This is a genomic window from Pseudomonas fluorescens, from assembly GCF_902498065.1.
Classification (GTDB): Bacteria; Pseudomonadota; Gammaproteobacteria; order Pseudomonadales; family Pseudomonadaceae; genus Aquipseudomonas; species Aquipseudomonas fluorescens_BJ.
This window is the reverse complement of the sequence record NZ_CABVIR010000006.1, coordinates 115,344-230,068: the sequence shown is the minus strand read 5'-3', so window position 1 is coordinate 230,068 and position 114,725 is coordinate 115,344. Positions and strand designations below refer to the sequence as shown.

At 57.9% G+C, this 114,725-nt stretch carries 102 protein-coding genes, 2 tRNA genes and 5 pseudogenes; 62 read left to right on the top strand and 47 right to left on the bottom strand.

From position 1 onward, the window contains the following. The first annotated feature begins 105 nt into the window (after positions 1–105). The 12 genes from aguB (at position 106) to F8N43_RS21270 (ending at position 12,140) form a co-directional block, all read left to right on the top strand. A complete protein-coding gene (gene aguB, locus F8N43_RS21325) occupies positions 106–984 on the top strand; it encodes an N-carbamoylputrescine amidase (RefSeq protein WP_150631846.1) in 879 nt (292 codons plus the stop codon). Positions 985–988: 4 nt separating this feature from the next. Continuing rightward, positions 989–2,095 (top strand): agmatine deiminase, encoded by a 1,107-nt coding sequence (aguA, locus tag F8N43_RS21320; RefSeq protein ID WP_150631845.1) that lies wholly within the window; start codon positions 989–991, stop codon positions 2,093–2,095. A gap of 245 nt (positions 2,096–2,340) precedes the next feature. Beyond that, positions 2,341–2,556: a hypothetical protein gene (locus tag F8N43_RS21315; protein ID WP_150631844.1), complete on the top strand. Its 216-nt coding sequence runs from the start codon at positions 2,341–2,343 to the stop codon at positions 2,554–2,556. A 209-nt stretch (positions 2,557–2,765) separates the two neighbouring features. Then, a complete protein-coding gene (locus F8N43_RS21310) occupies positions 2,766–3,434 on the top strand; it encodes a DsbA family protein (RefSeq protein ID WP_150631843.1) in 669 nt (222 codons plus the stop codon). 243 nt (positions 3,435–3,677) lie between these two features. Then, positions 3,678–4,964, top strand: coding sequence for an OprD family porin (locus F8N43_RS21305; RefSeq protein ID WP_150631842.1), 1,287 nt, complete (start codon positions 3,678–3,680; stop codon positions 4,962–4,964). Positions 4,965–5,294: 330 nt separating this feature from the next. Then, a complete protein-coding gene (locus F8N43_RS21300; protein ID WP_150631841.1) occupies positions 5,295–5,585 on the top strand; it encodes a type II toxin-antitoxin system RelB/DinJ family antitoxin in 291 nt (96 codons plus the stop codon). Beyond that, positions 5,551–5,865 (top strand): type II toxin-antitoxin system YafQ family toxin, encoded by a 315-nt coding sequence (locus F8N43_RS21295; protein ID WP_150631840.1) that lies wholly within the window; start codon positions 5,551–5,553, stop codon positions 5,863–5,865. The genes F8N43_RS21300 and F8N43_RS21295 overlap by 35 nt, the downstream gene beginning before the upstream one ends. Before the next feature lie 263 nt (positions 5,866–6,128). After that, positions 6,129–7,142: a 2-keto-3-deoxygluconate permease gene (locus tag F8N43_RS21290; protein ID WP_150631839.1), complete on the top strand. Its 1,014-nt coding sequence runs from the start codon at positions 6,129–6,131 to the stop codon at positions 7,140–7,142. Next, positions 7,139–8,419, top strand: coding sequence for a four-carbon acid sugar kinase family protein (locus F8N43_RS21285; RefSeq protein ID WP_150654320.1), 1,281 nt, complete (start codon positions 7,139–7,141; stop codon positions 8,417–8,419). The genes F8N43_RS21290 and F8N43_RS21285 overlap by 4 nt, the downstream gene beginning before the upstream one ends. Positions 8,420–8,424: 5 nt before the next feature. Continuing rightward, on the top strand, positions 8,425–9,426 hold the full coding sequence (gene pdxA / locus F8N43_RS21280) for a 4-hydroxythreonine-4-phosphate dehydrogenase PdxA (RefSeq protein WP_150654319.1): 1,002 nt from the start codon (positions 8,425–8,427) through the stop codon (positions 9,424–9,426). 55 nt (positions 9,427–9,481) lie between these two features. Continuing rightward, the gene (locus tag F8N43_RS21275) at positions 9,482–10,255 is read left to right on the top strand and encodes a DeoR/GlpR family DNA-binding transcription regulator (protein WP_150631836.1); all 774 of its coding nucleotides are present in this window, start codon (positions 9,482–9,484) and stop codon (positions 10,253–10,255) included. 271 nt (positions 10,256–10,526) lie between these two features. Continuing rightward, positions 10,527–12,140: a Fic family protein gene (locus F8N43_RS21270; protein WP_150654318.1), complete on the top strand. Its 1,614-nt coding sequence runs from the start codon at positions 10,527–10,529 to the stop codon at positions 12,138–12,140. Positions 12,141–12,210: 70 nt separating this feature from the next. On the opposite strand, the pseudogene F8N43_RS21265 reads toward F8N43_RS21270, so the two are convergent. Beyond that, positions 12,211–12,303 (bottom strand): annotated as a pseudogene (locus tag F8N43_RS21265) (DUF3077 domain-containing protein); the annotation flags it as partial. On the opposite strand from F8N43_RS21265, the pseudogene F8N43_RS29600 reads away from it, so the two are divergent. The 7 genes and pseudogenes from F8N43_RS29600 to F8N43_RS29360 form a co-directional block, all read left to right on the top strand. Beyond that, a pseudogene (locus F8N43_RS29600) lies at positions 12,302–12,382 on the top strand (transcriptional regulator); the annotation flags it as partial. The pseudogenes F8N43_RS21265 and F8N43_RS29600 sit on opposite strands and share 2 nt — an antisense overlap. A gap of 208 nt (positions 12,383–12,590) precedes the next feature. Continuing rightward, positions 12,591–12,812, top strand: a complete 222-nt coding sequence (locus tag F8N43_RS21255) for a tautomerase family protein (protein ID WP_008025002.1) — start codon at positions 12,591–12,593, stop codon at positions 12,810–12,812. Beyond that, on the top strand, positions 12,809–13,465 hold the full coding sequence (locus tag F8N43_RS21250) for a DsbA family oxidoreductase (protein WP_150654317.1): 657 nt from the start codon (positions 12,809–12,811) through the stop codon (positions 13,463–13,465). Before F8N43_RS21255 ends, F8N43_RS21250 begins: the two co-directional genes overlap by 4 nt. Positions 13,466–13,507: 42 nt before the next feature. Continuing rightward, positions 13,508–14,218, top strand: coding sequence for an SDR family NAD(P)-dependent oxidoreductase (locus F8N43_RS21245; protein ID WP_150631833.1), 711 nt, complete (start codon positions 13,508–13,510; stop codon positions 14,216–14,218). A gap of 67 nt (positions 14,219–14,285) precedes the next feature. After that, positions 14,286–15,128, top strand: coding sequence for an oxidoreductase (locus F8N43_RS21240; protein WP_150654316.1), 843 nt, complete (start codon positions 14,286–14,288; stop codon positions 15,126–15,128). Positions 15,129–15,504: 376 nt separating this feature from the next. Continuing rightward, positions 15,505–16,065 (top strand): hypothetical protein, encoded by a 561-nt coding sequence (locus tag F8N43_RS21235; RefSeq protein WP_150635856.1) that lies wholly within the window; start codon positions 15,505–15,507, stop codon positions 16,063–16,065. A 237-nt stretch (positions 16,066–16,302) separates the two neighbouring features. Continuing rightward, positions 16,303–16,533: a hypothetical protein gene (locus F8N43_RS29360; protein WP_150635853.1), complete on the top strand. Its 231-nt coding sequence runs from the start codon at positions 16,303–16,305 to the stop codon at positions 16,531–16,533. 735 nt (positions 16,534–17,268) lie between these two features. On the opposite strand, the gene F8N43_RS21230 is transcribed toward F8N43_RS29360, so the two are convergent. The 5 genes from F8N43_RS21230 to F8N43_RS21205 form a co-directional block, all read right to left on the bottom strand. Beyond that, on the bottom strand, positions 17,269–17,685 hold the full coding sequence (locus tag F8N43_RS21230) for a hypothetical protein (protein WP_218173616.1): 417 nt from the start codon (positions 17,683–17,685) through the stop codon (positions 17,269–17,271). Further along, the gene (locus tag F8N43_RS21225; RefSeq protein ID WP_150654314.1) at positions 17,678–18,538 is read right to left on the bottom strand and encodes a hypothetical protein; all 861 of its coding nucleotides are present in this window, start codon (positions 18,536–18,538) and stop codon (positions 17,678–17,680) included. The genes F8N43_RS21230 and F8N43_RS21225 overlap by 8 nt, the downstream gene beginning before the upstream one ends. Before the next feature lie 374 nt (positions 18,539–18,912). Further along, positions 18,913–20,142, bottom strand: a complete 1,230-nt coding sequence (locus tag F8N43_RS21220; RefSeq protein WP_150654313.1) for a Shedu anti-phage system protein SduA domain-containing protein — start codon at positions 20,140–20,142, stop codon at positions 18,913–18,915. A gap of 57 nt (positions 20,143–20,199) precedes the next feature. Beyond that, positions 20,200–21,195, bottom strand: a complete 996-nt coding sequence (locus tag F8N43_RS21215) for a hypothetical protein (RefSeq protein ID WP_150654312.1) — start codon at positions 21,193–21,195, stop codon at positions 20,200–20,202. Positions 21,196–21,644: 449 nt separating this feature from the next. Further along, a complete protein-coding gene (locus F8N43_RS21205; protein ID WP_150654311.1) occupies positions 21,645–22,625 on the bottom strand; it encodes an integrase domain-containing protein in 981 nt (326 codons plus the stop codon). A gap of 864 nt (positions 22,626–23,489) precedes the next feature. Between F8N43_RS21205 and F8N43_RS21195 the strand changes: the two are divergent. After that, positions 23,490–24,050: pseudogene (locus F8N43_RS21195) on the top strand (hypothetical protein); the annotation flags it as partial. Positions 24,051–24,945: 895 nt separating this feature from the next. Here the strand turns inward: F8N43_RS21195 and F8N43_RS21190 are convergent. The 11 genes from F8N43_RS21190 to F8N43_RS21135 all read right to left on the bottom strand — a co-directional run bounded on the left by F8N43_RS21190 (position 24,946) and on the right by F8N43_RS21135 (position 34,700). Next, positions 24,946–25,242, bottom strand: coding sequence for a hypothetical protein (locus F8N43_RS21190; protein ID WP_150654309.1), 297 nt, complete (start codon positions 25,240–25,242; stop codon positions 24,946–24,948). A gap of 390 nt (positions 25,243–25,632) precedes the next feature. After that, entirely contained in the window at positions 25,633–26,337 is a 705-nt protein-coding gene (locus tag F8N43_RS21180) for a hypothetical protein (protein WP_150654307.1), read from the bottom strand. 521 nt (positions 26,338–26,858) lie between these two features. Beyond that, complete coding sequence (locus tag F8N43_RS21175; protein WP_150654306.1) at positions 26,859–27,218, bottom strand: hypothetical protein; 360 nt, start codon at positions 27,216–27,218, stop codon at positions 26,859–26,861. Positions 27,219–27,733: 515 nt separating this feature from the next. Then, complete coding sequence (locus F8N43_RS21170; protein WP_150654305.1) at positions 27,734–28,600, bottom strand: hypothetical protein; 867 nt, start codon at positions 28,598–28,600, stop codon at positions 27,734–27,736. Positions 28,601–28,753: 153 nt separating this feature from the next. After that, positions 28,754–28,829: transfer RNA gene (locus F8N43_RS21165), tRNA-Thr, on the bottom strand. Positions 28,830–28,948: 119 nt separating this feature from the next. After that, a complete protein-coding gene (locus F8N43_RS21160) occupies positions 28,949–30,199 on the bottom strand; it encodes a nucleoside deaminase (RefSeq protein ID WP_150654304.1) in 1,251 nt (416 codons plus the stop codon). A 297-nt stretch (positions 30,200–30,496) separates the two neighbouring features. Beyond that, the gene (locus F8N43_RS21155) at positions 30,497–31,726 is read right to left on the bottom strand and encodes a methyltransferase (protein WP_150654303.1); all 1,230 of its coding nucleotides are present in this window, start codon (positions 31,724–31,726) and stop codon (positions 30,497–30,499) included. Next, positions 31,707–32,396 carry an ABC transporter permease gene (locus tag F8N43_RS21150; protein ID WP_008041034.1) on the bottom strand — a complete coding sequence of 230 codons (690 nt, stop codon included), beginning with the start codon at positions 32,394–32,396 and terminating at the stop codon, positions 31,707–31,709. Before F8N43_RS21150 ends, F8N43_RS21155 begins: the two co-directional genes overlap by 20 nt. Then, entirely contained in the window at positions 32,393–33,088 is a 696-nt protein-coding gene (locus F8N43_RS21145; protein ID WP_129439296.1) for an ABC transporter permease, read from the bottom strand. The genes F8N43_RS21150 and F8N43_RS21145 overlap by 4 nt, the downstream gene beginning before the upstream one ends. Positions 33,089–33,166: 78 nt before the next feature. Beyond that, positions 33,167–33,913: an ABC transporter substrate-binding protein gene (locus F8N43_RS21140; RefSeq protein ID WP_150631828.1), complete on the bottom strand. Its 747-nt coding sequence runs from the start codon at positions 33,911–33,913 to the stop codon at positions 33,167–33,169. Positions 33,914–33,926: 13 nt separating this feature from the next. Further along, complete coding sequence (locus tag F8N43_RS21135) at positions 33,927–34,700, bottom strand: ABC transporter ATP-binding protein (RefSeq protein WP_150639918.1); 774 nt, start codon at positions 34,698–34,700, stop codon at positions 33,927–33,929. Positions 34,701–35,253: 553 nt separating this feature from the next. On the opposite strand from F8N43_RS21135, the gene gabP reads away from it, so the two are divergent. Further along, positions 35,254–36,645: a GABA permease gene (gene gabP / locus F8N43_RS21130; RefSeq protein ID WP_150631826.1), complete on the top strand. Its 1,392-nt coding sequence runs from the start codon at positions 35,254–35,256 to the stop codon at positions 36,643–36,645. An 82-nt stretch (positions 36,646–36,727) separates the two neighbouring features. Here the strand turns inward: gabP and vapC are convergent, their stop codons facing one another. The 6 genes and pseudogenes from vapC to F8N43_RS21100 form a co-directional block, all read right to left on the bottom strand. After that, positions 36,728–37,135, bottom strand: a complete 408-nt coding sequence (vapC, locus tag F8N43_RS21125; protein WP_150639920.1) for a type II toxin-antitoxin system tRNA(fMet)-specific endonuclease VapC — start codon at positions 37,133–37,135, stop codon at positions 36,728–36,730. Beyond that, positions 37,135–37,365, bottom strand: coding sequence for a type II toxin-antitoxin system VapB family antitoxin (gene vapB, locus F8N43_RS21120; protein WP_150639921.1), 231 nt, complete (start codon positions 37,363–37,365; stop codon positions 37,135–37,137). The genes vapC and vapB overlap by 1 nt, the downstream gene beginning before the upstream one ends. Positions 37,366–37,547: 182 nt before the next feature. Then, positions 37,548–38,000 (bottom strand): hypothetical protein, encoded by a 453-nt coding sequence (locus F8N43_RS21115; RefSeq protein WP_150639922.1) that lies wholly within the window; start codon positions 37,998–38,000, stop codon positions 37,548–37,550. Between the two features lie 6 nt (positions 38,001–38,006). Further along, positions 38,007–38,420 carry a hypothetical protein gene (locus F8N43_RS21110; protein ID WP_150631823.1) on the bottom strand — a complete coding sequence of 138 codons (414 nt, stop codon included), beginning with the start codon at positions 38,418–38,420 and terminating at the stop codon, positions 38,007–38,009. 19 nt (positions 38,421–38,439) lie between these two features. Next, entirely contained in the window at positions 38,440–39,420 is a 981-nt protein-coding gene (locus F8N43_RS21105) for an alpha/beta fold hydrolase (protein WP_150654302.1), read from the bottom strand. 141 nt (positions 39,421–39,561) lie between these two features. Next, positions 39,562–39,909: pseudogene (locus F8N43_RS21100) on the bottom strand (DUF1016 N-terminal domain-containing protein); the annotation flags it as partial. A 131-nt stretch (positions 39,910–40,040) separates the two neighbouring features. Here F8N43_RS21100 and F8N43_RS21095 point away from each other — a divergent pair. Further along, on the top strand, positions 40,041–40,490 hold the full coding sequence (locus tag F8N43_RS21095; protein WP_150631821.1) for a carboxypeptidase regulatory-like domain-containing protein: 450 nt from the start codon (positions 40,041–40,043) through the stop codon (positions 40,488–40,490). 117 nt (positions 40,491–40,607) lie between these two features. Here F8N43_RS21095 and F8N43_RS21090 read toward each other — a convergent pair whose 3' ends face one another. From F8N43_RS21090 to F8N43_RS21060, 7 genes are all read right to left on the bottom strand, one after another. Next, entirely contained in the window at positions 40,608–41,399 is a 792-nt protein-coding gene (locus F8N43_RS21090) for a TSUP family transporter (protein ID WP_150654301.1), read from the bottom strand. 72 nt (positions 41,400–41,471) lie between these two features. Beyond that, positions 41,472–42,551: a hypothetical protein gene (locus tag F8N43_RS21085; RefSeq protein ID WP_150654300.1), complete on the bottom strand. Its 1,080-nt coding sequence runs from the start codon at positions 42,549–42,551 to the stop codon at positions 41,472–41,474. 297 nt (positions 42,552–42,848) lie between these two features. Then, positions 42,849–42,924, bottom strand: a tRNA-Phe gene (locus tag F8N43_RS21080). Positions 42,925–43,027: 103 nt separating this feature from the next. Next, complete coding sequence (locus tag F8N43_RS21075; protein ID WP_010464608.1) at positions 43,028–43,300, bottom strand: oxidative damage protection protein; 273 nt, start codon at positions 43,298–43,300, stop codon at positions 43,028–43,030. After that, positions 43,297–44,364, bottom strand: coding sequence for an A/G-specific adenine glycosylase (gene mutY / locus F8N43_RS21070; RefSeq protein WP_150639927.1), 1,068 nt, complete (start codon positions 44,362–44,364; stop codon positions 43,297–43,299). The genes F8N43_RS21075 and mutY overlap by 4 nt, the downstream gene beginning before the upstream one ends. Then, the gene (locus F8N43_RS21065) at positions 44,361–46,586 is read right to left on the bottom strand and encodes an AsmA family protein (protein ID WP_150654299.1); all 2,226 of its coding nucleotides are present in this window, start codon (positions 46,584–46,586) and stop codon (positions 44,361–44,363) included. Before F8N43_RS21065 ends, mutY begins: the two co-directional genes overlap by 4 nt. A 77-nt stretch (positions 46,587–46,663) precedes the next feature. After that, positions 46,664–47,068, bottom strand: a complete 405-nt coding sequence (locus F8N43_RS21060; protein WP_150631816.1) for an acetyl-CoA sensor PanZ family protein — start codon at positions 47,066–47,068, stop codon at positions 46,664–46,666. Positions 47,069–47,291: 223 nt separating this feature from the next. On the opposite strand from F8N43_RS21060, the gene F8N43_RS21055 reads away from it, so the two are divergent. The 6 genes from F8N43_RS21055 to hisF all read left to right on the top strand — a co-directional run bounded on the left by F8N43_RS21055 (position 47,292) and on the right by hisF (position 52,276). Beyond that, complete coding sequence (locus tag F8N43_RS21055) at positions 47,292–48,956, top strand: OFA family MFS transporter (protein ID WP_150631815.1); 1,665 nt, start codon at positions 47,292–47,294, stop codon at positions 48,954–48,956. Between the two features lie 270 nt (positions 48,957–49,226). Continuing rightward, positions 49,227–49,820 (top strand): imidazoleglycerol-phosphate dehydratase HisB, encoded by a 594-nt coding sequence (hisB, locus tag F8N43_RS21050; protein ID WP_003218037.1) that lies wholly within the window; start codon positions 49,227–49,229, stop codon positions 49,818–49,820. Continuing rightward, positions 49,820–50,458, top strand: coding sequence for an imidazole glycerol phosphate synthase subunit HisH (gene hisH, locus F8N43_RS21045; RefSeq protein WP_150631814.1), 639 nt, complete (start codon positions 49,820–49,822; stop codon positions 50,456–50,458). Before hisB ends, hisH begins: the two co-directional genes overlap by 1 nt. Then, positions 50,459–50,716, top strand: coding sequence for a DUF2164 domain-containing protein (locus tag F8N43_RS21040; RefSeq protein WP_150631813.1), 258 nt, complete (start codon positions 50,459–50,461; stop codon positions 50,714–50,716). It begins immediately after the preceding gene. 42 nt (positions 50,717–50,758) lie between these two features. Continuing rightward, the gene (gene hisA / locus F8N43_RS21035; RefSeq protein ID WP_150631812.1) at positions 50,759–51,496 is read left to right on the top strand and encodes a 1-(5-phosphoribosyl)-5-[(5-phosphoribosylamino)methylideneamino]imidazole-4-carboxamide isomerase; all 738 of its coding nucleotides are present in this window, start codon (positions 50,759–50,761) and stop codon (positions 51,494–51,496) included. A gap of 9 nt (positions 51,497–51,505) precedes the next feature. Next, positions 51,506–52,276, top strand: a complete 771-nt coding sequence (gene hisF / locus F8N43_RS21030; protein WP_007972752.1) for an imidazole glycerol phosphate synthase subunit HisF — start codon at positions 51,506–51,508, stop codon at positions 52,274–52,276. 28 nt (positions 52,277–52,304) lie between these two features. Here the strand turns inward: hisF and F8N43_RS21025 are convergent, their stop codons facing one another. Next, positions 52,305–53,831, bottom strand: a complete 1,527-nt coding sequence (locus F8N43_RS21025; protein ID WP_150654298.1) for a trypsin-like serine peptidase — start codon at positions 53,829–53,831, stop codon at positions 52,305–52,307. A gap of 214 nt (positions 53,832–54,045) precedes the next feature. Here F8N43_RS21025 and F8N43_RS21020 point away from each other — a divergent pair, with 214 nt between their 5' ends. After that, complete coding sequence (locus F8N43_RS21020) at positions 54,046–54,801, top strand: substrate-binding periplasmic protein (protein WP_150631810.1); 756 nt, start codon at positions 54,046–54,048, stop codon at positions 54,799–54,801. A 3-nt stretch (positions 54,802–54,804) separates the two neighbouring features. On the opposite strand, the gene F8N43_RS21015 is transcribed toward F8N43_RS21020, so the two are convergent. The 5 genes from F8N43_RS21015 to gpmI all read right to left on the bottom strand — a co-directional run bounded on the left by F8N43_RS21015 (position 54,805) and on the right by gpmI (position 61,361). Continuing rightward, on the bottom strand, positions 54,805–56,043 hold the full coding sequence (locus F8N43_RS21015) for a trypsin-like serine peptidase (protein WP_150654297.1): 1,239 nt from the start codon (positions 56,041–56,043) through the stop codon (positions 54,805–54,807). 104 nt (positions 56,044–56,147) lie between these two features. Further along, positions 56,148–56,930, bottom strand: coding sequence for a divergent polysaccharide deacetylase family protein (locus tag F8N43_RS21010; RefSeq protein ID WP_150631808.1), 783 nt, complete (start codon positions 56,928–56,930; stop codon positions 56,148–56,150). A gap of 1 nt (position 56,931) precedes the next feature. After that, positions 56,932–58,251, bottom strand: coding sequence for a S41 family peptidase (locus F8N43_RS21005; RefSeq protein ID WP_150631807.1), 1,320 nt, complete (start codon positions 58,249–58,251; stop codon positions 56,932–56,934). A gap of 34 nt (positions 58,252–58,285) precedes the next feature. Then, the gene (locus F8N43_RS21000) at positions 58,286–59,578 is read right to left on the bottom strand and encodes a murein hydrolase activator EnvC family protein (protein ID WP_150654296.1); all 1,293 of its coding nucleotides are present in this window, start codon (positions 59,576–59,578) and stop codon (positions 58,286–58,288) included. Between the two features lie 253 nt (positions 59,579–59,831). Next, positions 59,832–61,361, bottom strand: coding sequence for a 2,3-bisphosphoglycerate-independent phosphoglycerate mutase (gene gpmI / locus F8N43_RS20995; RefSeq protein WP_150631805.1), 1,530 nt, complete (start codon positions 61,359–61,361; stop codon positions 59,832–59,834). Positions 61,362–61,514: 153 nt separating this feature from the next. Between gpmI and F8N43_RS20990 the strand changes: the two genes are divergently transcribed. From F8N43_RS20990 to secB, 3 genes are read left to right on the top strand one after another with little or no spacing between them, the layout of a single operon-like run. Beyond that, positions 61,515–61,928 carry a rhodanese-like domain-containing protein gene (locus F8N43_RS20990; RefSeq protein ID WP_150654295.1) on the top strand — a complete coding sequence of 138 codons (414 nt, stop codon included), beginning with the start codon at positions 61,515–61,517 and terminating at the stop codon, positions 61,926–61,928. Between the two features lies 1 nt (position 61,929). Next, entirely contained in the window at positions 61,930–62,184 is a 255-nt protein-coding gene (gene grxC, locus F8N43_RS20985; protein ID WP_010464569.1) for a glutaredoxin 3, read from the top strand. Positions 62,185–62,225: 41 nt separating this feature from the next. Then, positions 62,226–62,717, top strand: a complete 492-nt coding sequence (gene secB / locus F8N43_RS20980) for a protein-export chaperone SecB (protein ID WP_027922165.1) — start codon at positions 62,226–62,228, stop codon at positions 62,715–62,717. A gap of 129 nt (positions 62,718–62,846) precedes the next feature. Here the strand turns inward: secB and F8N43_RS20975 are convergent, their stop codons facing one another. Continuing rightward, positions 62,847–63,302 (bottom strand): tRNA (cytidine(34)-2'-O)-methyltransferase, encoded by a 456-nt coding sequence (locus tag F8N43_RS20975; RefSeq protein ID WP_007949025.1) that lies wholly within the window; start codon positions 63,300–63,302, stop codon positions 62,847–62,849. Between F8N43_RS20975 and F8N43_RS20970 the strand changes: the two genes are divergently transcribed. Continuing rightward, positions 63,301–63,741 (top strand): hypothetical protein, encoded by a 441-nt coding sequence (locus F8N43_RS20970; RefSeq protein ID WP_150631803.1) that lies wholly within the window; start codon positions 63,301–63,303, stop codon positions 63,739–63,741. The genes F8N43_RS20975 and F8N43_RS20970 overlap by 2 nt on opposite strands. Positions 63,742–64,294: 553 nt before the next feature. On the opposite strand, the gene ntrC is transcribed toward F8N43_RS20970, so the two are convergent. The 5 genes from ntrC to glnA form a co-directional block, all read right to left on the bottom strand. Then, positions 64,295–65,731, bottom strand: a complete 1,437-nt coding sequence (gene ntrC, locus F8N43_RS20965) for a nitrogen regulation protein NR(I) (RefSeq protein WP_017336064.1) — start codon at positions 65,729–65,731, stop codon at positions 64,295–64,297. Beyond that, positions 65,728–66,813, bottom strand: a complete 1,086-nt coding sequence (glnL, locus tag F8N43_RS20960) for a nitrogen regulation protein NR(II) (protein WP_150631801.1) — start codon at positions 66,811–66,813, stop codon at positions 65,728–65,730. The genes ntrC and glnL overlap by 4 nt, the downstream gene beginning before the upstream one ends. A gap of 230 nt (positions 66,814–67,043) precedes the next feature. Continuing rightward, positions 67,044–67,664 (bottom strand): DUF4124 domain-containing protein, encoded by a 621-nt coding sequence (locus tag F8N43_RS20955; RefSeq protein WP_150631800.1) that lies wholly within the window; start codon positions 67,662–67,664, stop codon positions 67,044–67,046. After that, positions 67,661–68,170, bottom strand: coding sequence for a DUF4124 domain-containing protein (locus tag F8N43_RS20950; protein ID WP_150654294.1), 510 nt, complete (start codon positions 68,168–68,170; stop codon positions 67,661–67,663). Before F8N43_RS20950 ends, F8N43_RS20955 begins: the two co-directional genes overlap by 4 nt. 235 nt (positions 68,171–68,405) lie before the next feature. After that, positions 68,406–69,812: a glutamate--ammonia ligase gene (gene glnA / locus F8N43_RS20945; RefSeq protein ID WP_027922158.1), complete on the bottom strand. Its 1,407-nt coding sequence runs from the start codon at positions 69,810–69,812 to the stop codon at positions 68,406–68,408. 330 nt (positions 69,813–70,142) lie between these two features. On the opposite strand from glnA, the gene thiI reads away from it, so the two are divergent. Together thiI and typA are read left to right on the top strand one after the other, a co-directional pair. Beyond that, on the top strand, positions 70,143–71,597 hold the full coding sequence (gene thiI, locus F8N43_RS20935; RefSeq protein ID WP_150631797.1) for a tRNA uracil 4-sulfurtransferase ThiI: 1,455 nt from the start codon (positions 70,143–70,145) through the stop codon (positions 71,595–71,597). 139 nt (positions 71,598–71,736) lie between these two features. After that, positions 71,737–73,557: a translational GTPase TypA gene (gene typA, locus F8N43_RS20930; protein ID WP_084322509.1), complete on the top strand. Its 1,821-nt coding sequence runs from the start codon at positions 71,737–71,739 to the stop codon at positions 73,555–73,557. A 216-nt stretch (positions 73,558–73,773) separates the two neighbouring features. Here typA and F8N43_RS20925 read toward each other — a convergent pair whose 3' ends face one another. Then, a complete protein-coding gene (locus F8N43_RS20925) occupies positions 73,774–74,214 on the bottom strand; it encodes a YkgJ family cysteine cluster protein (RefSeq protein ID WP_150631865.1) in 441 nt (146 codons plus the stop codon). 259 nt (positions 74,215–74,473) lie between these two features. Here F8N43_RS20925 and F8N43_RS20920 point away from each other — a divergent pair, with 259 nt between their 5' ends. The 5 genes from F8N43_RS20920 to F8N43_RS20900 all read left to right on the top strand — a co-directional run bounded on the left by F8N43_RS20920 (position 74,474) and on the right by F8N43_RS20900 (position 83,969). After that, on the top strand, positions 74,474–76,924 hold the full coding sequence (locus tag F8N43_RS20920) for a glycogen/starch/alpha-glucan phosphorylase (RefSeq protein ID WP_150631796.1): 2,451 nt from the start codon (positions 74,474–74,476) through the stop codon (positions 76,922–76,924). Positions 76,925–77,141: 217 nt separating this feature from the next. Further along, complete coding sequence (locus tag F8N43_RS20915) at positions 77,142–80,747, top strand: DUF2339 domain-containing protein (RefSeq protein WP_150654292.1); 3,606 nt, start codon at positions 77,142–77,144, stop codon at positions 80,745–80,747. After that, on the top strand, positions 80,744–82,114 hold the full coding sequence (locus F8N43_RS20910) for a DUF3999 domain-containing protein (protein WP_150654291.1): 1,371 nt from the start codon (positions 80,744–80,746) through the stop codon (positions 82,112–82,114). Before F8N43_RS20915 ends, F8N43_RS20910 begins: the two co-directional genes overlap by 4 nt. Before the next feature lie 239 nt (positions 82,115–82,353). Further along, the gene (locus F8N43_RS20905) at positions 82,354–83,364 is read left to right on the top strand and encodes a class 1 fructose-bisphosphatase (protein WP_150639934.1); all 1,011 of its coding nucleotides are present in this window, start codon (positions 82,354–82,356) and stop codon (positions 83,362–83,364) included. A 2-nt stretch (positions 83,365–83,366) separates the two neighbouring features. Further along, the gene (locus F8N43_RS20900; protein ID WP_150631792.1) at positions 83,367–83,969 is read left to right on the top strand and encodes a DUF924 family protein; all 603 of its coding nucleotides are present in this window, start codon (positions 83,367–83,369) and stop codon (positions 83,967–83,969) included. 116 nt (positions 83,970–84,085) lie between these two features. Here the strand turns inward: F8N43_RS20900 and F8N43_RS30005 are convergent, their stop codons facing one another. Together F8N43_RS30005 and F8N43_RS30000 are read right to left on the bottom strand one after the other, a co-directional pair. Continuing rightward, complete coding sequence (locus F8N43_RS30005) at positions 84,086–84,850, bottom strand: methyl-accepting chemotaxis protein (protein ID WP_371927683.1); 765 nt, start codon at positions 84,848–84,850, stop codon at positions 84,086–84,088. A gap of 93 nt (positions 84,851–84,943) precedes the next feature. Next, positions 84,944–85,966 (bottom strand): annotated as a pseudogene (locus tag F8N43_RS30000) (cache domain-containing protein); the annotation flags it as partial. 294 nt (positions 85,967–86,260) lie between these two features. On the opposite strand from F8N43_RS30000, the gene F8N43_RS20890 reads away from it, so the two are divergent. Further along, entirely contained in the window at positions 86,261–86,515 is a 255-nt protein-coding gene (locus F8N43_RS20890; RefSeq protein WP_007907841.1) for a hypothetical protein, read from the top strand. A gap of 31 nt (positions 86,516–86,546) precedes the next feature. Further along, positions 86,547–87,116, top strand: coding sequence for a lipocalin family protein (locus F8N43_RS20885; RefSeq protein ID WP_150631790.1), 570 nt, complete (start codon positions 86,547–86,549; stop codon positions 87,114–87,116). 121 nt (positions 87,117–87,237) lie between these two features. Here F8N43_RS20885 and F8N43_RS20880 read toward each other — a convergent pair whose 3' ends face one another. Continuing rightward, positions 87,238–88,602 carry a formimidoylglutamate deiminase gene (locus tag F8N43_RS20880; protein ID WP_150631789.1) on the bottom strand — a complete coding sequence of 455 codons (1,365 nt, stop codon included), beginning with the start codon at positions 88,600–88,602 and terminating at the stop codon, positions 87,238–87,240. 146 nt (positions 88,603–88,748) lie between these two features. Here F8N43_RS20880 and hutC point away from each other — a divergent pair, with 146 nt between their 5' ends. The 20 genes from hutC (at position 88,749) to F8N43_RS20780 (ending at position 113,118) form a co-directional block, all read left to right on the top strand. Further along, entirely contained in the window at positions 88,749–89,459 is a 711-nt protein-coding gene (gene hutC / locus F8N43_RS20875; protein WP_172435301.1) for a histidine utilization repressor, read from the top strand. Continuing rightward, complete coding sequence (locus tag F8N43_RS20870; protein ID WP_150631787.1) at positions 89,456–90,025, top strand: HutD family protein; 570 nt, start codon at positions 89,456–89,458, stop codon at positions 90,023–90,025. Before hutC ends, F8N43_RS20870 begins: the two co-directional genes overlap by 4 nt. Positions 90,026–90,475: 450 nt before the next feature. Continuing rightward, entirely contained in the window at positions 90,476–92,158 is a 1,683-nt protein-coding gene (gene hutU / locus F8N43_RS20865; RefSeq protein WP_150654290.1) for a urocanate hydratase, read from the top strand. Between the two features lie 167 nt (positions 92,159–92,325). Further along, a complete protein-coding gene (locus F8N43_RS20860) occupies positions 92,326–93,795 on the top strand; it encodes a purine-cytosine permease family protein (protein WP_150654289.1) in 1,470 nt (489 codons plus the stop codon). A gap of 69 nt (positions 93,796–93,864) precedes the next feature. Further along, entirely contained in the window at positions 93,865–94,833 is a 969-nt protein-coding gene (locus F8N43_RS20855; protein WP_150631784.1) for an ABC transporter substrate-binding protein, read from the top strand. Positions 94,834–94,904: 71 nt separating this feature from the next. Further along, entirely contained in the window at positions 94,905–95,756 is an 852-nt protein-coding gene (locus F8N43_RS20850; RefSeq protein ID WP_150631783.1) for an ABC transporter permease, read from the top strand. Beyond that, positions 95,753–96,583, top strand: coding sequence for a quaternary amine ABC transporter ATP-binding protein (locus F8N43_RS20845; protein WP_150631782.1), 831 nt, complete (start codon positions 95,753–95,755; stop codon positions 96,581–96,583). Before F8N43_RS20850 ends, F8N43_RS20845 begins: the two co-directional genes overlap by 4 nt. Positions 96,584–96,735: 152 nt before the next feature. Further along, positions 96,736–98,259, top strand: coding sequence for a histidine ammonia-lyase (hutH, locus tag F8N43_RS20840; RefSeq protein ID WP_150639722.1), 1,524 nt, complete (start codon positions 96,736–96,738; stop codon positions 98,257–98,259). A gap of 118 nt (positions 98,260–98,377) precedes the next feature. After that, positions 98,378–99,910, top strand: a complete 1,533-nt coding sequence (gene hutH, locus F8N43_RS20835; protein ID WP_150654288.1) for a histidine ammonia-lyase — start codon at positions 98,378–98,380, stop codon at positions 99,908–99,910. A 101-nt stretch (positions 99,911–100,011) separates the two neighbouring features. Then, the gene (gene hutI, locus F8N43_RS20830; RefSeq protein ID WP_150654287.1) at positions 100,012–101,217 is read left to right on the top strand and encodes an imidazolonepropionase; all 1,206 of its coding nucleotides are present in this window, start codon (positions 100,012–100,014) and stop codon (positions 101,215–101,217) included. 10 nt (positions 101,218–101,227) lie between these two features. Continuing rightward, positions 101,228–102,031 carry an N-formylglutamate deformylase gene (gene hutG / locus F8N43_RS20825; protein WP_150631778.1) on the top strand — a complete coding sequence of 268 codons (804 nt, stop codon included), beginning with the start codon at positions 101,228–101,230 and terminating at the stop codon, positions 102,029–102,031. Between the two features lie 201 nt (positions 102,032–102,232). After that, complete coding sequence (locus tag F8N43_RS20820; RefSeq protein WP_150631777.1) at positions 102,233–103,180, top strand: choline ABC transporter substrate-binding protein; 948 nt, start codon at positions 102,233–102,235, stop codon at positions 103,178–103,180. After that, complete coding sequence (locus tag F8N43_RS20815; protein ID WP_150639721.1) at positions 103,181–104,110, top strand: alpha/beta hydrolase; 930 nt, start codon at positions 103,181–103,183, stop codon at positions 104,108–104,110. A 104-nt stretch (positions 104,111–104,214) separates the two neighbouring features. Continuing rightward, positions 104,215–105,186 carry a prolyl aminopeptidase gene (gene pip / locus F8N43_RS20810; RefSeq protein ID WP_150631775.1) on the top strand — a complete coding sequence of 324 codons (972 nt, stop codon included), beginning with the start codon at positions 104,215–104,217 and terminating at the stop codon, positions 105,184–105,186. Further along, entirely contained in the window at positions 105,183–105,620 is a 438-nt protein-coding gene (gene dtd, locus F8N43_RS20805) for a D-aminoacyl-tRNA deacylase (protein ID WP_150639720.1), read from the top strand. Before pip ends, dtd begins: the two co-directional genes overlap by 4 nt. A 321-nt stretch (positions 105,621–105,941) precedes the next feature. After that, complete coding sequence (locus F8N43_RS20800; protein WP_150631773.1) at positions 105,942–107,753, top strand: glucan biosynthesis protein G; 1,812 nt, start codon at positions 105,942–105,944, stop codon at positions 107,751–107,753. Continuing rightward, a complete protein-coding gene (gene mdoH / locus F8N43_RS20795; protein WP_150631772.1) occupies positions 107,746–110,316 on the top strand; it encodes a glucans biosynthesis glucosyltransferase MdoH in 2,571 nt (856 codons plus the stop codon). Before F8N43_RS20800 ends, mdoH begins: the two co-directional genes overlap by 8 nt. 186 nt (positions 110,317–110,502) lie before the next feature. Beyond that, complete coding sequence (locus F8N43_RS20790; RefSeq protein WP_150654286.1) at positions 110,503–111,300, top strand: transporter substrate-binding domain-containing protein; 798 nt, start codon at positions 110,503–110,505, stop codon at positions 111,298–111,300. 131 nt (positions 111,301–111,431) lie between these two features. Next, positions 111,432–112,391, top strand: a complete 960-nt coding sequence (locus tag F8N43_RS20785; RefSeq protein WP_150631770.1) for an amino acid ABC transporter permease — start codon at positions 111,432–111,434, stop codon at positions 112,389–112,391. Beyond that, on the top strand, positions 112,384–113,118 hold the full coding sequence (locus tag F8N43_RS20780) for an amino acid ABC transporter ATP-binding protein (RefSeq protein ID WP_008025241.1): 735 nt from the start codon (positions 112,384–112,386) through the stop codon (positions 113,116–113,118). Before F8N43_RS20785 ends, F8N43_RS20780 begins: the two co-directional genes overlap by 8 nt. A gap of 83 nt (positions 113,119–113,201) precedes the next feature. On the opposite strand, the gene F8N43_RS20775 is transcribed toward F8N43_RS20780, so the two are convergent. Beyond that, positions 113,202–114,293, bottom strand: coding sequence for an RHS repeat-associated core domain-containing protein (locus F8N43_RS20775; RefSeq protein ID WP_150631769.1), 1,092 nt, complete (start codon positions 114,291–114,293; stop codon positions 113,202–113,204). Between the last annotated feature and the right edge of the window lie 432 nt (positions 114,294–114,725).

Below are 114,725 nucleotides of genomic sequence, written 5' to 3'. Positions count from 1 at the left end.
TATAAAGTCGACATTGCATCGGCGTGCCTCATCACGCCCGGCGCTTCCCTTTCTGTCATCGGTCGATGCCAAACTCGACCCACAGCACTTGCCCGGAGATGATTCATGAGCCGTATCGTTACCGTCGCCGCCACTCAGATGGCCTGTTCCTGGGACCTTGAAGCCAACCTCGAAACCGCTGAAAGGCTGGTCCGAGAGGCGGCGGCCCAAGGCGCGCAGATCATCTTGATCCAGGAACTGTTCGAGGCGCCGTACTTCTGCCAGAAGCCGAACCCGGATTACCTGCAGTTGGCCACGACGGTTGAAGACAACGTCGCCATCAAGCATTTCCAGAAAATCGCCAAGGAACTGCAAGTGGTGCTGCCGATCAGCTTCTACGAACTGGCCGGCCGCGCGCGTTTCAACAGCATCGCGATCATCGATGCCGACGGCTCCAACCTCGGGATTTATCGTAAAAGCCACATCCCGGACGGCCCTGGCTACCACGAAAAGTACTACTTCAACCCGGGCGACACCGGCTTCAAGGTCTGGAACACCCGTTACGCGAAAATCGGCGTGGGCATTTGCTGGGATCAGTGGTTCCCGGAGTGCGCACGGAGCATGGCGTTGCTGGGCGCGGAAATCCTGTTCTACCCGACGGCCATTGGCAGCGAACCGCACGACAAGACCATCTCGTCCCGCGATCACTGGCAGCGTGTGCAGCAGGGCCATGCCGGCGCCAACCTGATGCCGCTGATCGCCAGCAACCGTATCGGCAACGAGGAGCAGGACGGGTACGACATCACCTTCTACGGCTCGTCGTTTATCGCCAACCAGTTCGGCGAGAAGGTCCAGGAACTCGATAAAACCGAAGAAGGCGTGCTGGTTCACAGCTTCGACCTCGACGAGCTCGAGCACATCCGCAGCGCGTGGGGCTCGTTCCGTGATCGTCGCCCGAACCTATACAATGCGCTGAAAACCCTCGACGGTTCCCTGGAGTCCTGACCGCATGACCACATTAAACAGCACCCCGCGCGCCGACGGCTTCTACATGCCCGCCGAGTGGGCGGCGCAAACCCAGACATGGATGATCTGGCCCGAGCGTCCGGACAACTGGCGCCTGGGCGGCAAACCGGCACAAGCCGCGCACGTGGCGGTGGCCAAGGCCATCGCGCGTTTCGAACCGGTGACCGTGGCGGTGTCCGCCGGCCAATACGAAAACGCTCGGGCGCGTCTGGACGTGCCGAATATTCGTGTGGTCGAGATGTCCAGCGACGACGCCTGGGTCCGCGACACCGGCCCGACATTCGTCATCAATAACACTGGTGAAGTCCGCGGCGTGAACTGGGACTTCAACGCCTGGGGCGGTTTTGACGGTGGGTTGTATTCGCCGTGGAACCGCGATTCGCAGGTCGGCGGCAAGATCCTCGAGATCGAACGCAGCCAGCGTTATCGCACCGAGGGTTTTGTGCTCGAAGGGGGTTCGATTCACGTGGATGGCGAAGGCACGCTGATCACCACTGAAGAATGCCTGCTCAACCGCAATCGCAACCCGCACCTGAACAGAGCGGAAATCGAAGCGGTACTCAGCGCCAACCTGGCTGTGGATAAAATCATCTGGCTGCCGGACGGTTTGTTCAACGACGAAACCGACGGCCATGTGGATAACTTCTGCTGCTACGTGCGTCCGGGTGAAGTGCTGTTGGCGTGGACCGATGATCCGCAAGACCCGAACTACCCGCGCTGCCAGGCGGCGATGAAAGTACTGGAAAGCAGCACCGACGCCAAAGGTCGCCCATTCACGGTGCACAAGATGCCGATTCCGGGGCCGCTGTATGCGACCGAAGAAGAGTGCGCCGGTGTCGACCCGGTGGATGGTACCCAAGAGCGTAATCCGACCGTTCGTCTGGCCGGTTCCTACGTGAACTTTCTCATCGTCAACGGCGGCGTCATCGCGCCAAGCTTCGACGATCCGCTGGATGGTCCGGCCAAAGAGATTCTGCAGAGCCTGTTCCCGCAACACGAAGTGGTGATGGTGCCGGGCCGCGAACTGTTACTGGGCGGCGGTAACATTCACTGCCTTACCCAACAGCAGCCTGCGCCACACAAAGAGTGAGTGCAGTTGTAACAGCTTGAGTTGATTGCAAATTCGCTCCGGCAGAGGTTTTTCCCGGACGCCTCGCAGAAAAGCCCGCAGTCCATCAGGACTGCGGGCTTTTTTGTATCCGCTTGTCGACCATCCCGACAGATTGGCACAGCTCTTGTATCTCTCCTGCTGTAAACAGGGAGGGGGAGAACTTCGATGTTCTGTCATAAACCTTGGATAAGTTAGCCGCTCACAAACCAGGAGAGAGCGCGGAAATGAACGCCGAAGTTAATGTGGTGAGCGAGCGGGCATTGCATCCCCTGGCAGTAAAAAACAGCGAATCGCTCCAGATTCTGGCGCACTGGTTGAAATCCAATGGAACGCGTCAGATCAGGGAACCTGATCCGCGCCGGATGATGACCGAGCGCTACCCCGCTGGTTTATTCAGCGAAGCGGAACTGGATGCGTTGTGGGATGTGATGGAAGGATAAGAAGAAAAACAACGGATTGATAAAAGCGCTGCCAGGAAGGCGGCGCTTTTTTATGGACGATGGTTTTGCAGGAAGTCAGGGAGTGATTACAGGCCTGCATTCGACCGATTCATGAAACAGACTGAAAGCCATTCCGACGTTTTTCAGGAACCGGCGCAGGGCTAACCTGCCGGCATCGAATTTTCCTACCTTTTCGCCGGAGCCTGCCCATGATCCTTCACTACATTTACGACCCGTTGTGCGGCTGGTGCTACGGCGCAAAACCACTGGTGCAAGCCGCTCAGGCCGTTCTGCCGGTGATTGCTCATGGCGGCGGCATGATGACCGGCGCCAACCGCAAGAACGTCTCGCCACACTTGCGTAACTACGTGATGCCCCACGACCGGCGCATCGCCGAATACACCGGTCAGCCATTCGGCGAAGCGTATTTCGAAGGGTTGTTGCGCGACGAGACGGCGGTGTTTGATTCCGCTCCGCCGATTGCCGCCGTACTCGCGGCGCAGCAGATCGCTGGCCGTGGACTGGAATTGTTGGGCCGTTTGCAGAGTGCGCATTACGTAGAAGGGCGACGCATCGCCGATGAAGCTGTGTTGTTCGAACTCGCCAACGACATCGGCCTGGAACCCGAAGCCTTCCAGTCAGCGTTCAAGGACGCCGAAACCGATCACCACATCAAAGCCAGCCGTGCCTTGTTGGCCAACGTCGGCGGCCACGGTTTTCCGACCTTCGCCCTGGAGCAGGATGGCCAATTCACGTTGGTCGACATCAGCCCGTGGCTCGGCAAGCCACAAGCCTTTTCGGCATGGTTGAGTCAGTCGCTTCCAGCACAGGCCGCTACAGCCGGGTTTCAAGCGTGTGGGCTCCACGGCTGCAATTAGAAGTTCTTAGACGATTTTCGCCTATTCACAGACGATTCATGAAATTGACACATGGTTAAGGGCGCGGATAGGATTCGCCTCAACGCCTGTGGCTAACCGCCATGACTCAAAATAATAAGAAGGCCCGCCCCGCGATTTATCGTGGGCGGGCCTTTTTGTTTCGGGGTGAAAAAAAGAGTGCGACAGCGCCGTTTCAGCCGTTCGACACAGTGCGTATCAACCCGTAATAAGGAAAAGAACAAAATGTTGAACAAGCGAATCAGCCTGATCGCACTGGGGATGTTGAGCGCGACACAGGCCATGGCAAACGACCAGGCCGAATCCAAGGGTTTTGTTGAAGACAGCAGCCTCAAAGTGCTGTTGCGCAACGCCTACATGAATCGTGACTACAAAGACGGCCGACCGGACAAAGCCGAGTGGGGCCAAGCGGCCATCGGTACGTTCTCGTCCGGCTTCACCCAAGGCACCGTCGGTGTGGGTGTGGACGCTTTTGGTCTGTACGCACTGCGTCTGGACGGCGGCAAGGGTCGCACCGGCGCGCAAGGCATCGACTTCTTCAAAAAGGGCGACAGCGGCAACGCGGCTGATGACCTGTCGAAGGGCGGCGCAGCGGTCAAATTCCGTCTGTCCAGCACTACGCTGACTTACGGCGACCAGATGCCGGCCCTGCCGGTGCTGAGCTACGACAACGTGCGCCTGTTGCCGGAAAGCTACACCGGCACCCTGATCACCTCCAAGGAGATCAAAGGCCTGGAACTGAACGCCGGTCGCTTCACCGCCGAATCGCGCAAAAGCGCGGAAGGCCGTGACAGTGGTGGCCTGAAATCGATCAACGTATTGGGCGGTAGCTACCAGTTCACCGAACAGTTCAAGGCGGCGGTGTACGCGTCCGACGTTGAAGACGTGCTGAAGAAGCAATACGTGAACGCCAACTACGTGTTCCCGATCGACAAGGATCAGTCCCTGACCCTCGACTTCAACGGTTACCGCACCAAGCTGGATAATTCCTACGTCCGCGAAAGCGGTGCCACCGGCGACGACAACAAAATCTGGAGCCTGGCAGCGACCTTCGCCACCGGCCCACACTCGTTCACCGTCGCGCACCAGCGCAGCACCGGCGACAGCAACCTGGGTTACGCCTACGGCGGCTACCAGAAAGACCAAGGTCGCGTCGGCGATGGCGGCAACACCATCTACCTGGCGAACTCCTACTGGTCCGACTTCAACGCCGAAGACGAACGCAGCTGGCAGCTGGGCTACGGTCTGGACTTCAGCACTTTCGGCGTCCCAGGCCTGAGCTACAACGTGGCTTACGTGCGTGGCGACAACATCACCACTTCCACCAGCGAAGGCGGTACCGAGCGCGAAATCTTCAACCAGTTCAAGTACGTCGTGCAAAGCGGCCCGGCCAAAGACCTGAGCGTGAAACTGCGCAGCTCGATCCTGCGTGTTTCGCAGAAGTCGAGCGAGTACAACGTCAGCGGCAACGAAGTACGTGTGTTCGTGGATTACCCGATCAACATTTTCTGATGATCGGTTGCCGTATCGAGGCCTGATTCAAGGCTGATAAAGAAGAAGCCCCGACTGGTTCGGGGCTTTTTTTCGCCTAAGAATCAGCGTTCAGGCTCTTGGGCTATTTCCTGCATTGAACCAGGACAGTTCCCAGTACCGAAAGGGATCAGGCTGATATTCATCACAGGTTTAATCGTTTGAAATACCGGACGGGAATTCAGTTGATTGTCACAACGCCTCATCTGTTGGGAGCCGTCCATCACGCTGAAGTTGATCCCGTGATCCTGCTCAACCACAATGCTTGAGGTAGCGCGAATGTAGCTACAAATTAACGATGAGGTTATTACCATGGGTGCATTGCTGAAGACCACCGACGTGCGTTGCCGCATTGATGAGGATTTGAAAGCGCGTGCTACTGAAGTCTTGAGCGCTTGCGGTCTGAGCATCAGTGACGCCATGCGGCTTTTTCTTCGTCAGGTCGTAGCGACTCAGGGGCTCCCGTTTGAGGTACGCGTACCTTCGGTGAAAACGGCCCGCGCCATGAGGGAAGCACGTGAGATTCGCCAGCGGTTCGACTCGATAGACGACTTGCTGAGGGACGCTGATGGCGAAACCGGAGAAAAAGCAGAAGCGCGCTGAGCTGCCCAGGCAGTGTGCGCAAACGTCAGAATTCAAGAAGTCCTGGCAGCGTTACAAGCGTGCCGGGCGCCGTGACATGAATGAAGTTCGCCAAGTGATGGTCTTGCTGTTTCTGGGCGAGCCGCTGCCACCGCAATACCTGGAGCATGCCCTGACGGGTGATTGGACTGGTTTTCGAGAGTGTCATATAGGCGGTGATTTCTTGATGATTTACGAGCACACGCGCTCCGATCTAATCACATTTGTCGATCTCGGAAGTCATTCAGAACTGTTCAAGTAGCGTTTGTAAAAATAGGCCCCGACTGGTTCGGGGCTTTTTTGTGGGCGGTGCAAGGCTCTAGTCTGCGTATCACGACGACCAAAGTCACTTGCGCGCCGAGCTTCACCTCTTCAAATGATCGAAACGAGCATTCGAAATGATTGGTTTGCGCATTTTATAACGAGGGCATAAGATAAATTTGACTGAATCAATCATTGCCTGATCAGTTCAGTCAGTTTCGAGGTGAAACACGTCTTACCCCACAATTATAAAAGGAGACCCTCGTGGCCCAATTTCCTATCAAGCGCACCATAGAACGCATTCCGGGCGGCATGATGATCGTGCCCCTGCTGATCGGTTCGCTGGTCGCCACCTTCATGCCTGATACCCCCAAGTTTTTCGGCTCCTTCACCAACGCGCTGTTCACCGGAGCGTTGCCTATCCTCGCGGTGTTCTATGTGTGCATGGGCGCGAGCATCAACATCAAAGCCACGCCTTACTTGCTCAAGAAGGGCGGTACGCTGCTCATCACTAAAGTCGGCATCGCGGTGCTCATCGGTATCGTGCTCGGCCATTTTCTCGGTGAGCAGCCGATATCGTCAGGCCTGTTCGCCGGCATCTCGACGCTGGCGGTGGTCGCCGCGATGAATGACACCAACGGCGGCTTGTACATGGCGCTGATGGGTCAGTACGGCCGCTCCGAAGACGTCGGTGCCTACTCGGTCATGTCGCTGGAATCCGGCCCGTTTCTGACCATGGTCACCCTTGGCATCGCCGGCCTGTCGGCGTTCCCGTGGCCGACGCTGGTGGGCAGCATCTTGCCGTTGGCACTGGGCATGTTGCTGGGCAATCTCGACCGTGACATGCGCGACTTCCTGGCCAAGGCCGTTCCGGTGATGATCCCGTTCTTCGCGTTGGCACTGGGCGCCAGTCTGGACCTGCATAACGTCTGGCAGGCCGGTTTGCTGGGTCTCGGCATGGGTGTTGCGGTGGTTGTGCTGACCGGCATTCCGCTGTTTTTCGCTGATCGTTTGACCGGTGGCACAGGCGTCGCCGGTGTCGCTGCTGCCACCACGGCGGGGAACGCCGCAGCCGTTCCTGCACTGATCGCAGCGGCCAATCCGGTGTACGCCGAAGCCGCCAAGAGCGCGACCATATTGGTCGCGGCCTGCGTGGTGGTCACCGCGATCCTTGCGCCGATACTCACCGCCGCCGTCGCCAAACGCGTGCAACAGCGCAACCCTGTCGTCATCCCTGAGCAGGAGATCGAACCTCAAAAGCAGGAGGCGTTGCGATGAGGATTCTGATCATCGCGGATGACCTGTCCGGTGCGGCGGATTGCGCCATTGGCTTTGCGAGCGTGGGGCTGCACACGGTGGTCACGCTCGACCCCTTGAATGACAAGGCCGATGCACAGGTAATCGCCGCCGACACGGACACGCGTCGCCTCTCGCCGGCGCACGCCGCCGAGCGCACCGTCGCTGCATTCAAGGCACTGCATCAGCCTGGGCAGCGGCTGTACAAGAAAATCGATTCGACCTTGCGCGGCAACTGGGCGGCGGAAGTTGCTGCCCTGCAACCCTTGGCCGGCCTGGCCATCGTAGCCCCGGCTTTCCCCGCGACGGGGCGCACGTTGCGCGGTGGTCGGGTGTTCGTCAACGGCCAGCCGCTGGAAACCACCGACACCTGGAAACTTGAAAACGCCGATCGCCCAGCTGATGTTGAAGCGATGCTCATCGCCGCCGGCCTGAGCACCGCGAAGCTGGACCTCGAGACCTTGCGAGGCAACGAAAAAGCGCTCGCACAGCACATCGCCGACGTCGCCCGCAGCGGTACGCAAGCACTGATCGTCGATGCGCAAACCGAAGACGATCTGCTGACCCTCGCTCGCCTGACCGCGTCGATGGAGCAGCCGCTGTTCTGGATCGGCTCGGGTGGCCTGGCGCGGGAAATAGCGAGTCTTCCCGATTTTTCCGAGGTGCGATTCACGGCCACCGAACCGACCGCGCAGGAAAAAAGTCAGGCACCCATTCTGGTCCTCGTCGGCAGCCTCTCCGGTGTCTGCGAGCGGCAATGCGCGCTGCTCAAGGAGCGCGGCGGTGTCAGCGAATTGGTCGTCCCGCCGGAGGTCCTTCGCCAAGGTATTGCCCATGAAGATTGGGCAATCTGGCAAGCGCGCATCGGCGAGCAACTGGACGGCTGGAGTGACCTGCTGCTGCGCATCGGTCGCGATGTCGCGTTCGATCCGCAGGAGGGTGCGCAACTCTCGACCATGCTGGCCGTGCTGGTCGAACCACACTTCGCCAAGGTCGGCGGTCTGATAGCCACGGGCGGCGAGACCGCACGGGCCATATTGACCACCGTCGGCATCGACAGTCTGCAACTCATCACCGAAATCGAAGCCGGCGTTGCCTTCGCCCGCCCGACTGTTTCCCGGGAAGGCCATCGTCCCGGCATTGTGACCAAGGCCGGCGCGTTCGGCACCGATCACGCGTTGTATGCGGCATGGCAACACCTGAGCGCCAGCGCCGATCGCTCCCCGCCCCAACGCACACGAATCCAAGGACTCGAATGAACACTATGAGCAATTACCTCCCCGTCATCGGCATCACCATGGGCGACGCCTCGGGTGTCGGTCCGGAAATCATCGTCAAGAGCCTGACCCACGACGTCGTCTATCAACAATGCCGACCGCTGGTGATTGGCGATGCACGCCGTCTCGAGCAGGCCAATGTCATCGTCGGTGGCAGCGCCAAAGTACGCCGCATCAAGGACGCTTCCGAAGCGCTTTACGAGGCCGGCGTGATCGACTGCATCGACCTCGACCTGATCCCCGACGACCTGCCGTTCGGCGAACTCTCGCCCATCGCCGGCGACGCCGCTTACCAATACATCGCCCGTGCCGTGCAACTCGCCGAGGCCGGCCAGATTGATGCCATTTGCACGGCGCCATTGAACAAGGAAGCGCTGCACGCCGGCGGCCATAAATACCCCGGCCACACCGAAATGCTCGCGCACCTGACCAACGTCGACGAAGTGTCGATGATGCTGGTGGCGCCGCAGCTGCGGGTGATTCACGTCACGACCCACATCGGCATCATCGACGCGATCCGCAAGATTGAACCGGGCTTGGTTCAGCGCACCATCGAGCGCGGCAACGCGACGTTGATCAAGGCCGGCATTGCCAGTCCGCGCATCGGCGTGTGCGGGATCAACCCGCATGCCGGTGAAAACGGCCTGTTCGGTTATGGCGAAGAGGAAGAAAAAATCATCCCGGCGGTGAAGCTGTTGCAGGAACGCGGCCTCGACGTCACCGGCCCGCTGCCCGCCGACACCCTGTTCTTCCGTGCCGGACGCGGCGACTTCGATCTGGTGGTCGCGATGTATCACGACCAGGGCCATGGCCCGGTCAAAGTGCTCGGGCTTGAAGCGGGCGTGAACGTCACCGTCGGCCTGGATGTGATCCGCACCTCGGTCGACCACGGCACCGCGTTCGACATCGCCGGCAAAGGCATCGCCGATGAGCGCAGCCTGCTCGAAGCGCTGCGCCAGGGCGCGGAGTTGGCCACGCGTAGGGGATGAGCCGCACGGGCGCTGTCGTGTAAGATCGACCACCGTCCACCACGCGAGACCCACCATGAAAGCCTCCGAACGCCACCGCGCCATCCTCGACCTCGTACGCATTGGCGATGCCAACGTCGAGCAATTGAGCGCGGCGCTCGGGGTTTCGGAAGCGACGGTGCGACGCGACCTCACCATGCTCGCCAAACAGCGGCACCTGGTGCGCACCTATGGCGGCGCCACTGCCGTGGTCGGCGTTCATGAGCCGGAAGCCTCACTTGAAGAGCGCAAGACGTCTCAGTGGGAGCAAAAAGATGCGATCGCCCAGGCAGCTGCGGCGCACGTCCAGGACGGCGATACCGTCCTGCTCGACGGTGGCACCACCTGCGCTGCACTGGCCCATCATTTGTGCTCGCGACAAGACGTGCACGTGGTCACCAACAACCTGCTGGCCGTGATGACCCTGGCCAACGCGCCGGGCATTCGCCTGACCTTGATCGGCGGCGATTTGCGCGGTTCGAGCATGAGCACGCTGGGGCCGTTGGCCGAGCTGACGTTGAGTCGGTTGAGCGTCGACAAAGCCTTTCTCGGTGCGGACGGCGTGGTCGCTGAGTTCGGTTTGTGCGAGGCGAGTGCGCAGCAGGCGTATCTCAAGGAATGCATCATCAAGCGGGCGGCGCAGATTGTGGTGTTGGCGGATACCGACAAACTGGGCCGCGCCCGCCAACAGCATTGGACGCCAATTGAGCGGGAGTGGCGGTTGATTACCGGTGCTACTGCCGATGAAGCGGCACTCGCACCGTTTTATGCGCTCAAGCAAATCACCGTCGAAACCGTGATCATCGCTTGATTGCCCGCCTCCCAGCGCTGTATTCGAAACGGTTTTGTGCATAAATCCAGATTTATGATCGTTTTTGAGCAAATAAAATCGTTTTTACGCATTTTGGTCAGTTCGACAGTGCCCAATTCAATGATCGGAGCTCAAATTGTTATGCTCTGAATATTCGTTTTTATGCATTCCCGCCGAAAAATAATCATTTTTATGCGGCGAAACCTGATTTTGATCGTTACTCTTCATTTTGTGGTGGTTGATTCGGCCGAAGTTTTGAAAGGAGTGTGACGTGAGCGAGTTTCCCGTAGACGCCATCGGTGCTGCCTGGCTAGCAACAACTTTCGACGTGCGGCCGATGGCACGGCTACCCGTGTTAAGTCAGGTCGGTAGCCGACGGTCAACTCAGGTCGAAGATGGGTTTCGTCTTGAGACCTTTACGGAAAACATGCGCCCCGATTCGGACTTTTCATCCCATCTGCAATTTCACCTGCGGCATGAAGTCCCGAACCTGGAGTTCTTGACCAGACTGTTTACCAAGGTGGGTGCTGCACCGGTACAAGGCTGGTTGAATGACGAACCCACCGGCCAATATGCCCGCAGGTCAGCGTTCTTGTTTGAGTGGCTCACTGGCGAGCAGTTGCAAGCGCCAGAACCCATAGGCGGTAAGTATGTCGATGCCATCAACGCCGACCTGATGGTGGCAGCTTCACCCGAAGAGGCGGTGAAAGTGCCGCGTTGGCGAGTGAATGACAACCTGCCTGGCACGAGCTACTTCTGCCCAATTGTCGTCAAGACTGCAGCAGTCAAGTCAGCAGCGGACCTCGATGTGCCTCACCTCTTTGGTCAACTGACCGCAGAGTTTGGCGAAGCACTTCTGCTGCGCGCCGCCGCATGGATGACGCTCAGGGAAAGCAAAGCCAGTTTTGCCATTGAAGGGGAGGCGGATCGTTCTACGCGTATCCAGCGTTTCGCAGATGTGTTGGCGCGAAGAACCGGACAGGGCGAACTGCCGCTCACCGATGCTGCACTGGCTGAGATGCAAGAAGAAATTCTTGGCGCAGTGACCACACTGACACGCTTGGGGATTCGGCAATCTCCGGTGTTTGTTGGCGAAACTGTGCGTTATCAGGAAATTGTCCATTACGTCGCTCCCCCGGAGAGCGATCTGGAGCGGATGCTGGAAGGCATTCGCGTCTTTCTGAATCGTACTCAAGGGCAATCCCCGGTCATGCGCAGTGCTGTAGCCGCGTTCGCTTTCGTCTATATCCATCCACTGGCCGACGGCAACGGGCGGGTCCATCGCTTTCTGATCAACGACATTCTGCGTCGTGATGGGGCCATTCCAGACCCGGTGATTCTTCCGGTTTCAGCTGTTATCACCGACGATTCTGCTGAGCGGCGTCTTTATGACAGCGTGCTGGATCAGGTTTCAAAACCGCTCATGCAAGGCATACGAGACCAGGTAGCATTCGCCAGTACTCGTACGCAGTACCCTGACGGCGTGGTCTCGAATATTGAATTCACAGGCCAGGATCAGGCCCGCCCGGTGTGGCGCTATCCCAACCTGGGGCCACACGTTGTTTTCATGTCTAACGTCATTCGCCGCACCATCACCGAACAGATGCGTGAAGAGTCGCGCTATTTACGCAGCCACATAAGGGCCAGGCAGGCAATCAAGGAAATCGTTGAGATGCCTGATCAACAAGCTGATCGGCTCTTGCGATCCATTGAGCAGAACGAAGGGACACTGAGCAACGTACTGGCCAAGGAAATGCCTGTGCTGACCAGGCCGGATATCTGGGCTGCCATCATCGAAGCTGTGGCTCAGTCTGTTCGGGGGGAGGAGCCGATAGACAGTGGCGTGAGCGATCGATACCACCCGAATCAGCCCGTGGGTAGATGACCGATTTACACAAAAAGCCCCGATTGATTCGGGGCATTTTATGCGCGCTCTTTCGGTACGCGTGATGGCGTTACTGGCTGCGATTGTTCATCGGTGCGTCCAACACCTTCACCACATCATCAATGATCGCCTTCGTCATATCCTGCAAGAAATGCGACGCCCAACCGACAGGAGCGGCGCAAACGCTGCTTCGTGTAGCGAGTCAGCATCCTGAGGCGTTGCTGGACTTGCAAAAAGTCTAGGGCTAGTGAAAGGCCAGATTTACACGTAACTAATCTGGCCATTTAAAGATTACTGTTCCATTTTTTCAGCGTACATCTCGAGCTAGTCATTACACCACGTAACTAATGATGTTCCCGCCCCCACCTTTATCCCCACCCCCCAAACTCCTACATTGAGCTCCAACACCTACCCATCATCCCGATGAGCAGGTCACTGGAGATCTTCCTCATGCCTTTCGTAAGCGTACGCATTACCCGCGATGGCGTTACCTCTGAGCAGAAAGCTCAGGTGATCGCTGAAATCACTGAAACACTGGAGCGCGTCCTCAAGAAGGACCCGCACCTGACCCACATCGTGATCGAAGAAGTCGACACCGATAACTGGGGTTACGCCGGCATCACCACCACCCAGTACCGCAAGCAACTGGCTGAGAAGGAGGGCAAGTCGTGACTGCATCGGTCTCCATCGATTTCATCTCCGACGTGGTGTGCCCTTGGTGTGCATTGGGCGCGACGGCGTTAGAGCAGGCGATTGCGAACGTGGCCGGTGAGGTCTCGGTAGAGCTGACCTACAAGCCCTTCGAGTTGAACCCGAACATGCCGCCGGAAGGCGAGAAAGCCGTCGAGCACTTGATGCGCAAATACGGCCGCACTGCCGAAGATGTTGCCGCCGGTAAAGCCATGCAGATCGCTCGCGGCGAGGCCATCGGTTTCACCTTCGATCTGGAGAAGCGCAGCCACTTCTACAACACGTTTGATGCGCATCGGTTGCTGTTGTGGGCGTTGCAGGAAGGGCGGCAGGTTGCACTGAAAAAGATCCTGCTACGCGCTTACTTCACCGACGGCCAGAACCCGAGCAATCGCGAGACGCTGGTCCGTTTGGCAGCAGAAGCAGGGCTGGATGCGGCAGCGGCTCAAGACGTGTTGGCGTCCGGCGCGTTTGCCAAAGAAGTGCGTGACCTTGAAGCGTTTTACCAGCAGCACGGCATCAATTCGGTACCGGCCATGGTGCTTAACGGCCGTCACCTGGTGTCCGGTTCACAGTCGGTCGAGTACTACGAACAGATGTTGAGACAAATGGCGAAGGAACCCGCCGAAGCTTGATTCATTACTTTTCAAACCATCATTTATGAGTAGAGGTTCATCATGAGCAATTCGAAAAAAGTCATCGTTATCACTGGCGCTTCCCAAGGTCTCGGCGCAGGCATGGTCAAGGCATTCCGTGATCTGGATTACAAAGTTGTCGCCACTTCGCGTTCGATCAAGCCATCCACCGATCCGGACATCCTCACCGTGGCCGGCGACATCGGCAACCCGGAAGTCGCTCAACAAGTGATCCGCGAAGCCATCGCACGTTTCGGCCGCGTCGACACCCTGATCAACAACGCCGGGATCTTCGTCGCCAAACCGTTCACCCAGTACACCGCTGAAGACTACGCCAATGTGCTGTCGGTGAACCTGAACGGCTTCTTCTACATCACCCAACTCGCCATTAACGAGATGGAAAAACAAGGCAGCGGCCACGTCGTCAACATCACCACCAGCCTGGTCGACCACGCGATCGACGGCGTGCCATCGGTACTGGCCTCGCTGACCAAAGGTGGCCTGAACGCGGCGACCAAATCCCTGGCCATCGAATACGCCAAGCGCGGTATTCGGGTGAACGCGGTTTCCCCAGGCATCATCAAAACCCCGATGCACGGCGAAGAAACCCACGCAGCACTGGGCGCTCTGCACCCGGTCGGCCACATGGGCGAAATCAGCGACATCGCGCAGGCGGTTGTGTACCTCGACAGCGCCAACTTTGTCACTGGTGAGATTCTGCACGTGGATGGTGGGCAGAGCGCGGGTCACTAAGACCTGACCTGATTGTCCGCAACGCCGTCGATCACTATCGACGGCGTTTTCATTTGGAGAGCGCACCATGAACACCCACGTTCGCAAGGTTTTCCTCATCACCGGCGTCAGTTCTGGCTTCGGCCTGGCCTTCTCGCAAGCAGCACTGGCAGCGGGGCATACGGTGGTCGGCACCGTACGGCGTGAATCCGAGCGTGCTGCTTTCGAAGCGCTGGACGCCCATCGCGCCAAGGCATTTGTGCTCGACGTCACCGATTACCCGGCAATTGATCCGTTGGTGGCCGAAATCCTGCGCGAAGCAGGTCGGATCGACGTGCTGGTGAACAATGCCGGTTATGGTCATGAGGGGATTCTCGAGGAATCGCCGTTGACCGAAATGCAGCGCCAGTTCGACGTCAACGTGTTTGGCGCGGTCGCCATGATCAAGGCGGTTCTGCCCGGCATGCGTGAGCAAGGCAGCGGGCACATCGTCAACATCACCTCCATGGCCGGCTTCATCACCTTGCCGGGCATCGCCTACTACAGCGGCAGCAAATTCGCCCTTGAAGGCATCAGTGAAGCACTGGCCCAAGAAGTGGAAAGCCTGGGTATCCACGTGACGGCCATGGCGCCGGGCTCGTTTCGAACCGACTGGGCGGGGCGCTCGATGATCCGCTCGAGTCGCACGTTGAGTGATTACGACGCGGTGTTCGATCCGGTCCGCAAGGCGCGTGAAGAGAAGAGTGGCCAGCAGGCGGGTGATCCGCGCAAGGCGGCGCAGGCATTATTGACCCTGGTGGCGGCTGAGAAACCGCCGGTTCATTTGTTGTTGGGTAAGGATGCGGTGAGGTTGGTGCGGGAGAAGATTGCGCGGCTTCAGGCGGAGATTGATGCTTGGGAAGGGCTTTCTGAGTCGACGGATTTCGACTGATCGAGGCCCTGATTGCGTTGACGATCAAACGGTAGAAACAACAAAGCCCTCGTATTTCTACGAGGGCTTTGTTTTGTATGGTGGCACCAGACGAACGATAGCCGTCAGCCGAACTAGATTTTCCGTGGGTCTGGAAGTCGGTGGAAAATTTGGCGTACCCCTACAAGTAACTATAAATAAATCAGCTAGCTATGGCGTTCGGTGGAATCGAATCCGGGATTTTTGTCAGCACGTTGTCGTCCTTCAGATGTCGCGCGTACAGGCTCCTCTGTTATTCTGATTCAAAAATCATGCGTTTGGATGAGACGTTATGTTGCATTCAATAAGTTATCAAGCGACAGATATGTCGGCTAATTAATGGTGGGGGAAGCTGAGTATGCATCGCTTAATAGAAAATGGACTTGTTTCTATCAGCATTGCGATATTATGTTCTGGTTGCACATCCTATTCGTCGCAGCCGACAATCAACAAACACATTGAACCCGAAGAAAAAGAAAATATCTTCAGCTTTAGTTACGAAATGAACTCTCCATGGAAAGATAGTCGCTTTGGCAAGGACGCATACGCAGCGACACTAAAATTTATTCCAAGTGCGCAAGATGCCAGCTCAAACCCTACAGCTTCGACCTTTCCTACATTAGAAATAAAAATCTCAGAATTTTCATCTGGCGGCGCTTGCGCACAAGATTACTTAACGGGCTTGAGTCTTGGTTTAATTCCTAGCTGGTGTACAAGACCAAACCTTTTCAAGTTTAATTTCATACTGAATAAAGATCGCAGCGTTTGTAGGCAAAAAACGTATTCAATAAGCTCCACGTCGTTCTCACATCTCACAATGATTCCCTTCGCCCTATTCAATGCGAACAATCAACCATTAACGCTCTATCAGGCCGCGCTAAAAAATTTCCTTCAAAGAGGTCAATGTACAACGTCCTAAAAGGTATGTTCCGTGCTTCGCCCGCCGCTTCGGAAGCTAATGTCAAGCATTGGGGGCCGTTTGAGATCGAAACTTATCTTAGGTGACCGTCTGCTTCTGGACCGTTTTCTGACCTTCGTTTAGCGGTTGAACTGCCAGGGTTTTCCTAAGCGATGAGTGAATAATTGCATGGTCAGCGAATAGTAATAGCGCGTCGATTCAGTATGTTGGTTTAGGTGGTGATTCAAAAGCCACGCCATGGAAAAAAATCTGTCCCTATTTCTGGTCCCTGTTTCTGCTTTTTTCTACGGCTTATTAAATTTCCAATTTGTATTTGTGTCTGATTTTGCTTCTCACAGAGGAAAGCAATTCATGGAAGAAGGGTTGTTCGGCTTTCCCGTGCGCCGCGTGGGAGCACATGTATGCAATTACGTCGGCAATTTCAAACAGCTCCGAGGCGCAGCCTCCGATATTTGGAGCGGTATATAAGACGGGCCCCGTACCCATATCGTTAAAACCTCTAGCCCAGTAATGCGCTTGGCAAGCATTGTCGCCGAGGAATTTCACTTTGGTGGAGTCCAACGCTACGAATACCTCCATTTGCTCCACGTTTGGCACCTTCCCACCAAGTTGGCTTGCGAGGCCCATTTGGGCAAGCAATCCAAGGATGCCTTTTACATCAAACTTAACCGGAACCTCGACAGTCGTACCACCGCTCTCGAGGACGATGCTGCCAGAATCCCAAAAGGCTCTATAGGGGGACGTCCGATCGAGGTTAACGGGGGGGGGGGGGGGGGCTCTGTCGGCGTAACCGCTGGTATAGCCTGCGATTTTTTTCGGGGGCAACCGGATCCGGGTTGGGGGCGAAATCTGAAGATCACAAGATCGCAGCCTTCGGCAAATCCTACAGGGGGTTGCGGGGTGTTTTTAGGCGTTGGATTTCTGGATGTCAGAAACAACAAAGGCCCGCATTTCTGCGAGCCCTTGTTTTATTTGGTGCGGCACCAGGAGTCGAACCAGATGCTAAATGCCGAAAAAATTTGAAATTCATAGATGGAAATACTTTCTCTACCTCTAAAACTACCCTAAGTTTTGGAGTCGCTTTAGGGCTTGGCGAGTGAAAGATAGAGGCATAGTGAATGATTTTGTCTAGGGGGATCCGCCGGAAATGATGTTTTTTATTAAAAGTATGTGATTGTTTGAAGTGGTCATGATGTGTTGAGTCTAATTAGACCCAGTTTTTTCAATCAAGTTAGCCGCAATCCCATCCCTGAAATGGTAGAAGGATGCAACAAAGAACCAGATAACTTGAATTACACCGAGCGGCATTGTTGGTTTTACCACCATTCCACAGTAAATGACCGCCGAGACTACAACAAGTAAGAATCTATGTGCGGTATAGAGGCCGTAGTGTTGTTCATTGGCCTTAGCTTTCGCTTTAGCTACCGCCTTGGAAACTTTATACGTAACTTGGCCAAAAACAATGCATGCGCCTAACGCCCAGTCGGATGATAAAAAAATATCTTGCCAATTACTTAAATAAAATTTAATACCGACTAACAAAATAAACGGCATAGCTACATAGATGTAATCTGCCATTAAATCTGCGAACAAAGCCCGCCGGTTGCGCTGATCAGACATCGAGAGCATTTTGATAGTCTCGATTTCTATGGATGCTCAATATTTTATGAATTTTTGCTCTTCTGATCTGTGGCCGTCCTTTACCGTCAGGAGGGGTATAGATAGAGTATGATATTTCTGCGTCCATAATATCTAGAGGGCCGATGGGGGCTATCAAGCCCGATTGGTATCGATGTAGCCAGTCCTTGTCAACTATTTTTGCCGGAAACTTACGTTCCATGGCGGCGCTTTTGAATGACCATACTGAATTGCCCTCATTCACCTGCACCATAGTATATAATTTATCTTTTCCGTTAAAGTCAGAAGTGTCGCCAATGAACATTTTACTGGCGTCGCCGCTAAATCTCCACTCGGTATTGAATGCCGATAAATATTCGCTATTTGCCGCTCCAAGTTGCACTACTTCACCCAGTTGTAGCTTTTTGTTGGCATTTGAAAACTCAGTCAGAACGTATGCCAAACCTTGTCTATCAATGTGTGGGGGAACAATGGCTTCCGGGATTTTTTTACTAATATCTGCTTCCAAAGCAGTCGCTATAGAGTTTACTTCAGCCTCGGTTCCGGTTTCAGATACATGCATTAATTCGGAGCTTAAGGCGCTTCCAGAAGCATATAGAGCCTCCTCGATGTAGTTTGCAATGGAGCTTCCGACGCTGCCTAGTTTGCTTATTATTGAGCCGGTATCAACAGAGTTTAGCTCAAGTTCAAAGGCGATCTCCAAATCAACAGAATTTGCCAACAACTGGCACAGATCTTGATAGGCGTTTATATAGAGGCCCATAGCTTCAAAAACCTGAGCAGGGTTTTTTCTTTTTTGAAGGTAGTCAATTTTGATGGCAAGCTCGGTGTTCATTACAAATCCATTTATGACGAAATTTTTTGAAAAATGAGGATTGACATCTAAGGATGGACCCTGAAGCTGATTTGATATTATATGGCTATTATTTTTTATGCAAATGCTAGTGATCACATCAGTTGTCATTGGTAGGCTAGGCTTCGACCGTTCGGAACGGCTGTTTTCAAGGTAGGGAGATATCACGTCGTTATTGGATGCTTTGGCTGTGGCAGGGTAATAGACGAAGGTAAAATCAAAAGAAAGGAACTGATGTGCCTCTATAGGGTATTTAAATATATCCACCCCCCATTAGCTTTTTATAATTTGCTTATTCCGTATTTAGCATGAAATGGAGATCAAGATGCGGAATTTTGATCCACCGAAAAAATACATCATTTATAAAATTGAACAACAATTCCATCAATTAAATCGTCAAAAGTAAGTATTTCAAGATCTTTGTAGTCGCTCATAATTTCACGCCAAACATCAGAGTCAAAATCGTGTCTGCGGCCAACAATCAGCCATCTGCGTGGCTTGTGTACCTTGAAACCATATCTTTGTTCAAACCATTTTCTGTTGTTAGGGTCATCAAAATAACTCGAGTAAACTCTAGTTTGAGAAATGTATGAATTCAGCCAGGCACCAAATGTTTCTCTATTACGGCCACCTACAATTGCATGCTTTCCGATGTCAGGAAGCTTAAACTCTACAATGTCCGCATATCCATTGGGCTGTACTACAAAAAAATCCGGCCTAATGGGGCTGCGCGGTTCGCTCTGCCATTCACACGTGAGCTCTGAGTGGATCTCTATCGCACCAAACTTCATTGTCAAAATAAACTCGTTTTCTTTTCTTGCGATGTGCGATGTTATATCTGGTTCCGTATTGTCTTTGTTTCCCCATACCTCTATAAAGCGATTTATTTTTGGCAGTTGAATATACTTATAGTCATCCGGCATTGGGTATGAGTAGTTTGCATCGTGATTCACAAGTTTTTTCATGTTTGAAACGCTAAATGATATGCAGTCGGATTTTTCTTCCGAACCATCAAAGTGAATAGGGAAAAAGTCCAACCACTTTATTCTTCGGGATTTTAAACCGGATTCATCTGCATCAAAAAACATACCATTTACAATTCTTGTGAATTGTCCAGGCATTGGCTCTGGACTCGGTATATTGAACCCCATAATGCTATTTTGAGCTGCGAAGTTCCAACCTAGCTCTGAAAGTTTATCCCATCCCTTGTTTGTAGGAAGTAGTAGATCCTCACTGAAGGGAGGGAGGGGCATAGACAAATCTAAAGTTGAATCATATTCAAAGCCGATAATTTGTTCAAATAGATTGCAATCCTTAGTTGAGTAGTCGTGACATTGCACATGCATAACACCTTCGTTTTTTAGCTCGCTGATCACCTCGGGGCCGGTATATTCAATCGCAATATGTGTGCGCCCGACATAAACAATAATTCCCTGATGGTCTAAGAGAAAGCCAGGTACTGTTTTTATTAATGCTGGGTTGTTTTTTATGTGGTTGTATAATGGTCCCCAATATTCTTTCATTAATTCTTGTAAGAATACTGTTACTAAAGGTCTGATTGTGGAATGAATATTTTCTTCTGTCATAGAAAATCCGATGGTTTTTAATATGTGATTTGGCTGTCTGCGACAAAAATATTCTTTCTAGATATTGCTCTCAGCAACAGATTTAATATGACGATCTGGTCTTCTAGATGTCAATGTTTCTGGATATATAAGTTGTAAGTACGGAAGCAGTGCGTGACTGCTGTTTGTTCTTCCATTTACAGATATGGGCGAGTTTACAGAGCGTATTCGATCAAAGTGTTCATTGGTTTTTTTTCTGTAACGGAATGGGAATTCTATTTCCAATTTATCATGATTTTCTTTTATATTGGCGTAAGGACGGCTATATTCGTCGGGGAAGAACTCGTGGGTTACTGAAGAGCCTGTAACTAGGAGCGAAAAAAGGCTCGATTCAGAATGGTCTTTCACTGTCTTTTGGTTTGAGAAAAGAGCTTTATTTAAGTTGTCAATGCAGTTGTAAATGTGGCCTATTGATCTTAACATAAAGTGGTTGTATGAGAATGCGGTGTTTACGATGCCTTTGTATTTTTTATGTATTTCCGGGGCCGGTCCACGTTGGTCATTTTCCCCTGTTGCTACTCGAATATAGAACCCATGAACTTTGATGTTGTGATGATTTGTTAAAGTGGTTTTAGCAATCTCAGCATGGTCGTGTTTAAGTTTATTCGCTATATTTTTGAAATCATTATGGAAAAAACTTACTCCGTCTAGCAATCTTGAGTACGGTTTCGATTTCTGATGCTTCAACCATCGTGGTACATCTTTGTTGTCGGCACCATTTGGAGGTGTAAAGCATTTTATTATAAGAGGAAGAGAGTCATAGAATTCGTCCACCGAAAATATAAGTTGAGCTACGTGATCTAAGCTCTCTACGAAATGCGGAATGTCTGTGTCTGATAATTCGAGTATTTTTTTATGTGCTTTGGTTAATTTTTGAAGCTTTTCTGTCAGAATGTCAGCCGGATGTGGAAGTATGTTTTGATGTTTTTCATGATAAAGCACACTTGAATCTGCATTCACGAGATTGCTATAAAGCTTGAATGAGCCGCCTTTGTCGATCGTGTTTTTCCCCATTTTTAAGTCCTTGAGTGGAAAAATAATGCCAAATCACAGACTAAAGTGGGTGTGAGAAAGAGGCTATTGAGCGTCCTTCAAGTGCCCGTCTGCTATTGGTTGAAGTCTCTCCCTCGAAGCTAGCAAAATGCCACTTCCTCGTCTACCCTTTGACTTTGGCCGGTTGCAGGGTTTAGGGCGTTTTTTGAATTTCCAAGATTTAATTAAGCGCACTGCGATCGATTGCATAGTCAATACGTAATAGTAACGAGTTGCTTCTGATTGCTGGTTTAGTCTGTGATTCAAAAACCAAATGAGATGCTTTCTCTGCCAAGTCCATGGGTTGTCGCGTTGCCAGCGCTCAACGATTGCTGCTTGGATAGTCTTTGCCTGACGAAGGTGGCGTTGGCGTGTGGTATGCGACCCGGTCAGGACGCCTGACAGGAACGGCTCCATATCGAATGGCTTGCTCATACTCGACCACCAATGTAAGCCGATACCACGTCAATACGACTATGCCCCAATTCGTAGCTGATTTGCGCTCTGGCCCCCTGATCTAATTGTCGACCGAACTGGTGGCACTTGCCGTCGTTGATAGGCGCAAGGTGCTGCGTGATTTGCTCATAGCGTTCACACGCATAGGCTGCCCGCAATTCGTGGAAGCCTTTGAGGTTGTGCTTATGGAGGAGGTCCCGTGCGGGGCGGACGATTTTCCGTTGGAAATCGAGGTAGCTTTCGTTCGGCGCAAGCAGATTGTGGCTGCCGTCGGGTGAGACCTGTTCGGCGAATCTCAGCGCTTCGCCAATATGTTCATCCTCCCTGATCCAGCGAGGTGCCGAGGCACCTGAGCGGCCCCCTTTGGTACCATCCTGGATGTTGATTTTGCCGTATTGTTCGGCCTCACGTTTTAAGCGCGGTAGGTCAGCCAAAATGGCCTCGCGTAAGCGCATGCCGGTGGCTCGCGCCAACTGAGCGATGGCCGCCGCGCGTGGCATTTGGTGTTCGCAGAGAACGTCGACGATCCGCTTCACGTGTTCGCGATCTTGACCTTGCGGCACCGAGCGACGAACACTGGTGCGCCGCATTCCCAGCGTCTTGCTTGGACTCGGCACTTTCACATACTGATCACCGCGAAGCGCAGCCATGGTTCGGTTCACGCTGGACAACCTATTTTGCGCGGTGGCGATGCAGACAGCCCCTTGTTCAACTTGCTTACGCAAATGGCCGGCGTAGTCCAGCAAAGTCTGCCGATCAATTTTTCGCGCATCGTTAAGCCCCGGCCCATCCTCCGAGCGACACCAGCGCACAAACGCCTGCCAGCGATCACTGTGCGCTTTGACCGTGCCGTAATGCCCGCCGCCAAATAGATCTTTCAGCGCCTGTGGCCCGGCATAACTCAGTTGTCGGCCATAGCCAAAATTGCGCCCGTGACGTTTACCTACCAGTGCCATGATCGAACTCCTCTCGAAGCCAAAACTTCTAAAACCTTCCCCACGTCATCCCGCCAAGAATGCTGAGTGTTATCAGGGATCAAGGCCCCTGCGACCTGTGAGGTTGTCCACCGACGCGGGACTGGCGGCTCCTTACGACCGGGAGCGAGGGCATCCCATGATCTGGCCTCCTGAACACCGATACCGGTGGGCGGGTGGAGGCTGCATTGGCTGACGAGACCAGCGCCGCGAGATCCTGAGTCGGGTGAAGGCAGTGAGGTGATGGCCGGGGCATGCCTGACTGTCAGTCAGGTGCAGTCCATTCCTTGGGCTGCGGCACCATCATCTGCATCGCTGTTGCTGGTGACTTCGGTGTTTGTCACGCCGATTGTCACGAGGGGGAATGCCGCAAAGCCTTGTACGAGTTGGGCTGCAGCAGCGGTTGGAGCGCCCGTCTCTTTCCGGGAGAAAGAGACGGGCGCAGGTTGGCGCAATGAAATGGCCAAGCGGAAAGGTTGCTGCAGGGCGGCTGGGGAGGGATGTATTTGCCGCAATGGCAACGATCTGAAGTAGGCATCCATCACTCGGTGAGTGACCGTGCGAGCCGCCGGACGCTAATCGCACTTTGGGAGAACCACCACGGTGTGGCGTAGCCTTAAAGGTTCTGGCTACCTGGGTTGCTGTCAACGACAGCACTTGCCCGATCTTTTCTACGCCTGTGGATAATTTGGGTCAAGGCTCGAATTTTCGGGAACTCTGCGGCTGTGGATGAAATTATCCACCGGTGGAAATCAGTGGTTTTCCACAGACAGTTGCGTGGGCTTTAGATTTTTTAAGTGAGGTCCATCCAAGCAGGGCGGCTTTGCAGCCCTGTTTGGATGGACCCGCGTGGACAACTGGCTGCGCCAAACGGATGGCAAGATCCAGGACAAGGCGATAGAGCGTGAAGTCGAAGCCCTGGACAACACCGAGAGCTTCCAGAACCACACCAGGACGGTGGACGACCATTCGACCGAGTCAGTGGGTGGCATCAAGAAGATCGAGGCGCTGGGCGCGCTTAAGCTGCTGTCGGGCGGAACCGCAAGCCTGGCGGCGGTGGACGATCTGCACCAAGCCACCGGTCGAGATCTGAACCAGGTGGTCGGGCAGAAGCACAATGCCACGGTGGGTGGCGATATGGAGGAGAAGATTCAGGGCTTGCGCAAAAGCGTGGCCGGGGTCAGTCAGCATCTGCAGGCGCCGAAGAACTGGATCGGGTCCGGCACGGTAAACCTGTTTCAGGTGGTATGCGATACGCTCGATCTGCTGCAGCAAATGAACACTCAACTGGCAACTCATACACACGCACCAGGACCAACACCAAGCCCGACCGATGCGGCGGCATTCACTGAGAAAGCGGGGCAAGCTTCTGCGCTATCAGCTTTGCTGAAACCGATAACGCTTTGAGTTGAACCTCCGATTCAACGCATTTGAACAGGGGGGAAACATTCGAAAAATTGTTAGTAATTTTTTGGTAGCTCTAGACTGCTATTCAACACCGTCGATCACTATTTTCATGCCGTTGTTTTCGTGTTGTTTTGTGTTGTTTTGTGTTGTCTTGTGTTGACGTTTTCAATAGCGTTTTTATGTTTGAAATTCAACTTTCACGTGTTGTAGGCCAAATTAGCCTAAGTTGCCGTAGGCACATGTGCCTAGTGCAGATGACCGTTCGTCGGCTTGTCTCGCTTTGAGGCAGAACTGGTCGACACCCACAGTGAGTGTCAGCAAGAAACGTCGGCTCCAGCCAAAGCCCTGTAAACCTTGGGCTGTGTTAAAAAATGTGGAGAGAGGTGTATATACACAGGGAGTGTAAAACGAGAAAGCCCACCGGGAGGTGGGCTTTGGGTGCATGTCTTTAGATTGAAACGCCGTGAGAAACCTATGATAAAGTCCCTTCACCTGCTCACCAAGACATACCTTTGCAGCGTCAGAACTCAAAGGCTATGGCTTAGTGACGGACCCGTCAAGCATGGATAAAGCGTTAATGACGCCTAACTTAGGTTAAGTTATTACCGAGCTAAATTATCCTGTGGGATAATAATAGTTGCCTATAGGTAAACTATTCTGTTTTTTGGGGACGTGGCTAAGGTGAGTAGGAGGTCCTGCGTTGTGCAGTTTTGCGCAGGTTTTCTAGGCTCAGGAGTTTAACTAATGAATGTTTTCATTAGGTTTGTCCCGGAAGAGTTGATCCGAGCGTTGCAGGCCGCATATTGGTCTATTCGCTTGATCAGGGTTCTTCAGCAGTTGTAACGCAACGTCAGCAGGGGCCAATCGGCCCCTGCTGGTGCATTCAGTTCTAAATTCACCCCAGACGGCACCACCAGGATTGCGCATAGGTGCAGCCATCGATGTACTCAATTCCGCTCAATACAAAGCCAGTCACAGCCATCCCCGCCAGCGTTGCGTCCAGCAGCCTTGGTAGTGGATCCGGATCAAGAGGCATTCCAACGTCTATCCTGGCCACATTCGCGCTTCGGCCCAGTTCGACGTTGTTCTCCGAATTCACCATTACATTGCCCTTTATCGCCTGATAGCGTCGTCGCTCCTGTGGACTCAACGCAACGCCGAGTCGTCGCATCGGGGTAACAAGCATATGCATGTGTGTTACCACCTATCCGTGGGTTGGTAATCAAGCAAGGTTTCTACTGCATACGCGAGAGCGCCATCGGCTTGCTCCAGGAGATCGCTAAGATCATCCCGGTTTATGACTTGAGCTCGATGCAGGGCATGGGCTTCAATCACTAGAGTCTTGTGGTGAGCACCAGGGTGTGCAAGTAGAGATCCTTCGTCTTTGAACATGGCTATCCACCGATCGACCGCAACGTCTCGATCTACTGTCGTCTCAGTGCATTTTTCGTTCATCAAACGCTGCCTCAAGCTTTCAATGTACTGTATGCATGAACAGTACATTGAGTAGCCTTTTTAGGCTACAACTTCCCGACAAACGCGGGTCGACGATTAGGGGCGAAGGCCTGTCACCAGCGCGCTCTCATAGTTTGCCCCAAAGCCATTGGATCGCCGCCAAGCCCGGTAGGGCAGCGAAAGCACCCAATAGAAGTAGCTCCCAAGGGGTCAGAAGGTGCTGAAAAGTATTTAGGTATCCACGCCGGTTTCTAACATCGGTGAATCGCCACAATCGCATGCGCCAGGTATCGAGAAAGCTTGGATGCTCTAAGCGACTTTCAACTCTATTGAAAGAAAGAAAGCGCGGCAGGAGAGAGGCCAGCCAGTCGTATGTTAGTAGGTCCGTGTTGTAGGTGAATGCATATAGAAGGGGCTCCTTCCTCTGTTCCTCCTCCAGATTGGATGCGGGATATTCAAAGAACACCTGTATCGAACCGTCCGCCGGTGAGTGGTGGATGATGAGTTCTGAACCCCGTTCAAGGTCTAACCGAGTGTTTTCGCCATCTGCCGTTCGAGTCAACAAACCCTCGCCCGTGTATTCCGAGGCAAAACGAATGTGAACCGAGGATGCTCCTAAGATGAACTCGCCCATTGAGTCTGGGTGGGGTGACCACTCAGGCTCTCTGACCATTAAGCGAACTCCATCTTTTTCAGCCTCGAGCGCGAAAGCACGAAACACTTCTACAGCCCGTTGCGCATGAATAGGCCAGTTTCTGATCATCCGTTCTTTTCTGAACTTGTTGGCTTTTCTTTTGCGCACCTCTTGTCGCCAAATTCTCTTTACGTTCATTTTTCCGTTTGCTCCTTCCCTGTTCAGTCCGATCCTATCTCGTTGGCTGAAGGTGGGAAACGACTCATTCGGTGAGGCTGACCTGCGCTGTGAGCAGATTCATCGTCAGCGGAGCGAAAAAGCGGCTTCGAAGAAAAAAACGTATGAAAAAGCACTTATCCCCCTCCCGCCGACGGGCTTTGCGTCCGTTTTTTGTGCAAATTCGGATGTAGTGCAAACGAGCCTGCAGCCCAGGCGGGCCGTGGGGCTCTGCAGGCGATCGGCAATTTCACAGAGTGCAAAGTTTTGAAAGGAAATGCAGCGCGGTTGCACAGCGATGCAAGGGGCGGTCACAGATGGGGGGCGCTGGGGGGGGCCGGTTTCATTGGACGAAAACTTTGAAAACGTGGGTTTCGGTGTGTTTTCCAAAACACGCACGATCTTTTCCGGGTGGCAATTGCCTACATGCGGTGGATCTGTGAATCCCCCTATGGCCCATATGCGGAAAGGGTTGCAGGAGAATTACAGCGTCTCAGAGAATTTCACGCCTCCTCAGCGTCAACCATTCGAAGGTGAGGCAGTTCGCTCATGTTCTGCAGGCGCGTAAATTCTTTGGTCACGATCGGGATCAGCACGCGGTTCAGGGCATCACGCAACTTCACAGCCTGGTCTTCGCTCAGCTTCTTTACTGTCCCGGTCACACTGCTGGCACACAACACATTGTCGGGATGAATGCCCAAGTCATCCATGGTGCCGTCGATGTAACCCCTTAGATATTCGCCGCGCTGGAACAGAATCGAGCTTTCGGGTGCTTCCTGGTAATCCCAATGCACCTCCCAAGCCGCGCCTTTCTTGATCATTTCGATGATGGGTACTGCTGCTCGGGATGCTGTCTTACGCATGCTTTTTTCCTCGATCAGTGCGCGCCGGGGCATTTTGAAGAATAGCTATGGGATGCCCCATTAAAGTTTTTTCAACCTGACCCCCAAATCCCTGTCAGACCATGGATATCTGTCAGCAAATGCTCTGGAGGCCTCGTATTTGCTGGGTTTCAGATCTGACACCGGGGCTGGATGTTTGTGTCAGTTTTGCCATTAAAAACAAAAACCCTTTATAAATCAGTTACTTGAAAACTTCGAGTCTGACACTGCTGTTTTGTCAGGTTTTGACAGGTCGCTGACACCTTTCTGACATTAGTGAAAACAGCTGAGAGCCTTGATCTAGAAGGGTTAGATACTAGTTAGAATAGTAATCTGACAAAACTGACAAGCTTTTGAGGGGTCAACCCTAATTTTTTTTCCTTCGCATAAGGGGCGTTTGGACACACGTGTACACATCGCAACCGCTCTAAAAACTCGACCTATCACAATGCGACAGTGCTACTTCTCACTGCACCACTACTGAGCTATTGGAGCTTCTATTCCCACGGTGGCGATGCAAAAGGCTCGGAATGTTTGATCGCCTTGTGACGTCGGATCATTAGGGCCATTTTTGCTGTTTTTCGGACAACGAAGAGCGACAGGACCGCTCCCACAATCGCAATCGCAATGAAAATTCCAATGCTGAATGGCCAAGGCTCAATAAGGATGTACGCGTCTCGGAGCGCTTTGCCTGCCCCTATGTAGCAAACAGTGGAGATGAAGAAGGCGATGGGTCTTGAAAGCGGTAATCCTTCTCCGGAGACGGCTGAGACTAGAAATATCAGATATGGAACCAATAGTGCGAAAGCTAAAAACAGGTTGAGTGAGGCCGTTTGGTATTCGTCTTTTTTGGACGGGAAGTCTTCGAGTGTGATGGAGTTAATCCCAGCGATACGGGCGCGGGGTTCGAAAAATGGCTGTTCCCCGGATGTAATAACTGAGAATGAGACGGTGTCTTTTGGATTTAATAGGATAGGTGCGATGGCGATTCGTTGATCATCGAAAGAAATTTTTACTGGGATGTTGTCTGGGACGGTGGTGGTTACCTGGGCGCTGACGAGTTTTGCACCACCTGTTGGGAGAATCTCGATAGGAGATTCGAAGTCAGCACTCAGCACCGGCTTCGAGCCCGTGTTTATCAATTCGAAGGATGATAGATACGGAGACTCAATCTTCTTTCCATTTAAAAATATCTGAAGGTCTTGAATATTTGCTGCTGGTTGCAAGGCCGAAGTAGACAGCAGTCTCAAGCCTATCGATCGGGAAGAGAAATCTGCTTGCCACAGATAAACAGGGATGACCACACCCGCAATCGTTGCGATGAGGGTAACGAAAAATTTCCAGTCCAATTTTTCCCAGCTCATCGTAATTCCTATCATCAGAAACCGGTGGTCAGAAATCGGCAGTGGGCATCAGCGGCCATTGATCTGAACGTGCTTTGAAAGTCATTGTTACGTCGCTTGTTACGTGTAGAGCAAAAAAAAAGGGCCTGCATCGCTGCAAGCCCTTATTTTGTATGGTGCCGGCACCAGGAGTCGAACCCGGGACCTACTGATTACAAGTCAGTTGCTCTACCAACTGAGCTATACCGGCGTGTTAGGGCGACGATTATAGCGATTGCGTTGGTTCTGTAAACCCCTGAATTCAGACTATTTTTACGCAGGCGTCAGACCAGCCCCGCAGACGCTTCTGCGGGACTGGTCAGCGAAGCATTACACGCCGTTTTTGACGGCGTTGATCAAGTCCTGACTCAGCACCTGCGCAGGCGCCACTTGCACGCTTTGCGTATAGAAAGGCGGCAGGTTCTGGGCCAGTGTCGACAACGCCTGGGCAGTGGTATTGCCCGGCAGCAGCACGTATTGCAGGTTGGACGGATAGCTCTGCGGCACGGGGCCTTCCATGGTCGATCCGTAGGCGCCGAAGGTCATCACTGCTTGCGGCGTTGTTGGGTCGGGGGCGTAGAGGAAGACGAAGGTGCCGTATTTCGGATGTGTCAGGTATTGCCCGGCTTCAGCACGAACGGCCGGGTCGGGGTCGTTCATCAGGGTCCAGCGCATGACGGCATAGCTGCGTGTGGTTTCCATGAACGCTGTACGAATGGGCGACAGGTTCTCCGCGCCGCCCAGGCACACCAGCAGGTTGCCGAACGGGTCGATCAGCGCCACTGAGTTGAATACCGGTGTGTTCGGGTTGGGTTGTGCTGTTTTCAGCAGCGGCGGGGCCAGTTCTGCACCGGGGTCGCGTGGGTTCGCCGATTGCACAGTCAGCGCGAACGGGCTAAGCGCCGTCAGGGCCTGGCGCACTTTGCTGTTGGCGGGCAGGTTGGCCGGGTTTTGCAGTTGATCTGGAGGCAGGCCACTGTTGTTGCTGGCATCGCGCACGGTGTTGACGCTGGCGGAGAAGATCGAGCTGCACAGAAAGTACGCCGCCGAGTCGATCGTCTGGTCGGCAAACACCGGGCTGTTCGAACCCTGATAGGCGCGGCTGACCGGCGCTGCAATCGCGTAATAACCCCAAGTGTCCTGCGCCTGCTGGCGGATTTGCGGCGGCAGCGATGGAAAGGTGAACTGGCTGTTGTAGTTGATGCCGGCGTAGTCATCGATCGCACTGACGGCGACGTTGAATCCTGCAGTCAGCAGCGAACCGGCGCACATCGCACACGGGTCGAGCGTGGTGACGACGGTCAGTTGATTGGGTGGCGGCAGGTTCAGTGGGGCGACGTTTTCGTAGTACCAGTCGACCAACTGTCGTTCGCCGTGGGCGGTCGGGTCGTGGGGTAGAAAGTAGGTGGTGCCACTGCCAGGAAAAGGCATCAGCACGTTGTTGTGCATTGCAGCGATGACCTCGCCCGTTGCGTTGTTGATGATGGCGCCGCCCACCGCGAAGGTTTGCTGCAGCGCAGCGTAAATGGCTTCGTTGGCGACGGTATCGACGGCTTCCTGCGCACTGTTCAATGTGCTCATTTTTCCCAGCTCCTTGCTGTCCCTGACGTCAGAGAATTCTGGCGCATGGCAAAGATAGTCGAGGATTTCCGGGGCGTTTATGTTCTTTTGGCTTAATGCTTATGCACAACGAGGAGTTCGACGCACGCGGTTAAGATCGAAAATGTGGATCCATTCTCATTTTCTCGCAAATGCCTGTTTTTCCGGTTTTTTATTCGAGTGTACGAAAATTGAACAGTTTGGTTTCAGCCCTGAAACAGGCTGGTAGATTGGATCCACGATATTTCATCAACAGAGTTATCCACAGGCTGGGGCCGTTTAGGTGCGTTCCGCCAGGAGCAGGAGATTACGTGGTGTGAGTGGGGTTTCGCAGAAAGTGCCGAGGCGAACGGTATAACCCTGATCGGCGAGGAATAGTGCTCGATCAAGGTTCAGCCAAAGCTCCAACGGACGTCGGAAAAGTCCGCGCAACAGCTCCAGGTTGCGTACCTCGGCCAGCCGTTGCCAACCGGCGGCCTCGATGGCTGACCAGTCTTGCGGGCCGACTGTGGATAACTCTTTAAGCGCGGCCAAATGATGGCAGTAGTCGGCAAAAGATCTGTCCAGCCAGGCGCTGGGCAGGGAAGGCGTGGGCAGGTATTCATCAACGCCGCGCAGTTGCCGTTGCAGCAGGTCGAACGCCAGGCGACGGGCCATGGACGTATCGCGCTGACGTCGGACGCGGGCACCGGCGGTGACGGTTTCGCTCATCGGGAGTGAGAGATCATCGAGTGACAGCTGTAGGTCTGAGCGCAAAGCGACAGAGGAAACTGGCTGGTACGCAGCAAGACTGATTCTGTTGTAGCAACACGGCGCAATGGCCATTTGTTTGCACCCGGCGGCGCTGGCGAGCTGGATCAGGCGCACATGCAGATCGCCACAGGCATGCAATGCAACAGGTGTGTGATCGGCGTTCAACAAAGAGGCGGCGTCAGGCGCGAGTACATCTTGTTCGACATGCAGCGCATGCAGTTGATGACGCTGGCTGAGCGCCTGACCGCTGAGGACGAGTGCTGGATCGTATTCGAGGCAAGTGAGCAATTGGCCGGGTCGCAGCAACCGTCGCCCCAAGTGGCCCTTGCCAGAACACCAATCCAGCCAATGCATCGACGGCGCCGCAAACGACAAGCGGCGGGCAAACGCCTCGATCTGCTGCCACTTGCGCCCCGGCACATCGACATTCAAGCGATGCCCGGCTGTCTCCAGCGCACGAGCGGGTAACTCGCCCACCGAACCCAGTTCAAGAGATAGCGCCGCCAACGAAGCAAACGGCTCCGGCGCATCCAGCAGACAAGGTTGGTTATGACTGTTTTCCGCGTCTTCCAGCGACCGTCCACGTAGCCATCCAGCCAACTCCGGGTAGGACGCTTCCCAAGAAAGTTGCAGATGAGTAAACGGTCGAGGCTTCCACAGCGCCTGATGCTCGATCAGAAAAGCATCCAGCGCCGTGAAACGGGTGAGCAAGGCGTCGCCCGTCAACACGCAGGAATCAACGCCCCTGGCAGGCATCGACGCGCAACCAGCGCTCCAGCAGCTTGAAGCCGCGAACCAGCACGTAAGCCATCAGCAGATAGAACATGCCTGCGGCGAAGAAGATCTCCACCGGCAGGTAGGTTCGGGCAATGATGGTGCGGGCCATGCCAGTCAGCTCCAGCAGGGTCACGGTGCTGGCCAGCGCGCTGGCCTTGAGCATCAGGATCACTTCGTTGCTGTACGCCGGCAAGCCGATGCGCGCTGCGCGGGGCAGGATGATGTAAAACAGCGCTTTCGCTCGGGACATGCCCAAAGCGCGCGCCGCTTCAATCTCGCCCGGTGGAATCGCCTGAATCGCACCGCGCAGGATCTCGGCGATGTAGGCCGCGGTGTGCAAGGTCATCGTCGCCGTGGCGCACCAGAACGGATCGCGCAGGTACGGCCACATCGAGCTGTTACGGATCGCATCGAACTGCGCCAGGCCGTAGTAGACCAGGAACAACTGAACCAGCAACGGCGTGCCCCGGAAAAAGAAGATGTAGCCGTAGGGGAATGCGCGCACCCACCACAGGCGCGACGAACGCGCGATGCCCAGCGGGATTGCCAGCAACAGGCCGGCGATCACGGCGATGGCCACCAGTTCCAGGGTCAGCGTTGCGCCCTGAGCCAGTTTTGGCAGCCACTTGATGATGACTTCCCAGTTCATTGGGTGCTCCTCGCGAAGCCGCGAGCGGCGCGTTTTTCCATGAAGTGCATGCCGGTCATGGCCAGAATCGTCAGACCCAGGTACATGAACGCGGCCACCATATAGAAGGTGAATGGCTGTTTGGACACGGTCACGCCGATTTGTGCATGACGCATGATTTCTTCCAGGCCGATGACTGATACCAGTGCGGTGTCTTTCATCAGGATCATGAACAGGTTGCCCAGCCCGGGCAGGGCGATGCGCCACATCTGCGGCATGATCAGCTTGGTGAAAATTCGGAATTTCGACAGGCCCAGAGCCACGCCGGCTTCACGGTGACCCTTGGGGATCGCCAGAATTGCACCACGGAACACTTCCGTGGCGTAGGCGCCGAAGCACAGGCCCAGTGCAATGACACCAGCGGCGAAGGCATTGAGTTCGAGATCGGGATTGCCGAAAAACTCGCCCAAGGCACGCATCAGGTTGACCGTGCCGAAGTAGATCAACAGCACCCAGAGCAACTCCGGGATGCCGCGAACCAGTGTCGAATAAGTGCCGCCAAGCCATTGCAACGGCTTGTACGGGGACGTTTTGGCCAAGGCGCCGAGCAAACCGAGCACCAGCCCGAGACACAGGGCCGAGAGTGCCAGTTTCACAGTCATCAGCGCGCCAGCGGCGAGCGCCGGGCCGAATCCGTAGAGATCGATAGTCATGGATTTCTTTTCAAATCGCGGCAGGCAACGCCGGGGACTGGCGCCGTCAGAGAACGGCGCCGGTCCGGCAGGTCAGAATCAATAGATGCTGAACGGGAAGTACTTGTCGTTGATCTTCTTGTAGGTGCCGTCAGCGACGATTTCTTTCAGCGCGACGTTCAGCTTCTCGCGGATCGGGTCGTTCTTGCGAACGGCGATACCGATCTTGTCGCTTTCTTCCACCGGGTCACCTTTGAATTCGTAAGGGCGACCGGCGTCGCTTTTCAGCCACTCGTAGTTGACGTATTTGTCCGCCAGGATGCCGTCCAGACGACCGGAAGTCAGGTCGAGGTAAGCGTTTTCCTGGGTGTCATAGAGCTTGGTTTCAACGTCTGGCATGTTGTCTTCAAGCCAGGTGCCGGCCAGCGTCGCGCGTTGGGCGCCGATCACTTTGCCCTTCAGCGCGTCTTTGTCGGTTTTGAAATCGACGTCTTTCTTGGCGATGAATTGCAGCTTGTTCGAGTAGTACGGGTCGGTGAAGTCGACCGCTTGCTTGCGCTCGTCGGTGATCGACATCGAGGAGATCAGGAAGTCGAACTTCTTGGCGTTGAGGGCCGGGATGATGCCGTCCCAATCGGACGTGACCACGGTGCAGTCGACTTTCATCTTGGCGCACAGGGCGTCGCCGATTTCCTTGTCGAAGCCGACGACATTGCCACTGGCATCTTTGTTGTTGAACGGCGGGTAGGCCGCTTCGATGCCCATCTTCAGGGTTTCGGCCATGGCACCGGCGCTGAATGCCAGGGTGACGGCGGCTGCCAGGAAGACCTTTTTGTAGTTCTGCATGCGGGTAGCTCCGTTAGCGGTTGCTGGACATGAATTGTTTGCAGCGCGCCGAAAGCGGGTTCTCAAACACCTGCTGTGGCGATCCTTGCTCTTCTACCAGGCCCTGGTGGAGGAACACCACCTCGCTGGACACCTGACGGGCAAAGCCCATTTCGTGGGTGACCAACAGCATGGTGCGGCCTTCTTCGGCCAATGCGCGGATGACATTAAGTACTTCCTGGACCATTTCCGGGTCAAGGGCGGAGGTGGGTTCGTCGAACAGGATCACCTTGGGTTGCATCGCCAGCGTGCGGGCGATGGCTGCGCGTTGTTGCTGACCACCGGACAGTTGCGCCGGGTAGGCGTGGCGTTTGTCGGCGATGCCGACCTTGGCCAGCAGGGCTTCGGCGACTTCGATGGCTTCGGCTTTGCTTTGGCCGAGCACGCGACGCGGCGCTTCGATGATGTTGTCGAGCACGCTCATGTGCGGCCACAGATTAAAGTTTTGAAACACAAAACCAATCTCGCTGCGCAGGCGATTGATCTGCTTGCCGTCGGCCGCGACCAGTTCGCCGTTCTTGGCGGATTTGAGTTTGAGTTCTTCGCCGGCCACGAAAATCTGGCCCTGATGCGGGTTTTCCAGCAGGTTGATGCAACGCAGGAACGTGGACTTGCCGGAACCGGAGGAACCCAGGATCGAGATCACATCGCCGTCGCGGGCGGTCAGCGAGATACCTTTGAGCACCTCAAGCTGTCCGTAGCGTTTGTGCAAGTTGCGGATTTCAAGCGCGGGCGTGGCCTCAGCCATGTGCGTTCCTCATAAATGTTGCGCTCCTGCTGTTGGCGGGCCTTCCTGGCGAGGCGGCCAACCTAGCATAGCGTCTGAATGGCAGCCAACAGCGCCAAGGGCGGTAAACGGGTGGCGTGTGGCAGGTTGTCGCATCGGTACAGCAGACTGTCGCGCTGCTATCAACCGAACAGCCGTTTGAACCAGATGGGGTGCGGCTGTCCCGTAAAAAAGGGCGCGATGTTGCCAGCTTTGGCGGGGTGTTGGAAGCGCTAACCGGCCAAACGTTCCTGATCCGCACTTTTATTGTGCGTTGAGCATTTCCTGTGTGTGTTTCCGGTGCGCAGATTCGTTCCTCAAGTGAGTCGCAGGGTAACGCTCTGGCAAAGTGCCATTATTTTCAATGACTTGCGATGACTGTCCGGTCAGGGTGAAACCTCCGGATTAGAGTGACTTGAAATATTTTGGCGCAATTATTGCGTGCAGATTCCGGAACACCCCGTTTGTTTCTTTTTACAGAGGAAACTTCACGATGGGATGCACGCATTCGCTTTTCCTTACAAAGGTAGTTTCAATGAGCAATACCCAAAGCTCTAACGGCCTCGAACAGGGGCTCAAACCGCGTCATGTGACCATGCTGTCGATCGCCGGGGTAATCGGCGCCGGCCTGTTCGTTGGCTCGGGCCACGCAATCGCTGCGGCAGGCCCCGCCGTGCTGTTGGCCTACGCGGCCGCCGGTATGCTGGTGGTGTTGGTGATGCGCATGCTCGGTGAAATGGCGATTGCCTCGCCAGACACCGGCTCGTTCTCGACGTACGCCGATCGCGCGATCGGTCACTGGGCCGGTTTTACCATCGGCTGGTTGTACTGGTGGTTCTGGGTGTTGGTGATTCCGCTGGAGGCCAACGCCGCCGCGACGATCCTGCATGCCTGGTTCCCCGGCGTAGACATCTGGGCCTTCGCCCTGGTGATCACGATGCTGCTGACCGTCACTAACCTGTTCAGCGTGAAGAACTACGGCGAGTTTGAATTCTGGTTCGCCCTGATCAAAGTCGTGGCGATCATCGGTTTCATCGGCCTTGGCCTGCTGGCCATTTTCGGTTTCCTGCCGACCAGTCAGGTCAGCGGTGTGTCACATCTGTTCGACACCCAAGGCTTCCTGCCTAACGGTATGGGCGCTGTGCTCGGCGCTATCCTGACGACCATGTTCTCCTTTATGGGCACTGAGATCGTGACCATCGCGGCCGCGGAATCGAAGAACCCTGGCAAGCAAATCTCCAAGGCCACCAACTCGGTGATCTGGCGGATCGGTTTGTTCTACCTTGTATCGATCTTCATAGTCGTGGCCCTGGTGCCATGGAACGACCCGGCACTGGCCAGCCTTGGTTCCTACCAGACCGTGCTTGAACGCATGGGCATCCCGAACGCCAAGATGATCGTCGACATCGTGGTACTGGTCGCTGTGACCAGCTGCCTGAACTCGGCGCTCTACACGTCGTCACGCATGATGTTTTCCCTGGGTAAACGCGGTGATGCACCGGCCGTGTCCACGCGCACCAACAAAAGCGGCACGCCATACTGGGCGGTGATGTTGTCCACTGGTGCAGCGTTCCTGGCCACATTCGCCAACTACGTGGCCCCGGCCGCCGTGTTTGAATTCCTGCTGGCCAGTTCCGGCGCCATCGCGTTGCTGGTGTACCTGGTGATCGCGATCTCGCAACTGCGCATGCGCAAACAGCGTGTGGCCCGCGGTGAAAAAATCGCCTTCAGCATGTGGCTGTTCCCGGGCCTGACCTACGCGGTGATCGTCTTCATCGTCGCGGCCTTGACCATCATGCTGTTCCAGGACGCCCACCGCGTAGAAATTCTCGCGACTGGTTTGCTGAGCCTTTGTGTGGTGGTTGCCGGGCTGTTTGTGGCTCGCCGTCGTCGCAATGAGCAGCTGATTGGTGCAGTGGCGCGCTAGGTTTTACGTCCACTGTTGATGTACCGAAAACGACCGCCATCTGAATTGATCGCGGTCGTTTTTGCTTTCATCTGTTGGTGATTCAATCGGGGTGAACCCAGTCTTCTACACGTAATCCAGAAACCCGCTCGAACTCTCGCCGGTTGTTGGTTACGACAACTAATCCACGTGAGCGCGCGTGCCCGGCAATCATCTGGTCATAGGGGCCTATGGGCGTTCCAGCCTTTGCCAGTTCGGATCTAATCATTCCGGTGTGCGCAGCTGCTTCATTGTCGAAAGGCAAAACTTCAAGACGTGCTGCGAACCCCTCAACAACAGCGATATTCTTTTCGGGGGCCGCAGATTTTTCGGCACCGTAGATCAGCTCCATCAGCGTCACCGTACTGATGCACAACTGTCCGTCATGAAGGTTGAAAGCTTCTCTTACGATTTGCGGTTTGTTCTTGATGGTGAAGATGCAGATGTTGGTGTCGAGCATGAACTTGATCATCAGAACGACTCACGCTCCTGATCCGCGGGTTGGTCGCGATGGGTCATAAAGTCCGTGCTCACTCCATCACCGTCGAACCAGCTATCCCATGTTTCGTCTGCCGGCGTGATGATGCGAGCCCTGCCGACGGCGACTACGTTGACTCGTTTTACATCGTTCGGCATTGCAACAGCTTTGGGAAGGCGGACGGCCTGGCTTCGATTGCTCATGAAAAGGGTGGTCTGTTCCATTTTTGGCCTCCTGCGTTTCTGCGGTTGTTGTGAACCCAAAGAATAGAATCCAGCGGGGATATGTCAATGGGATATACGCGGTCTCTGACGAAAGGTCATAGAGATTTTTGAGAGATGGCCTCCATAAAAAACGGCCGCTGTCAGTGATGACGAGCGGCCGTTTTTGTTTCTGACGGTGGTGCTTACTCGGCTTTTTCTTCCTGCGCGTCCAGCGACTGGCGATAACTGTCCAGCGCATCGCCGAAGTCGGTGATGAACTGCGGGTCGGTCAGCCACGCTTGTGCGGTGTCGCGGTCCATGCCGTCGGCCCACATGCGGTAGTCGATCAGCATGTCGGCGGCGAGGTGGGTGGCGGCCATGGCTTCGTTGTCAGCGTTTTCCATGTCCAGCAGTTCAGGCTGGTCGCTGATGATCTGCGCGAGGTTCGTCAGCAGGGTCAGCAGCATGTCGTTGCGGCTGGTGGCTTCCGCGTCGCGCATTTTGCTGAACATCGCCAGGGTGTATTCCGGGATCGGCTCGCCGATGTCGCCCAGGTCATCGTCCAGCGCGGCGGGTTTTCTGCCGTGGATGTTGATCTGTCTGGCTTTGATCTTGGCGCGTTTGGCGCGTTTCTGTTGCTTGTTCAGGGAGGCCATGGGAGCTCAGTTTTTCTGTTGGGTTTGGGCTGCGATCACGTCGGACGCCGCCACATAATCAGCCTGGAAGGCCGGGGATTCGATCCACGCCAGGGCACCGGCTTCGTCGACTTCGGTGGACCATTGGCGGTACTCGATCAGCGCGGCGAGGATGAAGTCCATTGCGCCTTCTTCGCCTTCCTGCTCGTACACCAGTTCCAGCAATGGGTCTTCAAGGAAAGCGATGCACATGGCTTGCTGACTGATTTTTTCAGCGTCGATCATTTTCTTGAACAGTTCGGTGAGGTCCACCGATTCAAAGTCGATGCGATCATCGTTCGGGTCCAGCTCGACCGGCGCAGCAGCCCGTTGGGTGCGGTTCTGCTTGGCCTTGGCTTTGGCGCGGGTGGCGCGTTTTTGCTGCTTGTTGGCGGAGGCCATGGTTTTGATCCGTCGTGCGTTAAAAGGACTCGCTGCGCGGCACTGTCCGCCCGGGGGTATCGGGGGGCAGTTCTCCGCTTTGCAGCCAGGACAATGCAATGGGCCATAGTGTGGCTTGGTATGCGCTACGAAAAAAGGCGAAATGTCCGACTTCTGCTTCGCCAATGTCTTCGGGGGCGATTCGCCAGTGGGTGTTCGTACCGCCGCTGAAGTAGTCGAGCAGGCGTTCGATGGCCGGGATCGTACCGTAGGGATCGTCAGTGATGCTGATGGCCAGGGTTTTGGCAGTCATCGACGCGAAGGGTAGCTGGCAGGTTTTCGCGGCAATCACGCGACCGCTGGGGCGCGTCTCGTAGCGGGCGGTGGGCGTGCTCCAGTCGCGAACCACGCCGGCGGGTGTGTCTTCCAGCCAGCCGAGGCGTTTGCCGGGGAAATAACCACAGAGCATCGTGAGCAGCGGCATCACCACGTGCCACTTGCCGAACATCCGCCAGCGATGAGCGGGCGCGTAGTCGCGCCAGTAGGCGAATTGCGCACCGACGGTCACCAGGCGCCGGATCAGATGCCCTGAGGCTCCCAGGCCCGCTGCGCAGCCACCAAAGCTGTGGCCGACGACATCGATGGGCTGACCGGGAAACTCGCGCTGAGCGCGCTTGAGCATCGCCTCGAAATCCAGCGCGCCCCAGTCGGTCCATGAGGCGTCGAGATTTTTCAATGACGCAGGGCGTGATTCGCCGATGCCGCGGTAATCGTAGGTGATGACGTCGAAGCCGTTGGCGAACAGGTAATCGGCGAATCGTGAGTAATGCCGGCAGCGGACCGAGGTGGCGGCGTTGATGATGACGACCGGGCGCGCAATGTCCTGAGAGGCATGTCGCCAAGTGAAGCCGCCCAGGATGAAACCGTCTGCGGCGGGCTCCTTGAACGGTTCGCCCGAAACGGAGGCTGGCAGCGGCAACTCGATTTGAGTGGGCGCCAGTGACGTGTCCTGAAAATTCATCGACTTCGGACCTTTGCGGTTAGCTGCCAACGATAGTCTTCACACCGCTTATGAACAATCGATCCGCGGTTATAAGGGGACCTGATCGAGCAGCCGCTCCTCAATTGCTGCCTGTTCCCTGCCCAGTTTCGCGCGTAGTTCCAGCTCAAGGAGGAAGGCTTGAAGCTGATGGATCAGTGCCTGTTCGAGATTGGTTTCCTGAGTTGACCCTGCGTTGGTCGAGCCAAGAAACTCCAGCATCACCGGATCTCTGAAGTCCCGAGGGTGTGCATTCAGTTTTTGGATATGAGTGGTGGCTTCCTGTTTGACGGCAGGTCGGTCGCGGCTTGTCAGCAGGCGTTCGTAGTAGAGGGTGTTGATCTGGCGTTCCAGGGCGCGGGATGACCAGTTTTGAATGGCTGATTCGTTCATGTACCAGCGACGAGCGTGGTCCTTATCTATTCGCAGGAGTCTGCGATAGTGGGTCCAGCCCAATTCGTGACGCAGTGCGTACTGGAGGAATACAACGCGTAGTCCATTTCGCAGTGGTCCCAAGATCCAATCAATCTAAAACCGCCCGGACACAGGGAAATCAAAAATAAGGTAACGAATGGGTTCTGCGGAACCCGGGAGTGCCCATCATGAAACATGTCCATGCATTCATTCTGCCGTTCGCCGCCGTGGGGCTGTTGATGTTTCCCGTCATGCTGCAGGCGGCCAGTCTTGAACCCATCGACAGCTCAGGCGTGCAAGTTCAACGGCAGGAGCAAAACGGGATTACCTATCTTTCCGGTGGCGTCGGCGAGGATGAGGCGAAGGCTATCCAGCAGACCACGGGTTACAACCTGCACATGACGTTTGCGATCGGGCCGGAGAATAAATACGTCCCCGATGTAGACGTGGCCATTCAGAAAGCCCAAGGGCAAACCGTGCTCACCCTGAGTGAGGCTGGCCCGCTGGTGTACGTTCAATTGCCGCCGGGCAAGTACACCATTGTCGCAACGCGCAATGGCGAGGAACGACGCGATACGGCTGATGTGGGAAGCGGTGCGGCCCGCAATCTGGTCTTTCATTGGAACAGCGCCGAATAGGGGCGAGTGAAGAGGCAAAAGCATCGCGCACCTGGATGAAAACCGAGCCCACCAAATCCCGGGCATAAAAAAAACCTGAATCTTGCGATTCAGGGTTTTCGGGAGTGGGGGCCGTAATCACAGCGAAGCCACCGACTTAAGGACCGCAACGCGCAAGGGATTGCTTTCTACGCTCAGCAGCTTGATGGCCAAGGCGCAGCAGACCACGATCAACATGGGTTTGATCAGCCGTGGACCGACGCGAACAGCGGCTCGCGCACCCAATTGAGCACCGATGAAGGCCGCCAAAGCCATGGCTATGGCAATCGGCCAAATAATCACACCTTTGGTAATGAAGACCGACAAAGAACCCAGGTTGCATGAGGCGTTGGCCAGTTTGGTAAAACTCATGGCCCGCATCATGCCCAGGCCGCAGAGAAGTACAAAACCGACAATAAAGAAAGAGCCCACGCCGGGGCCAAATATACCGTCGTAAAAGCCCAGGATCGGCGCCACGGTAAAAGAAAAAAGCAGAATACCGATTCTCTTGCGTCGATCTTCATTGGCCAGCTTTGGTGAGAGCGAAAAATAGATGGCCACCAAAATCAGCATCACAGGCACGCAAACTTCCAGATAGCGCTTATCAACAGAGCTGACCAGCAAGGCACCACTGGCGCCGCCAATAAATCCGCAGATCACCAGAAAACGGCCTTCGCGCCACTCGATCATACCTTTGCGAGCAAAGGTTACCGTTGCCGAAACAGTTGCCGAAGCGGCCTGGAACTTGTTCGTTGCAATAGCACTGATCGGATCTACGCCGGCCAGAAACAATGCAGGCAAGGTGATCAAGCCTCCACCACCGGCAATCGCATCAAAAAAACCGGCGAAAAAAGCGACAAGCGCCAACATGCCTATTAAATCCCAAGACATTTCATTCCCTCTTTTATAGTTATTGGCCAGTAATCACATGACCGGTCCTTCAGCATCTTGAACACTTAAAAATCAGCCCTGCAGCAGTAACGGATCCTCTGAAATAACGACAGGGGAAGAAAATTTTGAAAGCCCGAAAATACGAACCAGGACCCGTCTGTTGTCCTTGATGACATCGCGACAGTGCAGGGCCCGGACGTTATTGATGACCATGGCCGACTCTTGCGTCAGCGTGTACTCGACTGGAGTTGCTTCGCCTACCCCCTGGCAAAGGGCGGCGTAGGCCGTTTTGACAAAATTCGAGGCGTTGTCGTTAACGGAAAAGCGATACGAGTTGAAGCGGGCTGCGAACCCGACCTTGTCGTCAAATTCCAGAATCGAAACGTTGCGGCCATCTTCCCCTTTGCCACTGACAAAAGAGTCGCTACGAGTGAATTGAAAGTTGCCCGTGGTCAGTGCCAGGCAGTGGGTGACGCCGATTTTTTCCAGAATGGGAGGCAGCGGAATGACTCGTGTAGGTTCCAGACTCGGGTTCCACAGGGCGGAAAGTATGAGCGAGGACGGAGAGGGCGAGTGCCCGTCTTTCGCGTTCACGGCGCACCAGTAAGGCGCCTCGGTATGCGGGCCAAGCGCGAGGCCGGAATGAGAACTCAATTCTTTGATTTCAGGCTCGGCATTGATTTTGGCGAGCCCGCCACCTTTGAAGTTGGCGACCAATCGAACCAGGTTTCCTTCGTTGTCCATGTCATAGGCAAAGGCACTGTTATCCACCAGTTTCAACAAGATCTGATTACGGGCCGCCAGGCGAAGGACGTCGTGTCGATTTTCCAGGGATGCCAGGTCTGGCAGTTCATTTGGAGGGCTGGCATCGGTGATTTTTTGCAGCCCTTCAAAGATCAACACGCAAACAAGGCCATTGGAGTAGGCCGCCAGCAGTTCGCTTTGGTCTGTCGAAAACGAGAACTTTAATTCGGTGGCTGCCAGAGAGGCTTTGGACTCGGCGCCTGGTGCCTGTGGCCCGCCGATGGCGGCCAGTTCTTCGGTGAACCTGTGAAGCAATATTGACTGCCGAATATCAAAGCTGAAAATTCTGATTTCCTGCTCAGTAAAAAGCTCAGCGTTTTCGACGTCCTGTTTGATGGCGTCAGTCATTGTCTACATCCCTGTTGTGTATCTGCTCCCGGTTATGCGGCAGCTCCTCACCCGATACTGCCCAATCCAATGGTCTGCGTATGTCATCCATTTCCGTTAAAGCATACGGAGCGTTCCGGTAGGCCCGAGAGACTGTTGATACTCAGCTGCGGAAAGCTTTGCAGGCGCTTGCTGGCGTGGTGACAGGACGTGGGGAATTGATGCTTTGTCCGGCGCTTCGATAGTGACTGGAACAGTGCCCACCAAATCCCGGGCATAAAAAAACCCTGAATCTTGCGATTCAGGGTTTTCGGTATTTGGTGCCCAGAGACGGAATCGAACCGCCGACACGGGGATTTTCAATCCCCTGCTCTACCGACTGAGCTATCTGGGCAACGGGGCGCATTAAACTGGTTTTTCAGGGGGTCGTCAAGCAAGTTTTCAAAAAATATTTAATTATTACCGTCGCTTACGTTCCGACCCTCGAAAATGCAGGATTACTCAGCCGGCGGAACGTAGCCGTCAGCCTTGGCGTATTCCTCGCCGGAGAAGTACTTGTCCATCTCGCCCTGAAGGTATTTGCGGTCTTCGGCGTTCATCATGTTCAGGCGTTTTTCGTTGATCAGCAGGGTCTGGTGTTTCTGCCAGTCGGCCCAGGCCTTGGCCGAGACGTGGTCAAAAATGTCCTGACCTTTGGCGCCCGGGAATGGAGCGCGCTCCAGGGCGGGCAATTCTTCTTTGTACTTGCGGCACATGATGGTGCGGGTCATGACGACTCTCCTGCGTTCAATACGGCGGCCGCGCGTTCGAGCAAGGTTTTGACCGGGGCGGCAAGGCCCAGGCGCGGCGGGGTGGCGAGGTTATACCAGAGCCAGTCGGCCTCGGCCACGTGATGGCCGGCCTCTTGGACCTGAACCAGCCAGGGTTCGATGGACAACTGAAAATGACTGAAGGTGTGCACCAGGCTCGGCAGCGCTTGTTGGCTACCCAGTTCCAGCGAGTGTTGCGAAGCCAGATGTTGCAGGTCGTCGAGGTCGTCGAGTTCCGGCAGGCTCCAGAGGCCGCCCCACAAGCCCGTGGAAGGGCGACGGTAAAGCAGAATCGCGCCTTCGCCGTTGGCGAGCATCGGCATCAGCGTACGCTTCTGTGGCACGGCTTTGCGCGGTTTGGGGACCGGGTAGCGGGTTTCCAGGCCGAGCATGTGCGCTTCACAGCCCTTTTCCAGCGGGCACAGCAGGCAGCTCGGTTTGCTGCGGGTACAGAGCGTGGCGCCCAGATCCATCATTGCCTGGGTGTAGGCGTTGACCCGATCATGGGGCGTGAAGCGCTCTGCGTTCGCCCACAGCTGTTTGGCGACCTTCGGCTCGCCTGGATAACCCTCTTGCGCCGTAAACCGCGCCAGGACGCGTTTGACGTTGCCATCGAGGATCGGCGCCCGCAGGCCCATGCTCAGGCTGGCGATGGCGCCGGCCGTGGACAGGCCGATCCCCGGCAGCTCAACCAGTTTTTCCACATCCCGCGGAAACTCGCCGCCGTACTCGGCGACGACGATCTTCGCGGTCTTCTGCAAATTGCGCGCGCGAGTGTAGTAACCGAGGCCGGTCCACAGGTGCAGCACTTCGTCTTCCGGCGCGGCGGCCAAGGCTTCGACCGTCGGCAGCGAGGCCATGAAGCGGTCGAAGTAATTCAGCACGGTGCTGACCTGGGTCTGCTGCAACATGATTTCCGAGACCCACACCCGATACGGTGTGATGCCTTGTTGCCAAGGCAAGTCGTGGCGGCCGTGGCGGTCGTACCAATCCAGCACCGCCGTTGAAAACTGCTCGGATCTCATCGCTTGAACAGCCCCTTCAATGCGTTTTTCAGTTCAGGACTGACTTTATCGCCAAGCTTCTCGTCGATCTTTTCGCTGATTTTGTCGCCCGCCAGTTTGGTCGCGACCTGGCCCATGCGCTCGTTGTCGAGGCGGCAAGCCTTGGCGCCGAGCTCCAGCGGGCCACGGCAGCGCAGCGGCCACTCGATGCCGACAAACTTGTCGCCGACCTGACAGGCCGGATCCGGCATCGCACCGGTGTCACCTTCGACGATGATGCCGACGCGGTAATCCATACCCAGCACCCGCAGGTCGACGTCGCCGTCACCCTTCACGGTCATGCCCGGGATGCGCACTTTCAGGTCCGGGTTGCTGGCCACGCCGTTGCGGAAAGTCAGGTTGCCCTTGAGTTCCTGGAATGGAGTGTCCTTGCCGCGCGGCTCGCCGCTGAGGGATTTGCGGTTGAGGGTGGCGATGCCTTTGCACAGTTGCTGTTCGAGGTTGGCATTGAGGAGCACGCCGTTGTTGATGACGAAACTGGCAGTGCCGTTAAGGGTTTCGATCAGCGCTTTCTGGCTGTTGCCATTGCCGGTCAGGTTGCTGTCGAGCGTGACCAGGCCTTTGACCGGCGGATTTTTACCCTGGCTTTCGAGGATTTTTTCCACAGGCACTTTGCTGATGCGCGTCTGCATGTTCAGCGCCGGTGTCTGCTGGCGCACGTCGAGGGTGCCCTTGGATTCGAAGTTGCCGTCGTACAGATCGCCGCGCAGGTTCTCGAGGGTCAGCAGGCCTTCCCCGCCAGTGGCCTTGAGCGCCGCGTTCTGGATCGGCAGTTTCTCAAGGGTTAACTGGCCAAACGTCAGGTCGGCGTCCACATCAAGTTTGCTCAGGCGTTCCACCGGCAACAGGCGCTCGCTGCTCCACGCGTCTTTGGTGGGCTTGTCCGGCAGCGGTGTGCTGCCCGCGCCGGCCATGGCGTCGGCTTCGGTGCTGGCCACTTCGGCCTGGCGCACTTGCGTCGCACTGTTGGCTTCGGCGGATTTTGGCGGCAGGTAGCGGTCGACGTTGAAGGTGTCAGCCTTGAGCACGGCGCGTAGCGATTGCTTGGCGAAATCCTCCACGGCGATGCGGCCGGTGAAGGTGCTGTCGTCGACTTTCAGGTTGATGCTGTCGAACACCACGCTGGTCGGCGTGCCGGCAACGCGGCTGACCAGTTCTACTTTGCTCAGGCTGCCTTCAGCCATTGCCGGGAGTTTCTGGCCGATGCTGTCGACGAATTTCGCCAGGTCGAATTGGGCAATCGAAATGCCACCGTTGATTTGCGGCGTCTTGTCGAGGTCGTTGACCTTCAGTTCGCCGAGTGCTCGCAACTGGTTGGCGGAAATCTTGATGCCAGTCCATTCGGCGACGTTCGCCGCTTTATCCAGTAGCAATTGGCCCTGGGCTGCGAAAGTCATGGTCTTGCCTTGCAGCGGATCGCCGGCGACTTCGCCGGACAGCTTCATGTCTTCGAATTTGTAGCGTTGCAAGGCGCGTTCAAAGCGCAGCTCGCCATTGAGCTCGGTGCGTACCCGCAGAACAGGCTGATTGGTGCCGAGGAACGCGGTGAGTTTGACCGGAATGTTGGTCGAATCGTGGACCGGCCCGGTGCTCAGCTGGATGCTTTCGGCGCTGAAATGCTTGCCGGTTTTCTCGTCGCTGTATTCAACGCGGGCGTTGTTGACGGTCAGGCTGTCGATGTCCAGCCGAATCGGCTGCGCCGGTTTTTCCACTTGAGCGGTGGTTTCCGGTGCAGGTTCGCCAGGCGTGACGGGAGGCGCAGTCGGATTGGCAGTCGCCGGCACCTTGCCGATGTCTTCCCAGTTGCCGTGACCGTCCTTGTCGCGGTTAAGGCGCAGGTTCAGGCCTTCGACGCGTACATCGCTCATCTGCACTTCACGGCGCAGCAGTGGCAGCACACGCACTGACAAACCGAGCATCTGCAAGTCAGCGAACGGTTCGGTGGGCTTGGCCAGGGTCGCGACACTGGCTTCGTGCAATTCCAGGCCGAGCCACGGGAACAGACTCCAGCCGATGTCGCCATTGAGCGTCAGCTCGATGTGGGCCTTGTCGCGGGCAATCTGGCGAATCTCGTCTTTGTAGTCGTTGGGATCGAAGAGGTGGGTCAGGGCAAAGCCCAGCGCCACAATGATCAGCAACAGCCCGAGAAGTACCAGACCCAGGATTTTGCCGAACGCTTTCATGGGCGAGTCCTTGTAGTTAGTCGAATTCGAATTTAGCCGAGGAGTATAGCGCTCCGAAGTGGACGACCGGTCAGCGATCAGCCCGGCAGCACATCCAGCGGCACTTTAAGTTTGGCCGCCAGTGCCTGTGACTCAAGGTGCCCGGCAGGCGCCAACAGACGCAAAGTCGCACCCGATTGCGACGCCAGTTTCTGCGCTTCGTTCACCAGCCGTTCAGCAACCCCACGACGACGGGTGATTTTTCGTACACATAATTGGGACAGATGCCAGACGTCCTGGTGCTTTTGCAGGCGTGCCGCACCCAACAGACGTTCATTGAAACGCCCGGCGATCAACGAGCCGTCCCGCAGGCAGGCTTCGATCAGTTGCAGGTCACTGGCAAACGGCGCGAACAGCCAATCCGGCGCGTCGCGGTAAATCTTCTGCAAATCCTGCTGGTCCTGATAGGTGGCTTCGTTCAGCAGCTCGACGATGACAGGCATGGCGGATCCTTCAGTGGTACGAGATCGGATGACTTTTAAAAAGGTGATATCAGTTTGGCTTTTCTGTCACGTGCAAATGGTAACCTCTGCCAGTTCGTCCGTCCTTCTGTGACGTGATGTCGCACCGATATGGAGCTTCACCTCAAAAAACAGTCATGCGTGCGCATAAAGGCTGGGGGTGAGCAGTGGCTGGCGAACCATACTAATAATTGGGGGATACACAATGACCACGAGCATCACGGCGGACGGCTTCAATGCCGACCAGCCCTCGTTCCTGTCCAAGGAACGCATCATCGCCAAGCCCGGTTTCAACCGTTGGCTGGTGCCACCGGCCGCGTTGGCCATCCACCTCTGCATCGGCATGGCTTATGGCTTCTCGGTGTTTTGGCTGCCACTGTCCAAGGCGCTGGGCGTGACCAAGGCAGTGGCCTGCGCACCGGACATGAGCTTCATCTCGCAAGTGTTCTCGTCGCAATGCGACTGGCCGATCTCGATGCTCGGCTGGATCTACACCCTGTTTTTCATCTTCCTCGGCTGCTCGGCAGCGATCTGGGGTGGCTGGCTGGAACACGCCGGGCCGCGCAAGGCTGGCGTTGTGTCGGCACTGTGCTGGTGTGGCGGTCTGCTGATTTCGGCGTTGGGTGTATATACGCACCAGATATGGCTGATGTGGATCGGCTCCGGGGTGATTGGCGGTATTGGCCTGGGCCTGGGTTACATCTCGCCGGTCTCGACCCTGATCAAGTGGTTCCCGGACAAGCGTGGTATGGCAACCGGCATGGCGATCATGGGTTTCGGTGGTGGCGCGATGGTCGGTGCACCGCTGGCCGCCGCCCTGATGGGTCACTTCGCTTCCGCAGACAGCGTGGGCGTGTGGCAGAGCTTCCTGGTGATGGCCGCGATCTACTTCGTGTTCATGATCGGTGGCGCGCTGTCCTACCGCGTTCCGCCAACCGGCTGGAAGCCTGAAGGCTGGACCGCTCCGGCGAAAAAAGCCTCGAACGCGATGATCACCCATCGTCACGTGCACGTGAATGTGGCGTGGAAAACTCCGCAATTCCGTCTGGTGTGGCTGGTGCTGTGCCTGAACGTTTCCGCCGGTATCGGCATCCTCGGCATGGCTTCGCCACTGTTGCAGGAAGTGTTCGCGGGCAAATTGCTCGGCACCGACCAGACGTTTGGTCAGTTGGACGCTGGTCAACTGGCTTCGATTGCCGCGATTGCTGCCGGTTTCACCGGTCTGCTGAGCCTGTTCAACATCGGCGGGCGGTTCTTCTGGGCGTCGTTCTCGGATTACCTGGGCCGTAAAAACACTTATTTCGTGTTCTTCGCCCTCGGTTTTGCGCTGTACGCGTTGATCCCGAACCTCGGTCACCTGGGCAACGTTGCGCTGTTCGTGGCGGCGTTTTGCATCATCCTGTCGATGTACGGCGGTGGTTTTGCGACGGTTCCGGCTTACCTTGCCGACCTGTTCGGTACGCAAATGGTCGGTGCGATTCACGGTCGTCTGCTGACCGCCTGGGCTGCTGCAGGCGTGCTGGGTCCGGTGTTGGTCAACTACTTGCGTGAGTATCAGCTGAGCATTGGCGTTGAGCGCGCCGCAGCGTATGACATCACGCTGTACATCCTCGCGGGCCTGCTGGTGCTGGGTTTTATCTGCAACCTGCTGGTGCGTCCGGTGGCCGACAAGTACTTCATGACCGACGCTGAACTGGCCGCCGAACAGGCGCTGGGCCACGACAAGGGCGCTGACAGCAGCACCGTGCTGGAGTGGAAAGCGGCTCCGGGCACCAAACCGTTGGCGATTGCAGCGTGGCTGGTGGTGGGGATTCCGTTGGCGTGGGGTGTTTGGGTGACCCTGCAGAAGACGGCAGTGCTGTTCCACTAAGTAAACGGTAAGCGCATCACCCCTGTGGGAGCGAGCCTGCTCGCGATAGCGGCCTGACAGTCGACAGAGATGTTGAATGTCAGGCCGCTATCGCGAGCAGGCTCGCTCCCACATTTGTTTTGTATTCCGTCCGATTGGCTTGTATGGACATGTCTATCCCCGGCACCCCTGAATTCCCTCCGTCAGCGATATCACCTCTCGTGTTTCTGTTTCCCGCCCGCGCCCCTATAATGGCTGCCTTTTTCGCCCAATGATTTTGCGGAGCTGGTGATGGCCGAACGTAAGGCGTCAGTCGAGCGCGATACTCTGGAAACCCAGATCAAAGCCTCGATCAACCTGGATGGCACCGGAAAGGCCCGATTTGATATCGGTGTTCCTTTTCTTGAGCACATGCTGGACCAGATCGCCCGTCACGGGCTGATCGACCTGGATATTGTCAGCAAGGGCGACCTGCATATCGACGACCACCACACCGTGGAAGACGTCGGTATCACCCTGGGTCAGGCCTTCGCCAAAGCCATCGGCGACAAGAAAGGCATCCGTCGCTACGGCCACGCCTACGTGCCGCTCGATGAAGCGCTGTCGCGCGTGGTGATCGACTTCTCCGGCCGTCCAGGCCTGCAGATGCATGTTCCCTATACTCGCGCCACCGTTGGCGGTTTCGATGTTGACCTGTTCCAGGAATTCTTCCAGGGCTTCGTCAACCACGCGCTCGTCAGTCTGCACATCGACAACTTGCGTGGCACGAACACCCACCACCAGATCGAAACCGTGTTCAAGGCATTCGGTCGCGCATTGCGCATGGCCGTAGAGCTCGATGACCGCATGGCCGGTCAGATGCCGTCGACCAAAGGCGTTCTGTAATGCAGACGGTCGCGGTTATCGATTACGGCATGGGCAACCTGCACTCGGTGGCCAAGGCCCTCGAGCACGTCGGTGCCGGCAAGGTCTTGATCACCAGCGATGCCGACGTGATTCGCGAAGCCGACCGGGTGGTTTTCCCCGGCGTCGGCGCGATTCGCGATTGCATGGCGGAGATCCGTCGTCTGGGTTTCGACTCGCTGGTGCGTGAAGTCAGCCAGGACCGTCCGTTCCTCGGCATTTGCGTCGGTATGCAAGCTTTGCTCGACAGCAGTGAAGAAAACGACGGCGTCGACTGCATCGGCCTGTTCCCGGGCGCGGTGAAGTTTTTCGGCAAAGGCCTTGTTGAAGACGGCGAACACCTGAAAGTCCCGCACATGGGCTGGAACGAAGTGAAGCAGACGATCTCGCATCCGCTGTGGCACAACATTCCGGACCTGGCGCGTTTCTACTTTGTGCACAGCTACTACATCGCTGCCGGCAATGCGCGGCAGGTGGTGGGTGGCGGTCACTACGGTGTCGATTTCGCCGCAGCGCTGGCCGATGGCTCGCGTTTCGCGGTGCAGTTCCACCCGGAGAAGAGCCATACCCATGGCCTGCAATTGCTGCAGAACTTCGCTGCGTGGGATGGTCGCTGGTAAATGGCCGTCAAGAAGAAGCCGCCGATCCTGACCCTCACTCCCGAACAGGAGACCGAGGCCAATCACAAGATCAAGCGCTTCATGGAGGATCGCTTCGAACTGGACCTGGGTTCGTTCGAAGCGGCCGAAATCCTTGAGCTGTTTACCCGCGAAATTGCTCCGCACTATTACAACAGGGCGATTTTCGATGTGCAGACGCACCTCAAAGAGAGGTTCGAAAGCATCGAAAGCGACCTGTGGGCGCTCGAGAAAAACTGATTTTCGAGCGAAGCTGAACAATCGAATTTGAAGGTTTGCCAGATGCTGATTATTCCCGCTATCGATCTCAAGGACGGTGCCTGTGTTCGTCTGCGCCAGGGCCGCATGGAAGATTCCACGGTGTTCTCCGATGACCCGGTGAGCATGGCCGCCAAGTGGGTGGAGGGCGGTTGCCGTCGTCTGCATCTGGTCGACCTGAACGGCGCCTTCGAAGGCCAGCCGGTCAACGGTGAAGTGGTCACTGCCATCGCCAAGCGCTACCCGAACCTGCCGATTCAGATCGGCGGCGGTATCCGCTCCCTGGAAACCATCGAGCACTACGTGAAAGCGGGCGTGAGCTACGTGATCATCGGCACCAAGGCCGTGAAAGATCCGGCTTTCGTTGCTGAAGCCTGCCGCGCGTTCCCGGGCAAGGTGATCGTCGGCCTGGATGCCAAAGATGGCTTCGTGGCTACCGATGGCTGGGCTGAAATCAGCACGGTGAACGTTATCGACCTGGCCAAGCAGTTTGAATCTGACGGTGTGTCCGCGATCGTTTATACCGACATCGCCAAAGACGGCATGATGCAGGGCTGCAACGTGTCGTACACCGCTGCGCTGGCGGCTGCCACGCGCATTCCGGTGATCGCTTCCGGCGGTATCCACAACCTCGGTGACATCAAGTCGCTGCTCGACGCCAAGGCGCCAGGCATCATCGGCGCGATCACCGGCCGGGCGATCTACGAAGGCACCCTCGACGTCGCTGAAGCGCAAGCTTTCTGCGATTCGTACAAAGGCTGAGGACTGACCATGGCGCTGGCCAAACGCATCATCCCTTGCCTGGACGTGGACAACGGCCGGGTCGTCAAAGGTGTGAAGTTCGAGAACATTCGTGATGCCGGCGACCCGGTGGAAATCGCCCGTCGTTACGACGAGCAGGGTGCGGACGAGATTACTTTTCTCGACATCACTGCCAGCGTCGACGGTCGCGACACCACGCTGCATACCGTTGAACGCATGGCCAGCCAGGTGTTTATTCCGCTGACCGTTGGCGGCGGCGTGCGCACCGTGCAGGACATTCGCAACTTGCTGAATGCCGGCGCGGACAAGGTGTCGATCAATACCGCCGCCGTCTTCAACCCGGAATTCGTTGGCGAGGCTGCGCAACATTTCGGTTCGCAATGCATCGTCGTCGCCATCGACGCGAAGAAGGTCTCCGGCCCGGGCGAAACCCCGCGCTGGGAAATCTTCACCCACGGCGGGCGCAAGCCAACCGGTCTCGACGCCGTCGAGTGGGCGAAGAAGATGGAAGGCCTGGGTGCCGGTGAAATCCTGCTGACCAGCATGGATCAGGACGGCATGAAAAACGGCTTCGACCTGGGCGTGACTCGCGCCATCAGCGATGCGTTGGGTATTCCGGTGATCGCCTCCGGCGGCGTCGGCAACCTGCAGCATTTGGCCGACGGCATTATCGAAGGTCACGCCAGCGCAGTTCTGGCGGCGAGTATTTTCCACTTCGGCGAATACACCGTGCAGGAAGCCAAGGCCTACATGGCCCATCGCGGGATCGTGATGCGATAACGCGTCCGGAAAAACTTCCGGACCGATGTCAGTTGGCAACTTCAGCCTTGAGGGTCGCCGCCTCTTGAGTGCCTGCCGCAGGCAGCAAGTCGACCCTCGGCTCTGACGCCTGCCCCGATTTATCGTAGGCGATGGAGCAGAGCTTCCCCGGAAGGTCGTGGCCTGGAATGAAGAAATCCATGTCCACGTCGTTCCTGTAGTTTTCAGGTTGAACGCAGTCTGTCGTTGCGACGGGACCATATTTTATCGAATAGGTCCTGTGCGGCTCCTCCGCTTTCGCCAGGGCCACATAGACTTCGGTCACGATCGACAGATCTGGCGGGGTGGTTGGCTTGTTATCCAGTATCTCGACTGGCAGGGACAGTGCATTTTTCAGAAGTCCCGATTCGGGTTTTTGCGTCGCAGAATCGACGCCGACAATGCACAGAAAATAGAGACCGGGTTCACGCCCTATTTCGGAATTGATGAAAGCATTTGTTGAGCCCTCGGCATCGCTGTAGTGATGAGGGCTCTCGCACTCCATTGCCTTGCGCACGGTTTTATGACGATAGAAGCCGGTGCTGATAGAGAATCGATAGTTCCAGGTCGGAATGGCAATTGAGCCGTCATCCTGATGTTTGACCCGTTGGTAACTTTCCAGCGTGGTAGCGTCGGTGTCGATGGTGAACGCCGGGAAGAGTTGGCAGGACGACGGCGGGTTTTTTGCGATCCGACCTTCCACGAAGCACCCATTGAGAAATGCCGTCGGATTACCGTATACATTTCCCGGTATTGCCTGATAAGCCTCTCCAGCGAGGGTGCACGGAGCATGCACGCGGCATGGAACAAGGCTTTCATCAAAATTTCCTGTCCCGATCACTCCAACGATCTCATTGGAGGCGCGATCCAGTAGCGGGCTTCCTGAACCGCCTCCCCGAACATCCTGACAACGAGTCATGAACGTGTTGCGCCATACCCAGGCGCCTTCAACGATTTCCTGCGCCGGTTGCAGAGCACAGGCCGACATCCGCAGCGTGTTTTGATCAAAGCCATATGGTGCCCCGACGATCAATACGTCGGTCCCGTCCGCGGGTGTTTCTCGCGCCAGCTTCAATGGCTGTATGCCATTCTCGATGAGCTTCTGCAGGCTGACATCCAGCTCGACGATGGCCATATCAACGCCTTGTATGCTCCGCCATGTCGTCGTCTTAAGCGGATAGGTCTTGAATGCGGTGCTGTCAGTGAAATAGTTGAATGTGAGGGTGCCGTTAACCGGTCTGTCTGTGACGATGTTGCCATTGGTCAATTCGATGCAGTGGCCTGCAGTAAGCACGTAAGCGGGAGTTCCTGGCCGCTCGGGTTCATCGCGTGTATCCAGAAGGGTCGCAGTACAGTTGCCTAAGCCGGTGGTCAGGCGCCCGATACCTTGCCAGTGGTCGCGGGAGCCGTTGGTGTTTTCAAGCACTACTGAAGGCGTCAGGTTCTGCAGGCCTTCGCCGTAATCGCTGCCGTTTGCAAAGCACGGAGTGCACAGTGAGCACATAGCGCTGGTAAGCAGTAAGGGGATCGGATTCATTGAGCGTTGTCTCTGATTAATATGAAGAAACCGGCCCGTCGCCGGGTATTGGCAATTAATCAGATGCGGCGCGGTGGAGTGCGGTAACTATCTAACGCAGTGACGTGACACCCATTATTTTAACGATCTACATAAGGCTGTTATCAAAAGGCCAGTAGACAGTATGGCGGGCTCAAGGCACTCTTGGGCACGCCATGGATTTCGGTAGCCCGACATGATCAAACGCCTTCTTCTTGTCCTTGCCAGCGCTTATCTGTTGCTCATCAATGGAGTGCACGCTGAAGAAAGTCCCGACACCGATCTGGTGTTGCTCACGGAAAATTTCCCACCGTACAACATGGCGAAGAACGGCAAGAACTTCGCTCAGGACGAGAACATCAACGGCATTGCCGTGGACATCGTCCGCGAGATGTTCAAACGCGCCAACATTACCTACAGCCTGACCCTGCGTTTCCCTTGGGAGCGAATCTATAAGCTCGCCCTGGAGAAACCCGGTTACGGCGTATTTGTGATGGCGCGGTTGCCGGACCGCGAGAAGCTGTTCAAGTGGGTTGGCCCGATTGGTCCGGACGACTGGATCATGCTGGCCAAGGCTGACAGCAAGATCACGCTCGAGACGCTGGATCAGGCGCGCAATTACAAGATCGGCGCCTACAAGGGCGATGCGATTGCCGAGACGCTAGCCAAGCAGGGACTGAAGCCGGTCGTTGTGCTGCGCGATCAGGACAACGCAAAAAAACTCGTCAACGGTCAGATCGACCTGTGGGCCACTGGTGACCCGGCAGGCCGCTATCTGGCGCGTCAGGATGGGGTGACAGGACTCAAAACCGTGCTGCGCTTCAATAGTGCCGAGTTGTACCTGGCGTTGAATAAAGACGTTCCGGATGAAACCGTCGCCAAGCTGCAAGCCGCGCTGGATCAGCTACGCAAGGAAGGTGTGGTGGACGACATCATGGCGAAGTATCTGTAGCCATCACTTCGATACAACCTGAGACGGAGCGGCCGGCGTCGCGCTCAAGTACACGGCACTTGTAAACACGTTATTCAGCGTCGCGCTTGTCAGCTGCTGTTCCCTTGAGGCGACGCCGATAATACAGAGCGCATGTGCGCCGCTTTGTGGCCCGATTTCACTATTGATGTAAGCCTCTTCAGCGCTGATGGCGGCGCTGTAATTGTCGGAAGCTTTGCAGTCCCTGGCGTTATGGACCGTTTTGTGGCGATAGAAGGGCGCCTCGAGGGAGAACCTGAAATCCCACGTAGGCAATACGATCTGCCCATCTGCATTTTGCGTTCTATGAACGTATGGCTTGAACTTCCAGGGCTCCGTGACAGTCAGCTCGACCGGCTCCAATGAACAGTTCGCCCCATCTCTGGTGAAGACACCGTCAGTAAAGCAGTAGTGAAGAAAGTTGGCGGAGTAGCTGTAGTTGAAACGGGCGGCCTTGCAAGACGTCGAGTGCTCACAACCGGGCGGCGCTGGGGTATTGCGCGACATCGCGATTTTACTGACGATGCCGGTGACTTCATTGGTGCGGCGGTTCAGCATCGGGCTACCGGAGTTGCCAGCGTAAAGGTCGCAGCTGTTTTTCATGGCTAAAGGGAACACCCCGGGATGATCGATGAATGTTCCGGCGGTTTGTTCAGCGCAGGCGCTCAATCGAAGCCCCTGTTCGGTAAAGCCACCCGGCGCGCCAACGTTAAGCACATCCTGACGCTCGTAGGTTTGATGGGGCGCCAGCTTGAGCGGGTTGACCCCGGCCTGTATCAGCGACGCCAATGTCGCGTCGACCTCCAGTACTGCAAGATCGGTCCCGACCAGACTGCTCCATCGGGCAGTTCGGATGGCGTATCGGCGCTTACGCTGTGGCATGTCATGAAAGTAGTGGAAGGTGACGCTGGCTTCCAAAGGCTGATTGGTCCGCGCCGAACCGTATTGAAAGAGCGCGCAATGACCGCTGGTGAGCAGATAAGCAGGGCCAGTGGCTTGGCGGTGTCTGTTTCGCGTGTCCAGCAGAACGGCGCTGCAGCTCTCGCCCGATTGGAGGCTGAGTCGTCCCACGCCGCTCCAGGTTTCATAAAAATGTTCGCTGTTTTGCAGTGCCCTTGACGGTGAGTCGTTGATAGCGCCTTCGCCAAGATCGCGGGCCTGCACTGCGGAATTAGCCAACAGGCCAATCAGGCCGGCGAAGCAAAAGAAGCTGAGATATTTCATGTCCATTCCTTGGTGATGAAATTCAGGGTGAGCGCTATCGTGGCACGCGGCGGTGTACCGGCAGGTATAAATAGTTATCGCGAAATGGAGTGGGCTGCGAGGAACTACCGTGCGGTCGGGAGACGGTACTGGCCATCCTTGCCGTGCGCTGCCGTTGCACGATTGCCGCGCACACTGATCATCTGTTTGATATCGATCCAGTCAATGCCCTGAGCCTTGAGCTTGGGCAGCTCACGTTCCAGTACCGCCAGAGTCTGCGGATACGGATGCCCGATCATCACTGCAGAACCCTGCTTGCGCGCCAGGCTGATAGCCGTCTGTAGCTGAGTAAAAATTGCGGTTTCAGTGCGCTCATCATCCAGAAACACATCCCGCGATACACTCGCCAAACCGATCTTCTGTGCCTCGGCTGCTGCCACGGTTTGCGCGCTGGTTCGGCTGTCGACGAATAACTTGTGTCGGCGCTGCAAATCCGCCATCAACCAAGCCATGGCGGGTTGCTGTGCGGTCATGCGACTGCCCATGTGGTTGTTGATGCCAGCGGTATATGGCACCACCTTGAACGCCGTGTTCAGGCGCTTTTCGAGTTCTTCGATGGGTAACTCGGGGTGCCAGGCGAACGGCCCCGTGGCCGGGTCCATCGGCATGTGCAGGATAACGATCTTGCCGGCGCGATGGGCTTCGCGAGCGAATTCGGTGGCGTGGGGTGTGTCAGGCATGATCGCCGTGGTCACCGGGCCGGGCAGGGCCAGCACGCGGCGATCCCGGGGCAGGTTCTGCCCCAGGTCATCGATGATCAGGCTGATGTAGGCTTTTTGCGGGGCGGGCGCCGCGTGAGCAACACCCGCCAGACAGCACAGCAGACCGAGAACTAACCGCAGGCGCATCTCAGCGGCCGGAGGTGATGCTCAACCCTTTGAGCAGGCTCAAGGCCTGGGCCAACTGGTAATCATCATCCTGTGGCATTGCCTTGGCCTTGCCGGCGGAACCGGTCGGTTTGTCGGCGCCGCCGTTGCCATTGCCCAGGTGGCCTTGCAGATCGGCTTCCTTGAAGTACTCGCCGTCCTGCTCGCTGGTGATCTTGGCCTTGCGTACTTCGATGTCCGGGACGATGCCCTGAGCCTGGATCGAGCGGCCGTTCGGCGTGTAATACAGCGCCGTGGTGATCTTCAGCGCGCGGTCGTTGTTCAGCGGCAGCACGGTTTGTACCGAACCTTTACCGAAACTGGTGGTGCCCATGACCACCGCGCGTTTCTGATCCTGCAAGGCGCCGGCAACAATTTCCGAGGCCGAGGCACTGCCGCCATTGATCAGCGCAACCATTGGCACGGCTTCGCTTTCGTCTTTGCCGGTGGCGGAGAAGCGCAACTCGGAATTGGCGATGCGGCCCTTGGTGTAGACAATCAGGCCTTTGGTGATGAAGTGGTCGACCACTTCCACTGCCGCCTGCAGCACGCCGCCCGGGTTGTTACGCAGGTCGAGGATGATGCCTTTGAGCTTCTTGCCGTTGTCCTTGCGCAACTTGGCCAGGGCCTTGGAGACTTCGTCGCCGGTCTTGACCTGGAACTGGGTGATACGGATGTAGCCGTAGCCGGACTCCAGCAGTTGGCTCTTCACGCTCTTCACCTGAATGATGGCGCGGGCCAGGGTCACGTCGAACGGCGTGCCGCCGTCGCGAACCAGGGTCAGGGTGATTTTCTGGCCGATCTTGCCGCGCATCTTGTCCACGGCTTCGGTCATGGTCTGGCCGCGGGTCGGCGCACCGTTGATTTTGACGATGAAGTCGCCGGCCTGAATGCCAGCCTTGGACGCCGGGGTGTCATCGATAGGCGAAACCACCTTGATGAACCCGTCTTCGGCGCCGACTTCGATGCCCAGGCCGCCGAATTCGCCGCTGGTGCTTTCCTGCAATTCAGCGAAGTCTTCCGGGCCCAGGTAGGCGGAGTGCGGGTCGAGGTTGCTGAGCATGCCTTTGATGGCGTTTTCCAGCAGGGTCTTGTCGTCCACCGGTTCGACATAGGCTGCCTTGATCCGGTCCATGACCTCGGCAAAGGTGCGCAACTCTTCCAGCGGCAACGGCGCCTTGGTGGTTGCCGCAGTGCCCGCAGGCGCGACCGCCGGAGCCGGTTGAGCAGCGAACGCCAGAGGCGCGCCGATCACCAGGGCGATCGTCAGGGCCAGCGAGGTAAGACGGGACAAATGCAGCATGTCGAACGAACTCCTAATGTAGGTGACTCAACGCCTATCCTTGCGCGCGGCACCATTGCGCCGGATCACTCGGGTGACCCTGCTGACGAATTGCGAAATACAGTGCTGGTGTGTCCTGCCCGCCACTGTTGCCGACAGTGGAGATGGACTCACCGGCTTTCACCACGTCACCCGCAGACTTGAGCAACGTCTGGTTGTGACCATAAAGACTCAAAAAACCGTTGCCATGGTCGAGGATCACCAGCAGACCGGCACCGCGCAACCAATCGGCAAACACCACGCGCCCGCCGTGCACCGCATGCACCTGGCTGCCGGCGGAGGCGCTGATCATCACGCCGTCCCACTTGGTGCGGGCGTCGTCGCCACGGGTTTCACCAAAGCGTGCCAGCAGTCGACCATCAACCGGCCATGGAAGTTTGCCGCGAGTTGAAGCAAAAGGGCCGCCGAAGGTCTCGCCTGAACTGGATACCAGTGCGCCGGGTGTCGATTTGATGGGTTTGCGTGGGGCGTCGGTGGCATCTGCTTGAGCCTCGGCCTCACGTAAACGCTTTTTTTCGGCTTCCTGCTGGGCAATCAGCGCTTTTTGCCGCGCTTCTTCTGCCTCTCGAGCCTGGCGAGCCAGGGTTTCTTCGATGGTTTTAAGGACTTTAGACAGGTCTGCCTGATCCTGCTCGCGGGCGGCCAGCTTCTGGTCGCGCGCCTTTACGTCGTCGCTGAGTTTGGCGAGGACTTGCTGGCGCTCCTGACGGACTTTGTCGAGTTCGTCGCGCTGGCTGTCGAGACTGCTCTTTTGCACCAGCAATTGCGCTTGCTGCAGGGCGATGTCTTTTTCGACATTGGCCAGTTGGCGCAGGGTTTCGTTGAAACTCTTCAACTGCTCAAGGCGGGCCTGGCTCAGGTAATCGTAATAGGTGAGGGTGCGGGCGAATTTTTCCGGGTTTTGCTGGTTGAGCAGCAGCTTCAAATACTCCTGGCGGCCGTTCTGATAGGCCGCGCGGGCCTGAATGGCGATCAGTCGTTGCTGTTCAGTGCGCGCGCTCTGGAGTTTTTTTTTCTCACCATCGAGACGCTGCAGCTCGGATTCGCTTTTCTTCAGCTCTTTTTGCAGGGCTTCGACCTGCTTCTCGAGCTTGCCCATCTCGGTCTCGGTGCCCTTGAGGTCTTTCTGCACGCCGGATTTTTCTTCCTGGAGCTTGCCCAGCAGTTTTTTCAGCTCGGCGATGTCCTGACGCGTGGCGTCCAACTGTTGTTGGGTTTGCGCGCGCTCGTCAGCAAAGGCCGGTTGGAGCAGGCAAGTCAGGGCAAGGGCTATCAGGACGCGAAGCATAGAGGCGGGTGATACCAGGGAAAGGGACGGCCTAGTATGCCCGCCCCACGCTGCAAAAAAAACGCCCAATTGGGGCTGTGTGATAACCGGCCTGGGATACGGGTGTAATTAATCTTTGAAACCACCACAAACCACTGTGGGAGCGGGCTTGCCCGCGATGGCGTCCTGACATTCAACATAGAAGTTGGCTGTCAGATTGCTATCGCGGGCAAGCCCGCTCCCACAGGGTTATTCGGGGGTTTGCGGGGTTCGGTTACACCAGAATGGAAGTACCGGTCATTTCCGCCGGTTTTTCCAGGCCCAGCAGCTTCAACATGGTCGGCGCCACATCCGCCAGCACGCCGCCATCGCGAACCTTGAAATCACGCTTGCCGACATAAATGAACGGCACCGGTTCGGTGGTGTGAGCGGTATGCGCCTGGCCGGTGGAGGCGTCGGCCATTTGCTCGACGTTGCCGTGGTCGGCGGTGATCAGCGCTTCGCCACCGACTTTTTCCAGAGCATCGACGATGCGGCCGACGCACAGGTCCAGGCATTCCACGGCTTTCACCGCTGCTTCAAACACGCCGCTGTGGCCGACCATGTCGCCGTTGGCGTAGTTGACCACGATCACGTCGTAACGCTGGTTTTCGATGGCATCGACGATGCGGTCGGTGACTTCCGGCGCGCTCATTTCCGGCTGCAAGTCATAAGTGGCGACTTTCGGCGACGGGATCAGGATGCGCTCTTCGCCCGGGAACGGTTCTTCGCGACCGCCGGAGAAGAAGAAGGTCACGTGCGCATATTTCTCGGTTTCGGCGATGCGCAGTTGGGTCTTGCCGTTTTTCGCCAGGTAGTCGCCGAGCACGTTGTCCAGGCTGCCGGCGGCGAAGGCCGAGGGGGCTGGGATGCTGGCGGCGTATTGGGTCAGCATGACGAAGCCGGCCAGTTTTGGCTGACGAGCACGCTCGAAATCCTTGAAATCGTCTTCGACGAAGACCCGGGTCAGTTCGCGGGCGCGGTCGGCGCGGAAGTTCATGAACACCACGGCGTCGCCGTCTTCGACTTTCACCGGCTCACCGATGGAGGTGGCTTTGACGAATTCGTCGCTCTCGCCACGTTCGTACGCGGCTTGCAGGCCTTCCTGAGCGGTGGCGGCGTTGAATTCGCCGTTGCCATCGACAATCAGGTTGTAAGCCTGGGCTACGCGGTCCCAGCGGTTGTCGCGGTCCATGGCGAAGTAACGGCCAATAATGCTGGCGATCCGGCCTTTGCCGAGGGCCTGGAAGGTCGCGTCGAGCAGTTCGATGGACGACTGGGCGCTTTTCGGCGGCGTATCACGGCCGTCGAGGAAGGCGTGCAGGTAGATTTTTTCGGCACCGCGCTTGTAGGCCAGTTCAGCCATGGCGACCAGGTGATCCTGGTGGCTGTGAACCCCGCCATCGGACAGCAGGCCCATGAAATGCACGGCTTTACCGGCGGCAACGGCTTTATCCACCGCAGCGCAAATGGTCGGGTTCTCGAAAAACTCGCCGTCGCGGATCGATTTGGTCACGCGCGTAAAGTCCTGATACACAACACGGCCGGCGCCCAGGTTCATGTGGCCGACTTCGGAGTTGCCCATCTGGCCATCCGGCAGACCGACGTCCATGCCGCTGCCCGAGATCAGACCGTTCGGCACCGTGGCCCACAGGCGGTCCAGTACGGGCTTCTTCGCCGCATAGATGGCGTTGGATTCAGGGCTCTCACTGTGACCGAAGCCGTCGAGGATGATCAGGACCAAAGGTTTAGGCGTGGTAGTCATGGATTCCACTCGTGGCTGAGTTAAAAGAGGGCAATGGAAAAGGGAGTGGCAGTTTAAAGCGAAGTTCCGACGGCGTCACCGCCGGACGGGGTTTGGCCCACCATAGTGGCTGTGTATACTGGCCGACATTTTAACGCCCTGGAACCTCCTTCGATGGTTGCTAACCTGATTCAATTCGCCACTAACCACTATCTGCTCGTCGGTATCTTCGTCGTACTGCTGGCGTTGCTGATCGCCTATCAGATGCAAGGCGGCGGCCGCAGCCTGAGCACCGGTGAACTGACCGGGCTGGTCAACAAGGACGCGGGCGTTGTGATCGACATTCGTCCGGTCAAGGATTTCACCGCCGGTCACATTGTTGGCGCGTTGAACATTCCTCACGACAAACTGGCGGCTCGCGTCGCCGAACTGGAAAAGCACAAGGCCAAGACCATCATCCTGGTCGACGCCATGGGCCAGACCGCTGGCACTCACGCTCGCGAACTGATGAAATCCGGCTTCACCGCCGCCAAGCTGTCCGGCGGTATTTCCAGCTGGAAAGGCGACAACCTGCCGCTGGTGAAGTGATATGAGCAACGTCGTCGTCTATTCCAGCGATTACTGCCCTTATTGCTCGCGAGCCAAGTACCTGCTCGAGAACAAAGGCGTGGCCTTCGAAGAGATCAAGGTCGATGGCAAGCCGCAGGTGCGCGCCGCCATGGCCCAGAAGGCCGGACGTACGTCCGTGCCGCAGATCTGGATCGGCGAGCGCCATATTGGTGGCTGTGATGATTTGTTTGCCCTTGAGCGCGCCGGCAAGCTCGACGCCATGCTCAAGGCCTGAATGCCTTCCCTATAAGACCCCAAGATCAGAAAGGATCTGAGATGACTGACCAACAGAACACTGCAGCCAGCGAAGAAGAAACCGCACCGCAATTCTCCTTGCAGCGCATCTACGTACGTGACTTGTCTTTCGAAGCTCCGAAAAGCCCGGCGATCTTCCGCCAGCAGTGGGAGCCGAGCGTCGGTCTGGATCTGAACACCCGTCAAAAGGCGCTGGAAGGCGACTTCCACGAAGTCGTGCTGACCCTGTCCGTGACCGTGAAAAACGGTGAGAACGGCGAAGTGGCGTTCATCGCTGAAGTGCAACAGGCCGGGATCTTCCTGATCAAGAACCTGGACGACGCTTCGATGAGCCACACCCTCGGCGCGTTCTGCCCGAACATCCTGTTCCCGTACGCTCGTGAAACCCTGGACAGCCTGGTGACTCGCGGTTCGTTCCCGGCCCTGATGCTGGCCCCGGTGAACTTCGACGCACTGTACGCACAAGAACTGCAACGCATGCAGGCGGCTGGCGAGACTCCGACCGTTCAATAAGCGATTTAAGCACCAAAGCAATTTCAATGTGGGAGCGAGCCTGCTCGCGAATAGGGAGTGTCAGAGACATCAATGTCGCCTGACAAACCGCTTTCGCGAGCAGGCTCGCTCCCACATTGGTTTGTGGCGTTATTTGAAACCGAGCTGGCGCCAGCCTTCGTACACGGCAACCGCCACGGTGTTCGACAGGTTCAGGCTGCGACAGCCTTCGCGCATCGGCAAACGCAGACGTTGTTCGCCGGGCAGGGCATCCAGCACTTCGGCGGGCAAGCCCCGGCTTTCAGGGCCGAACAGGAAGGCATCACCCTCGGCGAAGCTCGCGTCGTGGAAAGGCCGCGAACCCTTGGTGGTGAACGCGAACAATCGTGGATGGCCAAGGCTCTCCAGACAGCTGGCGAGGTCTGCATGGCGTTGCAGGGTGGCATACTCGTGATAGTCGAGGCCGGCCCGGCGCAGGCGCTTGTCGTCCATCTCGAAGCCCAGCGGTTCGATCAAATGCAGGTGGCAGCCACTGTTGGCGCACAGCCTGATAACGTTGCCGGTATTCGGCGGAATTTCTGGTTGAAAAAGGATGACGTGAAACATGCACGGCTCCGAAGGTAAAGATGACGGGCATTCTACGCCGCAAGCGGATGTCCGATCGAAACTATTCCCCCGCGTGATGGCTTCGCTGGCGATTGTCGGGGTGATGGTGGGGCTGATGATCGGTCGCCTGACCACGCCCGACCCCAGCGAACTGCAGCAAGTCGACGTGACGAACGATGGGCTGGTGGTGTGGTTCAACAACGAACCCAAGTCCCACGGCGAGTTCGTCGACGGTAGCCTGGCATTGCTGTTCGAGGCTGAAGGCAAAGCACAGAAAGGCCAGCTCAAGCTCAACGACAAGAGCGTGAACTGGCGCGTGCGTTTGAGTGATGGGGGATTGTTGCTGTCGGTGGTGGCGGCCCGGCCACTGCAAGGCGAGTGGGCCGGTAGCGAGGTCGATGACCGCTGGCGGCTGGAGATCCATCTCCGAGAGCAATAAAAGAGGGAATCCCCGGCCTGCCTGTACCAAGGTTCCCAAAACGGCAGGGCTCGCGCGTTGCGTCGTGAGCCCGGTGTAAAGAAGGAACCCCTGACCTGCCTGTATCAAGGGCCCCAAAACTGTTTGGGCTCGTCGCAAGTGCGGTGTGAGCCCGATGTAAAGAGGGGAATCCCCGGCCTGCCTGTACCAAGGTCCCCGAAACCGGGTAGTGAACTGAATCACTGAATGGACTATTGCAGGGGGCGTGCCAGGTTTTAACAAGTTGAAACAGAAAGCCGCTTCGAAACGCTGAAAGCCCCGGATTACGGGGCTTTCGTGTTTTTTCGATAAGGCTTGGATTGCGAGCGCAGGCAGGATTTCGGATCAGTTGGCGTGCGCGATTGCGGTTCACGGTGCATTCAGGCGGTGCACGGCAGTCCCCAAAAGCATCGCGGGCAAGCCCGCTCCCACAGGGTTCAATGGTGTTCACGCAATCGTGAACACACTGAAGATCACTGTGGGAGCGAGGCTTGCCCGCGAATGGATTTAAGCAACGATGGAAATTGAAGGCTGATTAACCCTCTTCCCCTTCATCATCATCCCCACCATCCACCTTCATCCCCAATTCCTTGATCTTGCGCGTCAGGGTATTACGCCCCCAACCCAGCAAAACCGCGGCATCGCGGCGGCGGCCAGCCGTATGTTTGAGCGCAGTCTCGATCATGATCCGCTCAAACGCCGGCACTGCGGTGTCGAGCAGGCTCGACTGACCGCGCGCCAACGCCTGGTCGGCCCACTGGCGCAGCGCTTGCTCCCAATTGGTCACCGGCGCCGAATCCTGCGGCAGGCTCAGCAGCTCCGGCGGCAGGTCGCTGATGTGCACTTCGCGACCCGAAGCCATCACCGTGATCCAGCGGCAGGTGTTTTCCAGCTGACGGACGTTACCGCCCCACGGCAGGTTCTTCAGGTATTCCTCGGTTTCGCTTTTCAACAGCTTCGGCTCGACCGCCAGTTCTTGCGCGGCACGGCTGAGAAAGTGCTTGGCGAGGGTCGGGATGTCTTCGCGACGGTCCGACAACCGTGGAATATGAATGCGGATCACGTTGAGACGGTGGAACAAGTCCTCACGGAATTTCCCGGCGTGCACCAGGGTTTCCAGGTTCTGGTGAGTCGCCGCGATGATCCGCACGTCGACTTTGACCGGCACGTGGCCGCCGACGCGGTAGAACTCGCCGTCGGCCAGTACGCGCAGCAAACGGGTCTGCGTGTCCGCCGGCATGTCGCCGATCTCATCAAGGAACAGCGTGCCGCCATCCGCCTGTTCGAAACGTCCGCGACGCAGGTTGGCCGCGCCGGTGAACGCGCCTTTTTCATGGCCGAACAGCTCGGATTCCATCAGGTCTTTCGGGATGGCCGCCATGTTCAGCGCAATGAACGGCGAAGCAGCCCGTGGGCTGTGGCGGTGCAGGGCGTGGGCCACCAGTTCTTTACCCGTACCCGATTCACCGTTGATCAACACGGTAATGTTGGAGTGGCTCAAGCGCCCGATGGCGCGAAACACTTCCTGCATCGCCGGCGCTTCCCCGATGATTTCGGGTGTGCGGGTCAGGGCGACCGGGACTTCCAGGCCTTGCTGTTCCTGGGCGTGCTGGTTGGCGCGCTTGACCAGGGACACCGCTTCGTCGACATCGAACGGCTTGGGCAGGTATTCGAACGCGCCGCCCTGGTAAGACGCGACAGCGCTGTCCAGATCGGAGTGCGCGGTCATGATGATCACTGGCAGCCGTGGGTGTTGCTCGCGAATCCGCGCCAGAAGGTCCAGACCGCTGGCACCCGGCATGCGAATGTCGGAGATGATCACGTCCGGCTGCTGGCGCGCCAGGCGGCTCATCACGCCATCGGCGCTGTCGAAGCTCTGCGTGGTCATGCCTTCCTGCTGCAAGGCTTTTTCCAGGACCCAACGGATAGAACGGTCGTCATCGACGATCCACACGGTTTCACTACGGCTCATGTCGATGTGGCTCCTTGTTCCAGTGGCAGAAAGATCGAGAAGGTGGTGTGGCCTGGATGGCTTTCACATTCGATCAGGCCCTGGTGCTGGCTGATGATGTTCTGGGTAATGGCCAGGCCGAGTCCGGTACCGTCCGGGCGCCCGCTGACCATGGGAAAGAAGATGGTTTCCTGAAGTTCCGCAGGAATGCCGGGACCGTTGTCGATGATTTCGATCTTGGTCACCAGGCGATGGCGCACGTGGCCGATGGTGAACTGGCGCATGGCACGGGTGCGCATAGTGATGCGGCCCAGGCGCAGTTCGTTCTGGCTGCTGATGGCCTGCATCGCGTTACGCACGATGTTCAGGACCGCCTGAATCATCTGTTCACGGTCGATCAATACGTCGGGAATGCTTGGATCGTAATCGCGCACCAATGTGATGCAGCCCTGGCTTTCGGCCTCGACCAAGTGGCAGACGCGTTCCAGCACTTCGTGGACGTTGCACATGGCCAGCGACGGCAACTTGTTGGAGCCGAGCATGCGATCGACGAGATTTCGCAGGCGGTCGGCTTCTTCGATGATGACGTTGGTGTAATCGCGCAGACTTTCTTCCGGCAGTTCGCGGGCAAGCAACTGGGCCGCGCCGCGAATCCCGCCCAGCGGGTTCTTGATCTCGTGGGCGAGGCCGCGCACCAGCATCTTGCTGGTTTCCTGCTTCGACAGTTGCGCCTCTTCCTTTGTGATTCGCAGCAAGCGGTCGCGCGGATGGACTTCCAGCAGCAGCATGGTGGCGCCGTTGGCCAGGATCGGGGTTACCGCGTAGTCGACGGTCAGCGTCTGGCCGGTGAGGGCCGTCAGCATCGCTTCGCGTTTGGTGAACGGATGCGCCTGTTCGACCGCCTGGCGCAGGGAGTTCAGTGCTTCGGTGGACTCGGTGAACAACTCACTGATGAACTGGCCATGGCTGCGCTGGCCGCTGATGGCCAGAAGCATCTCTGCCGCCGGGTTCATGTACTCGAGGCGCAGTTCGGCGTCGAGCAGAATGGTGGCGGTGGTCAGGTTGTCGAGCAGCAATCGATGCAGTGCGTCGCTAATGGTCATCAGGACCTCTTTTGGAGCAGGGCGTGCGCGTGAATAACGCGCCGATACCAGGAAAATGCAAAAACCAAACCAAGGCTCCGAAAAGAAGCGTTAAAGGCCTGAAACGGGCGTTTGACGCGCGCTTGCGTGGCGTTCTGCCAGCTTTCGCGGGTACTTTCGAACCAAAATGGGTTGGTATGTGAGTACGGTGCAACCTATTGCACCAATGTAGTGCGAAAAGTTGAACGATGTTAGAAGAAGCGCAGGAAGGGATTTTTTTCTTCTTCGGGTTTGTCTTTGAGCGGGCATTCCGGCCGCTGGCCGTAGTCGGCGAGGGTGCAGGGTTTGACCTGGCGTTTTTGCGCGAGGGAGATGCGCAACATGTGGAACGGTTGATTGGCGGTGCGCTCGACGGTGCGGCCGAGTTCGTCGAGGATTTCCACCGACAGGTTGTGGCTGCCGCGGTCGATGTTGCTCAGGGCAAATACCGGGCTGGGGCCGGGCTCGGCGGTGGGCTGGCCGTCGAGCAGCAAGCGGTAGCGATGACCGCGTTGCAGGCCGGGTTCGCTGGTGATGCTGACGATCAACTCTCCGGCACTGCTGCGGATTGTGGCGTCGGGCTCGGGCACCAGTACTCGCAGCATGTCGTAGCGGAACAGGGGTTTGGCTTCTGCTTTTTTTCCGGCAACGACCGGAGGTGCGCCGGTCGGGTTGGCGGACATACGATTGCCTGCGGCGATCGGCACGCGCTTGGCATTGCCGGAGCCTGGCTGATCGGTGAAGACCCGATTGCCCTGGGCGTCGACGTAGGTGAAGACCTCGGCTGACGCGGGCAGCGCGATCAAGCAGGCGGCCAGCAGCCAAAACCTCACGGCTTATGCACCCGCTGCACCGTGAAGGTCACGGTCGGGCTCTGCTGCACGATGTTTTCCCCATCGATCACCTGCACCGCGAGGCTGTGCAACCCTCGATCAATATTCACCAGTTGCAGGGTCGGTACGTTGCTCGGCTGGCCGTAAGGTTGGTCGTCCAGCAACAGCCTGAACAGATGCGGGCCCTGCAAGCGCGGTTTGATCAGCACGTTGACGGTGAAGCTGCCGTTGTTGGCTCGCAGCGCTTCGGTGGTGGGCAAGTTGGTCAGCTCCAGCACCTCGTACGCGCTGCGCGGTTGTTCGCGGCGGGTGGCTTCGGCGGGCGCTGCTGCGGGAGTCTGGCGTTCAACGCTATTGAGCGGCGGCAGTTCGACCGGCTGGGCCTTCACGCCATCGGGTGGTTGATTGCTATACGCGGTGTTGCCGGCGGCGTCGGTGTACTTATAGATCTGCGCGGCGACGGGCAGGGCGATCAGCAGCAAGATGAACAGAAAACCACGACCCATAAAATCGACCAGAAACGAAAGCGTTGAGTTGCAGCATAGGTCAGGGCTGACGATTGACCCAAGTTGTAAACATTTGGGTATGGTTTGCCGGGGTCTTTCAGATACCGCGAAGCTCTGTGGGAGCGGGCTTGCCCGCTCCCACAGGGATCTTTGTCGAACACTGAATCGCGGGCACAAAAAAGGCCTCCCGAAGGAGGCCTCTTTTTGTCACGCCGCGTGTCGCAGCGCTACCGGATCAGCAGCTGTAGTACAGCTCGTATTCCAGTGGGTGTACGAAGGTACGTACCTTGATTTCTTCTTCGCTTTTCAGAGCGATGTAAGCGTCGATGAAGTCATCGGAGAACACGCCGCCTTTGGTCAGGAACGCACGACCTTTGTCCAGCTCTTCCAGGGCTTCTTTCAGGCTGCCGCAAACTTGTGGGATCTCTTTCGCCTCTTCAGGCGGCAGGTCGTACAGGTTTTTGTCGGCAGCATCGCCTGGGTGGATCTTGTTCTGGATGCCGTCCAGGCCAGCCATCAACAGTGCAGCGAAGCCCAGGTACGGGTTGGCTGCTGGATCCGGGAAGCGGGCTTCGATACGGCGAGCACGTGGGCTCGACACGTAAGGAATGCGGATCGAAGCGGAACGGTTGCGAGCCGAGTAGGCCAGCATTACCGGCGCTTCGAAACCTGGGACCAGACGCTTGTAGGAGTTGGTCGACGGGTTGGTGAAGCCGTTCAGGGCCTTACCGTGCTTGATGATGCCGCCGATGAAGTACAGAGCGGTGTCGGACAGGCCGGCATAGCCTTCGCCAGCGAAGGTGTTCTTGCCATCTTTGGCGATGGACAGGTGAACGTGCATGCCCGAACCGTTGTCGCCGTACAGAGGCTTAGGCATGAAGGTCGCGGTGCGGCCGTATGCGTCAGCAACGTTGTGTACGCAGTACTTCAGGGTTTGAACTTCGTCAGCCTTGGCAACCAGGGTGTTGAACTTCACGCCGATTTCGTTCTGGCCGGCAGTTGCCACTTCGTGGTGGTGAACTTCGATGACCAGGCCCATTTCTTCCATGGCGTTGCACATGGAGGTACGGATTTCGTGGTCATGGTCGAACGGTGGAACAGGGAAGTAGCCGCCTTTGACGCCTGGACGGTGGCCACGGTTGCCGCCTTCCACGTCCTGGTCGGACATCCACGAACCTTGTTCGGAGAAGATTTTGAACATCGAGCCGGAGATGTCGGACTTGAACTTCACTTCGTCGAAGATGAAGAATTCTGGCTCCGGGCCAACGAATACGGTGTCGCCGATACCGGTCGACTTCAGGTATTCCTCTGCACGCTTGGCGATCGCACGTGGGTCACGGTCGTAGCCTTGCATGGTCGAAGGCTCGATCACGTCGCAAACCAGGATCAGGGTCGGCTCTTCGGTGAACGGGTCGAGAACGGCAGTGCTGTCGTCCGGCATCAGGATCATGTCGGAGGCTTCGATGCCTTTCCAGCCAGCGATGGAGGAACCGTCGAACATTTTGCCTTCTTCGAAGAAAGCGTCATCCAGCGCGTCGCGAGCCGGCATGGTCACGTGGTGCTGAGTGCCTTTGGTGTCCGTGAAGCGCAGATCAATCCACTTGACGTCATGATCTTTGATGAGTTGAACCGACTTCGACATAGTGTCCTCCGGGTGGCTTCGGGCTTAGTAGTGGATGCCCTTAGAATGTGGGTGATGCCGGCGCGAATACTCTGCCAAGGCAACCTGCCTCACAAGGGAGCAAATTGCATGCCAGTGCCCCACCATGGGTTTTTTGCCCCAATATCACGCTTATAAAGGCGCAAGGCGCACTTAAGGCAAAAATTCCGCCCTACAATGTGGCGCTAAATTCGACAAATGACCCGTTTTGGTGCGTGCAAAACCTTCTGCACATTAACTGGTTAAACCTTGAGCAATTTCCGCTATAATCCGCGCCCCCCTTTTTCGGCTGGCCCAGCGCGCGCTGTTTTCATGAAACTAATCGTAAAAGTCTTCCCCGAGATCACCATCAAGAGCCGCCCGGTACGGATGCGTTTCATCCGCCAGTTGGCCAAAAACATCCGCACCGTGCTCCGCGATCTGGACCCGGCCGTGGTGGTGAACGGTGTGTGGGACAATCTCGAGCTTGAAACCCGCGTCAGCGAGCCCAAAGTACTGAAGGAGATCACCGATCGCCTGAGCTGCATGCCGGGCATCGCGCATTTCCTGCAGGTCGACGAATACCCGCTGGGTGATTTCGACGACATCGTTGCCAAGTGCAAGCTGCACTTCGGCGATTCGCTGGCCGGGAAAATTTTTTCGGTGCGCTGCAAACGCGCCGGCAAGCATGAATTCAGTTCGATGGATGTCGAGAAATACGTCGGCAGCCAACTGCGTCGTCAGTGCGGTGCTGCCGGAATCTCGCTGAAAGAGCCAGAAATCGAAGTTCGCATCGAAATTCGCGACAAACGGTTGTTCGTGATCCACAGCCAGCACAACAGCATCGGCGGATATCCGCTGGGAGCCCTGGAACAGACGCTTGTACTGATGTCCGGCGGCTTCGATTCCACGGTGGCTGCCTACCAGATCATGCGCCGCGGCCTGATGAGCCATTTCTGCTTCTTCAATCTGGGCGGACGGGCCCATGAACTGGGCGTCATGGAAGTCGCGCACTTCATCTGGAAGAAGTACGGCAGCTCCCAGCGCGTGTTATTTGTCAGTGTGCCGTTCGAGGAAGTTCTGGGAGAAATTCTCGGGAAAGTCGATAACAGTCATATGGGTGTAGTTTTGAAGCGTATGATGTTGCGCGCTGCTTCCCGTATTGCCGATCGGCTGGACATCGAAGCGCTGGTTACCGGTGAAGCGATTTCCCAGGTATCGAGCCAGACGTTGCCGAACCTGTCCGTGATCGACTGCGTGACCGACAAGCTGGTCTTGCGTCCGCTGATCGCCAGTCACAAGCAGGACATCATCGACCTGGCCAACGAAATCGGCACTGCCGACTTCGCCAAGCACATGCCGGAGTATTGCGGGGTCATTTCGGTGAACCCCAAGACCCACGCCAAGCGTCCGCGCGTGGAGCATGAAGAGAAAGAATTCGACATGGCGGTCCTTGAGCGTGCGCTCGAGAACGCCAAACTGGTGCCGATTGATCGCGTGATCGACGAATTGGGCCAGGACTTGCAGATCGAAGAAGTCAGCGAAGCACTGGCGGGCCAGATCATCATCGACATCCGTCACCCGGATGCCGCTGAAGACGAGCCGCTGGAACTCGGTGGCATTGAGGTACAGACGATGCCGTTTTATGCATTGAACGCTCGTTTCAAGGAACTGGACCCTACTCGCCAGTACCTGCTGTATTGCGACAAAGGCGTGATGAGTCGCCTGCATGCCCACCATTTGCTCAGTGAGGGGCATGCCAATGTGCGCGTTTATCGACCGAGCTAAGAGCCCGGGGCTGTTTGCCTGTGGCCTGCGTCACCGGCCCCCCGACTCTGCCGTCAAGCTGTAACGGCAAGGCCTGACTCTACTGTTAATCGCTGCCACGACCTGTCAGCACACCGAATCCTCTGATCGAGATACACAAGTGATCGAAAATCTACGCAACATCGCCATCATTGCTCACGTTGACCATGGTAAAACCACCCTGGTAGACAAACTCTTGCGTCAATCCGGCACCCTGGAGCGCAACGAGCTCAACGACGAGCGCGTGATGGACTCCAACGACCAGGAGAAAGAGCGCGGTATTACCATTCTGGCGAAAAACACCGCTATCAACTGGAACGGCTACCACATCAACATCGTGGACACCCCGGGCCACGCCGACTTCGGCGGCGAAGTTGAACGCGTAATGTCGATGGTTGACTCCGTTCTGCTGCTGGTTGACGCTCAAGACGGCCCTATGCCGCAAACCCGTTTCGTGACCAAGAAGGCTTTCGAAGCCGGCCTGCGTCCGATCGTGGTCATCAACAAGGTTGACCGTCCAGGCGCGCGTCCGGACTGGGTTCTGGACCAGATCTTCGACCTGTTCGACAACCTGGGTGCCACCGAAGAACAGCTGGACTTCAAAGTCGTCTACGCCTCGGCCCTGAACGGTATTGCCGGTCTGGAACACACCGCCATGGCGGAAGACATGACCCCGCTGTACCAGTCGATCGTCGACAACGTACCTGCGCCGAAAGTCGACCGTGACGGTCCGTTCCAGATGCAAATCTCCGCTCTGGACTACAACAGCTTCCTGGGTGTTATCGGCGTTGGCCGTATCGCTCGTGGCCGCATCAAGCCGAACACTCCGGTTGTCGCTATCGACGCTGACGGCAAGAAGCGTAACGGTCGTATCCTGAAGCTGATGGGTCACCATGGTCTGCACCGTATCGACGTTGAAGAAGCAGCTGCCGGCGACATCGTCTGCATCAGCGGCTTCGACCAGCTGTTCATCTCCGACACTCTGTGCGACCCACTGAACGTCGAAGCGATGAAGCCGCTGACCGTTGACGAGCCAACCGTTTCCATGACCTTCCAGGTAAACGACTCGCCTTTCTGCGGTAAAGAAGGCAAGTTCGTGACTTCCCGTAACATCAAGGAACGTCTGGACAAAGAGCTGCTGTACAACGTTGCTCTGCGCGTTGAAGAAGGCGACTCGGCCGACAAGTTCAAAGTCTCCGGCCGTGGTGAGCTGCACCTCTCGGTACTGATCGAAACCATGCGTCGCGAAGGCTTCGAAATGGGTGTTGGTCGTCCGGAAGTGATCATCCGCATGGTTGACGGCGTGAAGCACGAACCGTACGAAAACGTGACCATCGACCTGCCGGAAGAATCGCAAGGTTCGATCATGGAACAGATCGGTATCCGTAAAGGCGACCTGACCAACATGGTTCCGGATGGCAAGGGCCGTGTGCGCCTTGAGTACAACATCCCGGCACGTGGCCTGATCGGTTTCCGTAACGAGTTCCTGACCCTGACCTCCGGTGCAGGCATCCTGACCTCGATCTTCGACCGTTACGACGTGATGAAGTCCGGCGACATGTCCGGCCGTCAGAACGGCGTGCTGGTTTCGGTTGCTACCGGTAAGGCTCTGACTTACTCGCTGGAAACCCTGCAAGCTCGCGGCAAACTGTTCCTGGGTCACGGTGAAGACGTGTACGAAGGTCAAATCGTCGGCATCAACAGCCGCGACAACGACCTGGGCGTCAACCCAACCAAAGGCAAGAAGCTCGACAACATGCGTGCTTCGGGTAAAGACGAAACCATCGCTCTGGTTCCGCCTATCCGTTTCACCCTGGAACAAGCTCTTGAGTTCGTGCAAGAAGACGAACTGTGCGAAGTCACTCCTAAGTCCATCCGTCTTCGCAAGAAGATCCTGGGCGAAAGCGAGCGTACCCGCGCTGCCAAGAAAAGCGGCAACTGAGTTTCGACTTAGTTAAGGCTTAAAAAAACGCCCCCGACCGCAAGGTCGGGGGCGTTTTTGTTTGTCTGGGGTTTGTGCGGTGTTTGTGCCGGCCTCATCGCGGGCAAGCCCGCTCCCACAGTGATTTGTGGTGTTCACAAAATCCGAGTTCAGTGCCGAACCGTGTGGGAGCGGGCTTGCCCGCGATGAGGGCCTGTCAGGCCGCGAGATTCCGGATCAGAACTTGTCGAGGGGACGACGGCTGCTGCTGGTCTCACGCGCCACTTCTTTGGGCTTGTAAGCGCAATACCCCGGTCGCGGTCCGATCTTCGGGTGGTTGCGGCAAGTATCCGGGCGCTTTTCATAAATAGTGCACAGACGGCTCTTACGATCCAGGTACAGGCAATCGTTGTTGCTCATGCGCTGGAGGGTGAAGATCTCGGTCTTCTGGCTGTAACGCTCGACGATCCCTTCCTTTTGCAAACGCTTGGCGATGTTCTTCGCCGGTTCGCCGCGCTCGAACTCGTCGACGATGCCGATGCGAATCAGGTCCTTGATCTTGACCTCGACCGGCAAGGTGCAGCAGCTGGATATGCAAGAACCGCACATCGGCGCAGAGTACTTGGCCCAGGTATCGAGGCGATCGATCTCGGCGGCGGCGATCAGGTTGGGTTTCATCATCGGTTGTTACCAGCGTGTGCATCAGGGCGCGCGATCATACCGGGACTGGTGGATTTTTGAACAACCTTTCGCCAGATTTTTTTATTTGCGGCCAACCACACTTGAATTCCGGCACGGCCCCTGCATTGATTCAGGCACACGCCAAGCTAATGCCGACCTATCTCGCACTAACAGGAAATACTGCCGAACCAGAGCCTCTACCGCCTGTCAGACCGTCTAGGCTCAGACAACCCAAAGCTCGCTCGAGGTCCTATCGATGACTCAAGAACCACTTGTTCGCGAAGCAGAGGTGGCCGCATTCCGCGACGCCGTCTTGACCAAACTCACCTATGCGGTGGGCAAAGACCCGGATCACGCCTTCGACCACGACTGGTTCGAAGCCATTGCGCTGGCAGCGCGCGATCACATGGTCGAGCACTGGATGGACCACACCCGGCAGATCTACCGCAAAGGTCAGAAGCGGGTTTACTACCTCTCCCTGGAATTTCTCATCGGCCGGCTGCTCTACGACAGCCTGAGCAACCTCGGCCTGCTGGACGTCGCCCGCGAGGCCATGACCGAACTGGGCGTCGACATTGAGCGCATCCGCCTGCTGGAGCCCGACGCGGCCCTGGGCAATGGTGGCCTGGGTCGTCTGGCGGCGTGCTTCATGGAAAGCATGTCGACCCTCGGCATCGCCGGCCACGGCTATGGCATTCGCTATGAGCACGGCTTGTTCCGTCAGGCGATTGTCGATGGCTGGCAGCAGGAACAGACCGAGCACTGGCTGGATTTCGGCAACCCGTGGGAATTCGAGCGTCCCGAAGTCGTTTACCCGATCGGCTTCGGTGGCAGCGTCGAAACCGTCACCGACGACAGCGGCAAGTCCAGGCAAGTCTGGTCCCCGGCGGAAACCGTGCGAGCGATTGCCTACGACACCCCGGTTGTCGGCTGGCGCGGGGCGAGCGTCAATACATTGCGCCTGTGGCGTGCCCGAGCCGTGGAAGATTTACACCTGGAGCGCTTCAACGCCGGCGACCACTTGGGCGCGGTCGCGGAAGTGGCCCGCGCCGAAAGTATCTCTCGCGTGCTTTACCCGGCGGACAGCACCGAAGCCGGCCAGGAATTGCGCCTGCGTCAGGAGTACTTCTTCGTCGCGGCATCCCTCCAGGATTTGCTGCGCCGCCATCGCAACATGCACACCTCGGTGCTGACCCTGGGCGACCACGCGGCGATCCAGCTCAACGATACTCACCCCTCGATTGCCGTGGCCGAGCTGATGCGTCAGTTGGTCGATGTCTACGATGTCGCGTGGGACGCCGCGTGGCAGGTCACCGTCGACACGCTCTCGTACACCAACCACACGCTGTTGCCGGAGGCGCTGGAAACCTGGCCGGTCGGTTTGATGGAGCGGATGCTGCCGCGGCACATGCAGATCATTTACCTGATCAACGCCCAGCACATCGACTCGCTGCGCGCCAAAGGCATCCACGATTTTGACGTGCTGCGCGCGGTGTCGCTGATCGAAGAGGACAACGGCCGCCGGGTGCGCATGGGCAACCTTGCGTTCCTCGGCTCCCACAGCGTCAACGGCGTGTCCGGGCTGCACACGCAGTTGATGCGCAAAACCGTGTTCTCCGAACTGCACAAGCTTTACCCGGAGCGGATCAACAACAAGACCAACGGCATCACCTTCCGCCGCTGGTTGTATCAGGCCAACTCGGAGTTGACCTCGATGCTGGTCGATGCCCTCGGCCCTGACCTGTTGGATAACCCGGAGGAGCGTTTGCTCGATCTGGAACCGTTCGCGGAAAAAGCCGCATTCCGCAAGGCCTTCGCCGAACAGCGCCTGCACAGCAAAAAGGCCCTCGCGTACATCATTCACGAGCGCCTTGGGGTCGCGGTCAACCCGGCGGCGTTGTTTGACGTGCAGGTCAAACGGATCCACGAATACAAACGTCAGTTGCTCAACTTGCTGCACACCGTCGCGCTGTATCAGGCGATTCGCGCCGAGCCGGAAATCGACTGGGTGCCACGGGTGAAGATCTTCGCCGGCAAGGCCGCCGCCAGTTATCACCAGGCCAAGCTGATCATCAAACTGACTAACGATATCGCCCGGGTGGTGAACAACGACCCGACCGTGCGCGGTTTGCTCAAAGTGGTGTTCCTGCCCAATTACAACGTCAGCCTGGCGGAGAGCATCATTCCGGCGGCGGACTTGTCGGAGCAGATTTCCACCGCCGGTTTTGAAGCGTCGGGCACCAGTAACATGAAGTTCGGCCTCAACGGCGCATTGACCATCGGCACGCTGGACGGCGCCAACGTGGAAATGTGCGAGCGCATCGGTGTCGAGCACATGTTCATCTTCGGCCTCAGCGCGCAGCAGGTCGAAGCGCGCAAGCAGAACCACGAGTTCAGCGCGGTGCCGGACATTGCTGCGTCCCATCGGTTGAATGACGTGCTGCAAGCGATTCGCGGCGGGGTGTTTTCGCCAGATGATCCGTCCCGCTACACCGGGTTGATCGATTCGCTGATCGACTACGACCGCTTCCTGGTTTGCGCCGATTTCGATTCTTACTGGGATGCGCAGATGCGCGTCGAAGCCCATTGGCACGATTCGAACGAGTGGTGGCGTTCAGCGGTGTTGAACACGTCCCGGATGGGTTGGTTCTCTTCCGACCGGACTATTCGCGAGTACGCCACGGATATCTGGAAAGCATTGGAGTAACTTTTAGCAATAAATGCGAGCAAGGTCCGACGGTTGTTGGACCTGATCGATATACTGAGCACCAGTTTCAGTGAGCGCTGCGCGCTCAATCGCGGGCAAGCCACGCTCCCACAGAATCTGCGTAAGTCTGTGGGAGCGGCGTTGCGACGATTCGACTTGCCCGCGATGACGTCAGCGCAGACGCCACAAGGCAATGGGCCGCTTAGGGATATCGACCATGCAATGGATGTTCATGCTGATTGGGCTGGTGCTGGGCTGGGTACTCGACGAGTCGTTCAGCGACGCGCTGCTGGGCGCGCTGCTCGGGTTGGGCATCGGCCAGGCCATACGCATCGGCCGCTTGGGTTCGCAATCGGCCGAACAGCGCGCTCTGCTGGATCAGGCGCAAGTGGCGTTGAATGCGGTCCAGCAACGCCTGGCCTTGCTGGAGATGTCTGGCCTCAAGGCGCCTGAAGCCAGCGAACCGCTTGCCGACGAGCCGGTCGTCAGTGAACCCGCCACCTCTCCTGTATTCATTCTCGAAGAAATCCCTGTCTCAACCCCGGAGATGGTCTGGGAACTCCCTCCCGAACTCGAGCCGGTCGGCGCGTCGGCGGCGCAAACCAGCCGTCCGCTGCCCGACGATGCCTGGAAACCTGAAGCGGTTGCCCGCGAGCCCGTCATCCCGCGTGGCCCGAACTTTATCGAGCGCGCCATCAGCGGCGCACGCAACTGGCTGTTCGGAGGCAACACCGTGCTGCGGGTCGGCGTGGTGCTGTTGTTCCTCGGTCTGGCGTTTCTGCTGCGTTATGCCACCGAAGGCATGGTGGTGCCGATTGAACTGCGTTACGCCGGTGTGGCGGCGGCGGCTTTGGGCCTGCTCGGTCTGGGCTGGTGGCTGCGTCATCGCAACAATCACTATGCGTTGATGCTGCAAGGCACCGGGATTGCCGTGTTGTACCTGACAGTGTTCGCAGCGATGCGTTTGCACCCATTGCTCGATCCGACGGCGGCGCTCGGGCTGCTGGTGGCGGTGACGGTGTTCTCGGCCATTCTGGCCATCACTCAGGACTCGCTGGCACTGGCCTGCGCCGCAGCGTTGGGTGGTTTCGCCGCGCCGATCCTGACGTCCACCGGCGCCGGCAACCATGTCGCGCTGTTCAGCTATTTCGCCTTGCTCAATGCGGGCATCCTCGCCATCGCCTGGTTCAAGGCCTGGCGGCTGCTCAACCTGATCGGCTTCGTCGGCACCTTTGGCATCGGGTTCGCCTGGGGCCTGCGCTCCTACACGCCGGACTTGCTGTGGAGCACCGAGCCGTTTCTGATTCTGTTCTTCCTGATGTACCTGGCCATCGGTCTACTGTTTGCGCGGCGCAAGTTACTGGAAATGAGCGACGCGCCCGAAGACGACAGTCGCGAGGCGTTGCTGCGCTGGTCGGCACGCAAGGGTGATTACGTCGACGGCACGATGCTGTTCGGCCCGCCGCTGGTGGGTTTCGGTTTGCAGTTCGCGCTGGTCCAGCATCTGGAGTTTGCTGCGGCTTTCAGCGCATTGGCGCTGGGCATGATCTACATGGGCCTGGCCCGCCTGCTGATGGGCGGCCGAGCGTTGTTGCTGGCGGAAACCTGTCTGGCGTTGGGCGTGATTTTCGCCAGTCTGGCGATCCCGTTGGGGCTTGATGCGCGTTGGACAGCGGCCGCCTGGGCTGTGGAGGGCGCCGGGATTTTCTGGCTCGGCCTGCGTCAGCAACGACCGCTGGCGCGCGCGTTTGCCTTGCTGCTGCAACTGGGGTCGGCGTTGGCGTTTCTCGGCGAGTTGCGCATCGGCGAAAGCAGCCTGCTCGATGGCGCGCCGCTGGGCGCATTGATGCTCGGCGTGGCCCTGCTGTTCAGCTTCTACCAATTGCGTAACGCCGCACCCGAGCAAACGTCGGAGTGGGAGCGCAAAGGCCTGCCGGTGTTGGCGTGCCTCGGCCTGACCTTTCTCTATCTGCTGGCGCCGCTGTTCTTCTTCACCCACGGTACGGCGATCAGTTGGGCGCTGGCGGGTCTGGCGACGTTGTTTGTTGGCCTGCGCCTGCAATCGCGGACCTTCCTGTTCACCGCATTTGCCGTCCAGTTGCTGGGTGGCGCGCTGTTCCTGCTGCGACTGCAAGGTGCGAGTGGTGAGTCGGGCGCGGTGTTCAGCGCGGGTTGGAGCGGTTTGCTCAGCGCGTCGCTGATCGGTCTGGCGTTGATCGCCGGTATGTTGCTGGCCGCGCGCGACGACATGGTGCGCAGCGACGTTCGGTTGTTGCGCGGTTTGTCGGTGGTGTTGCTGGCCGGGCTGGTGCTGATCAACCTCGCCGTGCTGTTCGTACTGCCATGGCAAACCGCGAGCGCGGTGTGGGCGGCCAGTGGTCTGTTGATTATCTGGTTGAGCCTTTATCTGAAGCAGCGTGTGAGTTTCGTCTTCGGTCTGCTGTTGCAGGTGATTGGCGGTGCGGCGTTCCTGTTCGCCGGGCCGGATCTGCTGGGGCCGCTGGCCAGCGAAGGCTTGAAGCCGCTGGCGCACAGCGGCTTCTGGACCCCATTGGTACTGGGCCTGGCGGCGATGGTTGGCGCCTGGCGTCTGCAGCTCGGCAACCATGCTTCGGCTTTCGATGTATTGAGTTTGCAGCGTTTGTCCGAAGTGCTGCTGGTGTGGGGCGCGGGTTGGTGGGCGTTGGCGTGGATCAGTGAAGTGCTGCGGTTTGCGCCGGTGAATATTCAAGCGACGTTGCTGCTGACGGTCGCGGCGCTGAGCGTTGCGCTATGGGCAGTGTTGGCGTTGCGCCTGAAATGGCCGTCGCTGGGTTTGCTCTGCACCTTGCTGATGCCTGCGAGCGGTGTGGCATTGCTCGGGGCGTGGCACTCGCGTTACCACCCTGCGGCCGATGTCGGCTGGCTCGCCTGGGCGGCGGTGTTCGTCGTGCATTTCATCTCGCTGCGGCGTCTGGCGCCGCTGTTGCCGGCTCGCGCCTTGAGTACGGCTCATGTGCTCGGCTGCTGGCTGTTGATCGGTGTACTGGCGCTGGAGTTGCGTTACGGCTTGCTGCTGTTGTCCGAGCAGTACAACGCCTGGCGTTGGTTGGGTTGGGCGATTCTGCCGAGTGTTTATCTGGTGTTGATGGCCGCACCGCGTGCCTGGCCGTGGCCTGTGTCGGCCTGGCCGCGCGAATATCGACTGTACGCGGCGGCACCGCTGGCATTGCTCATGCTCGGTTGGTTCTGGCTGGCGAACACTGTCAGCGACGGCACCGCCGAACCGTTGCCTTATGTGCCGCTGATCAATCCGCTGGAGTTGGGGCTGTTGTTCGCGCTGTTCGGCGTGTACGTCTGGTCCCGCAACGCCGTGTCGCAACTGGCGAACCGCCAGGACATCGTTGATCACGCCACGCAACTGATCGCCGGCGTCTCGCTGTTCGCGTTCTTCACTGCGCTGGTGATGCGCACGGCGCACCATTGGGGCGATGTGCCGTATGAGCTGGATGCGCTGCTCGAATCGATGTTGGTGCAAGCGGGCCTGTCCATCGTCTGGACCTTGATGGCGCTGAGTCTGATGATCGGCGGCCATCTGCGTCATCGTCGCGAAGTCTGGCTGATCGGGGCGGCGTTGATCGGCGTGGTGGTCGCGAAACTGTTCTTTGTCGAATTGAGTAACCGTGGCGGACTCGCCCGGATCGTCTCGTTTATCGGTGTTGGCGTGTTGCTGTTGGTGGTGGGCTATTTCGCCCCGTTGCCGCCCAAGCGCGCCGACTCTGCGCGCCAAGGCGGAGCCGAACCTGAAAAACCGGCCCCGCAAACCGAAGGAGTGTCGTCTTGAGTCAGAAGCTGAACCTGGTCTGGTTGGGCGCTGTTGCGTTGGGCGTGGCGTTGTCGGCCACTGCGCAGGAAAAGCCGTCGGACTTCGCCACGCAAGTGCCGTTGACCGTGAGCGGCGAAGGGCCGTGGTATCGCCTCGAATTGCCCTTGGCCGTGCAATTGAATGCGCGGCAAACCGACCTCAGCGATGTGCGCGTATTCAACGCGAACGGTGAAGCTCAGGCCTACGCCTTGGCGCGTGAGACCGCGAAAACCGGCGAAAACCCTCTGACCGATGTGAAGTGGTTCCCGCTGTACAACTCGGCGGACGCCACCGAGCGCGCGCCGAGTGTGCGGGTGCAATCGAACGCTAACGGCACGCTGGTCGAGGTGCAGCCGTCGAGTCAACTGGAGGTGGGCGAAGAAGTGCTGCGCGGTTGGTTGCTCGACGCCAGCGGCATCAAGGCGCCGTTGCAGCAACTGATCCTCGACTGGACCAGCGAGCGCGATGGCTTCCAGCGTTTCAGCATCGAAGCCAGCGACGATTTGCAGCATTGGCAGTCGTGGGGTGACGGGCAGGTGGCGCGGCTGACGTTTGCCGACGAGCGGGTTGAGCAGCATGAAGTCAGCTTGCCGGGGCAACCGGCGCGTTATCTGCGCTTGTTGTGGAACGCGCCGCAATCGGCGCCGACGCTGACGTCAGTGCAACTGGAAAGTGCCAGCACACGCAGCCTTTCGCTGCCGCTGGTCTGGTCGCAACCGTTGGCCGGCAGCAGCGCGAAGGCCGGGGAATACACTTGGCAATTGCCGATGGGGCTGAACGTCGAGCGCTTGCAGGTCGAGCTGAATCAGCCGAACAGCCTTGCGCCGGTGACCTTGTCCGGTCGTCGCGAAAGCAGCCTGCCGTGGCAGCCGTTGAGCAGTGGTTTGCTCTATCGCTTGACCCAGAGTGGCCAGGATGTGGTGCAGAACGAATTGCAGCTGCCAGGGCAAACCGTGCAGCAGTTGAAGTTGACGGTGGACGAGCGCGGCGGTGGCTTGGGTGCCGAGGCGCCGACGGTGCGATTCGCTGTGCGTTCGACGCAATTGGTGTTCCTGGCGCGCGGCGCCGGGCCTTATACGCTGGCGTTGGGCAATGGGACGGTGAAAGCGGCGAACCTGCCGCTGGCAACGCTGATTCCGGATTACAGTGCGGCGAAGTGGGCGGCGTTGGGTAAGGCGACGGTGGACAGCGGGGTGGTCGCGACACCGACATCGGCAGTCCCCTCGACTGCACAGGTTGAAACCAACTGGAAGAAGTTCGGGTTGTGGGCGGTGTTGTTGCTAAGCGTTTTGTTTTTGGCGGCGATGGCGTTCAGCTTGTTGCGCAAACCCCCGGTAAAACCTTGAAGGCGGGTGCTGCGCACCCGATCGCCAGCAGGCTGGCTCCCACAGTTAGCCGCATTCCCCTGTGGGAGCCAGCCTGCTGGCGATAGCGGTTTATCGGACGGTAAAAATGCCCGTTTCGAACTACGCTAAACCCGGCACATGAACTCTATTGGGCATCTCACGTCTGATAGGAGGAAATGCGCCCCGACTCGCGTTAAACTGCGCGGGTTTTTAGCCCCCCCATTCCACCGGAGCCTTCCATGTCCCGCGTTACCCTGAGTCGCTATTTGATTGAGCAGACCCGTAGCAACAACACCCCTGCCGATCTGCGTTTCCTGATCGAAGTGGTGGCGCGCGCCTGTAAAGAAATCAGCCACGCCGTCTCCAAAGGCGCCCTGGGTGGTGTTCTGGGCAGCATGGGCACCGAAAACGTCCAAGGTGAAGTGCAGAAGAAACTCGACGTGATCTCCAACGAGATCCTGCTCGAAGCCAACGAATGGGGCGGCCACCTGGCCGGCATGGCGTCCGAAGAAATGGACAATGCCTACCAGATCCCGGGTAAATACCCGAAAGGCGCGTACCTGCTGGTGTTTGACCCGTTGGACGGTTCGTCGAACATCGACATCAACGCTCCGGTCGGTACTATTTTCTCGGTGCTGCGTTGCCCGAGCGAATACCTGAGCCAGAACGAAGCCTTGAACGAAAAGGCTTTCCTGCAGCCAGGCACCGAGCAGGTTGCCGCCGGTTATGCCATCTACGGCCCACAGACCATGCTGGTGCTGACCCTGGGTGATGGCGTGAAAGGCTTTACCCTGGACCGTGAGATGGGCAGCTTCGTACTGACCCATGAAGACATCACGATCCCGGAGTCCACGCAGGAATTCGCGATCAACGCGTCCAACCAGCGTCACTGGGAAGCACCGGTACAACGTTACGTCGACGAATTGCTGGCGGGTGACGAAGGTCCGCTGAAAAAGAACTACAACATGCGCTGGGTCGCCGCGATGGTGGCCGACGTGCACCGTATCCTGACCCGTGGCGGCCTGTTCATGTACCCACGTGACAGCCGCGAGCCTTCGAAGCCGGGCAAACTGCGCCTGATGTACGAAGCCAACCCGATGTCGTTCCTGGTTGAACAGGCCGGCGGCGCCTCTACCGATGGTCACCAGCGCATCCTCGACATTCAGCCGGACGGCTTGCACCAGCGCGTAGCGGTGTTCCTCGGTTCGAAAGAAGAAGTCGCACGCGTTACGGCTTACCACAAGGAATAAACATGACCGCGCCCTGGCAGCCGTTGCTCGAATGGTGGTTCGGAAACTCCGAATCACCCAACGAAACAGCGGCGGAGAAGGGCAAGTTATGGTTCGGCAAGCGCGACAGCCAGGACCTCGAAGCGCAGACGCGTTTCGGGGACTGGGTCGAGCAGGCACTGGCCGGCGGATTGACTGACTGGGCGCAACGCCCTGACGGTTGGCTGGCCCTGGTGCTGCTGCTCGATCAACTCCCGCGAATGATCTATCGCGACACTCCCAAATCCTTTGCAGGCGATCTCAGGGCGCAGGCTCTCGTAGCGCAAGGCATTGCTGCGGATTTTGATCGGCAGTTGCGACCGATTCAGCGGGTGTTTATCTACCTGGTGTTCGAGCATTGCGAGCATCTGGCGGTGCAGGATGAGGCGGTTTCGCGCTTTATCGCGCTGGTTGCCGAGCAGCCAGAAGCTGATCGCGCGGTGTTTGCCGATAATCTGGATTATGCCGAGCGGCATCGGGAAGTGATTGCGCGGTTTGGACGGTTTCCGCATCGCAATGCGGTGTTGGGGCGGGAGTCTACCGCGCAGGAGTTGGCGTTTCTTTCGCAGCCTGGGTCTCGGTTCTGACTCTTCATTGCGGCTGATGCCGTCATCGCCAGCAGGCTGGCTCCCACAGGGGGTTGTGATCGACACAAACCTATTGTGGGAGCCAGCCTGCTGGCGATGAGGCCAGTGAAAGCGCCTTAGATCCGGAAACTACCCACCAACTGCTTCAACCGCGCCGCCTGCTGCTCAAGGTCAGAGCAAGCACGCAACGTCGCCTGCAGGTTCTCCACCCCTTCCTGGTTCAGCGTGTTGATCTCAGTGATGTCGACATTGATCGATTCCACCACAGCGGTCTGCTCTTCAGTCGCCGTCGCCACGGACTGGTTCATCCCGTCGATCTCACCGATGCGCTGCGTCACGCTGCCCAGACGCTCGCCCGCCTGATTGGCAATGCCCACGCTGCTTTCACTCTGGCGCTGGCTGTCGGTCATGGTGCTCACCGCTTCGCGGGCGCCGACTTGCAGTTCCTCGATCATCTTCTGCACTTGCTGCGCCGAATCCTGCGTGCGGTGGGCGAGGTTGCGCACTTCGTCGGCGACCACGGCAAAACCGCGTCCGGCTTCACCGGCACGGGCGGCTTCGATGGCGGCGTTCAAGGCCAGCAAGTTGGTCTGCTGCGAGATGCTGGTGATCACTTCCAGAATCTGCCCGATGTTCACCGTGTTGCTGTTGAGCGTCTCGATGTTGCCGCACGAATCGCTGATCTTCGCCGAGAGCTGTTGCATCGCCGCGATGGTTTTATCCACCACCTGCTGACCGTCCTCGGCCAAGGCGCGTGCATCGCTCGAATGCTGCGAGGCGAGGGCGGCGTTCTGGGCGATTTCCTGGGCGGCGGCGCCCAGTTCGTTGATGGCGGCGGCCACGCTGCTGGTGCGCGAGGCTTGCTGATCGGAGTTGAACATTGACGAGTTGGACGCGGCGACGACGCGCAGGGCGACTTCGTTGACCTGGCCGGTGGCCGAGGAGACTTCGCGGATCGAGGTGTGAATACGCTCGACAAAGCGGTTGAACGAAGTGCCCAGCGCACCGAATTCATCATGGCCGTGGATGGTCAGGCGTTTGGTCAGGTCGCCTTCACCTTCGGCGATGTCATGCATGGCGCGGCCCATGGCGAGCAGCGGCTGCATCAGGAAGCTGATCAGCATGCCCAGCAGGGCGATGATGAACACCACCGCGATGACCATGGCGATGATCGCTGAGGTGCGGAATTCGCTGATCATCGAGAACGCGGTGTCCTGATCCAGCACCAGCGCCACATACCAATCCGCCGACGGCACGCCGTTGACATGGGTGAAGGAGATGAACTGGCGCTTGCCGTCGATCTCGACTTCCTTCATGCCCGGGCTGACTTGCGGGGTGCCGTTCGGGTAGGCCTCGGCGAGGTTTTTGAGCACCAGTTTGCTGTCCGGGTGAATCAGGATCTTGCCGTCGGCGCTGACGATAAACGCATGACCGTGACCGCCGAAGTTCAGCGAGTTGATGATCGCGCTGACGCTGGACAGATCAATGTCGGCGCCGGCGACGCCGATCATCTGGTTCTGATGCTTCACCGGTGTGGCCACGGTGATCACCAGTTTGCCGGAGGATGCAGCGATGTACGGTTCGGTGACGATGGTCTGTTGCGCGCCGTTGGCCGCCTTGTACCAGCCACGTGCGCGAGGGTCATAATCGGCGGCGCGATTGCCGGCCGGAACCGAGAACATCACGCCGTCGGTGCCGCCAAAGTAGCTCAGCTGGAAATTGCTGGTGTAGGCCGGCAGGTCGATGGCGCGCTTGAGGTTGGTCTGGGCGCTGCCGTCCAAGGCGATCTGTTGGGACAACGATTGCAACAGCTGGATGCGGCTTTCCAGCCAGGTTTGAATGTTGCGGGTGGTCAGGCTGCCCAGTTCCTGCATCGACGATTCGGTACTGCTGCGCAAGGTCTGGCGCTGACGGTAGTCGTTGAACAGGATGAAACAGGCGAATGCAACGGCCACCACGAGGGCAGCAGCCAGCAGGATCTTGTGGCTGAACTTCATGTTTCTGGTCATTAAATGAACTACCGCGGAGGGGCTGGTCGACAAGGGGCGCCAATTTGCCACAGGAGCGGGCTTTGCGCTGCTTTTATGTCGACTGGCCGACGCCAAAGATTAGGCGTCTTTTGCCAAAACTGACGAAATGCTCAACAGCGCAAGAAAGTGGCTGATTTTTCGGCAAAAGGCAGACAAGCGGCCCAATAAATAGGCGTTCAGTCAGGGAACCAGACAGGGCTTTTCTCTTCTAAGCTTCAGCTTGGCAGCCATGCCATTCCCCTACGACCCAGGAGCTACACCATGTCGCTGCGTTCCATCGCTTTGCTTTCGTTCTGCGTGTTGTTGGCCGCATGCGGCAAGATCAATCAGGAAAATTATTCGAAGCTGTCGACCGGCATGCCCAAGGCCGAGGTGGAAACCTTGCTGGGCAAACCCACCGACTGCTCGGGAGCGCTCGGCATGTCCAGTTGCACCTGGGGCGACAAGAACAGCTTTATCAGCGTGCAGTACGCCGGTGACAAAGTGTTGATGTTTTCTGGCCAAGGCCTGAAGTAATCCGGGGCGATGCGCCCGCGGGAGAAAAACAATGAAACGGTTATTGATCCTCCTTTTTGCCGGCCTGGTATTGGCAGGCTGCGCCACTTCTGGCGAAGATCCATTGGCGCCGAAAACCGTCGCCAGCGTCAATTTGAAGAAGTACCAAGGGACCTGGTACGAGTTGGCGCGTCTGCCGATGTATTTCCAGCGCAACTGCGCGCAATCCGAAGCCCATTACACGCTCAAGCCGGACGGCAACGTGCTGGTGCTGAACCGCTGTCTGACGACGGACTGGCAATGGGAAGAGGCCAAAGGCACGGCTTATCCACAGGTGCCGGGCAAGACCGACAAGTTGTGGGTCGAGTTCGATAACTGGTTCTCACGATTGCTGCCGGGTGTGGCGAAGGGGCAATACTGGGTGTTGTACGTCAGCGATGACTACAAGACCGCCATTGTCGGCGACCCGAGCCGCCGGTATCTGTGGCTGTTGTCACGGACCCCGACGGTCAACGGCGTAGTGCGCGAAGAGCTGCTGAGCAAGGCGCGTCAGCAGGGGTATGACACCACTCGGTTGATCTGGCGTGCGACGGATACGCAGATGGCCAAGACCTCGAACTAACAGCTAACGCATAACCTATGTGGGAGCGAGCCTGCTCGCGATGGCGGTCTATCAGTCAACGTCAATGTTGAGGCTGATGGCCCCATCGCGAGCAGGCTCGCTCCCACAGTTGTTTCCGGGGTCAGCCCAAGAGATCGCGCAGGACCTGGGTGAACGCCCGGCTGCTTTCCTCTTCGTCGGCGTGACGTCCATCGCGCACGACCCATTGGCCATTGACCAGTACATCACGCACCTGGCGGTCGCCACCGGCAAACAACCAACGATTGAGAATCCCGTCGCCACTGGCGGTCGCCAGGTACGGGTCGTTACCGTCCAGCACCAGCCAATCCGCGCGCTTACCCACCTCCAGCGCACCGATCGGCTGGCCCAGCGCCTCGGCGCCGCCGTCCAGCGCGGCGTCATACAGCGTCCGGCCGACCATCGGCTGTTCCGCGCCATACAACCGATTACGCCGCTGATCGCGCAGACGCTGGCCGTATTCCAGCCAACGCAATTCTTCCACCACGCTCAACGACACATGGCTGTCGGAACCGATGCCCATGCGCCCACCTTGAGCGAGGAAGTCCACCGCCGGAAAAATCCCGTCGCCGAGGTTGGCTTCGGTGGTCAGGCACAAGCCGGCGATGGCGCGACTCTTGGCCATCAGCGTGACTTCTTCCGGGTTGGCGTGGGTCGCGTGGACCAGGCACCAGCGTTGATCGACTTCGGTGTTTTCATACAGCCATTGCAGAGGGCGACGACCACTCCAGCTGAGGCAGTCATCGACTTCTTTCTGCTGTTCGGCGATGTGAATGTGCACAGGGCACTGCTTGTCGCTGGCCGCCAGCACGTCGCTGATTTGCTGCGGTGTTACCGCGCGCAACGAGTGGAAACACAAACCCAGCGATTGCGCCGGTTGCTGCGCCAGGATCGGCTGCAAGCGGGCTTGAAGCTTCAGGTAATTTTCAGTGCTGTTGATAAAGCGACGTTGGCCGTCATTCGGTGTCTGGCCGCCGAAACCGGAGTGGCTGTAAAGCACTGGCAGCAGGGTCAAGCCTATACCGGCGGAGCTGGCCGCCTGGCTGATGCGCAGCGCCAGCTCGGCAGGGTCTGCGTACGGTTGGCCGCTCGTGTCGTGGTGCACGTAATGAAATTCCGCGACCGAGGTGTAACCGGCCTTGAGCATTTCGATGTACAGCTGACGGGCGATCACGCCGAGTTGATCGGGGCTGATTTTTCCGACGAGCCGGTACATCAAATCACGCCAGGTCCAGAAACTGTCGTTCGGATTACCGGCCACTTCGGCCAATCCAGCCATTGCTCGCTGAAAGGCGTGGGAGTGCAGATTCGGCATCCCCGGCAGCAGCGGACCGCTTAGCCGTTCGGCGCCATCTGCGTTGGAATCGGCCTGGACATGGGTCAAAACGCCGTCGGCGCTGACCTCAAGACGTACATTGTTGGCCCATCCACTAGGCAGCAGCGCGCGTTCGGCAAAGAAGGCGGACATGGTTCAGCACCCCATCGTGTGTTATTTGTATATACATATACAGACGTTTGCCTGCTCGGTAAACTCCGGCAAGCTAGCAACTTCTACCAAATGACCAAGGATTAACCGTGCCGACTCCGCCTACAGTGTCACCGTTGGCCGCGAACATGGGCGACAGTCCGGCGCCTTTGTACGCCCGCGTCAAACAGATGATCACCCAGCAAATCGACAGTGGAAACTGGCCGCCGCATTACCGCGTTCCGTCGGAAAGCGAGCTGGTCAGCCAACTCGGTTTCAGCCGCATGACCATCAACCGCGCACTGCGCGAGATGACCGCCGACGGTCTGTTGGTGCGCATGCAGGGCGTCGGCACGTTCGTCGCCGAGCCGAAAAGCCAGTCCGCGCTGTTTGAAGTGCACAACATCGCCGACGAAATCGCCTCCCGCGGCCATCGCCACACCTGCAAGGTGATCACCCTGGAAGAAGAGGCTGCCGGCTCCGAGCGTGCCCTGGCGCTGGATATGCGTGAAGGTCAGAAGGTCTTCCACTCGCTGATCGTGCATTTCGAAAATGACATTCCGGTGCAAATCGAAGACCGTTTCGTCAACGCGCTTGTCGCCCCGGACTACCTCAAGCAGGATTTCACCCTGCAAACGCCTTACGCCTATCTGAATCAGGTCGCGCCGCTGACCGAAGGCGAACACGTGGTCGAGGCGATTCTGGCTGAGGCTAGCGAGTGCAAATTGCTGCAGATTGAGAAAGGCGAGCCGTGCCTGCTGATTCGTCGCCGCACCTGGTCCGGCCGTCAGCCGGTGACCGCCGCCCGTTTGATCCACCCCGGTTCCCGTCATCGTCTGGAAGGACGCTTTCATAAATGAGTCAGGTTAAGGTTTTACGCGCCAAAGATTACCCGCGCATGCCGTGGAAAAACGGTGGCGGCAGCACTGAAGAAATCACCCGCGATGCGGGCACGGGTCTTGACGGTTTCGGCTGGCGCCTGTCGATTGCCGATATCGGCGAGTCGGGTGGCTTCTCGACGTTCGCTGGCTATGAGCGGGTGATCACCGTGCTGCAAGGCGACGGCATGACCTTGTCGGTTGATGGCCAGGCCACGCGACCATTGTTACCGATTGATCCTTTCGCCTTCAGTGGTGAAAGTCAGGTTTCCTGCACCTTGCTCGGTGGGCCGATTCGCGATTTCAACCTGATTTATGCGCCGCAGCGTTACCTCGCGCGGTTGCAGTGGCTAGACGGTGAACAGCGGTTTTTCAGTTCGGCGGGCGCAGTGTTGGTGTTCAGTGTCAGCGAGGCGCTGGAAGTGCAGGTCGGTAACAGTGCCCAGCAATTGGGTCGTCATGACTGCCTGCAACTCGACGGTAACACCGGCCTGCTGGAATTCTCCAGCAACGGCCCGTGTTGTGTGATCGAACTGACTGCGCGCTGATCCAATACCGGGTCGTCTCTATCGCGGGCAAGCCCACTCCTGCAGGATGTCCACCGGACCTGTGGGAGCGGGCTTGCCCGCGATGCTTTTCAGGGCTCAAACGCGTTCCCCATCGCGCACCAACTTGTTACCGAACGCCCCAGCGTGGCGCAAAACCACGCTCAAGTAACAAGCCGTCACCCCTTCGAAAAATCCCCCCGAAAAATTTCATCTTCTTCAGAACCCTTGATCTACAGGCTTTCCAGCCCTCTCAGAATTTTTCTTGAATGCCCATCCAACAAGTTGGCCGCTTGATTGCATATGCTTGTATGTACAAGTAAAGACGTATGCGTATGAGTCGACCGAGGCTCTCCGCAGCGTCCACTGATTCGCTTGTGGTGCAACGATGCGCACAGGCTCGCTTACCCACCGCCAGGGTTGGTTTGGATTGATCGCTGAGGAGTCTTTTTCGTGACTGACAACAAAACCACTAAGTTTCGTGACGTAGAAATTCGTGCCGCTCGCGGTAACAAGCTGACCGCCAAGAGCTGGTTGACTGAAGCGCCGCTGCGCATGCTGATGAACAACCTCGACCCGGAAGTCGCCGAGAACCCTAAAGAACTGGTGGTTTACGGTGGTATCGGTCGTGCGGCGCGTAACTGGGAATGCTACGACAAGATCGTCGAAAGCCTGACCAATCTGAATGACGACGAGACCCTGCTGGTGCAATCCGGCAAGCCGGTCGGCGTGTTCAAGACTCACACTAACGCCCCGCGCGTATTGATCGCCAACTCCAACCTCGTACCGCACTGGGCGAGCTGGGAACACTTCAACGAACTCGACGCCAAAGGCTTGGCCATGTACGGCCAGATGACCGCCGGCAGCTGGATCTACATCGGCAGCCAGGGCATCGTTCAAGGCACTTACGAAACCTTCGTCGAAGCCGGTCGCCAGCACTATAACGATGACCTGAGAGGTCGTTGGGTCCTGACCGCAGGCCTGGGCGGCATGGGCGGCGCTCAACCTCTGGCTGCAACCCTGGCCGGCGCGTGCTCGCTGAACATCGAATGCCAGCAGGTCAGCATCGATTTCCGTCTGAACAGCCGTTATGTCGACGAGCAAGCCACCGACCTCGACGACGCGCTGGCCCGCATCGCCAAATACACCAAGGAAGGCAAGGCGATATCCATCGCTCTGCTCGGTAACGCGGCTGAAATTCTGCCGGAACTGGTCAAGCGCGGCGTGCGCCCGGACATGGTCACCGACCAGACCAGCGCCCACGACCCGCTCAACGGTTACCTGCCGGCCGGCTGGACCTGGGAAGAGTACCGCGCTCGCGCCAAGACCGAGCCTGCTGCCGTGGTCAAAGCCGCCAAGCAATCGATGGCCGTGCACGTTAAAGCGATGCTCGAATTCCAGAAAATGGGCATCCCGACCTTCGACTACGGCAACAACATCCGTCAGATGGCGCAAGAAGAAGGCGTGGAAAACGCATTCGACTTCCCAGGTTTCGTACCTGCCTACATCCGTCCACTGTTCTGCCGCGGCATCGGTCCGTTCCGTTGGGCTGCGCTGTCGGGTAACGCCGAAGACATCTACAAGACTGACGCCAAAGTAAAAGAACTGATCCCGGACGACGCCCACCTGCACAACTGGCTGGACATGGCGCGCGAGCGCATCAGCTTCCAGGGTCTGCCGGCTCGTATCTGCTGGGTTGGCCTGGGTCTGCGCGCCAAGCTCGGTCTGGCATTCAACGAAATGGTGCGCAGCGGTGAATTGTCCGCGCCAATCGTGATCGGTCGCGACCACCTGGACTCCGGTTCGGTTGCCAGCCCGAACCGCGAAACCGAATCGATGCAGGACGGTTCCGACGCCGTGTCCGACTGGCCACTGCTCAACGCTCTGCTCAACACCGCGAGCGGCGCGACCTGGGTTTCCCTGCACCACGGCGGCGGCGTCGGCATGGGCTTCTCCCAGCACTCGGGCATGGTGATCGTCTGCGACGGTACTGACGAAGCGGCTGAGCGTATCGCTCGCGTTCTGCACAACGACCCGGCGACTGGCGTTATGCGCCACGCCGATGCCGGTTACCAGATCGCGATCGACTGCGCCAAGGAGCAGGGTCTGAACCTGCCGATGATTACCGGTAAATAACGCAACCCCTTGTGGGGGCTGGCTTGCCAGCGATAGCGGCGGCACTGCTGGAATCGATGTTGGAAGTGCTGACGTCATCGCGGGCAAGTCGAATCGTCGCACCGGCGCTCCCACAGGGTTCGAGTAAACCGGACAGAACAATTAAAACAATCCACAGAGGTTGAATCATGGCTGTTAACAACGATCGTGCAGGCAGTAAACCGTTGATCGAGAAACGCTCGATCGACTACATCCCGGAAGCGGAGAGACACGGTCGTCTGTTGAGCCAGTTCACCCTGTGGATGGGGGCCAACCTGCAAATCACCGCGATTGTCACCGGGGCCCTGGCCGTGGTGCTGGGCGGTGATGTGTTCTGGTCGTTGATCGGCTTGCTGATCGGACAACTGCTCGGCGGTGGCGTGATGGCGCTGCATGCCGCGCAAGGACCCAAGCTTGGCTTGCCGCAGATGATCTCCAGCCGTGTGCAGTTCGGTGTTTATGGCGCGGCCATCCCGATCGTGCTGGTCTGTTTGATGTACCTCGGCTTCACGGCGACCGGAACCGTACTTTCCGGCCAGGCGCTGGGCCAGTTGTTTGGCGTCAGTGACACCGTCGGTATCCTCATCTTCGCCAGTGTCATCGTGCTGGTCACGGTACTCGGTTATCGGGTGATCCATTGGATTGGCCGTGTTGCCAGTGTCATCGGTGTGATTGCCTTTGTTTACCTGTTCAGCCGTCTGGTGAGCCAGGTTGACGTTGGCGCACTGTTGCAAATCCGCCACTTCAGCTGGAGCAGTTTCTTGCTCGCGGTGTCGCTCGCGGCGTCCTGGCAGATCGCCTTCGGCCCTTACGTGGCGGACTATTCTCGCTACTTGCCGAGCAAGACGTCCTCGGTGAAAACCTTTTTCGCCGCGGGTGCGGGTTCGGTCATTGGTGCACAGGTGGCGATGGTCCTCGGCGTGTTCGCTGCCGCTTCGGCCAACGGGCAATTCGCCGGTCACGAAGTCGCCTACATCGTTGGCTTGGGTGGTACCGGCGCCACTGCTGCACTGCTGTATTTCAGCATCGCGTTCGGCAAGGTCACTATCTCCACGCTGAACTCCTACGGCAGCTTCATGTGCATTGCGACCATCATCAGCGGCTTCCGTGGTGAGCTGAAAGTAACGCGCTTGCAGCGCCTGGTGTTCGTGCTGGTCATCGTCGGTGCTGCGACCCTGATGGCGTTGCTCGGTCAGCACTCGTTCCTCGGTGCGTTCAAGTCCTTCATCCTGTTCCTGCTGGCGTTCTTTACGCCATGGAGCGCGATCAACCTGGTGGACTACTACTGCATCACCCGCGAGCGCTATGACGTGCCGGCGCTGTCCGATCCGAACGGTCGCTACGGCCGCTGGAACATGCTCGGTATCAGCATCTATGTGTTCGGTGTGCTGGTGCAGCTGCCGTTCATTTCCACCAAGTTCTATACCGGTTCGCTGGTGACCGCTCTGGGTGATGTGGATATTTCCTGGATCATCGGTCTGGTGCTTCCCGCAGTCCTGTATTACGTGTGTGCAAAAAAATGGCACGGCACAGTGCCCGATCAACTGATCCTGCCGGTCGAGCAGGACGTGGTCACCGAACAAAAGCTGAATGCCGGTCGCGCTGCGGCGCAGGCCTGATTGGACGTGGACAGGGCTGGATGCCTCTTGACTGCCGTAAGCCAATTCATGATTAGGAGCGTCACAACAATGAAATCGAACAAGACCCTGCTGACCACATTGCTTTCCATGGGCCTGCTCGCCAGCGCCGGCGCCACTCAGGCTGCCGGTTGGTGCGAATCGGGTAAACCGGTGAAATTCGCCGGCCTGAACTGGGAAAGCGCCATGTTGCTGACCGACGTGCTGCAAGTCGTGTTGGAGAAAGGTTACGACTGCAAGACCGACAGTCTGCCGGGCAACTCCATCACCATGGAAAACGCCCTGAGCAGCAACGACATCCAAGTGTTTGCTGAAGAATGGGTCGGCCGCAGCGAAGTCTGGAACAAGGCCGAGAAGGCCGGCAAAGTCGTCGGTGTCGGCGCGCCAGTTGTGGGCGCAGTCGAAGGCTGGTACGTGCCGCGCTACGTGATCGAAGGCGACGCCAAGCGCAAGCTGGAAGCCAAGGCACCGGACCTGAAAAACATTGCTGACCTGGCCAAGTACGCCTCGGTGTTCAAGGACGCCGAAGAACCTTCCAAGGGCCGTTTCTACAACTGCCCGGCCGGCTGGACCTGTGAGCTGGACAACAGCGAAATGCTGAAGAGCTACGGCCTGGAAAGCAGCTACACCAACTTCCGCCCTGGCACCGGCCCGGCGCTGGATGCCGCGGTGCTGTCGAGCTACAAGCGTGGCGAGCCGATCCTGTTCTACTACTGGTCGCCAACGCCGCTGATGGGTCAGGTTGACCTGGTGAAACTCGAAGAGAAGCCGGGCGTGGATAAACGCGTGACCATCAAGGTCGGCCTGTCCAAGACTTTCCACGAGCAAGCCCCGGAACTGGTGGCCGTGCTGGAAAAGGTCAACCTGCCGATCGACCTGCTGAACCAGAACCTCGGGCGCATGGCCAAAGAGCGGATCGAGTCACCAAAACTGGCGAAAATCTTCCTCAAGGAACATCCTGAAGTCTGGCATGCATGGGTGAGCGAAGACGCAGCCAAAAAGATCGACGCGGCCTTGTAGGTTGAGCTTCTCCGACTGCTGGCAACGGCAGTCGGACGCTGAATCGCAACCCCTTGATTGAGAGTCTCTTTATGTTTCCCGAAAGCTTTACCTTTTCCATCGCCGACTGGGTCAACGGTTGGGTCGATTCGCTGGTCACCAACTACGGCGACGTGTTCCGGCACATCTCCGACACCCTGTTGTGGGCCATCGTCAATCTTGAAGGGCTGCTGCGTGCGGCGCCCTGGTGGCTGATGCTGGCGATCGTGGGGGGCGTTGCCTGGCACGCGACCCGCAAGGTCGTCACCACCGCCGTCATCGTCGGTTTGCTGTTCCTGGTGGGCGCGGTCGGCCTCTGGGACAAGCTGATGCAGACCCTCGCGCTGATGATGGTGGCGACGGTCATTTCGGTGCTGATCGGCATTCCGCTGGGCATTCTCTCGGCACGCAGCAATCGCCTGCGTTCGGTGCTGATGCCGCTGCTGGACATCATGCAGACCATGCCGAGTTTCGTGTACCTGATTCCGGTGCTGATGCTGTTCGGCCTGGGCAAGGTCCCGGCAATTTTCGCGACCGTGATCTACGCCGCGCCACCGCTGATCCGCCTGACCGATCTGGGCATTCGCCAGGTTGATGGCGAAGTGATGGAAGCGATCAACGCTTTCGGTGCCAACCGTTGGCAACAACTGTTCGGCGTGCAACTGCCGCTGGCCCTGCCGAGCATCATGGCCGGGATCAACCAGACCACCATGATGGCGCTGTCGATGGTGGTGATTGCCTCGATGATCGGTGCCCGTGGCCTGGGTGAAGATGTGTTGGTGGGGATTCAGACCCTCAACGTCGGACGTGGCCTTGAAGCCGGTCTGGCGATCGTGATTCTGGCAGTGGTGATCGACCGCATTACACAGGCGTACGGTCGTGCACGGCATGAGGTGAGCAAATGAGCAACGCAGCCATCAGCAAGATCGAAGTCAAAAACGTCTTCAAGATTTTCGGTAACCGTTCCAAGGAAGCGCTGGGCATGATCGGCCAGGGCAAAACCAAGGATCAGGTGCTGGCCGAAACCGGCTGCGTGGTCGGCGTGAACGACCTGTCGTTGAGCATCGGCAGCGGCGAGATTTTCGTGATCATGGGCCTGTCCGGTTCCGGCAAATCGACCCTGGTGCGCCACTTCAATCGCCTGATCGACCCGACCAGCGGCGCGATTCTGGTGGATGGCGTGGACATCCTGCAATACGACATGGAAGCCCTGCGTGAATTCCGTCGACGCAAGATCAGCATGGTGTTCCAGAGCTTCGGCCTGCTGCCGCACAAGACTGTGGTGGACAACGTCGCCTACGGCCTGAAAGTGCGTGGCGAGAGCAAGCAGATGTGCAGCGAGCGTGCGCTGCACTGGATCAACACCGTGGGCCTGAAGGGCTACGAAAACAAATACCCGCATCAGCTTTCGGGCGGCATGCGTCAGCGTGTGGGTCTGGCCCGCGCACTGGCGGCGGACACCGACATCATCCTGATGGACGAAGCCTTCAGTGCGCTCGACCCGCTGATCCGCGCCGAGATGCAGGATCAGTTGCTGGAGCTGCAAAAGACCCTGCACAAGACCATCGTCTTCATCACCCATGACCTCGACGAGGCCGTGCGCATCGGCAACCGCATCGCGATCCTCAAGGATGGCCGCCTGATTCAGGTCGGCACGCCGCGGGAGATCCTGCATTCGCCGGCGGATGAGTATGTCGACCGGTTCGTGCAGCGGCGGGCGGCGGTGGTTTAAGAGATTTGCAGTGACTTTGCTGGCCTCATCGCGAGCAAGCTCGCTCCCACAGGGATTTTATGAACGCTGGAGATCCACTGTAGGAGCGAGCTTGCTCGCGATGAGGGCGGTGAAGCTGCATCAATATTCAAGTTGTACGCACGAGGTTGAAGATGTCCCAGGCTGAAAAAATCGTAATCGCCGACGGCCCGTTGCGTTGGCAGGATGTGGTCGCAGTCGCCCGTCACGGCGCACAACTCGAGCTGTCGGCCCAGGCCTGGGCACGCATCGACAATGCCCAGGCGATCGTCCAGCGCATCGTCGCCAGTGGCGAACGCGCCTATGGCGTCAACACCGGTCTGGGCGCGTTGTGCAACGTCTCGCTCAAAGACGAACAACTGAGCCAACTGTCGCGCAACACCTTGCTCAGCCACGCCTGTGGCGTCGGCGCACCACTGGCCGACGAGCAGACCCGCGCGATCATGTGTGCGGCAATCCTCAACTTCAGCCAAGGAAAATCCGGCCTTCATCGCCAAGTGGTAGAAGCGCTTCTGGCGCTGCTCAACCGCGGCATCACCCCGCAAGTGCCGTCCCAGGGTTCGGTCGGTTACCTGACCCACATGGCGCACATCAGCATCGCGCTGTTGGGTGTCGGCAATGTCAGCTATCGCGGGCAGATTGTTTCTGCGCAACAAGCCCTGGCGGAAGAAGGTTTGCAGCCGGTTCAGCTCGGCGCCAAGGACGGCTTGTGCCTGGTCAACGGCACGCCGTGCATGAGCGGCCTCAGTTGCCTGGCGATTGCCGATGCGACACGTCTGTTGCAATGGGCCGACGTGATCGGCGCCATGAGCTTCGAAGCCCAGCGCGGTCAGATTGCGGCGTTCGATGCCGAGATCATTGCACTCAAACCACATCCTGGCATGCAGCAGGTCGGTATCAACCTGCGGGCGTTGCTCGATGGCAGTGAAGTGATCGCCAGCAGCAAAGGGATTCGTACTCAGGACGCGCTGAGCATCCGTTCCATCCCGCAAGTCCATGGCGCTGCGCGGGATCAATTGGCCCACGCAATCCAACAGATCGAAACCGAACTCAACGGCTGCACCGACAATCCGTTGCTGCTGGGCACCCCGGACGACTTCCGCGTCATGTCTCAAGCCAACCCGCACGGCCAATCGGTGGCGCTGGCGGCAGATTTGCTGGCGATTGCCATGGCCGAAATCGGCTCGATTGCCGAGCGTCGTCTCGACCGTTTGATCAACCCGCATGTCAGCGGTCTGCCGGCGTTCCTGGTGGCCAATCCGGGCGTCAATTCGGGGATGATGATTGTCCAGTACGTCGCTGCGTCGCTGTGTGCGGAAAACCGTCAGTTGGCGCAGCCGGCCGTCCTCGATAACTACGTCACCTCGGGCTTGCAGGAAGACCACCTGAGCATGGGCACCAATGCTGCGTTGAAGCTGCATCGCGCACTGGAAAACTGCACGCAGATCCTCGCGATCGAGTACCTGCTGGCATCCCAGGCGTTTGAATTCCTGAAAGAACAGCGCTTCGGCGCCGGCACCGATACCGCATGGCGTCTGCTGCGTGAACGGGTTCCGGCCTACGATCAGGACCGCTGGCTGGCGCCCGATATCGCCGCTGCTGCCAGCGTGTTGAAGGACCCGATTTTGCTGCACAAGGCTTTGCCGAACCTCAACTGATTCCTATATCAAACCAGCGTGCCAAGGCGCCAGCCCCCCACAAGGCGGGAAGCGACGGACAACGGACATCTCCGGAGCGTCTGGTTAGTTAATAACAAACTCTCAAAAGGAGCACAAAATGACTGCGCTAAACCTGATTCCCGGCCAACTGAGCCTTGCCCAACTGCGTGATATCTATCAGCAACCGGTCCGGATTACTCTTGATGACAGCGCCTCGGCCCAGATCGAAGCCAGCGTTGCCTGCGTGGAACAGATCCTCGCCGAGAACCGCACGGCTTACGGCATCAACACCGGTTTCGGTCTGCTGGCCTCGACTCGCATTGCCAGCGAAGACCTGGAAAACCTGCAGCGCTCGCTGGTGCTGTCTCACGCCGCCGGTGTCGGCGAGCCGATCAGCGACGCGTTGGTGCGTCTGGTCATGGTGCTCAAGGTCAACAGCCTGAGCCGTGGTTTCTCCGGTATTCGTCGCGTGGTCATCGACGCGCTGATCGCTCTGATCAACGCCGAGGTTTACCCGCACATCCCGTTGAAAGGTTCGGTCGGTGCCTCCGGTGACCTGGCGCCATTGGCGCACATGTCGCTGGTGCTGCTGGGTGAAGGCAAGGCGCGCTACAAGGGCGAATGGCTGGAAGCGACCGACGCGCTGAAAGTCGCCGGTCTGACCCCGCTGACCCTCGCTGCGAAAGAAGGCCTGGCGCTGCTCAACGGTACTCAAGTGTCGACCGCTTACGCGTTGCGCGGTCTGTTTGAAGGTGAAGACCTGTTCGCTGGCGCGGTCGCGCTGGGTGCGCTGACCGTCGAAGCCGTCCTGGGCTCACGCTCGCCATTCGACGCCCGCATCCACGCCGCACGTGGCCAGAAAGGCCAGATCGACGCCGCTGCCGCCTACCGCGATCTGCTGGGCGAGCGCAGTGAAGTCTCCGATTCGCACCAGAACTGCGAAAAGGTCCAGGACCCGTACTCCCTGCGCTGCCAACCGCAAGTCATGGGCGCCTGCCTGACGCAGTTCCGTCAGGCCGCCGAAGTGCTCGCCGTCGAAGCCAACGCCGTCTCGGACAACCCATTGGTCTTCGCCGCGGAAGGCGACGTGATCTCTGGCGGTAACTTCCACGCCGAACCGGTGGCCATGGCCGCCGATAACATGGCCTTGGCCATTGCTGAAATCGGCTCGCTGAGCGAACGCCGCATCTCGCTGATGATGGACAAGCACATGTCGCAACTGCCGCCGTTCCTGGTGGCCAATGGCGGCGTGAACTCCGGTTTCATGATCGCCCAGGTCACCGCTGCGGCCCTCGCCAGCGAAAACAAGGCGTTGTCCCATCCGCATTCGGTGGACAGCCTGCCAACGTCGGCGAACCAGGAAGACCACGTGTCCATGGCCCCGGCCGCCGGCAAGCGTTTGTGGGAAATGGCCGAGAACACCCGTGGCGTTCTGGCGGTGGAATGGTTGGCGGCGGTTCAAGGCCTGGACTTGCGCGACGGTCTGAAGACCTCGCCGAAACTGGAAAAGGCTCGGGCGATTCTGCGTAAAGAAGTGCCGTTCTATGAGAAGGACCGCTTCTTTGCGCCGGATATCAATGCGGCGACTGAACTGTTGGCGACGCGTTGCCTGAATGAACTGGTCCCGGCCAAGCTTTTGCCGAGCCTGTGATGTACTCATCGCCAGCAGGCTGGCTCCCACAGTTGCATTGCGCATCCTTGTGGGAGCCAGCCTGCTGGCGATTCGATTTTGAACATTGTGGAGACTAAGGGATGAAAACTCTCTGGCAACACTGCCACGTCGCAACCATGGCGCAAGGCGTCTACTCGATCATCGAGGATGCGGCCATCGTGACGTCAGGTGCGCTCATTGAGTGGATCGGCTCTCGCGCTGAACTGCCGGCGGGTGAATACCCGGCCGTCAACGATTTGAACGGGGCCTGGGTTACGCCGGGCCTGATCGACTGCCACACCCATACGGTGTTCGGCGGTAACCGCAGCGGTGAATTCGAACAGCGCCTGCAAGGTGTCAGCTACGCCGAAATCGCTGCGGCCGGTGGCGGCATCGCCAGCACCGTGCGCGCAACCCGAGCGGCAACCGAAGACGAGCTGTTCGCCAGCGCCGCCAAGCGCCTGAAAAGCCTGATGCGTGATGGCGTCACCAGCATCGAAATCAAATCCGGTTACGGCCTTGATCTGGCCAACGAGCGCAAGATGCTGCGCGTCGCCCGCCGTCTCGCTGCCGAACTGCCGATCAGCGTGCGCAGCACCTGCCTGGCGGCCCACGCCTTGCCGCCGGAGTATGTGGACCGCGCCGACGATTACATCGATCACATCTGCGCCGAAATGCTCCCTGCGCTCGCCGCCGAAGGCTTGGTGGATGCGGTGGACGCGTTCTGTGAATACCTGGCCTTCTCGCCGGCACAGGTCGAGCGCGTGTTCATTACTGCGCAGGAGCTCGGCTTGCCGGTGAAACTGCACGCCGAGCAACTGTCATCGCTGCACGGTTCGAGTCTGGCGGCGCGTTATCACGCACTGTCGGCCGACCACCTGGAGTTCATGACCGAAGAAGACGCCATCGCCATGGCCGCGTCCGGCACCGTCGCGGTGTTGCTGCCGGGGGCGTTCTACTTCCTGCGTGAAACCCAATTGCCGCCGATGGATGCCCTGCGCAAACACGGCGTAAAAATCGCCATCGCCAGCGACCTCAATCCCGGCACCTCGCCAGCGCTGTCGCTGCGCTTGATGCTGAACATGGCCTGCACCTGTTTCCGCATGACCCCGGAAGAAGCCCTGGCCGGTGCAACGATTCATGCTGCCGCCGCGTTGGGCATGGCCGAAACGCACGGTTCGCTGGAAGTCGGCAAGGTCGCGGATTTCGTGGCTTGGCAAATCGATCGTCCCGCCGACCTGTCGTACTGGCTGGGCGGTGATCTGGAAAAACGCGTCGTGCGTCACGGCGTTGAAATGAGCGTTTAGGAGAACAGTTGTGGATAAGGTTCTGAACTTCAAACAAGGCCGCGTGCCGTTGCTGATCAGCATGCCCCACGCCGGCCTGCGCCTGACCCCGGCGGTCGAAGCCGGATTGATTGCCGACGCGAAAAGTTTGCCGGACACTGACTGGCACATCCCGAAACTCTACGAATTCGCTGCCGAGCTGGGCGCCAGCACCCTGGCCGCCGAGTATTCGCGGTTTGTCATCGACCTGAACCGACCGTCCGACGACAAACCTTTGTATGCCGGCGCGACGACCGGTCTGTACCCGGCGACGCTGTTTGACGGTATTCCATTGTTCCGTGAGGGCATGGAGCCGTCGGCAGCGGAGCGCGCAACGTATCTGGAAAAGGTCTGGACGCCTTATCACAGCACGCTGCAGAGCGAATTGGCGCGCCTGAAAGCCGAGTTTGGCTACGCGCTGCTGTTCGATGCGCATTCGATCCGTTCGATCATTCCGCACCTGTTTGACGGCAAGCTGCCGGACTTCAACCTCGGTACCTTCAACGGCGCCAGTTGCGATCCACAGCTGGCGACTCAGCTGGAGGCGATCTGCGCCCGGCACACCGATTACAGCCATGTGCTGAACGGGCGCTTCAAGGGCGGCCACATCACCCGGCATTACGGCAACCCGGCGCAAAACATCCACGCCGTGCAACTGGAATTGGGCCAGTGCACGTATATGGAAGAGTTTGAGCCGTTCCGCTATCGCCCGGACCTGGCAGAGCCGACGCAAGTGGTGCTCAAGGAATTGCTGCAAGGGCTGCTGGCATGGGGCGAAAAGCACTACAAGCGCTAGAGCCTAGTGTATGCCCTGTGGGAGCGAGCCTGCTCGCTCCTACAGTTGGTGTTCGCCTCGATACCGGATTGAAACTGTCGCCACCGTGCAAAACACAGTCGCCACCGTTCGCTTTTACCCTCTCGACGCTGCGTAATGTTCTGGGCACGGTGCATCAAGACACCGGACCCATAATAATTCTGCCGCACGAGACCATCCCCCATGAAAAGACTGTTGACCCGCTGTCTCTCAATCCTCTGCGGCACCGCTCTTCTGAGCACCCCTGTTCTGGCCAGTGACGACGCTTCCTGCAAAGCCGTGCGCATGGGCGTGGTCAATTGGACCGACGTCATTGCCACCAGCGGCATGGCCGACGTGCTCCTCAACGGCCTTGGCTACGAAAGCAAGCAAACCAGCGCCGTGCAGCAAATTATCTTCGCCGGCATCCGCGACAAGCGCCTGGACATCTTCCTCGGTTACTGGAAACCGGCGATGGACAAGAACATCGCGCCATTCCTGTCCGCCAATCAAGTGAAAGTCCTGGAAAAGCCGAGCCTGGCCGACGCCCAGGCAACCCTCGCCGTGCCGGAGTACGTGGCCGAGGCGGGCCTGAAAACCTTCGCCGACATCGCCAGATTCAAAGACAAGCTCGGCGGCAAAATCTACGGCATCGAGCCAGGCAGTGGCGCGAACACCACGATCAAAACCATGATCGAAACCAATCAGTTCGGCTTGAAGGATTTCAAACTGATCGAGTCCGGTGAGGCCGGCATGCTTGCCGCTGTGCAGCGGGCGGTGAATCGCAAAGAGTTCGTGGTATTCGTCGGCTGGACTCCACACCCGATGAACATCAACATGAAAATCGCCTACCTGACCGGCAGTGAAGATGTTTACGGGCCGAACGAAGGTGCGGCGACTGTCTCCACGGTGACGTCCCCGGACTACGCCGAGCGTTGCCCGAACGTGAACCGTTTGTTGGAAAACCTGACCTTCACCGCGGCTCAGGAAAGTCAGCTCATGGTGCCGATCATGGAGCGCAAGACGCCGCAGGATGTCGCCAGGCAATGGCTGCGTGATCATCCCGAGGATCTGCAGCGCTGGCTGGCCGGTGTCAGCAGTTTTGATGGCAAGGACGGTGTAGCCACCGTTCAGGCCAGTTTGAAACCTTAAATGAGTTCTTATCCTTTATCCGCGCCGATGACGGCTTTCGTCGAGAAAACCGTCAGCTTCAACGCCACCGACAGCAGCCTTGCCGGTCTGCGCCAGGCCTACGGCGAGATGTGCCGGGCGTTCACCCCGCCGCGTCCCGCCGGGTTGTATGTAGTGGATGTTGAGTTGGGTGGCGTGCCGGTGCGGTCGTATCAGCCAGCGGCTTCACCGCCGACCGACGAAAGCCCGTGCATTGTGTATCTGCATGGCGGCGGTTGGGTCGTGGGGGATCTGGACTCCCACGACTTCATCTGCGCCGAACTGGCGTCGACGCTCGGCGTGTTGGTGGTCGCGGTGGATTATCGTCTGGCGCCGGAGCACCCGTTTCCAGCGGCGTTCGATGACTGCCTGAAGGTCTGGCGAGCGCTGCGCTCCGGGCCGTTTCAGCTGGACCCCGCGCGTACGCTGGTGGCCGGCGACAGCGCGGGTGGCAATCTCGCCGCCGCGTTGTGCCTGGCACTGCGCGATGCGGGCGAACCACTGCCAGCGGCGCAAGTGCTGATCTATCCCGGCCTCGGTGGCGATCACCGTCTGCCTTCACGCAGCGAATGCAGCGACGCTCCTCTGCTCAGCAGCAGTGACCTGGATTGTTATCACGCCTTGTATCTGCGCGGCACCCGAACGCCTGGCGCTTATGCCATGCCGTTGCTCGCCGGGGATTTGCGCGGATTACCGCCAGCGTGGATCGCGGTGGCGCAATTTGACCCGTTGCGTGATGACGGCGTGCTGTACGCCGAGCGCCTGAACGCTGCAGGCATCGCTGCGACGCTTTATTACGGGGAAGGGCTGGTTCACGGCTGCCTGCGGGCTCGGGGTCAGGTTGAGGAGGTCGATGTCCTCTACGAAACGCTGCTCGGCTTTCTGGCAAAAAAACTGGCGGCAAAACTCTGACTCTGCATGGGCATGCTCATTGACGTAAATCGGGTTTATGATGCCCAACGGCAGAATAATAGAAGTCCCCCCAGGGATGACCTCGACCCCTTACGGAGCGCGCAATGCAGACTTTGTACCCGCAGATCAAACCCCACGCCCGGCACGATCTGGCTGTCGATGAAACCCACACCCTGTATGTCGACGAAAGCGGTTCACCGCAAGGTTTGCCGGTGGTGTTCATCCACGGCGGCCCTGGTGCCGGGTGTGATGCACAGAGTCGCTGCTTTTTTGATCCGAACCTGTACCGAATCGTCACCTTCGATCAGCGCGGTTGCGGTCGTTCCACCCCCCACGCCAGCCTGGAAAACAACACCACCTGGGATCTGGTCGCCGATCTTGAGCGGATTCGCCAACACCTGGGCATCGATAAATGGGTGCTGTTTGGTGGCTCGTGGGGCTCGACCCTTGCGCTGGCCTACGCGCAAACCCATCCGGAGCGTGTGCACGGTCTGATCCTGCGCGGGATTTTTCTCTGCCGTCCGCAGGAAATCGAGTGGTTCTATCAGGCGGGCGCCAGTCGTCTGTTCCCTGATTACTGGCAGGACTACATCGCGCCGATCCCGCTGGATGAGCGCGAAGACTTGCTCAGCGCTTTCCACAAGCGTCTGACCGGCAACGATCAGATCGCCCAGATGCACGCGGCCAAAGCCTGGTCTACCTGGGAAGGCCGGACCGCGACCTTGCGTCCGAACCCGTTGGTGGTCGATCGTTTCTCCGAGCCGCAACGTGCGTTGTCCATCGCTCGGATCGAATGTCACTACTTCACCAACAATGCGTTCCTTGAGCCGAATCAGCTGATCCGCGACATGGGCAAGATTGCCCATTTGCCGGGCGTGATCGTTCACGGTCGCTACGATGTGATTTGCCCATTGGATAACGCCTGGGAGCTTCATCAGAACTGGCCGAACAGTGAATTGCAGGTTATCCGTGATGCCGGGCATGCCGCCTCCGAACCGGGCATTACCGATGCCTTGGTGCGCGCCGCCGATCAGATGGCCCGGCGCCTGCTCGACTTGTCCCCTGAAGAAGCATGAAGGGCCTGTTGCAACGCGTGCGTGGTGCGCGCGTCGAGGTAGCGGGGGAGGTGGTCGGTGCCGTCGACCAGGGGTTGCTGGTACTGGTTGCGGTCGAGCCCGAGGACACCCGGGCCAGCGCCGACAAACTTCTGCATAAACTGCTTAACTATCGTGTGTTCAGTGACGCCGAGGGCAAGATGAATCTGTCCCTGGCGGATGTCGGAGGCGGGTTGCTGCTGGTCTCTCAGTTCACCCTGGCCGCCGACACCAAAAGCGGGTTGCGCCCGAGTTTTTCGACCGCCGCCCCCCCGGCTCTTGGCGAGGAACTTTTCGACTATCTATTAAGCAAGGCGAAACAGGTGCATGGCACTGTGGCATCAGGTAGATTCGGCGCGGATATGCAGGTGCACCTGGTCAATGATGGCCCGGTAACCTTCCTGTTACAGACCTGAAAGCGCTTGAAACATGTTTTTTAGCCCATTTCGACTGAAAACAGGGGTTTTTCGCGATAAATACTTTGTTACCCCTGATGCGTTGTAACGCGGCCTACTAGATAATCGCGCGCTACGGGGATCAGCGTTCGTTGGTCCGTTTTGACTTAGGTAGAGACTTGTCCTGGACCTGTTGGGGAATCATTTGGCCCCATAGGAGTCGGAACAATGCTCGCCAACTTGGCAAGAGTGGTTTGTAGGGGCGGGTTTTTCATGCCGTCTACCTCACAGGCCCTTTAACTGGCCGTTGGTTTTTTGATCTGTTTTCGGCGAGGGTTGCTCGTGATTGTTAGTCCCTGTATTGCACCAAAATTGTCTGCCAAACGGCTACGAAGCGCTCTGGTAGCGGGCTCTGCCCTGCTTTGCCTGCTCAGCGCCGGCCAGCTTTGGGCATTCAGTCTGGATGATGTGTCGGCCAAGGCAAAAGAGCTGGCCGGGCAGAAATACGAAGCCCCGCGCAGTAACTTGCCGAACGAATTCCGCGAGATGAAATTCGCGGACTATCAAAAAATTCGTTTCCTGACCGAAAAAGCCGAATGGGCCGATCAGAAAACCCCGTTCAAGCTTTCGTTCTATCACCAGGGTATGCATTTCGATACGCCGGTGAAAATCAACGAAATCACGGCCAACACCGTCGAAGAGATCAAGTACGACCCGACGCGCTTCGATTTCGGCGACCTGAAATTCGATCCTAAAGCCACTGAGCAACTGGGTTATGCCGGTTTCCGTGTGCTGTACCCGATCAACAAGGCCGACAAGCAAGACGAAATCATGACCATGCTCGGCGCGAGTTACTTCCGCGTTGTCGGCAAGGGGCACACGTATGGCTTGTCCGCTCGCGGCATGGCGATCGATACCGCGTTGCCGTCCGGCGAAGAATTCCCGCGTTTCCGTGAGTTCTGGATTCAACAGCCGAAGCCGGGCGACAAGCACCTGGTGATCTTCGCGCTGCTGGATTCGCCACGCGCCACCGGTGCCTATCGCCTGACCCTGCGTCCGGGCAGCGACACCGTTGTCGACGTCAAGGCTCAGATGTTCCTGCGTGACAAGGTCACCAAGCTTGGCGTTGCGCCGCTGACCAGCATGTTCCTGTTCGGCGCCAACCAGCCTTCCAAAGTGCTGAACTACCGCCGCGAATTGCACGACTCCAGCGGCCTGTCGATCCATGCAGGCAACGGCGAGTGGATCTGGCGCCCGCTGAACAACCCGAAACACCTGGCTGTGAGCAACTTCTCGATCGAGAACCCGCGCGGTTTCGGCTTGCTGCAACGTGGCCGTGACTTCAGCCACTACGAAGACCTCGACGACCGCTACGACAAGCGCCCAAGTGCCTGGATCGAGCCTAAAGGCGATTGGGGCAAGGGTTCTGTCGACCTGGTCGAAATTCCGACTGCCGACGAAACCAACGACAACATCGTTGCCTTCTGGAGCCCGGAAAAGCTGCCTGAGCCTGGTCAGCCGCTGGAATTCGGCTACCGCATGCACTGGACCATGGACGAAGCGTCGATTCACGCACCGGACAGCGCCTGGGTCAAACAGACCTTGCGCTCCACCGGCGACGTCAAACAGTCCAACCTGATTCGTCAGCCGGACGGCAGCGTTGCCTATCTGGTGGACTTCGAAGGCCCGTCCCTGGCGGCATTGCCGTCCGATGCGGACGTTCGCAGCCAGGTCAGCGTTGGCGACAATGCCGAACTGGTCGAAAACAGCGTGCGCTACAACCCTGAAACCAAGGGCTGGCGCCTGACCCTGCGCATGAAGATCAAGGACCCGAGCAAAGCCACCGAGATGCGTGCTGCGCTGGTCCAGAACATTCTGCCTGCCGACCTGGCCAAGTCATCCGTGCCAGCGTCCAGCAATGCTGTGGCCAAGGCCGACAAGGTTGCCGCCAGACAACAAGAAAAAGCAGACAAGGAAGCCAAGCAAGCCGAAGCCAAGCAGGCCGAAGCCAAACCGGTCGCAGATGCCAAGGAGGCCAACAAAGACGCCAAGCAGCCTGCTGCTGCGGACGCGGCCCTAGCCACACCGGAATCGGCCGCGACTGAAGAAGTCCTGACCGAGACCTGGAGCTACCAGTTGCCTGCCGATGAGTAATTCTCAAGTACAGCCAGAGACGCTTGCCGAGTATCTGGCGCATTTACCGATGACCGACGAGCAGCGCGCGGAACTCGCAGGCTGCCAGTCCTTCAGCGAGCTGCACCAGCGCCTGTCGTCCTCGACGTTCGACGCACCGACCGAGGCTGCTCAAGCCTCGGTGGGCCGTCGTTTGACCCTGAACTCCGCTGAAGAGCTGGAAGACGCGGAAATGCTGGTGCTCGACGCCAGTGGTCGGGTTTGCCTCAAGGCCACTCCGCCGATCCGCCGGACCAAAGTCGTGCCGGAGCCGTGGCGCACCAACATTCTGGTGCGTGGCTGGCGGCGTCTGACCGGTCGCACCAATCCGCCGGCCCCGCCGAAAGACGAGAACGTGCTGCCGGCGGCTCGCTGGCGCACCGTAGGTTCGATCCGCCGTTACATCCTGCTGGTACTGATGCTCGGTCAGACCATCGTTGCCGGCTGGTACATGAAAGGCATCATGCCGTACCAGGGCTGGTCGTTCGTCGACCTGAACGAAGTTCTGCATCAACCGATCCTGCAGACCGTCACGCAAGTGCTGCCGTATGCGTTGCAAACCAGCATCCTGATTCTGTTCGGGATCCTGTTCTGCTGGGTGTCGGCCGGGTTCTGGACGGCACTGATGGGCTTCCTTGAGTTGCTCACCGGTCACGACAAATACCGCATCTCCGGTAAAAGTGCCGGCAACGAGCCGATCGCCAAGGATGCGCGCACCGCACTGGTGATGCCGATCTGCAACGAAGACGTACCGCGGGTGTTTGCCGGTTTGCGCGCGACGTTCGAGTCGGTGGCGGCCACGGGTGACCTGGATCGCTTCGACTTTTTCGTCCTCAGCGACAGTAACGATGCCGATATCTGCGTTGCCGAGCAGCAGGCCTGGCTGGATGTCTGCCGCGAAGCCGGTGGCTTCGGCAAGATTTTCTATCGCCGCCGTCGACGTCGGGTCAAACGCAAAAGCGGCAACCTTGACGACTTTTGCCGTCGTTGGGGCGGTGACTACAAGTACATGGTCGTGCTCGATGCTGACTCGGTGATGAGCGGCGAGTGCCTGACCAGTCTGGTGCGCTTGATGGAAGCCACGCCGGACGCCGGGATCATCCAGACCGCGCCGCGTGCGTCGGGCATGGACACGCTGTATGCGCGCATGCAGCAGTTCGCGACCCGTGTGTACGGTCCGCTGTTCACCGCCGGTCTGCACTTCTGGCAGTTGGGCGAATCCCACTACTGGGGCCACAACGCAATCATCCGCATGAAACCGTTCATCGAGCACTGCGCCTTGGCGCCGTTGCCCGGTAAAGGCGCGTTCGCCGGTGCGATTCTGTCCCACGACTTCGTCGAAGCCGCGCTGATGCGCCGTGCCGGTTGGGGCGTGTGGATTGCCTACGACTTGCCGGGCAGCTACGAAGAATTGCCGCCGAACCTGCTGGACGAACTCAAGCGTGACCGTCGCTGGTGCCACGGCAACCTGATGAACTTCCGCCTGTTCCTGGTCAAGGGCATGCACCCGGTGCACCGTGCAGTGTTCCTGACCGGCGTGATGTCTTATTTGTCGGCGCCGTTATGGTTCTTCTTCCTCGTGCTGTCGACGGCGCTGCTGGCGGTCAACACGCTGATGGAGCCGCAGTACTTCCTTGAACCGCGCCAGCTCTATCCGCTGTGGCCACAATGGCACCCGGACAAGGCGATCGCGTTGTTCTCGACCACCATTGTGCTGCTGTTCCTGCCGAAGCTGTTGAGCATCATCCTGATCTGGGCCAAGGGTGCGAAAGAGTTCGGCGGCAAGTTCAAGGTGACCTTGTCGATGCTGCTGGAGATGTTGTTCTCCATGTTGCTGGCGCCAGTGCGGATGATTTTCCACACCCGTTTCGTGCTCGCTGCATTCCTGGGCTGGGCCGCGACCTGGAACTCGCCGCAACGTGACGACGACTCCACGCCGTGGAGCGAAGCGGTCAAGCGCCACGGTCCGCAAACCCTGCTGGGCTTCTTCTGGGCCCTTTTGGTGATTTGGCTGAACCCGAGCTTCCTCTGGTGGCTGGTGCCGATCGTCGGTTCGTTGATGCTGTCGATCCCGGTTTCCGTGATCTCCAGCCGTGTCGGCCTGGGCCTGAAGTCCCGTGACGAGAGCCTGTTCCTGATCCCTGAGGAATACAATCCGCCGCAGGCGCTGCTGGCAACTGACCAGTACACCCATGAAAACCGCTATCACGCACTGAAAGACGGCTTCATCCGGTCGGTGGTCGATCCACAGCAGAACGCCCTGGCATGCTCGCTGGCGACGTCGCGTCACGGTCAGGCCGAGCCCATCGAGTGGCTGCGGATCGAGCGGGTTCGCCATGCATTGAAAGTGGGGCCTGACGGTCTGACCAACAATGAGCGTGTGCAACTGCTGAGCGATCCGGTGGCACTCGCTCGTTTGCATGAGCAGGTCTGGGGTGAAGGTCATCCCGAATGGCTGGAAGCCTGGCGCAAATCGGTGAAATCCGATCCCCATGCGCCATTGCTGCCGCTCAAGCCACTGAGCGCGCAACCGCAGTTGGCATAACTAAAGAACCCCGCGAAAGCGGGGTTTTTTTATCTCATCGTAGCCAAACACTTGTGCAAACGAGCGAGTGCGTTAGCATCCGTCCCCGAATTGGTGCGCCCGGATAATTTTTGTCCGTATCGATGCGTCCCTGAGGGGAGCCGCCGTTTGCGCGCCTCATAACGCAATGGGTTTGGGGACATGATGATGAAGAAGTATCTCTCGATGCTGCTGGTCGGCGTCACGACATTGGTTGCAGTCAGTACGGCGCAGGCCGGTGCCATCGATGACGCGGTCAAGCGCGGCACGCTGAAAGTCGGCATGGACCCGACCTACATGCCGTTTGAAATGACCAACAAGCGCGGTGAGATCATCGGCTTCGAAGTCGACATCCTCAAAGCCATGACCAAGGCCATGGGCGTCAAACTGGAGCTGGTATCCACCGGTTACGACGGCATTATCCCGGCCCTGCTCACCGACAAGTTCGACATGATCGGCAGCGGCATGACCCTGACCCAGGAACGCAACCTGCGCCTGAACTTCAGCGAACCGTTCATTGTGGTCGGCCAGACCCTGCTGATTCGCAAGGAGCTGGAAGGCACCATCAAGTCCTACAAAGACCTGAACACCGCTGACTACCGCATCACCTCCAAGCTCGGCACCACCGGCGAGATGGTTGCCAAAAAGCTGATCTCCAAAGCCAAGTACCACGGCTACGACAACGAGCAGGAAGCCGTGCTCGACGTGGTCAACGGCAAGGCCGACGCCTTCATCTACGACGCGCCATACAACGTCGTGGCAGTGAACAAGGTCGGCAACGGCAAACTGGTGTTCCTCGACAAGCCGTTCACCTACGAACCGCTGGCCTTTGGTCTGAAGAAAGGTGACTACGACAGCATCAACTTCATCAACAACTTCCTGCACCAGATCCACGAAGACGGCACCTACGATCGCATCCATGACAAGTGGTTCAAAGACACCGCTTGGCAGAAGGATATGGAATAAGCGTCGGTCAGACTGACCGTGCCGCGCCCATCGCCAGCAGGCTAGCTCCCACACTGAAATGCGTTTCCCCTGTGGGAGCCAGCCTGCTGGCGATGACGGCCTTCAAGGCAACACACATTCCGGAACCCGCAATGAAGCAGAAAAAAGCCCAATGGCCCTGGCACGCGTTGACCGTGCTGGTGCTGATCGGCCTGGCCGGCGCGTTGTATTACGCCACCTCGCTGATGTCTTACGAATGGCGCTGGAACCGCGTGCCGCAGTACTTCGCGTACCACGCTGAAGAATCCCAGCGCGCCGCCGACATTTCGACTGTCAGCGAGCTGGTGCGCAAAGGCGACAAGGCTGAAGTTACTTTGCGCAACGACGCGGGTGACGAGCAACGCGTGACCGTCGACGACAACAGCCTGCAAGTCGCCCAAGGCGATGATGTGGCTGAAGGCGACGTGATCGGTGTGACTCGTCATTGGGCTGCCGGACCGCTGATGTGGGGTCTTTGGACCACCTTGTGGCTGTCCGTGGTGTCGGGCGTACTCGGCCTGCTGATCGGCCTCGCTACGGGTTTGTGCCGTTTGTCGAACAACCCGACCCTGCGCGACCTCTCGACGATATACGTCGAATTGGTGCGCGGTACGCCGTTGCTGGTGCAGATTTTCATTTTCTACTTCTTCATCGGCACCGTGATGAACCTGTCCCGGGAGTTCGCCGGGATCGCCGCACTGTCGCTGTTCACGGGCGCCTATGTGGCGGAAATCATCCGCTCCGGCGTGCAGTCGATCGCCCGTGGCCAAAACGAAGCGGCGCGCTCCCTGGGTTTGAGCGCCGGTCAGTCGATGCGCCACGTGGTGTTGCCGCAAGCGCTCAAACGCGTACTGCCGCCGCTCGCCGGGCAATTCATCAGCCTGGTCAAAGACACCTCGCTGGTGTCGGTGATCGCGATTACCGAACTGCTGAAAAGTGGTCGCGAAGTCATCACCACCTCGTTTTCGCCATTCGAAATCCTGTTCTGCGTGGCCGGCCTATATTTGTTGATCAACCTGCCGCTGTCGAAAATCGCCAGCCGGCTTGAGCGGAGGCTCGCGCAAAGTGATTGAAGTCCGCGATCTGGTAAAAGTCTTCGACACCCGCGGCCATGTGGTGCGCGCGGTGGATAACGTCTCCACCCAGGTGGCAAAGGGTGAAGTGTTGGTCGTGATCGGTCCGTCCGGCTCCGGAAAGTCGACCTTCCTGCGCTGCCTCAATGGCCTGGAAGAGTTTGACTCGGGCTCGGTGAGCATCGATGGGCTGCAACTGGCCGACCCGAAAACCGACGTAAACGCCTACCGCCGCGAAGTCGGCATGGTGTTCCAGCATTTCAACCTGTTCCCGCACATGACAGTGCTGGAAAACCTCTGCCTCGCCCAGAAAGTCGTGCGCAAACGTGGCAAGAAGGAGCGTGAAGCCAAGGCCTTGGCGTTGCTGGAAAAGGTTGGCATTGCACAGAAGGCCAACGAGTTTCCGTCACGCCTGTCCGGTGGTCAGCAACAGCGCGTGGCGATTGCACGGGCATTGGCGATGGAACCCAAGGTCATGTTGTTCGACGAACCGACTTCGGCGCTTGATCCGGAAATGGTCGGTGAAGTGCTGGATGTGATGAAGACATTGGCCGTGGAAGGCATGACCATGGTCTGCGTGACCCACGAGATGGGCTTTGCGCGGGAAGTGGCGGATCGAGTGCTGTTCTTCGATCACGGCAAATTGCTGGAAGACGCCTCGCCCGCCGAGTTCTTCGATGCGCCGAAGGATCCGCGGGCGCAGGCGTTCTTGCGACAGGTGCTGTAAGACCCCCGTTGTATTCGTGATCTTGGGTTGGAGAAAGGACTCTCATTACGCTGAGACGTGATTGTGTACGCCCACTAAGCGTTTCAGCGGCTATTTCTCCGGATTAGGGTGGAGTCTTGCACCACACTCCGCTCACGTCTGAAATCTCCCCGATCAAATCCTATCTTCAGATCGAATTTCTGCAGGTTTGAGGTTCGTGGAGGAGGTTCGAAAACAGTAGGTACTACAACATCCTGACTGGACCTGGCAGAAACTGTCGGAGGGTTACTGGCATTACCACCAAAGCCAGGACGCATATTGGGGAGTGAGTTTGATCGATTCCGGGGCACGATTGATTTTGGAATTGGAGGTAGTTGAGCTCGTTTGTTGAGCAGTAAACCGAAGCCACTTAAAAAACCAACCGCCGCCATTGTCACCAAAGCTATCAAGAGGGGGTCATTGACCGGTGAATCAGGATGATGCTCCTCCACCCGGTTCAACACCAAATAAGTCACCGACCCAGCGAAAGCGCTGACCGCTACCCCCGCCTTGGCGGCAAGCTTGAATTGGGGGCGAGCGACGAACGGAATCTTACGTGCCAGCGTTCTGGGGACAATAAATGGAAGTACATAGCCTCCGACAAAATCCATGGCCCCATTCGCGAACCATAGTAATCCGTGCGCGATTCTCCCCGTGGGATCCGTACGATTAATAGGATCTCCCAGACAATACGCATAGCTATTCAACCCGCCTTTCCCAAAAGGGCTCAATCTGTCGGGACTGTTGAAGTGCATGAGTAACGGATTGAAGGCTCGGTGCCCATTCCCCAGTATGTAATGTTCGGTTAACGAGTCGGGACGTTCGCCATTGAATCCCAGAAGGCTGGGGCACTCACCTTCAACCGCACGGTGACCATAAGGCGTATAGGCCGATTGACTGTCGGTAGTACGCAGGACCGAGCGCTGCATATCAGTCATCACCAACGACGCATGCCGGGCACCCCCGGTTTCCAGTTCTGCCAGCAATACATCCTGGTATTGAAAAATCTGTCTCTGCGCCGCGCCTCGAGTTTCCGTAACGACTCGGTCTTTCAGATAGAAGCGATCCAGCCTGTCCTGCCCGGCCGGCTGACGACTGACCAAGCGATCAAGAGCATCGTAGTGGTAGGAAACCAGTGAAACAGCAGCGCGATCCATTGATGATTCTCGAACGTCAGAGCGTGGGTTCAGACTCTACTCCTTCGAAAATTATTGCTACTAGCAGAACTGATAGTCCGGGTCATACCACATGCATTCTGTGGTGGCCTTTTTCGGCTTTGGCTGCCCGCGAGCGCGTAGAAATTTGCTTGATAAAACGGAGGTGGCCAAATTTAGAGGGGGGTAGTAGTCGATGATGACTAATTCTGCTGAAAAACCTCATGCAAATTGTTTCGCAGAAAACGCAACACAATGCGTCGGAGGTGAAGTGGGTGCGACCAATCTCGAAACTAATTCAATGCGCCTGATCCGCTATATGTCCTGGATAAGTGGTCTTTTGAAAAGTAGCGTGACAATAAGCCACTTGAAACCAGTTTGATGGTTTGCGTGGCTCTATGAAAAGGGTAGTGTCGAAACAACTAATTACGTTTG

What these genes read in the sequence shown, in the direction of transcription:
- F8N43_RS21085 (WP_150654300.1), bottom strand. Translation starts at nt 42,551, where the DNA reads ATGACTGACGCCATCAAACAGGACGTCGAAAACGCTGAGCTTTTTACT.
- F8N43_RS21245 (WP_150631833.1), top strand. Translation starts at nt 13,508, where the DNA reads ATGAGCAATTCGAAAAAAGTCATCGTTATCACTGGCGCTTCCCAAGGT.
- F8N43_RS20880 (WP_150631789.1), bottom strand. Translation starts at nt 88,602, where the DNA reads ATGTCCGCCTTCTTTGCCGAACGCGCGCTGCTGCCTAGTGGATGGGCC.
- F8N43_RS21020 (WP_150631810.1), top strand. Translation starts at nt 54,046, where the DNA reads ATGATCAAACGCCTTCTTCTTGTCCTTGCCAGCGCTTATCTGTTGCTC.
- F8N43_RS30005 (WP_371927683.1), bottom strand. Translation starts at nt 84,850, where the DNA reads ATGTTCAACTCCGATCAGCAAGCCTCGCGCACCAGCAGCGTGGCCGCC.
- vapC (WP_150639920.1), bottom strand. Translation starts at nt 37,135, where the DNA reads ATGATCAAGTTCATGCTCGACACCAACATCTGCATCTTCACCATCAAG.
- hisA (WP_150631812.1), top strand. Translation starts at nt 50,759, where the DNA reads ATGCTGATTATTCCCGCTATCGATCTCAAGGACGGTGCCTGTGTTCGT.
- F8N43_RS21095 (WP_150631821.1), top strand. Translation starts at nt 40,041, where the DNA reads ATGAAACATGTCCATGCATTCATTCTGCCGTTCGCCGCCGTGGGGCTG.
- mutY (WP_150639927.1), bottom strand. Translation starts at nt 44,364, where the DNA reads ATGAGATCCGAGCAGTTTTCAACGGCGGTGCTGGATTGGTACGACCGC.
- F8N43_RS21145 (WP_129439296.1), bottom strand. Translation starts at nt 33,088, where the DNA reads ATGACTATCGATCTCTACGGATTCGGCCCGGCGCTCGCCGCTGGCGCG.
- hutI (WP_150654287.1), top strand. Translation starts at nt 100,012, where the DNA reads ATGAAAACTCTCTGGCAACACTGCCACGTCGCAACCATGGCGCAAGGC.
- F8N43_RS21175 (WP_150654306.1), bottom strand. Translation starts at nt 27,218, where the DNA reads ATGCGTAAGACAGCATCCCGAGCAGCAGTACCCATCATCGAAATGATC.
- secB (WP_027922165.1), top strand. Translation starts at nt 62,226, where the DNA reads ATGACTGACCAACAGAACACTGCAGCCAGCGAAGAAGAAACCGCACCG.
- hisB (WP_003218037.1), top strand. Translation starts at nt 49,227, where the DNA reads ATGGCCGAACGTAAGGCGTCAGTCGAGCGCGATACTCTGGAAACCCAG.
- F8N43_RS21205 (WP_150654311.1), bottom strand. Translation starts at nt 22,625, where the DNA reads ATGGCACTGGTAGGTAAACGTCACGGGCGCAATTTTGGCTATGGCCGA.
- F8N43_RS20860 (WP_150654289.1), top strand. Translation starts at nt 92,326, where the DNA reads ATGGCTGTTAACAACGATCGTGCAGGCAGTAAACCGTTGATCGAGAAA.
- F8N43_RS29360 (WP_150635853.1), top strand. Translation starts at nt 16,303, where the DNA reads ATGGAAAAAAATCTGTCCCTATTTCTGGTCCCTGTTTCTGCTTTTTTC.
- F8N43_RS21255 (WP_008025002.1), top strand. Translation starts at nt 12,591, where the DNA reads ATGCCTTTCGTAAGCGTACGCATTACCCGCGATGGCGTTACCTCTGAG.
- F8N43_RS21010 (WP_150631808.1), bottom strand. Translation starts at nt 56,930, where the DNA reads ATGCGCCTGCGGTTAGTTCTCGGTCTGCTGTGCTGTCTGGCGGGTGTT.
- hisF (WP_007972752.1), top strand. Translation starts at nt 51,506, where the DNA reads ATGGCGCTGGCCAAACGCATCATCCCTTGCCTGGACGTGGACAACGGC.
- F8N43_RS21230 (WP_218173616.1), bottom strand. Translation starts at nt 17,685, where the DNA reads ATGTCTGATCAGCGCAACCGGCGGGCTTTGTTCGCAGATTTAATGGCA.
- F8N43_RS20790 (WP_150654286.1), top strand. Translation starts at nt 110,503, where the DNA reads ATGAAGAAGTATCTCTCGATGCTGCTGGTCGGCGTCACGACATTGGTT.
- pdxA (WP_150654319.1), top strand. Translation starts at nt 8,425, where the DNA reads ATGAGCAATTACCTCCCCGTCATCGGCATCACCATGGGCGACGCCTCG.
- gpmI (WP_150631805.1), bottom strand. Translation starts at nt 61,361, where the DNA reads ATGACTACCACGCCTAAACCTTTGGTCCTGATCATCCTCGACGGCTTC.
- thiI (WP_150631797.1), top strand. Translation starts at nt 70,143, where the DNA reads ATGAAACTAATCGTAAAAGTCTTCCCCGAGATCACCATCAAGAGCCGC.
- F8N43_RS21300 (WP_150631841.1), top strand. Translation starts at nt 5,295, where the DNA reads ATGGGTGCATTGCTGAAGACCACCGACGTGCGTTGCCGCATTGATGAG.
- F8N43_RS21075 (WP_010464608.1), bottom strand. Translation starts at nt 43,300, where the DNA reads ATGACCCGCACCATCATGTGCCGCAAGTACAAAGAAGAATTGCCCGCC.
- F8N43_RS21190 (WP_150654309.1), bottom strand. Translation starts at nt 25,242, where the DNA reads ATGCATATGCTTGTTACCCCGATGCGACGACTCGGCGTTGCGTTGAGT.
- F8N43_RS21180 (WP_150654307.1), bottom strand. Translation starts at nt 26,337, where the DNA reads ATGAACGTAAAGAGAATTTGGCGACAAGAGGTGCGCAAAAGAAAAGCC.
- F8N43_RS20925 (WP_150631865.1), bottom strand. Translation starts at nt 74,214, where the DNA reads ATGAAACCCAACCTGATCGCCGCCGCCGAGATCGATCGCCTCGATACC.
- aguA (WP_150631845.1), top strand. Translation starts at nt 989, where the DNA reads ATGACCACATTAAACAGCACCCCGCGCGCCGACGGCTTCTACATGCCC.
- vapB (WP_150639921.1), bottom strand. Translation starts at nt 37,365, where the DNA reads ATGGAACAGACCACCCTTTTCATGAGCAATCGAAGCCAGGCCGTCCGC.
- F8N43_RS21155 (WP_150654303.1), bottom strand. Translation starts at nt 31,726, where the DNA reads ATGCCTGCCAGGGGCGTTGATTCCTGCGTGTTGACGGGCGACGCCTTG.
- F8N43_RS21090 (WP_150654301.1), bottom strand. Translation starts at nt 41,399, where the DNA reads ATGTCTTGGGATTTAATAGGCATGTTGGCGCTTGTCGCTTTTTTCGCC.
- F8N43_RS20855 (WP_150631784.1), top strand. Translation starts at nt 93,865, where the DNA reads ATGAAATCGAACAAGACCCTGCTGACCACATTGCTTTCCATGGGCCTG.
- hutC (WP_172435301.1), top strand. Translation starts at nt 88,749, where the DNA reads ATGGGCGACAGTCCGGCGCCTTTGTACGCCCGCGTCAAACAGATGATC.
- grxC (WP_010464569.1), top strand. Translation starts at nt 61,930, where the DNA reads ATGAGCAACGTCGTCGTCTATTCCAGCGATTACTGCCCTTATTGCTCG.
- dtd (WP_150639720.1), top strand. Translation starts at nt 105,183, where the DNA reads ATGAAGGGCCTGTTGCAACGCGTGCGTGGTGCGCGCGTCGAGGTAGCG.
- F8N43_RS21115 (WP_150639922.1), bottom strand. Translation starts at nt 38,000, where the DNA reads ATGGCCTCCCTGAACAAGCAACAGAAACGCGCCAAACGCGCCAAGATC.
- F8N43_RS21105 (WP_150654302.1), bottom strand. Translation starts at nt 39,420, where the DNA reads ATGAATTTTCAGGACACGTCACTGGCGCCCACTCAAATCGAGTTGCCG.
- F8N43_RS21225 (WP_150654314.1), bottom strand. Translation starts at nt 18,538, where the DNA reads ATGAACACCGAGCTTGCCATCAAAATTGACTACCTTCAAAAAAGAAAA.
- F8N43_RS21015 (WP_150654297.1), bottom strand. Translation starts at nt 56,043, where the DNA reads ATGAAATATCTCAGCTTCTTTTGCTTCGCCGGCCTGATTGGCCTGTTG.
- F8N43_RS20990 (WP_150654295.1), top strand. Translation starts at nt 61,515, where the DNA reads ATGGTTGCTAACCTGATTCAATTCGCCACTAACCACTATCTGCTCGTC.
- F8N43_RS20950 (WP_150654294.1), bottom strand. Translation starts at nt 68,170, where the DNA reads ATGGGTCGTGGTTTTCTGTTCATCTTGCTGCTGATCGCCCTGCCCGTC.
- F8N43_RS20850 (WP_150631783.1), top strand. Translation starts at nt 94,905, where the DNA reads ATGTTTCCCGAAAGCTTTACCTTTTCCATCGCCGACTGGGTCAACGGT.
- F8N43_RS21170 (WP_150654305.1), bottom strand. Translation starts at nt 28,600, where the DNA reads ATGAGCTGGGAAAAATTGGACTGGAAATTTTTCGTTACCCTCATCGCA.
- F8N43_RS21005 (WP_150631807.1), bottom strand. Translation starts at nt 58,251, where the DNA reads ATGCTGCATTTGTCCCGTCTTACCTCGCTGGCCCTGACGATCGCCCTG.
- F8N43_RS21065 (WP_150654299.1), bottom strand. Translation starts at nt 46,586, where the DNA reads ATGAAAGCGTTCGGCAAAATCCTGGGTCTGGTACTTCTCGGGCTGTTG.
- glnA (WP_027922158.1), bottom strand. Translation starts at nt 69,812, where the DNA reads ATGTCGAAGTCGGTTCAACTCATCAAAGATCATGACGTCAAGTGGATT.
- F8N43_RS21160 (WP_150654304.1), bottom strand. Translation starts at nt 30,199, where the DNA reads ATGAGCACATTGAACAGTGCGCAGGAAGCCGTCGATACCGTCGCCAAC.
- F8N43_RS20970 (WP_150631803.1), top strand. Translation starts at nt 63,301, where the DNA reads ATGCACGGCTCCGAAGGTAAAGATGACGGGCATTCTACGCCGCAAGCG.
- hisH (WP_150631814.1), top strand. Translation starts at nt 49,820, where the DNA reads ATGCAGACGGTCGCGGTTATCGATTACGGCATGGGCAACCTGCACTCG.
- F8N43_RS21150 (WP_008041034.1), bottom strand. Translation starts at nt 32,396, where the DNA reads ATGAACTGGGAAGTCATCATCAAGTGGCTGCCAAAACTGGCTCAGGGC.
- hutH (WP_150654288.1), top strand. Translation starts at nt 98,378, where the DNA reads ATGACTGCGCTAAACCTGATTCCCGGCCAACTGAGCCTTGCCCAACTG.
- F8N43_RS20905 (WP_150639934.1), top strand. Translation starts at nt 82,354, where the DNA reads ATGTCCCGCGTTACCCTGAGTCGCTATTTGATTGAGCAGACCCGTAGC.
- F8N43_RS21040 (WP_150631813.1), top strand. Translation starts at nt 50,459, where the DNA reads ATGGCCGTCAAGAAGAAGCCGCCGATCCTGACCCTCACTCCCGAACAG.
- pip (WP_150631775.1), top strand. Translation starts at nt 104,215, where the DNA reads ATGCAGACTTTGTACCCGCAGATCAAACCCCACGCCCGGCACGATCTG.
- hutH (WP_150639722.1), top strand. Translation starts at nt 96,736, where the DNA reads ATGTCCCAGGCTGAAAAAATCGTAATCGCCGACGGCCCGTTGCGTTGG.
- mdoH (WP_150631772.1), top strand. Translation starts at nt 107,746, where the DNA reads ATGAGTAATTCTCAAGTACAGCCAGAGACGCTTGCCGAGTATCTGGCG.
- F8N43_RS21000 (WP_150654296.1), bottom strand. Translation starts at nt 59,578, where the DNA reads ATGCTTCGCGTCCTGATAGCCCTTGCCCTGACTTGCCTGCTCCAACCG.
- F8N43_RS21140 (WP_150631828.1), bottom strand. Translation starts at nt 33,913, where the DNA reads ATGCAGAACTACAAAAAGGTCTTCCTGGCAGCCGCCGTCACCCTGGCA.
- F8N43_RS20920 (WP_150631796.1), top strand. Translation starts at nt 74,474, where the DNA reads ATGACTCAAGAACCACTTGTTCGCGAAGCAGAGGTGGCCGCATTCCGC.
- F8N43_RS21285 (WP_150654320.1), top strand. Translation starts at nt 7,139, where the DNA reads ATGAGGATTCTGATCATCGCGGATGACCTGTCCGGTGCGGCGGATTGC.
- F8N43_RS20775 (WP_150631769.1), bottom strand. Translation starts at nt 114,293, where the DNA reads ATGGATCGCGCTGCTGTTTCACTGGTTTCCTACCACTACGATGCTCTT.
- F8N43_RS21235 (WP_150635856.1), top strand. Translation starts at nt 15,505, where the DNA reads ATGCATCGCTTAATAGAAAATGGACTTGTTTCTATCAGCATTGCGATA.
- ntrC (WP_017336064.1), bottom strand. Translation starts at nt 65,731, where the DNA reads ATGAGCCGTAGTGAAACCGTGTGGATCGTCGATGACGACCGTTCTATC.
- F8N43_RS21275 (WP_150631836.1), top strand. Translation starts at nt 9,482, where the DNA reads ATGAAAGCCTCCGAACGCCACCGCGCCATCCTCGACCTCGTACGCATT.
- F8N43_RS20890 (WP_007907841.1), top strand. Translation starts at nt 86,261, where the DNA reads ATGTCGCTGCGTTCCATCGCTTTGCTTTCGTTCTGCGTGTTGTTGGCC.
- F8N43_RS20815 (WP_150639721.1), top strand. Translation starts at nt 103,181, where the DNA reads ATGAGTTCTTATCCTTTATCCGCGCCGATGACGGCTTTCGTCGAGAAA.
- F8N43_RS21110 (WP_150631823.1), bottom strand. Translation starts at nt 38,420, where the DNA reads ATGGCCTCCGCCAACAAGCAGCAAAAACGCGCCACCCGCGCCAAAGCC.
- gabP (WP_150631826.1), top strand. Translation starts at nt 35,254, where the DNA reads ATGAGCAATACCCAAAGCTCTAACGGCCTCGAACAGGGGCTCAAACCG.
- F8N43_RS20975 (WP_007949025.1), bottom strand. Translation starts at nt 63,302, where the DNA reads ATGTTTCACGTCATCCTTTTTCAACCAGAAATTCCGCCGAATACCGGC.
- F8N43_RS21240 (WP_150654316.1), top strand. Translation starts at nt 14,286, where the DNA reads ATGAACACCCACGTTCGCAAGGTTTTCCTCATCACCGGCGTCAGTTCT.
- F8N43_RS20900 (WP_150631792.1), top strand. Translation starts at nt 83,367, where the DNA reads ATGACCGCGCCCTGGCAGCCGTTGCTCGAATGGTGGTTCGGAAACTCC.
- F8N43_RS21135 (WP_150639918.1), bottom strand. Translation starts at nt 34,700, where the DNA reads ATGGCTGAGGCCACGCCCGCGCTTGAAATCCGCAACTTGCACAAACGC.
- F8N43_RS21060 (WP_150631816.1), bottom strand. Translation starts at nt 47,068, where the DNA reads ATGCCTGTCATCGTCGAGCTGCTGAACGAAGCCACCTATCAGGACCAG.
- F8N43_RS20820 (WP_150631777.1), top strand. Translation starts at nt 102,233, where the DNA reads ATGAAAAGACTGTTGACCCGCTGTCTCTCAATCCTCTGCGGCACCGCT.
- F8N43_RS20845 (WP_150631782.1), top strand. Translation starts at nt 95,753, where the DNA reads ATGAGCAACGCAGCCATCAGCAAGATCGAAGTCAAAAACGTCTTCAAG.
- F8N43_RS21025 (WP_150654298.1), bottom strand. Translation starts at nt 53,831, where the DNA reads ATGAATCCGATCCCCTTACTGCTTACCAGCGCTATGTGCTCACTGTGC.
- F8N43_RS21215 (WP_150654312.1), bottom strand. Translation starts at nt 21,195, where the DNA reads ATGGGGAAAAACACGATCGACAAAGGCGGCTCATTCAAGCTTTATAGC.
- F8N43_RS21055 (WP_150631815.1), top strand. Translation starts at nt 47,292, where the DNA reads ATGACCACGAGCATCACGGCGGACGGCTTCAATGCCGACCAGCCCTCG.
- aguB (WP_150631846.1), top strand. Translation starts at nt 106, where the DNA reads ATGAGCCGTATCGTTACCGTCGCCGCCACTCAGATGGCCTGTTCCTGG.
- glnL (WP_150631801.1), bottom strand. Translation starts at nt 66,813, where the DNA reads ATGACCATTAGCGACGCACTGCATCGATTGCTGCTCGACAACCTGACC.
- F8N43_RS20915 (WP_150654292.1), top strand. Translation starts at nt 77,142, where the DNA reads ATGCAATGGATGTTCATGCTGATTGGGCTGGTGCTGGGCTGGGTACTC.
- F8N43_RS21305 (WP_150631842.1), top strand. Translation starts at nt 3,678, where the DNA reads ATGTTGAACAAGCGAATCAGCCTGATCGCACTGGGGATGTTGAGCGCG.
- F8N43_RS21315 (WP_150631844.1), top strand. Translation starts at nt 2,341, where the DNA reads ATGAACGCCGAAGTTAATGTGGTGAGCGAGCGGGCATTGCATCCCCTG.
- F8N43_RS20885 (WP_150631790.1), top strand. Translation starts at nt 86,547, where the DNA reads ATGAAACGGTTATTGATCCTCCTTTTTGCCGGCCTGGTATTGGCAGGC.
- F8N43_RS21295 (WP_150631840.1), top strand. Translation starts at nt 5,551, where the DNA reads ATGGCGAAACCGGAGAAAAAGCAGAAGCGCGCTGAGCTGCCCAGGCAG.
- F8N43_RS21310 (WP_150631843.1), top strand. Translation starts at nt 2,766, where the DNA reads ATGATCCTTCACTACATTTACGACCCGTTGTGCGGCTGGTGCTACGGC.
- F8N43_RS21220 (WP_150654313.1), bottom strand. Translation starts at nt 20,142, where the DNA reads ATGACAGAAGAAAATATTCATTCCACAATCAGACCTTTAGTAACAGTA.
- F8N43_RS20870 (WP_150631787.1), top strand. Translation starts at nt 89,456, where the DNA reads ATGAGTCAGGTTAAGGTTTTACGCGCCAAAGATTACCCGCGCATGCCG.
- F8N43_RS20785 (WP_150631770.1), top strand. Translation starts at nt 111,432, where the DNA reads ATGAAGCAGAAAAAAGCCCAATGGCCCTGGCACGCGTTGACCGTGCTG.